Here is a 113,003-nt window from a genome sequence, read left to right as displayed (position 1 = left end):
TTCTGGTTTTGAACGTCAACCTTCTGGGCGATTGGTTGCGCGACGCCCTCAATCCGAAATTGCGGTGAGGGCGGTATGAGCGTTCTTGATGTCAAAGACCTGACGGTGGAATTTCCAGGTCGCAAGTCAGTCTTCGTAGCGGTTGATGATGTCAATCTCAGCGTTGAGGCGGGCAAGATCCTCGGTGTGGTTGGCGAATCGGGTGCAGGCAAGTCGACCGTCGGCAATGCGGTTATTGGATTGCTGCAGGAACCTGGCCGTATCTCAGAGGGTGAAATCTATCTGCACGGCCAGAGGATCGACCAACTGCCATACAAGGAAAAGCGTCGCCTGCGTGGTCGGAAGATCGGTATGATCTTTCAGGATCCTCTGACGTCGCTCGATCCGTTGCAGACGGTCGAGTCTCAATTGGTAGAAACCATAAAGACCCACTTGCCTTTGTCGTCGTCTGACGCGCAAAAACGCGCGGTTGAATTGATCGATGCGGTCGGAATTCCCGATCCAGGCGAAAGGATCAAACAATATCCTCACCAGTTCTCTGGCGGTATGCGACAGCGTGTTGTTATCGCGCTTGCGCTTTGCGCAGAGCCTGAGCTCGTGATTGCCGATGAACCGACGACAGCTCTTGATGTGTCAATCCAGGCGCAAATTCTTGAATTGATGAAGTCTTTGTGTGCTGAACGCAATGTCGCGATGATGGTTATCACTCATGACATGGGGGTCATTGCAGACATCACCGACCATGTCGCTGTGATGTATCGCGGTGAGCTTGTGGAATATGGCGAAACGACTCAGGTGCTCGGGGCGCCCAATCATCCTTACACTCAAAGCCTGATTTCCGCAGTCCCGAGGCCGGACGTAAAAGTCGAGCGCTTCCCGATCGTAAATTACATTGAGGAAGCCGGTACGCCTCAAAAGCAGATCGACATTTCAACTCACTGGCTAGGCAAAGCACGAGACTACGAAAAGGTTACGGGACCGCTGGTGCAAATCCGTGATCTTGATATGCGTTTCGAAACAAGAGGTTCTGTATTTCCATCGAGGCGGAAATATTTTCAGGCTGTCAAAAAGGTCAGTTTCGACATCCAGGAAGGCGAAACATTCGGCCTCGTCGGTGAAAGCGGATCCGGCAAGTCGACCATTGCCCGTTTGGTCACCGGACTCTATCACCCGACAGGCGGATCCATCCTTTTCGGCAAAACGGAACTGACATCGTTGAGGAACCGCAAGGACGTCCTGGCAATGCGTCGGCAGATGCAGATGATTTTTCAGGACCCCTACTCCTCCTTGAATGCGCGCATGCGTGTGAAGGATATCATCGCGGAACCAATCAAGTTTCATCGGTTGGCATCCAGCAATTCGGAAGTTCGCCAGATTGTCGACGACCTGCTCGACCATGTCGGTTTGGGCGTAGCTGCTGGTCAGAAGTACCCGCATGAGTTCTCTGGTGGGCAGCGCCAACGTATTTCCATTGCAAGGGCTCTCGCCACACGTCCAAGGTTTTTGATCTGCGATGAACCAACATCCGCTCTCGATGTTTCGATCCAGGCCCAGATTCTGAACCTTTTAAAGGACCTGCAGGAGGAGCTGAGTTTGACCATGCTGTTTATCAGCCATGATCTCGCTGTCATCCGGCAGATGTGCAACCGCATCGGCGTTATGCGAAATGGTGAATTGTGTGAAGTTTCGGACTGCGATCAGCTGTTTGAAGCTCCGCAACACGCCTATACGCGGGAGCTGCTGGACCTTATGCCGTCCATGGAACTTCTTTCTCGCGCAAATCTTGAAAGCGCCTAGCACCTGAATTTTTCAGGCAAACCTCGGTGATCGCAGCGCTATGCGCGAATCTGCCAAGCAATTGAATGGGAGTCTTTTTTCTGGGTCACAGCGCCTCAGCACTTGACTCACATTGACCCCCTGATTCCCGACACTGCCGCCCAAGGATAACCACAAGGGAGTGTTGGCCCGGCAGATTCTGCCGTCCCATTTAGAGGGGGCAGGAGCATGCATTTTTTGCTTAAAAAAACAAAGCTGAAAACGCTACAGCGAAAATTGAGCTGACTAAGCCCTCGGGCCTTTTGTTTCGAAATTCAACGCTTGCAAAAAATGGAGGGCAATTCTGCCCTCCACCTAAAGTATATACCCCGAAGAAATTTAAATTGTGCCTAATCAATATTAGGCGCAGCTCTGAAAACCGGCGAGCCAGTATTAAAAACAGCAAGCGAACACTACCATGATGCTTGATTGGAGCAAGTGAACGGCTGCCTAAAGTATAGGCAAGACTGCCTGCTGCTTGGCATTCGCCCTGTTCAAGTGGTTTCAAGCCATTGCAGTCCCGAAAACCGTCCAGCATTTTTGAACGTGTTCAGAGACAGCCCGAGTGTGCATTTCCGGTAGGTGGCATCTCCGAACGCTTGAGGAACCCTACGCACGAAAGCCATCAGCCATGACGAAAACTCCTTTGATATCCGTCTTCTGGCTCACATTTATGATCTTGGCACTCGCCAGCCTCATGGCAGCTTTGCAGGTAGCGTTCACGGAATTGGACAAGTCGACGCCATCGGTTCTCCTGTTCGGTAAGTATAGTGCACTGATTTTCAGCAATTTCTCCGTAATTTTTTCATTTCTCGCGTTGTCTTACTCGATAAACCGCGCCGTCGGCCGTCCTTTAACGCTGACAACGTTGTTCGTGAGCACGCTTTTGGTGACGCTTACAACGTTGCTTGTTCTGATCGGCATTGAACCGGCTGTTTCAAACTGGCCGGCGCTGGCTGGGGCGCTTCTGATGTTATTGCGTTCCCTCGGAGTTGCCGTATTGCCGCCGCGCGGAGATTTCAGCGGGATCAAGGAGGCCATCGGCTCACTTGGGCTATCGATTGCAACGGCCGTCGGCTGGTGGGTCATTGATCCTGCATCGGCTCCCATGGCGGCGTCGATCACGCTTCTGATGTCCTGGCCGCATTTGATCGATGGCATCAACGCATTTGCGGATAAGGTATTTCACAAAGCGGCATTTGCCGCCGGCGCGCGTGAGCTGGCGCCTGATGCATTCAGCAAGATCGCCAAAGCCAGAGAAATCGTCATCGACAAGTCCGCAGTGATGTCCGGACCGGATCTAATGGTGACCAATGTAATGGCGTTCAACAATGAGCCCAAGACGCTCCTTGCTGTGGCGGCATCGGCGGAAGGCCGGTCTGATCATCCCGTCGCACATGCGCTGCGGCAACTGGCCACTCAATGGCATGTAGCCTTAAAAAGTCCCGATCGCTTCAAACCGGCCGCGGGACTGGGTGTTGTCGCGCTGCTCGGAGGTCAGACGGTTGTGATCGGGACCACGGATCTTCTGAAAGAGCTGAAAATCGATAGTTTTACAGCCGATGCAATTGCCCGCTCACTGGAAGCAGATGGAAAGACGGTCCTAAGGGTAGCGGTCGGGGGCCGTGTCGTGGGCGTTCTCGGGTTGGAAGGTACGCTGCGGCAGGATGCAGGTGTCGCCGGCAGAATGCTTCGTTCAGAAGGTCTTGTGCCAAGATTGTTCAGCGGCGACAGCCACAAAACCAGAGAAGCGCTCGCCGGAATGCTGGGTCTGGAGCTGATGGATGACCCTCTCCCTGGTGAAAAGGCGCTGGAGGCCGCTGCCAGATCAGCAACAGAAACGTATCCGCTTGTATTAAGCTTGTCACAAGACCGGTCCGCACTGGAGCTTAACGTGTGCCCTACTGGCAATGCGCAGGATGAGGCCAACTCCTCTGGACCAATTGCCGTAAGTGATACAGATGATATTGGCGCATTTCCGGCATTGAAGGCACTGGCAACACGTCGAAAGACGCTGGCGGCGCAAGCGAAAGGGCTGTTGATCGCACTTTGGACGCTCGCCGGTTTGTGCGGTGTTTTCCTTCTTGTTCCTTTAGCGGCTGCGCCGATACTTTTCGGAATGTGTCTCGCAATCCTTTGGGTCTTCGCGCGATTTTCCGTCTCGGACACATTGAAGAAATCTTCAGCGCTCAGCTGATTTCCCGTTGTTGAAATGTCAATTGGAGCTGTCCTTACCTTTACAGCAACCCTGAGCTGGTGTTTATCGGGCGCAACGCTTGAAGCGATTTAATTGAGGGACGAGGCGCCATGAGCGATACAAAAAAAACAGGCCTGCGATCTGCCGCCTGGTTCGACAACCCGGATAATCCGGGCATGACCGCGCTCTACATCGAGCGCTATCTCAATTTTGGAATCACACGAGAGGAATTGCAGTCAGGCAAACCGATTATCGGTATTGCACAGACGGGTTCAGATCTTTCTCCGTGTAACAGGCACCATCTGGAACTTGCCAATCGCATTCGCGAAGGAATTCGCGAAGCCGGTGGAATCGCGTTTGAGTTTCCTGTTCACCCGATCCAGGAAACCGGAAAACGTCCAACAGCGACGTTGGACCGGAACCTCGCCTATCTGGGCCTTGTTGAACTTCTTTATGGCTATCCGATTGACGGCGTTGTTTTGACTATCGGTTGCGACAAGACCACGCCGGCCTGCCTGATGGCAGCTGCCACCGTAAATATCCCGGCAATTGCACTCTCCGTCGGTCCCATGCTGAATGGCTGGCACAAGGGAGAAAGAACCGGCTCAGGCACTATTGTCTGGAAAGCACGCCAGATGCTGGCCGCCGGAGAGATCGACTACAAAGGTTTTATGGACCTCGTTTCTTCTTCTGCGCCCTCGGTTGGATACTGCAACACCATGGGCACAGCGACGACCATGAACTCGCTGGCAGAAGCACTGGGCATGCAGTTGCCTGGCTCCGCCGCGATCCCGGCTCCGTATCGCGAGCGCGGTGCAATTTCCTATGAAACGGGCAAGAGAATTGTGGAGATGGTGCGGTCCGATCGCAAGCCGTCCGACATCATGACCCGCGAAGCCTTCGAAAACGCCATTGTCGTCAATTCCGCGATAGGCGGGTCGACCAACGCACCGATCCACCTGAACGGCGTTGCGCGTCACCTCGGTGTCGAGTTGGACAATGATGACTGGCAGTCCATCGGTCAGGACATCCCTCTCCTGGTGAACCTGCAGCCGGCAGGCGAATATCTTGGTGAAGACTATTTTCACGCAGGCGGCGTTCCGGCCGTCATTGCCGAGCTGATCCGAAACGGCAAGTTGCCGCATCCCGACGCAATCACCGCCAACGGCAAAACAATGGCCGAAAACTGCGAAGGCATCACGACGGACCTGCCGGATGTGATCAAGTCTTTTGACGCACCACTGAAAGAAAAAGCCGGTTTCCTCAATCTCAAAGGCAATCTCTTCGACAGCGCAATCATGAAGACAAGCGTCATTTCCGAAGAGTTCCGGAACCGCTATCTGGTCAACCCGGATGATCCTGAAGCGTTTGAAGGCCGGGCCATCGTTTTCGAAGGGCCGGAAGACTATCACCACAACATCGACAATCCCGATCTTGAGATTGACGAACATTGCATGCTCTTCATTCGTGGAACGGGGCCGATCGGCTATCCGGGTGGTGCCGAAGTTGTCAACATGCAGCCGCCTGCCGCACTGATCAAACGCGGCATCACTTCGCTGCCCTGCATTGGTGACGGTCGTCAATCCGGCACTTCGGGATCACCATCGATCCTGAATGCATCACCGGAAGCTGCTGCCATGGGTGGGTTGGCCTTGCTGAAGACCGGTGATCCGGTTCGCATCGACCTCAGGAAAGGTACTGCAAACATTCTGATTTCGGACGAAGAACTGGCTGAACGTCGCGCGAGTCTGGAAGCTGCGGGAGGCTTCAAGATTGTTGACAGTCAGACACCTTGGCAAGAAATCCAGCGCTCCATGATAGGTCAATTCGACAAAGGAATGGTGCTTGAACCAGCAGTAAAATATCAGGATGTTGCGCACAAAGGATTGCCGCGGGACAATCACTGATATCCTGTTCCCGGCTGCTGGTCAGACCCCTTCCAGCAACTTCGCCCAGCTCATGGGTGAAGAGCCGTTAAGTGGATTGTTTGGAGACCGTTTGTAGCGAATGGTCTCCATACGAAACGATCTGGCGTCGAACATCATCATGCGACCGACCAGACTTTCCCCGGTTTCGGTGACTTCCTTGATGACTTCCATGGCCTGCATCGCACCTATAATGCCAGTGAGCGCACCGAGAACTCCCGCTTCGGCACAAGTTGGCAGCAATCCATCACGAGGTTTTTGAGGAAAAAGACAGCGATAGGTCGGATTTGCCTCACCGTCTTCGTTTTCCTCAAAGGGGCGCAAGGTTGTGATAGACCCGTCAAATTGTCCGACTGCCGCTGTGATCAGGGGTTTTTTGGCAAAAAAGCATGCATCTGAAACAAGATAGCGCGTGTCGAAATTGTCCGAACCATCCACAACAAAGTCATATCCGCTGATCAGTGAAATGGCATTGTGTCCAGCAAGTCTCGTCGGGTGCGGCTCCACTTTCACATTTGGATTGAGTCTTGCGATGGCTTCGGCTGCGCTTGCGACCTTCGGTTCGCCCAGTTGGTCGGTATCATGAATAACCTGCCTTTGGAGGTTGGACAAAGACACCGTGTCGTCGTCGACAACTCCAAGTGTGCCAATTCCTGCTGCGGCAAGGTACTGAAGAACCGGCGCTCCAAGGCCTCCTGCTCCAATCACCAGAACGCGTGCATTTTTAAGCTTTTGCTGTCCTGCGCCTCCGATTTCGCGCATGACGATGTGGCGGGCGTAGCGCTCAAGTTCTGCTGGTGAAAGCATGTTTGGTCCTGTTTGGGTGCAAAACGTCATATCATCGGGAGTGGGTCAAATTGTGCTCAGCCTAAGAGCCTGCTCACAAGCCGCGCCGTATAGTCCACCATGGGAATAACGCGAGCATAATTCAGCCGGGTCGGTCCGATAACGCCAAGGACGCCGACAATGCGCTGGCTGCTGTCCCGATAAGGCGAGACCACGAGCGAAGATCCCGAAAGGGAAAAGAGGTTGTTTTCCGACCCGATGAAAATGCGTACACCGTCACCTTTCTCGGCAAGACCAAGCAATTGAATGAGGTCTTTCTTGTTTTCCAGATCGTCGAAGAGCAAGCGGATGCGTTCCAAATCCTCTACGGCGTCAAGATCAGTAAGAAGATTTGAGCGGCCCCGGACAATCAGTGTTCCCGGATCGTTGATGCCATCACCGCTCCAGACAGCCAGTCCTGTATCAACAACCTTCTGGCTAAGCAGGTCGAGCTCGGCCTGATCTGCGTCCCTGACCTTTTCGAGTTTGTTCCGGATCTGGGAGAGAGTACGTCCCTGTATCTGCGCATTCAGATAGTTTGTCGCCTCGACCAGCGCCGAAGACGGCAGTCCGGCAGGCAAATCGATGACCCTGTTTTCCACCGAACCGTCTTCGCTGACCATGATGACGAGCGCTTTTTGGGGTTCGATACGCACGAATTCGATGTGTTTCAGACGCATGTCTGACTTGTGTGTCAACACCACTCCTGCTCCATGGGACAAACCCGAAAGCATCTGGCTGGCTTCGGTCAGAACCTGCTCGGCAGAATTTGTTTGTTGCGAAGCCCTCACCTGCACATCAATCTGCTGGCGCTCGTCCTGTGTCAGATCACCCACTTCCAGAAGCGCATCGACGAAAAACCTCAAACCGATTTCGGTTGGCAGCCGCCCGGCGCTTGTATGCGGTGAATGCAAAAGACCCAGGTGTTCAAGATCTGACATGACATTTCGCACCGAAGCAGGCGAAAGTGACATGGCAAGACTCCGGGAAACATTTCGCGAACCCACCGGCTCTCCGGTTTCAAGGTAGGTTTCTACGATCGAGCGGAAGATTTCGCGTGATCTCTTGTCGAGGTCGCTCAAGCTCAAGGTTTATTCTCCGTAAGTCAGACTGCTGGCGTCTTCGTACGATGCCTGCCTATGATCCATAGATATAGGCGCAAAACGCTCCAAGCGTAAAACAAGATCTGATCAAGGCCTTTACGCCGAACAAAGTTGAGGTCTACAAGGCGCACAACAAATGCGCCAAGCTTGAAAGGAAATCCATGCGTCCCTCAAAACGTGCAGCAGACGAACTGCGGGCAGTCACCCTTGAACGGGGCGTCTCCAAACATGCCGAGGGCTCGTGCCTGGTGAAATTCGGTGACACGCACGTTCTGTGCACCGCAAGCCTGGAAGAGCGTGTTCCGCCCTGGTTGCGCGGTCAGAATCGCGGTTGGGTAACAGCAGAATATGGGATGTTGCCCCGCGCCACCGGCGACCGTATGCGCAGAGAAGCGACTGCCGGAAAACAGTCTGGCCGGACCCAGGAGATTCAGCGCTTGATTGGCAGATCACTGCGCGCGGTAGTCGATCTGCAAGCGCTTGGCGAAGCTCAGATCAGCGTCGACTGCGACGTTATTCAGGCGGATGGCGGCACACGCACGGCTTCCATCACTGGCGCATGGGTCGCACTGCGTGATTGTGTTGAGTGGATGAAGGCACGCGATATGGTTTCCGGTGAGGTCTTGAAAGATCACATCGCTGCGATTTCCTGCGGAATTTACGAAGGCGCACCTGTTCTCGATCTTGATTACGCGGAAGACAGCACGGCGGAAACCGACGCCAACTTCGTTATGACTGGCTCTGGTGGCATTGTCGAAATTCAAGGGACAGCCGAAGGTGCTCCATTTTCGGAAGAAGAATTCGGTCAACTGCTCGGCCTCGCAAAGTCAGGAATTGGAAAGTTGGTCGATCTCCAGAAAATGGCCATTCTCTAGAGGCGCTGAGAGGTATTGATCATGGGTCACCGGAAACTGGATCCAGGCAGGCTTGTGGTGGCGAGCCACAATAAGGGAAAGATCCGGGAAATTAACGAGTTGCTTCAACCTTACGGGTTTGACGTGGTTTCAGCCTCCGAACTTGACTTGCCGGAGCCGGAAGAGACTGGTGTGACCTTTGAGGAAAATGCAGCGTTGAAGGCGCATGCAGCCGCAAAGGCGTCTCAGTTGCCGGCGCTTGCAGATGACAGCGGATTTTGCGTTGAGGCACTTGGTGGTGATCCAGGCATTTATTCTGCGCGTTGGGCAGGGCCGGACAAGGATTTTGCCATGGCCATGCGAACCATTGAGGAAAAACTCCAGTCTGCAGGAGCGGGATCGGCGGCTCAACGGCGCAGTTCCTTTGTTGCGGTCCTGTGTTTGGCATGGCCCGATGGGCATGACGAGTCGTTCCGAGGCGAAGTCGAAGGTGAAATCGTCTGGCCGCCGCGCGGTACTCAGGGCTTCGGATATGACCCGGTATTCCGGCCGGACGGTCACGAAAGAACCTTTGGTGAAATGTCATCTGAGGAAAAGCACGGTTGGGCAAAGGACAAACCTGCCTTGTCTCACAGGGCACGTGCTTTTCAGACATTCGCGGCAAACTGCCTGGAGGGCTAGACTCACGTGAGGGGAATGGGGGAAACGGAAGGCGGCTTCGGCATCTACGTGCATTGGCCCTTCTGTGCAGCAAAGTGCCCATATTGCGATTTCAACTCGCATGTGCGTCACCAAGGTGTCGACCAGGCTCGGTTCGCCTCGGCGTTTGAAAGAGAACTTGGTCACTTTGCTGAGCTGACTAAGGGTAAGAGCGTAGAGTCCATTTTCTTGGGCGGGGGAACACCGTCACTGATGGAGCCAGAAACAGTCGGGCGAATACTGAACAAGGTTTCAGAACTCTGGTCTGTTGGTGACGATGTTGAGATCTCCTTGGAGGCTAACCCCTCTTCCGTCGAGGCAGAACGTTTCAAGGGCTATCGCGCAGCGGGCGTGAACAGGGTTTCGCTCGGTGTTCAATCTTTGATTGACGCGGATTTAAAACTTCTTGGCCGCTTGCACGATGCTAAAACGGCAAGAAATGCGATCGAAACCGCCCGAGCGACTTTTCCGCGGCTTTCATTTGATCTGATCTATGCGCGGCCGGGTCAAACGCCGGATGCTTGGTGCCGGGAACTTGAAGAAGCGATCGGGCTGGCAGCCGATCATATGTCGCTCTATCAGCTGACGATTGAAGAAGGGACGCCGTTCTTCAATCTTTACCAGGCTGGTAAACTGAAGATGCCTGAACCCGACCTGGGTGCAGAATTCTATGAACTTACGCAAGATGTGACGACGGCAGCCGGTCTTCCGGCTTATGAGGTTTCCAACCATGCCAGACCAGGCTCTGAATGCCGGCATAACCTGGTGTATTGGCGTTATGGCGACTATGTCGGCGTAGGGCCGGGAGCGCATGGCCGGTTGACTGTCGGGGTCAACAGGCTTGCAACGGCGACGGAGCGGCACCCGGAAACATGGCTTGAAAATGTCGAGCAGGTCGGACATGCGCTGGTTGAGAACTCCGGCCTCTCGGAAGAAGAACAAGGCGACGAGTTTCTGCTCATGGGCCTGAGGCTCAAAGAAGGTATCGACCTAGGCCGGTATCAGCGATTTGCTCACAGATCCATCGATCCCAAACGTCTGAATGCACTTCTAGAGCACAATATGGTGGAACGAGTGGGGGAAAACCGGGTACGTGCGACGCGGGAAGGTTTTTTTGTGCTTGATGCCGTCGTGGCCGACTTGGCTGCCTGAGCGCCTGATGCGATTGGGACACCCAGACCTACAGATATGATATCACAGTCTAATCTGTATTTTTGCAGTGCGCACAAACAGGATGTGGCTGCAAGAATGTTTATTGTTCTTTGGGCTTAGCACCGCAACCGCCTAACAATTAGCAGTATTGCGGGTGGCAGCGCACCTAGCTATCCTGTTGCGATGCAATAGATGGTGCAATAACAGACGGGCCGTGGGCATAATGTTTTTCGATTTCAATAAAGGGGCAGGCGGCGGCTTCGTAAACAAAGGAGATGCGCCTTTGCCATTTTATCACCTTTATGAGCTGAACCACGCGGCAATGGCACCTTTGCGTGCGGTGGCCGATATGACGCGGCTCTATTTTCAGAACCCGCTCAACCCATTGACGCACACCAGCTATGGGCGACAGATCGCAGCGGGTTGCGAGGTTCTGGAACGCACAACGCGTCGATATGGGAAACCTGATTTCGGCCTGAAGGAAACCAGTGTTGGTGGTGTCAGGGTTCCTGTACGCGAGAACATCGTCTGGAGCCGCCCGTTCTGTGATCTCATTCATTTTGAGCGGGGCGTTACCTCCCATCGAAACGATCCAAAGGTTTTGATCGTAGCGCCAATGTCTGGACACTACGCGACGCTTTTACGTGGCACTGTCGAGGCGTTGATGCCGAATGCCGATGTCTTCATCACAGACTGGATCGATGCTCGCATGGTGCCTGTGCAGGAGGGCAAGTTCGATCTGGACGATTATATCGACTACATCATTTCGATCCTGCATTTCCTTGGGCCCGATGCGCATGTTCTGGGTGTTTGTCAGCCATCCGTTCCGGTGCTGGCCGCAGTTGCGGTCATGGAAGATCGTGAGGATCCCTATATTCCGTCAACCATGACGCTTATGGGTGGCCCAATTGATACGCGGGTTGCACCGACGGCCGTGAATGATCTGGCGGTTGCCAAAGGTCTTGATTGGTTCAAGAAAAACGTCGTGATGAAGGTACCTTTTCCTCATCCGGGCTTCATGCGTGATGTGTATCCGGGATTTCTTCAGCTCTCCGGCTTCATGAGCATGAACCTCGATCGACACCTTACGGCTCACCGGGAGTTTTTCCAGCATCTGGTTGAAGGTGATGGTGACAGCGCTGAAAAACATCGCGAGTTTTATGATGAATATCTTGCGGTCATGGATTTGACGGCAGAGTTCTATCTCCAGACGGTCGAAACCGTTTTCATTGAGCACGCGCTGCCGAACGGCACCATGACGCATAACGGCCGACTGGTCGATTGCAACAAGATTACCCGGACTGCCCTTCTCACGGTTGAAGGCGAGAAAGACGATATCACTGGGCGGGGACAGACCCGTGCCGCTCATGATCTTTGCACGAGCCTGCCGGAATCCATGAAGGCGCATTACGAGCAGCCCAATGTGGGTCACTATGGTGTCTTCAATGGGTCGCGCTGGCGTTCAGAAATCGCACCTCGGGTCATGGATTTTATCCGTTCAAACAGAAACGGGCAGCAAAAGCCGAAAGAGAAACCAGCCAAGAAAGCGACTTCGCCTGCATCGCAAAAACCCAAGAAGACCGCAGGCAAAAGCGCTGTTCCACTGGAAAAAATCCTTTTGACCAAGCCGGATGGGGTTGCAGATAACCTGAAAGAAATTACGGGGGTTGGTCCCAAGCTTGAGTCGGCACTCAACGAGGCAGGTATCTTTCACTATTGGCAAATCGCATCGTTGACCAAAGAGCAGATCGAAGCTTTGGATGGTAAGCTCGACTTTCGCGGCAGGATTGCTCGCGACAATTGGATCAAACAAGCCAAGCAGTTGTCTGAAGCTGTAGGCTGATTGAACCGGTTCAGGCGTCTTCAAGGCGCCTGAAACTTGTCCCTGAAAGTCCAGTATTTTCTGACTTGCTGTCTGCCGTAGTTGATTCCACTCATATTGACCAATACAAGACCGGTCATGAAGCGAGGCCGGAGGTTCCCCAAGTGCTGAATATTTTCATTGGTTTCGATCCGCGTGAGGCGGTGGCTTATCATGTTTGTGCCAACAGCCTCACACGGCAGTCCAGCGATGTTTTGGCAATCACGCCCTTGTCGCTGCACAACCTGAAAACCTACAACGAAACGCACACGGACGGGTCGAACCATTTCATCTACACCAGATTTCTCATTCCAAACCTCATGAACTACAACGGTTGGGCGTTGTTCATGGATGGGGACATGATTGTCCGGGATGACATCGCAAAACTGTTTGCGTTGCGCGATGAAAGCAAGGCGGTCATGTGTGTGCACCATGACTACAAAACCAAGCAAACAACAAAATATCTAGGATCGAAAAACGAGAATTACCCTCGCAAGAACTGGTCTTCAGTCGTTCTTTGGAATTGTGCGCACCCGGCCAACCGCGCCGTGACGCCTGATTTCGTCATGAACGCAACCGGTGCGCAGCTTCATCGCTTTACCTGGCTGGAAGATGACCTGATTGGTGAGTTGCCGATCGAGTGGAACTGGTTGCCCGACGAACTCGGCCCGAACCCTGATGCAAAACTGCTCCATTTCACTCTTGGAACACCGTGTTTCCATGAGTACGCCAACGCACCGATGGCGGGTGAATGGCACCGGGAAAAGCTTTTGGCGAACTATTCCGCCCAACATGTGATCGATGGTCCTTTTGAGGACTAGGTCAGATTTAGATCAAAGATTTGAATGCGTTAAGCTCGGCTCTCCACAATGGAGACCGAGCTTTTTGCTGCCTTTCAAGCTGTGTTGGACATCACAAATCCTTGAAGCGCGCCGCGACAGTCCCCACTTGTCAATCGTGGATGTCTTAAATGGATAGGATGATGACGACGACCAAAAGTTGCATGATCAAACCCGCCTGGACGCCTGCAACCATCGGCCTGATGGTTCTGGGGTTCGTGGTTTTCTGGCCACTTGGCCTGGCTATGCTCGCCTACATTCTCTGGGGCGATCGCTTCGAGGGAATGTTCCGCGATGCGAAAGATCAATGGCGGGGAAGCCCGCTGAAGGGAGCATTTGATCAAATGTCAAATTCGACTGGCTACGCACGCACCGGAAATGTTGCGTTCGATGACTATCGTGAGGCTGAGCTGAAACGGCTGGAAGAAGAACGCGCAAAGCTCGATGAGATGCGCGCTGAGTTCGACAATTTTCTTCGCGAGTTGCGCCGGGCGCGTGATCAGGAAGAGTTTGATCGCTTCATGGCCAACCGGGGACGGAACACCGGCGGCGCGGAACCCGCACCGTTGTAAGTCATTCCTCCCAGACCCGCCTCCGGGCGGCCTGACCGAAAGCGGCGCTTTTCAAAAGCGCCGCTTTCGTCGTTTCTGTGCCGAGTTCAATCAGTTTGATTTATCAATCAGATACCATCGCTGAGCTAAAACCACTACGTTTCTTGCAAGAATTGCTAGCAAAAACGGCCTAAGATGGAAGCCTATGATTCGTCGGACACACGTACAGCATGTTTTCACGCCTCGGTAAAAAGCGCCTGCCGGAACATATCGATATCCAGACGGAAACGAGCGAAGTGCGCATTCGATTGCGCGCCAATCCGAGGGCTCAGAGATACCTGCTACGACTTCCAGCCGACAGTTCAGGGCCCGTCTTAACGGTTCCGGGCGGTGGCAACCTCGCGCGCGCAGAGCATTTCGCGCGACAGCACATCGATTGGTTGGTGGAACGGCTTCAGGACCGGCCGGATCATGTTGCTTTTCAACCTGGGGACACTTTGCCTTTGCGCGGTGAGGACCATGTCATTGTGTCAACGGGCAATTTGCGGGGTCTGGTGTCGACCGGTGCGACAAAAGAGGGGTTTCCTGCTCTCTTTGTGCCGGGTGCGGAGGATCACATCCCCCGAAAGGTCACGACCTGGTTGAAATCTCAGGCGCGTGCCGACTTGACGGATCGGGCAATGTTTCACGCTGCGGCAATTGATGAAAAAATCGCTGCAATCAGCATTCGCGATACCAAAAGCCGTTGGGGCTCTTGTGCATCCAACGGGCGCCTGTCTTTTTCATGGCGCCTGATTTTGGCTCCTCCTGACATTCTGGACTATGTCGCAGCACACGAAGTGGCGCATTTGAGGGAGTTGAATCATTCGAGCCGATTTTGGCGCCTGTGTGAGCGGCTGGCCCCTCAAACACCGCGTGCCAAGGTTTGGTTGAAGGAAAATGGGCTTTACCTTCACGGCTTCGGTTAATTTGCCAATTGCAAAATTCGGAGAATGTGTTTCGCTTTCCTAGGCTTAGTTGGGAGGCGATCCATGTCTTTTTTGAAGTTTATGTGGGCCAGGGCTTTCAGCCTGGCTGGGATAGTCGGACTTGTTACGGTTGCTTCGGGCGAGGCGTTCGCTGACAGTTGCTGGAATCACAACGGATCCCTCATGCGATTGCAAGCACAAGGCAATCAACGATGGTTGTCTTATGAAGTTCCAAGGAATGTCCTGCGCAATGCAGGTGTCCAGCGCGGAACGCTGCTATTCAGCGGTGTGAAAAACGGCAACTGGTATTCGGGAACAGCACGAGTTTTCTCAAAGTTCTGCCCCGGTTCGCCTCTGGAGTATTTCGTGGAGGGCCCAGTCCGTGGTGACCAGTTGCAGGTGACGGTGACAGGGACACGCGAAGTCTATAATCGTTGCCGTCCGACTGGACAGTACACCACCGACACGCTCGTCTTTACCTATAGCCACCAGTGCTGATGCAAGCGTTTTACCGCTTGATATGACCTTAGCTGAATTCAATCTTCAAAGGTGCCACTAACCGCCGCCAAAGAGGTTGCGCAAAAGGTTCAGTGGTCCTCGCCGGTCACCCGGCTCTGGGTCGCCTCCGATTGGCGCGGGCGGTATCGGCTCGCTTCCTGATCCAACGGTTGCGTTGGGAACAGGTTTTCGCGGTGCTGAAACGTTTGCGGGCAGGTTTGGAACGCCCGGAAGGTCCGCAACAGGCAGGCCGTCATGTGCCTTGTCCATGACCTCTTTCCAGACAATTGCTGGCAAACTGCCGCCGGTTGCTTTCTTGGTTGGCGAATTGTTGTCATTTCCGAACCATACGGCTGTGGTGAGGTTGCCGGTGTAACCGATGAACCAGGCGTCCCGAAAATCCTGACTGGTTCCGGTTTTCCCTCCTGCCGGACGCCCGCTGTCCAGTCTGGCCTTGCGGCCGGTGCCAGTCATCAGGGTTTCCGCCATCATCAGATTCATGTTGCCAACGGCACCGCGCGCCACGACGCGCCCGCGGCCATCTCCAGAGCGCGAATATAGGGTCTTGCCGTCTACGGTTCGGATGCGGCGAATGATATGCGGCAGTACGCCATATCCGCCATTGGAAAATGGCACGTAGGCAGATGCAATCTCCAGCGGAGTCACTTCAGAAGTCCCAAGCGACAGGGACAGGTTTTTCTTCATGTCCGAGGTGATGCCGAGCCGCTGCGCAGTGCTGGCGACAGTCCCGACACCGACTTCATATGCCAGTTGCGCAGCAACGGTGTTGAGCGAAAGGCTAAGCGAGCGTGTCAGTGTAACCGCGCCATAGTGTTGTTTGGTGTAGTTTTTTGGAGACCAGCCACCAATTGTGATTGGTTTGTCCTGGCGTACAGATTGTGGCGTCATGCCGTTTTCGAGCGCAGCCAGATAGACAAATGGTTTGAAGGCCGAACCCGGTTGACGCTTGGCATAAACGGCACGGTTGAACTGGCTCTTCGAATAGTCTGCTCCTCCAACCATGGCCTTGACAGCACCTGCCGTGTCGAGAGTGACTACGGCGCCCTGACTGACACCGAGTGTCTGCCGGTTTTCCGATAGTGCTGCGCGCAGTGCTGTTTCGGCGGCACCCTGCATGCCGGGGTCAATGGTCGTGTCTACGATGATGTCTTTTTCGATGGAGCCAACGAAGTGTGGCAGAACGTCCATCACCCAATCGGCAGCGTAGTTCTCACTGGCGGTGGTATAGCGTCTGACGACCTGCGCTGGCGCGGCAAGGGCATTCTTTGCCTCACCTGCGGTGATGTAACCCTCCTCATGCATGGCGGCGAGGACGAGCTGCGCACGGTCCTCTGCAAGATCCGGGTTTCGTGCGGGTGAATAGCGCGAAGGCGCTTTGAGAAGGCCGGCAATGGTGGCTGCCTCGGGAATGGTGAGCAAGCGCGCAGACTTGCCAAAGTAGCGTCGTGCAGCGGCATCAACACCATAAGCGCCTGAACCGAGATAAACCCGGTTGAGATACATCTCCAGGATCTCATCCTTGGAGTATTCAGCTTCCAGCCAGAATGCGAGCACCAGTTCCTGGATTTTTCGTTTGATGGTTCGATCAGGTTCCAGAAACAGGTTTTTGGCGAGCTGCTGGGTGAGTGTTGACCCACCCTGGGTCAACCGTCCGGCAGTGACGTTGATATAGAGCGCACGTGCAAGTCCGATTGGGTCAACGCCAATGTGAGATCGATAGCGCCGGTCCTCGATGGCAATGACGGCATTTGGAAGGTAAGGCGGCAGCTGTTCGAGCCTCACGGCTTCGCCGCCGGTATCGCCACGATTGGCGATCAGGCTTCCGTTTGACGCGACGATCTTGACGTTGGGCGGGCGCGCCGGAACCTGCCACTCAGAGGTTGGAGGCAGAAAGGCCGCATAGTAACCGATGATGCAAACAACAGCGATGGATCCCCAGATCCCTAAAACCATGCTCCAATAAAGGCCGCGTTTGAGCAGGCGCCCGAACGCAGTGCGTGCCTGAAAACGATTTTTGCGTTTCTGGCTTCGCCTCTTGGAGCCTGATCGCCCGCCTCGCCGGGATGCCGTGCTTTTCTTTGTCTGACTGCGCCGCGAAGGGGTGGATTTCTTTCCTGCAGGCTTTTTGCTGCTGGTCTTTGTTGATTTTCGGCTCTTGGTTTTACTTGTTTTCTTTCCTGAAGGCGCAGTGGGGCGGTCCCGCGGTCCTAGACGCAGGTCGAGCAGACTGCTGCCCGTGTCTCCAAATGTCGGTTCAATCCGCGGCTGGCGTTTCGCCCGTGTCGCCATAGATCATCCGTCCCGTACTTACCGGTCCAGACGGGTGTTCACCCGTCAGACGCGCCGGCTCCCGGAGAAGATCCTAGAAGGGGCAATTTAAGGGGGCGTTAAGACATGCCAGGCGGTTCCAAAAAACCGGCTGAACAACTGGGAACGATCACATGCGGTCGCCGGTCACAACGGTCACTGGGTTTGCCGGTTTCAGCTGGAATACCGGCTGGCATCAGCACCGTAGTAGTTGACATACCGAGTGTTCAATTCGGAAACGGGCATGATGATCAATACGTCCGTGGTACCGAATTGGGGGTCGACTACCGCGCCGTCACCGATAAACGCCCCAAGACGCAGGTAACCTTTGACCAATGGCGGCAGGGAGCGCAAAGCCTGTTTGGCATTGACCTGATCAGACGGAAGCCTGTTCATTTCAATATAACGGTCCTTAACGGCCCGAACGCGCCATTTCTCTGGTGCGCGTGCGTTGTGATGCAGGAACGACAATTGACCGGCAAGGGCGTCCGGGTCCGTGCCTTCGATCGACGCACAGCCAAGCATGACGTCGATCTTGTAGCGAAGAACGTAGGCCCATATGCCGTGCCAAAGCAATTCTACGGTCTTCTTGTTTCTATAAGGTTTTAAGACGCATGAGCGCCCGAGTTCCATGAACCTTTTGCCCGGATTGGCGTCAATCAAGGCCTGGATGTCATATTCGGCAGCTGTGTAAAATCCGGCGTGCTGATCGGCGATTTCCTGCCGGAGAATCCTGTATGTTCCGACAATTTCCGGTTTCAGGCGACCAAGCTTGTTCCGCTTCATCGAGGCATGGTCGACCACCAGCAAATGATCGCAATAGGCATCAAACGGGTCGGCGTCGCGCCGTGTAGCTAATGTGTTCGCATCAGCGATTGCCGACATTTCCTCATAGAACACCTGATAGCGCAGCCTTTGGGCTTTTCTGACCTCCTTGAAATTGCGCGCCATACGCACTTCCAAAGAGCCGATCCGGCCAAGGGTTTCTCCGGTTTTTGCAGGCATACGCGGTGAGGTCGCACGCGTGGGAGCCGCGCTGATCGGCGCGCCCGGGCGCATACCAGGTGTGAACTTCCGCACCAGTTTCCTGGGAGAAAAAAGCCCTTGCCGCATTATGGACATTTCACCCTCGCGAATTCCTCTCAAGCGCACGACAACCGGTTTCACAGCTTCGTGGCTGTTTCACCGACTGTATTTCCTTTGCCGGAATTGCATCTCCGGTGTCAGGTGATGTGCTTCGAAGCTGCCGTAGACCATAGTTTTCCGACAGCTGGATGACACGTGTGTATTTGTTTTGTTTTGATCAAGGGCAAGTCTAGCCGAATAGGGTGAAATTGTGAAATTCGGCAAGCTTGGTTCATGTCCCGGTGGTCAGGCGGTCGGAGAGCACTTCAGCGCTCTGGATTCAGTTACGGTTGATCTCAGAAAGAGCGTCGAATATGGCATCCACTGACAATGGTTTGGTCAGGTATCCAGCCGCACCGACGTCCTTTGCTTTGTCTCTGGCATCTTTCATCACGTCGGCCGTCACAATCAGTACAGGTACCTGTGCTCGCCCCGCTGTCTTCTCGTCCTCGCGGATTTTGGCTATGGCCTGAAAACCATCAAGGCCGGGCATGTGCAGATCCATCAATATGGCGTCAAAAGAGCCATGCGCAGCCGCTTCCACGGCTTTTTCGCCATCTGTGACCATGACGGGGACATGGCCGAGTTTGCGAAGCAGTGCTTCGCTCAAAAGCCGATTGATATCGTTGTCTTCGGCCACCAGCAGACGCAATGGTCTCGCTGGCACTGCGGCCCGATTTGCCAGAAGTCCGTTGCTGATGGGTTCTGCACTGACATCCCAGGCGCTTTCAATACCGGTTTCTCCGAGAAGGCCTGAAAAAATCTGGGCGACTGTCTCAAGACGCGCAGGTCGGATCAGATAAGCGGCATATCCGGCCGCGCGCAGATGGTCGAGGCGGTCCCGCTCGGGTGGAGCGATCATCACAATGGCAGGTGCGTCGCATCCAGTTAGACGCGCTGTTGCGAGCCAGCCGCCACTGTCTGAAAGGGCCGCATTGTCGACAACCAGCAGGTCCGCTGATGCGAGCTTGTCCTCAAGCGCATCGTCGCCGGGTGCGAGTACGGCGACATCAGCCCCGTGCTGGTCAAGGCGTTTGGCAAGCAACGGGCCTTCAACGACGCTGTTGCTCACAAAGACGATATTACGCTGGTCCAAGGCGGCAAATCGGGGATCGGAAATATTTTTCAAGCTTTCAGGGATCGGCAATCTGACACAGAAGGCAGCGCCGCCCTCCGCAGTCGGTCTCGCGGAAATGGATCCACCCATCAGACCTGCCAGTCTTTGCGCAATGGCAAGGCCAAGTCCTGTGCCGCCAAACTTTCGCGCAGGGCCATGATCGACCTGTTCGAATTCCCGAAAGAGACGTTCAGCTTCTGCTTCGTCAAAACCAATGCCCGTATCGCGAACTTCGATATCCAGAAAACTGCCGCCAGCCGGATTTGGCCGGCCTGAAAGGTCCACAGCGACGCCGCCCTGATCCGTGAATTTGACACCGTTGCCAATCAGATTGAATAGGATCTGCCGGACACGTGTGGCATCGATTGTCACTTCGGCCGGAAGATTTGCCGCGAGAATCGCCCCGATTTCGAGGTTTTTGGCATGTGCCTTGGGGGCCAGAAGTTCAACGACGCTTTCAGCCAATGGTCCGATTGGTGTCGGGGCCGCCTGAATGTCCAGTTTTCCGGCTTCCACCTTGGAGAAGTCGAGCACTTCATCAATCAGCAAAAGCAGAGTTTCACCGGACGTCTCGAGCGCCTCGATATAGGCATGCTGCTCCTTTGTAAGGCGCGTGTCGCGCAAAAGGGCTGCCATGCCCAAAACGCCGTTCAACGGTGTTCGGATTTCATGGCTCACAGTTGCCAGAAATCTGGACTTGGCCTCGTTGGAATTTTCAGCTGAGTGCCGGGCTGCCAGTAAGTCTTCCTCGATCAGGCGGCGTTCCGTCACATCGCGCAATACGGTTTGAACAAGTTGCCGATCTGTCGACGAATCGCGCACAGGGATGTCGATCCGCGAAAACCAGCGCTTGCCTTGTACGGTTTCAATGTGAAGATCCTCAAAGCCCATACCCCCCATCCTGGTGGCACTCTCATGGGGGCGCCTGTCATCAGTTCCGGTGGTTTCAACAAGCGGCAAGTGCATTGCGTTGCCAGTTTGCAGACCATGGTTTGAGCCGAAGACATCGTCGGCAGCGGAATTTACATATGTAACCAAACCGTCCTGATCGCGCCGGATGACAACATCGCCAAGCGTCGCCAGTATGCTGGCATGCCGTTCGTCGGATTCGCCGAGTTCCCAAGCCCGGTCTTCAAGTTCCTCGCAGCGCGCCATGAGCCTGCGGATCTTGTCGTCCTTGACCTGAATCGCGGCAACCGACCGGTGCATGTCATCAGCCAGCAGGCGCCAAACAGCCAGACCACCAGCGAAAAATGCCAGTCCAACGCCCAGAAAGCGGTTCACTCCATCGGCTGAAACGAGAAGAAACCCCGCGGTGAGCCCCACCACCAAGGCGACTACGGCCAGGCGCTGCAATGATTTGGCCGGTGGCGACACAGGCCGATCGGTGGCGCGACGGCCGGGTCCGACATCGGGTCCAAGTTCATTGGCATCAGTTGTTCGAGAGCGTCTTTCGGTCGAAGGCGAGGCTGTGGAACCTTGCGAAGGCAGCGCGTGCTCGCTCCGGCGTCTTTCGTGCTGAGCGTTTTCACCAGCGACTTCGGTGTCTGTGGCGTGGTCGTTGTTTTGGTTGGCCAAGTTCAAACTCTCATCAAGACCCAAGGTGATGAGAGAGTGCCGCTTAATCTTTGAGAAACCGTTTCACTGATTGTTCAAACATATGGAAAATCAAGCTTTGGTGGGCTTGAACCAGATGTGCAGGTAGTCTTTTGCATCCGGTTGCGGCCGCATCATCGTCTGTTGCCAGGCATTGCGTTCGAAGTGAATTAAATCGAGCTCCCAGACGCAACCGAGAACATGAGGACGCATGTCAGACAGTGTGTCGATACCGTTATATGGAATTCGCACATGGTCATGACATAATACGCATCCCTGAACCCACCAGAAAGACGAGAGTGTCAGTCCCTCAGTACCTTTGTGAATGAGGGCAAAACCGAGATAGTTTTCACCATCTGCGGTGGCAACATCAGCCAGACGTGAAGTGAAGACACCACGTGCGTGGCCCAGTTCCTCATCGGTCAAAGTGTTGTCGTCAACATAAAGCCCGTATGCTTTCAGGGTAAAGGCGGCAAAGGACAGCGTACCCAGAACAGACACAGTCCGTTCCGGGTAACGTTGAAGATCGATCGTTTGAATAGACTTTTGCATGAATTCAGCCTGTTTGGTGGGTGCTGAACCCTAGCAGGATCTAGCGGACTTCGAGAAAACCTATGATTTTTCTCACGTCCTTCAGGACCGGTTCAGCGATGGCAGATGCCTTTTCCGCACCGTCCTTCAAAACGGCATCGATCTGGGTCTTGTCATCCATCAACCGACGCATTTCGTCTGTCATCGGCGACAGTTTTGCAACTGCAAGATCGGACAGTGCCGGCTTGAAGGCTGAAAACTGCTGACCGCCAAATTCCTGCAAAACGTCTTCCTTGCTGATCCCGCCGAGTGCCGCATAGATGCCCACAAGGTTGTCTGCTTCGGGCCGGCCCTCGAGACCATCCGTTTCGCTGGGAAGAGCGTCGGGGTCGGTCTTGGCTTTTTTGACCTTCTTTGCAATCAGATCTGCATCGTCGGTCAGGTTGATGCGTGACAGATCCGAGGGATCGGATTTGGACATTTTCTTGGTGCCGTCACGCAATGACATGATCCGGGTTGCGGGACCCGCGATCATTGGCTCGGTCAGCGGGAAATAGAGCTGTTCCGGCAGTTCGGGAGACGGCCTTGGATTCGGCACGCCGATGCCCAGCTCCTTGATCCTGTCGCCAAAATCATTGTTGAACTTTGCCGCAATGTCGCGCGTCAATTCAAGGTGCTGTTTCTGGTCGTCACCAACCGGAACATGGGTTGCCCGATAAGCCAGAATATCGGCAGCCATCAAGTTGGGATAGGCGAACAGGCCAACGGAAGCGTTTTCCTTGTTTTTGCCGGCCTTTTCCTTGAACTGGGTCATGCGGTTGAGCCAGCCCATCCGCGCCACGCAATTGAAGATCCACGCGAGTTCCATATGTTCGCGGACCTGGGATTGATTGAAGATGATCGATTTCTTCGGGTCGATACCTGCCGCCATATAAGCCGCGGTTACTTCCCGTGTTGCATCGGTCATTTCCATCGGGTCCGGAAAACCGGCCGTGATCGCATGAGCGTCGACAACGCAGAAGATCGTCGGCATTTGGTCCTGAAGTGGGACCCAACGCGAGACTGCGCCAAGATAATTTCCAAGATGGAGGTTGCCGGTCGGCTGTACGCCTGAAAATACACGGGGCTGGAACTCCGCCATGATCAATCCCTTTTATTAGTGCGGCCGGTTGGAAGGGCGCTGTGAACATTTGGGCGCGCCGGGTTTAAGCCCGCAATTGCCTTGATGCAAGCCGGAATGATCAAGTTGTGGCGTTTCGCGATTAGGTGTTGCGCCTTCTCAACGCTTTGGCCATGCCAAGAAGGTCGGCGCCGCCGCTTAGTTGTGCAATGAGCGCGAACGTCACAATGCCAACAAGTACGAGAAGACCCAGGCTTGCAGCACGCACAAGGAGCCAGCCATCGCTCAGATAAGGTGCCAGGAGATCGGCGGCGAAATGAACACTCACGCCCATCAGCGCGCTTGCGAGCAGCACAAGCAATAGGCGTTTTAGCAGTGAAAAATCGGGCGTGAAGTGACCGCGCTTCCAAAGAACGCCGAGCAACAAGGCCGTGTTGACCCACCCTGCCAACGTTGTAGCCAGCGCAATGCCGACATGCATGAGCCAGGGAAACAGCGCGATCGACAAGATCACGTTTACGACCATTCCGACCACGGCAAATTTCATCGGCGTTTTTGTGTCTTCCCGGGCAAAGTAGCCGGGGGAAAAGACCTTGTTGAGAACAAAGGCCGGCAACCCGAACGAAAACGCCATCAGCGCTGCCGCTGTTCCGTCAACCGCCTGTGCGTCGAACCGGACCCGCTGAAACAACACCGAAACGATTTCGTGCGGCACGACTGCCAGGGCAACGGCGGCCGGCAAGGTCAATACCAGAGAGAATTCGAGTGCGCGGTTCAGGCTGTGCTGGTAAGCGGCGGTTTCGCCCGCCCGCAATTGCCGGGTCAGGCTCGGCAGAAGCACCACACCGATCGCGATTCCGATGACACCCAACGGAAGTTGGTAAAGGCGGTCCGCGAAATAAAGCAGCGCATTGGCACCTTCCTGCATGGACGCGATGATCTGCCCAACTGCAATGTTGATTTGCGTGACACCTCCGGCAATGACGCCCGGAATGCCAAGGACCAGAAGCCGTTTGGCGGACTTGGTATAGCGTGGGCGAAAGACCGGAATGCGAAAACCGAGCCGTTTCAGATCGATGATCACGACCAGGAGCTGCACGATGCCGCCAACCGTCACACCGATCGTGAGAATGATACCGAGCGTCGTGTTGTCTTCGATACCGGTAAGGAGGACACCGCCGAGCACGAGGCTCATCACGACGTTGAGCATCACGGGCGCAAAGGCCGCGGCAGCAAAGCGGTGATAGGTGTTCAAAATGCCGCCGATAAAGGCAAGCAGCGACATGAAGATGAGATAGGGAAAGGCGATCCTGGCCATAAGCACAGTCAGGTCGTATTTCTCCGGATCTGCCACGAAACCGGGTGCCAGGACCCAGACAACAAATGGCATGAAGATTTGCGCCAGTGCCGTCAGACCAAGCAAGCAGAACAGCAGCGCGGCACCGATTTCACCGGCAAATTGCCTAGCACCTTGATCGCCTTCTTCTTCCACTTTTCTGCCGAAAAGTGGAATAAAAGCCGAATTGAATGCGCCTTCGGCGAACAATCGTCGGAACAGATTCGGCAGCCGGAATGCCACCACGAACGCGTCTGCGACAGGTCCGGCTCCCACAGCTGCAGCAAGCAGCACATCGCGCACAAATCCAAGCAGGCGGCTGAGTAGCGTCGCGCCGCCGACAGTAGCGAAATTGCGGACAAGGCTCATGCCGAGTGGGTTCCTGTGTTAAGGCAGCACAAGTCAGGAAGCCTGTTTCTGGACTTTGCGCGCTACAGGCGCGGCGGGGTCCAATTCGACCTCACCTTCAACTGCATTGGCAAGCCGCTCACGAATAATGTCCTGACGGCCGATATTTGCAATTTTCTGACCGGTCAGGTCGGTCACATAAAATACGTCGACAGCTTTTTCGCCGAATGTCGAGATGTGAGCGGAGCCGATGTTGAGATTGAGTGTGGCAATGCTCCGTGTCAGGTCATAGAGCAGGCCGGGCCGGTCAAGGCCGGAAATTTCAAGCACGGTATAGTCATCCGACAGGGCATTGTTCACCAGCACGTCCGTCGCAACCTTGAAAGCTTTGACGCGCCCTTTCATCGAGCCCTTTTTGGACACAGGCTCTGGCAAACGCTCATCTCCGCGCAAGGTCTTCAAAATAAGCGCGGTGATCCGTTCGCCTCGGCGGCGCTCGTCCTCATCGTCCGGCAATTCCCGGCCGATGAAGATCGTATCAAGAGCAAATCCATCGGTTGTGGTGTCGATCTGCGCATCGACAATGTTGGCGCCGGTTGAAAAACAGGCCCCTGCGATGGTGGACAGGAACCGCGGATGGTCAGGTGCCATGATGTTCAGTTCCGTCACGCCTTCAAAGGCGCGCGGGATCACTTGAAAGGCCAGCTGCTTGCCATCCTTGTCGGCCTGATGCAGCAACTCTGCGTGTGTGACCAGCCGATCCGGCTCCGTACGCAGCCAATAGGCCGGATAGTGCCGGTCGAGATACGCCTTTCTATCCTTTGCCGGCCAGTGTCCAAGTTTTTTGCTGAGACCTTCCTTGGCGTCGGCAATGGCCACATTGTGCGACATCTTGGTATGACCACCTGAAAGATGCGGTTCACTGGCATAATAGAGTGTGCGCAGCAGCTGACCTTTCCAGCCATTGAAAACCCCCGGACCAACGGCGCGAATATCGGCAACCGTGAGGATCAGCAGCAGTTTCAGTCGCTCGAGGGACTGAACCGTCTGTGCAAAGTCCTGAATCGTTTTCTGGTCTGAAAGGTCGCGCGACTGGGCAATCGTGCTCATGTCGAGATGATGCGCGATCAACCAGGCAACAGTCTCCGTTTCCGCATCATTCAATCCGAAGCGCGGACAGATTTTCCGCGCTACCTTGGCACCCGCGATAGAGTGATCTTCCGGTCGTCCCTTGGCGATGTCGTGCAGGAACATGGCAACGAAAAGCACTTTGCGGTTCTGCAATGTCAAGATCAGATCAGTTGCAAGCGGGTGGTCGTCACCTGAATTGCCACGTTCGATTTCTGCCAGAACGCCGATTGACCGGATCAGATGCTCATCCACGGTGTAGTGGTGATACATATTGAACTGCATCATCGCGACGACCTTGCCGAACTCCGGTACAAATCGGCCAAGCACGCCGGTTTCGTTCATCTTTCGCAAGGTTTTTTCCGGCTGATGCCGGGACGTTAGAACCGACAGGAAAAGTCTGTTCGCTTCGGCGTTGGTTCGCAGATCCTTGTCGACGAGTTTGAGGGACTGACGGATCAGACGCGTCAGGCGCGGGTGTAGATTGTAGTCGTGCTTGTCGGCGACCTGGAACACCCGCAGAAAGTTGGTCGGGTCACTTTCAAAGATCGTGTCGGCTGTAACGTTGATGCGATTGTTTTCCACCACGAAGCCCGGAGCACCCTTAATGGGCGTTACCGTATTGGATTTTCGACCGCTGCGCAGGCGGCGCATCATGCCGGTCAGGCCTTTGCCGCGCGGTTCCTTCACATGTTCCTCTTCCAGAGCAGCGCAGATGATCCGGGTGAGATCGCCCACGTCCTTTGCGACCAGGAAATAGTGCTTCATGAACCGCTCGACATCTTTCATGCCGGGGTGCTGCGTATAGCTCAATCGAATGGCAATTTCCCTTTGTACATCAAAGGAAAGTCTTTCTTCCGGCCTGCCGGTCAGGAAGTGGAGGTGACAGCGCACAGCCCATAGGAAATCTTCCGATTTCTTGAAGCGGGCATACTCCGAGCGTGTCAGGACGCCTTTCTTGACCAGCTCGGCCTGTCGTTCGACCCGGTAGTGATACTTGGCGATCCAGAACAAGGTGTTGAGGTCTCGCAGCCCACCCTTGCCTTCCTTGATATTCGGTTCAACCAGATATCGTGAGGTGCCCTGCCGCTGGTGGCGCTCATCCCGTTCCAAGAGTTTTGCCGCGATGAATTCCGAGCTGCTGCCATTGACGACTTCGGCATCGAACCTTTTTTCCATTTCGTCGTAAAGCGGCCTGTCACCCCAGATGAATCGGGCTTCCAGAATAGCGGTCCGAATGGTCATGTCTGTCTTGGCGAGACGAATACACTCGTCGATATTGCGGGTTGCGTGCCCGACTTTGAAGCCAAGGTCCCAGAGCATGTAGAGAATGTATTCCACCACCTGCTCGCCCCAGGGCGTCTGCTTGTAAGGCAGGATAAACAGCAGATCGATGTCCGAACCCGGCGCAAGCGTGCCGCGGCCATAGCCGCCGACAGCGGCAATAGACATGCGTTCTGCAGCCGACGGGTTTTTGATCCGATAGACATGATTGCGTGCAAAGTCGTAGATGACGCGGATCAGCTCGTCCTGGATGAATGACAGTCGTCCGGCACACAAGATTCCGCCGCCATCTTCATTCAGGCGTTTCTGCGCATCGGCTCGAGCGGATTTGACCTGTGATTTCAGTTCTTTGAGAACCTCGGCCCGGATCTTCATGTCTGAACCGTCGCCGTCATGCTTTTCAGTCAGCGTGCTCAATCGGCTACGCAATGCGTCCGAGTCAATCAGTCCGGCAAGGTCTTCTTGAGAGAGTTTCATGCTGGTATGCAGGTCCGTTCAAAAGATGCGGCGGTCAATGTCGGTTGCCGGTTATATAGGGAACTCCGTCTAAGGACACGTAAATCCTGATCTGACGGGCAGCCGAAAGCCGTTGCAATGCCCCTGACCCGCGGTCAGGCAAGTCACGTTGCCAAGCGGTAAGTTTGGGCAGAAATTGTTAAGTTAGATGTCATCCTTGACGGCGGCGACGCGCAACTGATGCAGCAGTCCGTTCAATGACTCTTCCGACAAGCCGCCAATCTTCAAAGCGAGTTGGTTGGCAAGTTCGGTTGCCTTGGGGTCCATGCCCGCAGTGTCGATGGTCACGCGCGGGTCGGACAGCTCCGCAAGGCGCTGGATTTCCTCCGCTTCATCCCAAATCACGTTGAAATAGGTAATGATCCGTTGCACCAGAAACCAGGTGGGCTTGCCTCGCTTGCCGTGTTCAAGTGCGGATAGATAGGCACTGGAAACAGAAAGCGCCGCAGCCATTTCTTTCAGCGATACGCCCTGCTTTGTTCTCAGTTCCCTGATTTTTGCCCCAAGCGGTGTCACGATCTACCTTTTCTTCCTTATCCGGACATAAAGCGCCCCTGCTCCGCCATGGCTCGCATGCGCCTCTTCATAACCGAGAACGACGGGACGCATGTCAGGCATGGACAGCCATTGTGGAACCATTCTGCGCAAAATCCCGCGCTCGTCCATATAGGCGCTCGAACCTCCGCCACCTTTTCCCGTAATCACCAGAACGACTTTGTGCCGTCTTGCCTGTGCCTGATAGAGGAAGCCCAACAGCCTGTCATGTGCCTGATGCTGGGTCAGTCCATGCAGGTCAATTCGAGCATCAATCGCCCTCACACCCCGCACGATCTTACGTCGGAACCGGTGTTCAAGCTGGTGAAGCGGCATGGGAGCTTTGGCCTTTTGCTCCCCAGGGGGAGCTTTAATGGCCGTCGATGTTTTGGGTTGCTTTACGGATTTGGTCGGAGTGTCTTTGACGACATCTTCGAGTTCGGCTTCCAGGACCCTGGCACGTTCGGGATGAAGCGGGGTCAGGGTCTTGGCGACCTTGCCCCAAAGTTCCCGATCTTCCGGAGAAAGTGCCCCCTTTTTGCCCCGCTTGCCCATGTGTCAGTCCGTCTGGGCGTTGGGGAGAAGCAAGACGAATTCGGCCTCATGCCTGATGTCGCCGGCGACATCACCGGCAACCTTGCCGGAGCCTGCAAAAATGTCGCCTCGAACAGGTCCCTTGATGGCCGAACCACTGTCGTCGGCAACCATGAGGCGGGCGAAAGATCGCTTGGTCGTGTCAGGATCTTTGAAACTTGCGGAAACAAACACAAGAGCGCCAAAGGGAATATGTTCCGGGTCGACCGCCAGGCTCCTGCCCGGGCTCAACGCTATGCCGGCAGATCCGACAGGTCCTTGCTCCGGCTCAGCACCCACGACCTCACGAAAGAAGATGTAGGAACGGTTTTCCCGCAACAGCGCATCCCGCCTGTCCGGATTGGTCTCCAGCCATGTCCGCAGTCCGGACATGGTGAAGTCTTCCGGGGCTCCTTCTCCGCGCTTGACCAGCAAGCGAGCGACCCCCGTATAGGGATGCCCGGTCTTTCCCGCATAGCCGACACGCATGACAGAACCATCGTCCAGGCGCAGGCGTGCAGAGCCCTGTACATGAACGAAAAATGCGTCGATCGGACTTTCGAGCCAGACCAGCTCGAGTGCTTCCTGGTCCAGTGCGCCGTCCATGATGGCACCACGGTCTGGCATTTCGATCAAGATGCCGTTCTGAAGACGACCATGACTGAGATCTGCGGGCCAGTCAGGCGGTCGATTTTTGGGTGAAACGGTTTCGAGACCTGAGGGTTTTCTGTGAAGGGGTGTCTGAAAGACTGCTGTCCTATGACGAGAGGCGCGCAGCTCGGGTTCGAAATAGCCGGTGACGAACCCCTTCCGGACGACGCGGTAAGGCGTGAAGTGGGTTTCAAGGAAGCTACGCGCAGCTTTTGGCGTTTTCAGCGCAACTTCAATTTCAGGGCATTGCGCCTTGAAATCGTCTGCCTTCAGGACAAGGTCTGTGCCTGTATTCTTCAGCAACTCAGGTTTGGAACAAATACGCAGAAGGCTTGAAAGCGCCGCCCGATGATTGTCCGCTGCCCAGCCTGGCAGAGCGTCAAAGGTGAGCCTTTCAAGGCGTTCAGAGTATTGCGGGGTCTGCGGCATTGCTGCGGCGGCTCCGACAAATAAAAGCGGCGCGGCCAAAGCCGCGCCTCTGCACTTCGCGAAGAGACGGGACCCTGTCCCAGGCCACGTCATTGTTATTCAGCGGATTCGGTCGCGACCAGCTTCCAGTTCGGATCGCGGGAGCTTGTGTCCCGTGCGAACGTCCAAATATCGACCACCTCGGAAACTTTCGTTGGATCACCGTCGACGACTTCGCCGTCCTTGTCCCGCGTGGCGGAAATCATCTGGCTGTGAATTTTCACAGTCACCTGTGCCGTGGCGTCTTTCAGCGCAGCTTCAACGATTTCTGCCTTGTCGATACCGATGAAGGTTGAATCAACGGTTTCACCGCGTTTCTCACGGTCTTCGATAGCGGCAACAAACCCCTCGTAGACTTCGTGAGAGAGAAGGTTCTTCAGTGCTTTTTTGTCGCCGTCAGCGAATGCCATCACGATCATTTCGTAAGCTGCCCGCGCGCCCTCAAGGAACGGCTCGGGCTCGAAGCTGCGATCAACCGAAAGGATCTGTTTCAAGGCGCTGTTGAGGGCCGAGCCCTCAGGCGCAACCTTGTCGATAACAACTTCACCACCTGCAGCAGGTTGCTCCATCTGTTCAGGCTGCTGTTGGGTTTGGCCCGGCATTGGGATCACATTGTCCTGGTCGCCGCCATTGACCTGATCGCCCGGTTTTTGTTCCGGCTTCGAATACGGATCGAAAGGCGGACGTTCATTGCCGGTGCGTTTGCCAAGAACAGACCGCAGTCTGAACAGAATGAAAACCGCAAGTCCCATAAGGAGGAGGTTTAACGGGTCAAAAATCTCGTTCATTTTAGCTTCCGGTTACCCTTCTCAGGCCTTAGCGCCGCCCCTTGATCGTGAAAGGTGCACGCCGCCCCATACGCAAAGTCTGTTACTTTCCTATTTAGGGGGTCCTTGAACCAGCATCCAGACCCAAGAGCAAGACTGAATTTGCGTAAAGTCGCTCTTTCCTATGTCAGTCAGCTCGCATTTTTAGCAACGAACGCCTAACTTATCCCAAACAAGCTTATCAGACGATGGAGGTCCCGTGGGACTTTATATCATTGCTGCCATTCTTCTGCTGCCCCTGATCGAGATCGCGGTCTTCATTTGGGTCGGTGGTTTGATTGGTGTGATTCCGACCATTTTGCTAACCGTGGTAACAGCACTTGCGGGCACTTTGATGCTGCGTCAGCAGGGTTTGTCCCTACTCATGCGCATGCAGCAGGAGCTCGATGCAGGCCGTTCGCCGGGCAACGAAGTGATGCAGGGCGCAATGATTGTTCTGGCAAGCATTTTCCTGCTGATTCCGGGTTTCGTCACAGATGCCATCGGTTTGTTGCTGTTCGTTCCGCCGGTGCGTGAGGCGCTTGCAAGGTTCATCATCTCGCGATCGAACGTTGTCATTGTCCAAAACGGCCAGACGCGCCGACAGTCTGGCGAAGGCGTTGTCGATCTGGATGCAGACGACTGGTCTGAAAAGAACGATGGCACTGAGGGTAAGCCAAGCGGCAGCGGACAACCCAGGATCAGCCCCTGGCAAGACGGCTCAGACGACGCAAAGTCCTGAAAAACCTTAATCCGGTCACCAAATCGTGACACCGGGTGTATGCTGAATTTTTACCAGTTTCAGTTAGGAGTCCTCCGAAATCCGCGGGAAATAGCCTGCGGAGCTGGAGGAAACGAGCTATGAGTGCGGCACGCATTGACTGGGTGGATACGGCGAAAGGCATCTGCATCATCTTTGTGGTGATGATGCACTCGGTGCTGGGTGTTGAAGCTGCGGCCGGCGATACCGGCTGGATGCATGCCGTAGTTGCCTTCGCAGCACCATTCCGCATGCCGGACTTCTTTCTGATTTCCGGTCTGTTCCTGTCCAATGTAATCACCCGGGACTGGAAGCTCTATCTGGATCGCAAAGTCGTCCATTTCGCGTATTTCTACGTCCTCTGGATGACCATTCAGTTTGCCGTTAAAGCCCCTGTTTTCGTTGGTGAAATGGGCACTACTGGCACTCTGGAGTTCTATTTCCTCAGCTTCGTGCAGCCCTTCGGCACCTTGTGGTTCATCTACATGCTGCCGGTGTTCTTCCTGGTTTGTAAGGTGGCGCACGACAAGGGTATTCCCTGGCAGGTCATGCTGGCGGTGGGCGCTCTTCTGCAAATTGCGCCGATCCATACCGGATGGCTGTTGGTGGATGAGTTCGCTTCAAGATTTGTCTATTTCTATGCCGGTTACATCTTTGCGCCCCAGATTTTCCAACTTGCTGCATGGGCGCGGGAACGGATCGGCATCAGCCTTGCTTATCTGATCGGTTGGGGTGTCATAAATGGCGGCCTGGTTTATCTCGGTTGGGCGGCACTGCCCGGAGTGGCCCTTGCACTTGGCGCCGCCGGTGCCGGTGCGATCATCTTGACCAGCGCGCTGATCGTTAAGTTTGGCCGGCTGGGTTTTCTCCGCCACTTTGGCGAAAACTCAATCGTCATCTACCTGGCGTTCTTCTTTCCAATGGGTGTGAGTCGCGTGATTCTGCTCAAACTGGGCATTCTGGATATCGGCACGGTTTCACTCATCGTGACCATCGTCGCCTCCGTCAGCCCTATGATCCTGTTCTGGATGATCCGGAAAACCGGGTTCGGCTGGTTCCTGTTCCGCCGCCCCGAATGGGCCTATCTGACCGGAACATTCGGCAAGAAGCGGCAGCCGCAGGCGGCTGAATGAACCGCATTCTAATCTGCCGGATCTACAAGCAATAGGGCTAGCAGCCGGCAGAAGCAGCGCTCGAAGAGGGCTTCAAGGTGGAAAAGGCCGATTGTGTGAAAGCATGGGTCTGCCAGCCTGAGTCAGGACGTCCTTTGAATTTTTGACATTAGGACTTTTCTCTCGCGCACGCTGCGGGCATGATCCGCGCCATGTCGACGCAAAGCTCTTCCCCTGCCCTCACCGCTGACGACCACCTGATTCTGGTCGATGGTTCCACGTTCATTTTCCGCGCATATCACGCTTTACCCCCGCTGACGCGCAAGCCTGACGGTCTTCCCGTTGGTGCCGTCTCGGGTTTCTGCAACATGTTGTGGAAGCTGTTGCAGGAGGGACTGACCCCGGAAGAAGGCGATGAGCCGACTCATTTTGCCGTCATTTTCGATCATTCCGCACAAACCTTCCGAAACGAGATCTATCCCGAATACAAGGCCCACAGGCCTGAGCCGCCGGAAGATCTGGTGCCGCAATTCGGACTGATCCGCGAGGCAACGCGTGCATTTTCGGTGCATTGCATTGAGCAGGCTGGGTTCGAGGCAGACGATTTGATTGCGACCTACGCCCGTCAGGCTGCAGAGCAGGGTGCGCAGGTCACGATTGTTTCGGGCGACAAGGACCTGATGCAATTGATCGGCCCCAAAGTGGGCATGATCGACACCATGAAAAACAAGATTTTCGGCGAGACTGAAGTCTTTGAGAAATTTGGCGTTGGGCCGGACAAGGTCATCGAAGTTCAATCGCTGGCCGGAGACAGCGTCGACAATGTTCCGGGCGTTCCGGGCATCGGCCTTAAGACCGCCGCTCTTTTGATCAACGAATTCGGCGATCTGGAAACACTCCTGTCCCAGGCCGACACGATCAAGCAGAAGAAACGTCGCGAAAACCTGATCGAGTTTGCCGATCAAGCCCGTGTTTCCAAGGAACTCGTGACGCTCAAGCAGGATGTTCCGGTGGAAACACCGGTCGGCAATCTCTCCGTCACCGACATGGATGGCCCGAAAGCTGTCGGTTTTCTCAAGGCCATGGGCTTCAACACACTTACGAAACGGGTTGCGGAAACAACCGGAGCCGACATTGCCAATGTGGAGGCGAGTGAGTTCGAAGTCCCTGGTTGGGATGTCCCCGATCACAAGGGTCGGATGGCTGAACGCGTCGAAACAAGTTCCGGTGCAGCAACAAGCGACGGTACTCCCGGCGTAGAAGGCATGATGGTGCCGCAGACGGTAGCGGACGCGCGCGCTGAAAGCGTGAAGGCAATTGCGATTGATTCCAGCGCCTATGAAACTGTCACATCGGTCGATCGCCTGAAAGAATGGTGTGAAGCTGCCTTTGAAAAAGGCTATGTCGCCTTCGACACTGAAACCACGTCCTTGAATGCCATGCAGGCGGACCTTGTCGGCCTGTCGCTGTCCACCGAACCCGGGAAAGCCTGTTATGTGCCGCTTGCCCATGTTGACGGTGAAGGCGATCTGTTGGGGGGTGGGGGTCTTTTGCCGGACCAGATACCTCTTCAGGATGCATTGGATGTTCTGAAGCCGATGCTTGAAGATGCGTCGGTGCTGAAAATTGCGCAGAACCTCAAATACGATTGGCTGGTCATGACCCGCTATGGCGTCGATATCGGCCCGTTCGACGACACAATGCTGCTCTCTTATACGGTTGACGCCGGCAAGGGTGGCAACGGCATGGATGAGTTGTCGGATCGATGGCTCGACCACAAGCCGATCCCGTTCAAGGAAGTCTGCGGTTCCGGCAAATCAATGATCACCTTCGACAAGGTGGCTATCGACAAGGCGACGGCCTATGCAGCAGAGGATGCCGACGTCACCTTAAGGCTCTGGATGGTCCTTAAGCCGCGTCTTGTGTCCGATCGCATGGCGACGGTCTATGAAACGCTGGAACGTCCCATGGTTCCTGTGCTGGCGCGCATGGAAAAACGCGGAATCTCCGTCGACAGGCAAATGCTGTCCAGACTTTCCGGTGATTTCGCGCAAGGCATGGCCGCGCAGGAATCGGAAATCTACGAACTGGCGGGTGAAACCTTCAACATCGGCTCTCCTAAGCAGTTAGGTGACATTCTGTTCGGCAAGATGGGTTTGCCCGGGGGCAAGAAAACCAAGACGGGGGCCTGGTCAACCTCGGCTCAGGTCCTGGAGGACCTGGCAGCCGAAGGACACGAACTGCCGTCGAAAATTGTCGCATGGCGCCAGCTGTCAAAGCTGAAATCGACTTACTCCGATGCATTGCCGGGTTACATCAACCCAGAAACAAAGCGTGTGCACACCTCCTACGCGCTCGCATCGACCACAACGGGTCGGCTGTCCTCTTCTGAACCGAACCTTCAGAATATCCCGGTGCGGACAGAGGCTGGGCGCAAGATCCGCCAGGCGTTTGTCTCTGAGGCAGGACATAAGCTGGTTTCGGCCGATTACAGCCAGATTGAACTGCGCGTTCTCGCCCATATTGCCGATATCCCCCAACTCAAGAAGGCATTTGAAGACGGGCTTGATATCCATGCCATGACAGCCAGCGAGATGTTCGGCACTCCGATCGAAGGTATGGATCCGATGGTTCGTCGTCAGGCCAAGGCCATCAACTTCGGCATTATTTACGGCATCTCTGCCTTTGGCCTTGCCAATCAGCTGGGCATTTCGCGCGGCGAAGCCGGCGACTACATAAAGACCTATTTTGAGCGGTTTCCAGGCATCAAGGACTATATGGAAGCGACCAAAAAGAAGGTCCATGCCGATGGTTTTGTGTCGACGATATTCGGCCGCAAGGCGCATTACCCTGAAGTGAACACCAAGAACCCAAACATGCGCGCCTTCTATGAGCGCGCGGCCATCAACGCGCCGATCCAGGGGTCAGCCGCCGACATTCTGCGCCGTGCAATGGTGCGCATGGAAGACAGACTGAACAGCGCCAAGCTGGATGCTCAAATGCTGCTGCAAGTGCATGACGAACTGATTTTCGAGGTCCCGGATGCACAGGTTGACGAGACGATCCCGGTGATCAAGGACGTCATGGAAAATGCCTGCGATCCAGCCCTCACCCTTTCCATCCCGCTGCAGGTTGATGCCCGTGCAGCCGACAATTGGGACGACGCCCACTAAATGCGGTGATTGCGGCTCAGAGCAAAGGCGCCGCTAAACCATCGCCATCACGCGCGAGGGGCCCCCGGTTCCACCCCGGTTTTTGGGTGCGCCAACGATCAGCGTCGCTCCCGTTGCCGGTAGCGCGTCGAGGTTGGCGATGCATTCCAGGCCCCAGCGATTGCTCGGCAGCCAGTCGTAGTGGACGGCAAAATCCTTCGAGATCCCATGGTCCAGGGACAGACTGTCAACCGCGATGCCAACCACATCGGCTTCTTCCATCAGCATTTTTGTGGCTTCAACGTGGAAGCCTGGAAAATGCATGACGCCTTCGGCATCGGCGTTGCGAAACTTGTCGCTATCGACATGAGCGGCCCAGCCGGAGTTCATCGCGACGCAGGCTCCTGGCGGAAGGTCGCCATGATTGGAGATCCAGGCCTTGAGATCGTCCGGCGTGACCTGTGCGTCCGGATTGTCTGCTGCTTTGGTTCGAATATCGACGATGCAAAGCGGGGCGACCAGATTTTCGACAGGGATTTCGGCAACTGACTGTCCGTCCGCGGAAAAATGCAGCGGTGCATCCAAGTGGGTGCCGGTATGCTCGTTGACGCGCATCTCAAACAGGTTGTAACCGTCCTTCGCAAAGTCAAAGATCCGATTCAACTCAAACTGCTGCCCGCCGCCGAACGTCGGAAAAGTCGGGTGAAGCTCGTGGGTCATGTCCGAAATGGTTGTTGGCGTTTGCGCCATGGCGGGCATGGCACCGGGAAGGGCCGTTGCGGCTGCAACGCTGGCACCGACAGCAGTCGCCTTGAAGAATTCGCGTCGGGACAGCATGCGTTGCTTGACGGAATTGATGACGCAGAAATCGCACATGATTGGTCCCCTCCAGTTGACGTTACGAAGGGTTCGCGCACCGACCCAACGCTGCGTCAACTCTAGCAGGAATCAGTTCGCGGTGCAGCTTGAGGAGAAAATCAGTCCGGTTGCGATCGAGCCGGCAATTTCCGCATGGCCAAGATGCGCCGTCTGACGCATTGAGGAAAGCACTTCGGTGAGACTTTCGCTGAGCAATTCCGGCTGAATTGGCGTCAGGTCTTTTGCCTCAAATTCCGAGGTCAATTGACGCAAATCGACCGCAAGGGCTGGTACCTGACAAGCAAAGACCAGCGTCGAGAGATCAAGCCGGTGCTCCAGCGAGGACCCTTCAATTCGCAGCCGGATCTGCTGGTCTTTCGGATCGAACACAATTTGCCAGCGTGTTTCAGAGTTTGCCAACTCATTCAGAAACTTGAAGGCTTCAGCTGCGTTTGTCCGGCCTTTGGAGTGTTGCGCCGCATTGGCCGCAATCGCAAAGCGGTCAAGGCTGTTTTGGTCGCCTCGGCTTTGGTGCTGAGGAACCGGTGATGCGCCGCCATATCCTCTGAATTGAGCCAGATGAAGAAGCGCTTCTCGATAAGACGTGTTGGTCAATGCGGGAACAGGAAGGTCGATACCCTGATGGACAACCAAACCGGACTTTCCGGGAGTGAGAACGGCTGCTGCGCCTGCCTGATCAAAAAGGAAATAGTGGATTGGCACGAGCCCGTCGATCCGCACGCCCTTTGCATGCTCCACGGCTTCTTCAACGGATCCTGAAAGATCGAGTAGGCGTTGAATGAACTCCAATTCGCTGACCGAAGGCAAGCCTGCCGCCCCTCCAAAAACGGCATCCTTGTTCCACATCAACGTGACAACAAGTCCTGCCGTATTCATTCCTGCGGCCGGCATGCCCGGGCCAACCTGATTGATGGTCAAGTTGTCATATTCAGCAGTCCAGCTTGCAGGACGGTCTTCTGAAATGGATTGCCGTCTGCTGCCTGCGGAGTTGACAGTCAGAAAGCCTGCACCGGTTGCTTCGAAATCGAAATTGTAGGCAAGCATAGGACGTTGAGTGTCCACAAAGGCAACGGTGGAGCAGGCTGGTACAGCTTCGGTCAAGCACACGCTGGCCAGACCGAAACACACCGGCAGTATCATCGCCGCAAACGGCTTTGAACGGCAGAGGGACATGGTTACTCTCTCGCTTCTGAAGTAGACTAATTTTCGCGTCATTGATCGCGCCAGGACGCTGAAGCAAGGAGGATTTCGCCAAATGCAGCCAGATTTCGCGAACGACGCCTTGTTGCGCAATTTTGCACACGATTGCGTGGCGCCGTTTGTTTCCAGGCAGACGCTGGCGCTTCTGATCACAGCTGCGGTTTTTCTCGCACTGATTGGCCCGTTTGGAACTTATGGCGCGTTCTCGCCAACCATGCGGTTGCTGTATTGGGGCATGATTGTCATCGGAACCGCCTCGATTGGACACGCGACGGCATCGGCAATTGAAACATTTCTAAGGCGTAGAAACATTCCAGTTTTCTTGGAGATGGTTTCCGTTTCAGTGTTGACGGCAATACCTGTTTGCTTTGTGGTTTCCCTGATTTGGGCACTTTTCGGCACCAACCCTCTCAACGGCCATTTGCTGCCGCTCTATGGGCAGTGCGTCGTTGTGCTTGGATGCCTGACCGTCTTTTTTCATGTTTTCGCAGCACCCAAGATCTCCGTGCAGTCGTGTTCGCGGCCAAGGCTATTGGACAGACTGCCGCTGAACAGTCGAGGCCGTCTCCTGCGATTGACGGCACGTGATCACTATGTCGAGGTTGAAACCGAGACCGGGTCCGCCCTTCTTGCAATGCGTTTTCGGGACGCCATAGCTGAGGCTGCAGGCGAACAAGGCGTCCAGACACATAGATCTCACTGGGTGGCTTTGCACGCCGTGACAGGGCGCAGCCGACAGAACGGCAAACCTGTGTTGCTGTTGAGGAACGGCCACGCTGTGCCGGTTGGCCGAACATTCAGGACTGCTGTCGCAAAGAAAATGCCCGGAAAATGACGCTGGCGATCTCTGCTGTCGCTGTCAGGACCCTGATCCTGTCAGGATCAAGAGGCTCACACCACTCTTAGATCCGGCTGCATCTTGCCCGCCAGGGCGGATCCGGGAGAAATCGCGTTTTGGAGCAGAGCAGTCAGATGCTCTTCCAGATAGTCGACAATCGGGGACTGGGTCTTGGAAGGTGTATAGATCGCCAGTTGGCTGGCGGGCAGATCGGGAAAGCCGTCCTGTTCTCTCAGTATCTTGATCCCATCGACAATTGCGCCTGCAGGAAGACAGCAAAGACCTGCACCGGATCGGACCGCAACCTGCGCTGCCGCTACGCTGGTCGTCGTAATGCGTTCGTACCATTGCCGTCCTGCCCGAGCCAATGCGCTGAATGCAAGATCGCGGAACGGACAGGGTTCTGGAAACAGGATCAAAGGCAAAGGGTCGGCCAAGGGGCAGGTTTCGCTAACGGTCCAGTAAAGAGGTTCCTCAACGAGACCGTTCGGCGAAGGTTTCACAGGTGAAACCAGTGCGATCGCCAGATTGATTTCGTTGGCTGACAGCATGTCGTGCAGCGTTGCGCTGTCGGCAACGGTCATCTCGAGTTTGACGTTCGGATGAATGCGCACAAAATTGCAGAAGATTGACTGGAGCTGGCCGGTCGCAAACCATTCAGGCAGTCCAACATGAACGGTTCCGGTCAATTCTGGAGCCGACAGACGTAGTCGGGCTTCTTCGTGTGATCGCAGAATCTCCGTGGCATGCTGGTAGAGAATGCGTCCGGCAGGCGTCAGGTTCATGGTACGGGCCGTGCGCTCGATCAAAGGTTTGCCGACACGATCCTCCAGACGTCGCAACTGGGTGCTGACGCAAGGCTGGGTCCGGTTCAGCTTCGATCCTGCGTGGGTCACGTTGCCGGCTTCGGCAACGGCCACAAAGGCCTCCAGCAACTCGATGTTAAATCGGCCGATGGTCACGTCCCTGCCTCCGTTTTCGCGCGGAACCCGTTCCCCAAGCCTCTCTCCCAGCGCAGGACAATCATAACGTTTCATTATGAGTTTTTTCAATTATAAATTTAAGAAGCGCTTCAATATCCCGTAATCCGGGAAATGGTACAGTCAATTCGAGTAACCGCCATGACCTTTGCCTTTTCGATTGAAACCGCAGGCCAACAGACAGAAAGCCGGCCTGATTTAAGGAATTTTGAGAGTCAGACGCTGACCTTGCAGCACAGAGTTCATCAGTCTATTGCCGCCCATACAGAATTTGGTCCCGAGCGCATTCTGACCCAGGACAACCGGGTCAAATATACGAATGCAGGCAGTGCGGAGACGGCCACGGAACATCTCGATGAAGTGTTTCAGCTGATGCGTCAGCTGAACCAGTTCGGCGTTGGTTCCAACGACCTTGGCCGTCTGCGCGACGATGGCATGTCGTTCAAACTGGCCTTGCGACAATGCCTGGATCTTGTTGTTGCTTCGCTGAACGGCGGCAGCCTTGTTTACGTCGAGTTGGGTCCGGAACCGGTCAAAACAGCATTTATCTTGAGCACCCTGACTGAGTTGGGAGTTGATATCGACCGGTATGTTGCTGTCGATATAAATCCTATGTCAGCGGCCCCGATGCGAGCGGCGTTGAAACAGATCCTTCCTGACCTGCCGATGCAATTCATCACGGCACCGTTTGAAGCCTTTCGTCTTGCAGACATTCTGGAACCGGGCGCACCTGCGGCATTGGTTACCATGCTCGGCTTTCAGGAAGGCAATGACGACCCTTATGTGGTGAACAAGTGGCTCAGATCGATCGCACGTTCAGGTGACCTTCTTCTGTCCGAGAGCCAGCTCTATGCCGCAGGACAGATTGAAAGGATCCCGAGTTTTTATGCCCACGCAGCCATGCGGCGCTTCTCCCGGCTAGCCTTTGAGCGCGCTGTCCATAAGGATTTGCCGAGCCTGAACCGGTTTTTTCTGCTGCCCGTACCTTTTCATGACGGGGAAAGCGCTTTTGTCGCCATTCTGGGTGAAGAGTTTGAAGATACAATCAATGGAAGAATCTTGCATGTATCCAACTTCTGCCTGAAACTTACGCTTGAACAGTACCGCCACTACAGACAGCTAGGTGGTTATTTCGACATCACCGGCGAGACCATGACCGATGACCAGACACTTCATTTCCAGCTCTCCCGCCGGGTGTGAGGTGTCCGCAGCACAAACCCGTGGCCTGACCGCCGCGGGCCTTGCCATTGTTGCCGTCACATACGGATTGGCCAGATACTGCTTCGGATTATTTCTCCCCGACATTCGTCAGGAATTCGGTCTCTCTCCCGAGACCATTGGGCTGATTGCCGGTACTTCTTATCTGGGATATCTGGCAGCGACCTTCGCCGGATCCTGGTTGTCGACCTTTGTCGAGCCGCGCCTTCCGATCCTGCTTGGCGGCCTTGCAGCAACTCTTGGCATGGCGATCATCGCTTTGGCGCCGGATCCCTGGACGCTGGCATTTGGCGTCTTTGTGGCGGGCACGAGCCCTGGCCTTTCCTATCCCCCGTTTTCCGATGTCATTGTCCGTCACACCGCACCTGGCCGTCAGAACACGGTGTATGCCTGGATCAACTCCGGAACCGGGTTCGGTGTCGCCCTAGCGGGACCTCTCGCCCTTTATGCGGGAGAAGACTGGCGGCTGGCCTGGATGGCCTTTGCAGGACTGGCTTTGCTGATCACGATCTGGAATTTGCTGGCATTGCCACAGCGCAGCGCGCAGTCAAAACCCGAAGTACTGACAGTCTCTTTCAGACTGCTCGCGGAACGGGCCGCGCGGCCGCTATTCATCGCCGCATTTTTGTTCGGCATCATCACTGCGGTCTACTGGACCTACGCTGTCGAACTTCTTTACACGCTCACCGGAAATCCACGCGACGCAGTGTTGTTTTGGATCGTGCTTGGCATCGCAGGCGTTACAGGTTGCTTTGCGGGCGGACTGGTGAACCGTTGGGGTCTTCGCCAAACCTACATGATGCTGGCTCTGATCGTTGGCGCTGCCGTCGGAACATTGCCGCTTCTGATCGGCACAAAGATCGGGATCTATGTCTCTGCGGCGTGTTTCGGTGCAGGCTTTATCGTGATGACGGCGCTGTTTGGCATGTGGAGCATGCGCATCTTTTTCGAAACGCCTTCAATTGGGTTTGGTTTCACATTCTTTCTGATCTCACTCGGACAGGGTGTCGGGCCGGTCATCAGCGGGTTCTTGATCCCGCTCACCGGTCATTCAAGCCTGTTCATGGCAGCCGGGCTGCTATGTTGCAGTCTCGCCGGGCTTGGCGTTCGTGGCAAAGCCGTGATGCCACCGCATGCATAACACTCAGTTATGTCGCGGGATGTGCGCATAACTGCTATTTGCTGGCAAAATCCTATAATTGCAGGCACGATATAAGCACGCATAAATTGATAATAAGAACAGTGATTGGGCCAATGATTATTAAACAAGCGGTGAAGACAAGCGCAGAGCTCGAGATGGAAATGTGCCGGGCGATGTTTGAAAAAGACCCGGAAATGCTGATCGAGCTGGTGTCTCAATGGCTTGAGGCGAACCGACTGACATTGGACGAAGACTTTTGCGTTCCCCCCTATTTGCAGGACGTTCTCGCCGGCATTGAGCGGCCCTACAACTATTTTCCAGGGCGACCCGCGATGGTCTGCTGACCGTCAGCGTAATTTGTTCCTCTTCTGTTCTTGAATCCTGATCATGGATATGCTTCGATGCCTTGCACCTTAAGGTAGAGAGCAGGGTATGGTCAGCCGGATAACGACAGTCGCTTTTCAGGGCATCGATGCAGTCACGGTGGATGTGCAAGTGCATGTCGGACCGGGCGCAGTGATGTTCAATATTGTCGGCCTTCCGGACAAGGCTGTCGCGGAAAGCCGGGAACGCGTGCGGGCAGCGCTCAGTGCGTCCGGACTTGCACTCCCGGCCAAGCGGGTAACAGTCAATCTGGCGCCTGCGGACCTGCCCAAGGAAGGATCGCATTATGACCTTCCCATCGCTCTTGGCATTATGGCGGCAATTGGCGCGATACCGGCTGAATTCCTGGAAGGCTTTGTGGTGCTTGGCGAGCTTGGGCTTGACGGAACCCTGGCTCCGGTCACGGGCGTGTTGCCTGCTGCAATGGGTGCCAATGCGCTCGGCAAGGGTCTTATCTGTCCCGAGGCAAGCGGAGGTGAGGCCGCATGGGCAGACAAGGACATGGATGTCCTGGCACCCAGATCGCTCATACAGCTTGCCAATCACTTCAAGGGGACCCAGGTCCTGTCCCGTCCGGCCGCAAAGCTCCACAGCAATGCTGGTATCATGCCCGACCTTGCTGAAGTCAAAGGTCAGGAAAGTGCGCGCCGGGCCTTGGAAATTGCAGCCGCCGGGGGTCATAACCTGCTCATGACCGGTCCGCCCGGATCCGGCAAATCGATGCTGGCCAGTCGTCTGCCCTCCATACTGCCCGCGTTAACGCCTCGCGAACTGCTGGAAGTCTCGATGATCGCGTCCCTGGCCGGAGAGCTTGCGGAAGGGAAACTGACCGACAGGCGGCCGTTCCGGTCGCCGCACCATTCAGCGTCCATGGCGGCGCTCGTTGGCGGCGGACTGAAGGCAAAACCCGGAGAGGTCTCGCTTGCGCATAATGGTGTGCTCTTTCTGGATGAGTTGCCGGAGTTCAATCCTCAAGTCCTCGACAGCTTGCGCCAGCCGCTTGAATCCGGCGAGGCGGTCATCGCCAGGGCCAACCACCGGGTGACCTATCCCGCCCGAATTCAGCTGGTCGCCGCCATGAACCCGTGCCGCTGTGGGCATGCTGGCGAGCCCGGACACCAGTGCCGGCGCGGCGAACGTTGTGTGACCGATTATCAGGCCAGGGTCAGTGGGCCGCTGCTTGATCGAATTGATCTGCGGATCGATGTGCCGGCTGTGACTGCGTCAGATCTGATTGGTCCCGCCGCAAGTGAAGCGTCGTCGGCAGTTGCTGCAAGAGTGGCAGAAGCGCGCCGGATACAGGAGCAGAGGTTTCTGGAACTGGGATTGTCCTGCCGAACCAACGCTCAGGCTCCGGCTTCTGCCGTTGAAACCATTGCCCGGCCCGACAGTAAAGGGCTGTCCTTCCTGCATGAAATCGCCGAACGGCTGCAATTAAGTGCACGCGGATATCACCGTGTTCTCAAGCTGGCCCGTACGCTGGCCGATCTGGACGGCATGGACAGTGTTGGCCGTATCCACCTTGCGGAAGCCCTCAGTTATCGTGGCCAGGATATGTCGCGACGCGCTGCCTGAACAGGTATAGCGCGCTCAAGCGAACCTGTTTCCAATGGTCAGAACTGGGTCACCACAGTTGCGCCAACGGATTGAAAGCGGTCCATCGACGTGAGCGCCGCAATTGACTGTTCCAGGCTGATCTCTTCGCCGACCAGACGGGAGGGGTGCAGTTTCCCGGTTGTTACCATGTCCAGCATGGCATCATATCGATGAGCTTGCATGCCGTGGCTGCCCAGAATTTCCAGCTCCTGACCGATCACCTTCGCCATCGGAACCTGTGGGGTGCTCTGATCGCTCAGCATCAGGCCGACCTGGACGTGCCGTCCTCTGCGCCTCAGGTTCTGTATGGAGTTGAAACAGGTCGTCGGATGGCCAAGCGCGTCAAGCGAGACATGGGCACCGCCGCGCGTGAGCTCGATGACCGCGCCGGCCACATCGGGTTCAGCAGCGCCGTTGATCGTCGCAACTGCGCCAAGGTCTCGGGCAAGGGAAAGTTTTTCATCAGAAATATCGATCGCCACAACATTGGCTCCGATGGCATTGGCGATCATGACAGCCGAAAGACCGACACCGCCGCAACCATGAACGGCAACCCATTCTCCGGCAGAAGTCCTTGCCTGATCAACAACGGCGCGAAATGACGTGGCAAAGCGGCATCCAAGACTGGCGGCGGTTGCGAACGCCATGTCATCGGGCAGAGCCACGAGATTGAGATCGGCGTTATGGATGGACACGTATTCTGCAAATGAACCCCAATGCGTGAACCCCGGCTGAAACTGGTTCTCGCAGACTTGCTGGTGACCTGCATGACACTCGGCACAAGCGCCGCATCCACCAACAAAAGGCACCGTCACCCGGTCACCCGCCTTCCATTGGCTGACACCCTTTCCAACCTCCATAACGATACCGGCAAGTTCATGACCTGGCACATGTGGCAGAACGATATCCGGATCGTGCCCCATCCAGCCGTGCCAGTCGCTACGGCAGACGCCTGTCGCCTCAACTTTCAATACAGCACCATGCGCTTCCGGTGTCGGATCCGGAAGGGTTGCAAGTTTCGGTGTTTGCGCAAAGGCCTCAAAGAACACGGCCTTCATGGCGTTTCCTTTTGAGAAAAGAAGAATTGAGGGCTTTGTGCCAGACTACATTTTTCATCGCAAAAGACTTGAAGAAATGTTTCGTCAAAATCGAGCCCTTGTCATCTGATGCTTTCCAGCATGAAGAGAGGCAACCAACGACATCTGGCAATTGCCTGGTTTCCTTGCAATGCTCAATCGGTCAACCCATGTCATTGCGCGGATGTCGTAAACGGAGAACCAAAATGCTTGTCACCACCACAAACACAATTCAGGGCCGGGACTTGGACTACAAAGGTCTTGTGACAGGTGAGGCAATTTTGGGTGCCAACCTGTTCAAGGATCTCTTTGCAGGTATCAGAGATATTGTCGGCGGCCGCTCCGGTGCTTACGAGGAAGAACTTGCCAAGGCGCGAAAAATCGCCGTCGATGAAATGTGTCAACAAGCCCAGGCACTTGGTGCGAATGCCGTTATCGGCGTTGATCTCGACTATGAAACGGTCGGCCAGAACGGATCCATGCTCATGGTCAGCGCAACAGGAACAGCCGTCGTCGTTCGTTAGGCCTTCTAATGCCGGACGGCTTCACAATTGTTCCAGGATTGCCGGAAGACCAGCGCTCAGTTGCCGCCGGTCTTTTCTGGCAGGCTTTCAAGGGAAAGCTCGGCAAGATCCTGTCACCTGAACGCAGGGCGATGCAGCTGATTGAAAGGATCCTCGATCCTGGTTTTGCCATCAGCGCTCTCGGCAAGGAAGGAGACTTGCTTGGTCTTGCCGGATACAAGACCAGCGAAGGTGCCCTGGTGGCTGGCGAGCTGTCGGATATGACTGCCGTGTTCGGCCCTTTCGGAGGCCTTTGGCGAGGGCTGGTGCTTGACGTGCTCGAGCGCGACGTGGAGCCGGAAATCCTTTTGATGGACGGTATTTTCGTCAGCGAAAGAGCACGCGGTCAGGGCATCGGTACGAAGCTGCTGGACGCCGTTTGCGCCGAAGCACAAAGACGGCGACTGTCTCGAGTGCGCCTTGATGTGATCAACACAAACCCGGGCGCGCGCGCCCTATACGAAAGGCAGGGTTTCCTGCCGATAAGCCGCGAAGAAACAGGACCGTTCAAATACGTGTTCGGGTTTTCCTCAGCAACCAGAATGGAAAGGCCGGTCTGAGCATTTGCTTGGCAGGTTGTCCCGCGGCGACCGCCGCGGGACGGTCCTCATCAGACGTCGTCGAACAGCGCTGTCGACAGATAGCGTTCCGCAAAAGACGGAATGATCACGACGATGTTCTTGTCTTCCATCCCCTCACGCTGCCCGACACGGATGGCCGCCGTTAGCGCGGCTCCGGAGGAAATGCCGACCGGCACGCCTTCAAGCTTGGCAACTTCGCGTGCCATCGCGAAAGCGTCGTCATTCTCGACAGTTTGAACTTCGTCGTAGATCGATGTTTCGAGGACGCCCGGGACAAAGCCCGCTCCGATGCCCTGGATTTTGTGCGGGCCCGGATTGCCGCCTGACAGGATTGGACTGTCCGACGGCTCGACGGCAACCACATGAAGATCCGGCTGGCGCTCCTTCAGCACCTGGCTCACACCTGTAATTGTACCACCTGTTCCAATTCCTGAAACAAACACATCGATCTTGCCGTCAGTATCGTTCCAGATCTCCTGTGCAGTCGTATTTCGGTGAATTTCGGGATTGGCAGGGTTCTCGAATTGTTGGGGCATAACGGCGCCGTCGATTTCGCCAAGCAGTTCCTCTGCGCGCGCTATTGCGCCCTTCATGCCTTTGGGGCCCTCTGTCAATTCCAGTTCAGCGCCCAGGATCTTGAACATTTTGCGGCGCTCGACAGACATGGTTTCAGGCATCACCAGAATGAGCCGGTATCCCTTGGCCGCCGCGACAAAGGCCAAAGCAATGCCGGTGTTGCCGGAGGTCGGTTCCACGAGTGTGGTTTTACCCGGAGCAATCTTGCCGTCTTTTTCCATCGCCTCGATCATAGCAACACCAATGCGGTCCTTGACGCTTGCGATCGGATTGAAAAACTCAAGCTTTGCCAGAAGGTTGCCTTTGACACCGTGTGCTTGGGCAAGCCGATTGAGCCGCACGATCGGTGTATCGCCAATAGTTTCGGTAATCGAGGAATAGATCTTTCCGCGGCCGCTGGTCGTCATAGACATGGCAATCTCCCTGTTTGGCCGGGCAATTCGCGTTTCCGGCAGTATCCTTGGTCTGGTGCGATAAGATAGTATGCGTCCAGCAAAGATATAAGGGGTGCAGATCGCCAATCCGGGCTGAACCGCGGAACTATTTTCTAGGAACTACTTAAGTATTGGAAAAGAGAAGATCGGGAAGGTCGGCCATTTCCTCAAAGAGGATGGCACCCGCCGCGCGCAGTGCTTCTTTGTCAGACGCAGGATCTTCTGCAAACGCAAAAACGGTCATTCCGGCGGCAACAGCTGCGCGGACGCCTGGCAGGCTGTCTTCTATGACGACGCAAGTTTCTGGTGGATGCCCCATTTTTTTCGCGGCTAGCAGAAAGACATCCGGTGAAGGTTTGCCCCGTTCACAGTCCTGCGCGGAGAATAGACGGCCCTTGACGCGAGGCAGCAAGCCGGAACTGCCAAGCGTTGCGTGCATCTTTTCATACTTACCCGAAGACCCGACGCAGTAAGGGACCTCGCGCCTGTCCAGCTCATCCAGAACGCTTTCTATGCCCTTGATGGCTGGAACGCCCGACTTGAAACTCTCAAGATCACGCATGCGAACCTGATCTGGCCAGTCGTCAGGCAGCTTGTACCCGATCAGATCTTCGACCATCTCCTTCACGTTCTCCAGCGTACGGCCCATAAAGCGGCGCTGACATTCCGCGCCACTGATTTCAAATCCAAGTGCGGAGACCAGATCAGCCATGTTCTGATTGGTCATGCGTTCGGTGTCGACCAGAACACCATCGCAATCGAAAATTACGAGACTGGGGGTCATGCGCTCGTCGTTCCCGGTTTTTAGCTGCGGCCCGTTGAACCGAAGCCGCCGGTTCCTCGATTTGTTTCAGACAGAATATCAACTTCAGCAATCTCGGCCTGCAACACCGGCGCGATCACCATTTGTGCAATCCGGTCGGCGCGGGAAATGAGAAAGGGCTCCTGGCCTAGGTTGACCAGAATGACCTTCACTTCGCCGCGATAATCTGCGTCGATGGTACCCGGCGTGTTGAGGACCGTAACTCCATGTTTTGCAGCAAGACCCGAGCGTGGTCGGACCTGTGCCTCAAAACCCGCGGGCAGCGCCATGGAAAGCCCTGTCGGCACGAGCATACGTTCACCCGGTGCCAGCGTGACAGGGTCATCAACGGCTGCCAAAAGGTCGAGGCCGGCGGCAAGATCTGATTGATAGGCTGGCAAGGGCAGATCCAGCCCATGCTCCAGGCGCTTGAGTTCCAACGTAACGGGCATCTTTGGGTTCCGGGTGTTGATTTGTGCCGAGGGACGACATTCGCAAAGCGCTGTCAAGATTGGCAATGGTGAAAAGCTCATTAACCAGAAAAATCAAAGATATACTTGCGGTCGCAGAATTCTCCTGAAACACTCTTGCGTGTCGTAATGTTGTCTGGGGCAGGCGGCTTTTTCCCTTTTGCCCCTGGTTGGGAGATTCACAACATGAAACGTTTGATTTTTGCATTGATGGCCACGCTATTGCTGGCAAGCGGTCCTGCCGCCGCTCAAACCGTCGGCTTCGCGGAAGCAATCAAGATTTTGTCTGCCAGCTGCGGAGCGGACATCGAAAAATACTGCAAGAGTGCCACGCTTGCGAACAACGGCATCGGTCAATGCCTTGCTCAGAACGAGGCAAAGGTTTCACAAAAATGCAATGCAGACCGCGCAGTGGTCGCATCACTCATTCAGGAACGTCTTGCTGCTCAGGCCGCGGCTCCCAAGATCTGCACCAATGACGCGCGCCGTCTGTGCAAGGGTGTCAAGGAAGGTGCGGGCCATGTCTTGCGCTGCCTTTTGAAAGCGCAGCGTTCTGTCGGCGAAAAATGTAACACGGCAATTGATCTTGCAGGCTACCGCTAAGACCGGATTGGGAGACGAAAAATGAAAAAGCTTCTTTTGGCCGGTCTTTCGGCTGCTGTAATGACAGCCGCGGTCGTGGGGTCGTCGGCGCAGACACAACTCAACCGGAACGAGATCATCAATTCACTTCAAGGCGCTCAGCAAAAAGTGGATGTCAGCGCAGATGCGTTGCAAAAGGCGGCGTTTGAAAACATCCAGAAGTATCCAGGTGCCAACTCGCCGCAGGGCGTACCTCTGTGGGACAAATTGGCTTCATTGCGCCAGTTCAACATCGAAATCACGTTCGACTTTGATTCTGCGCGGATCAAGCCTGAGTCCTACGAGACAGTCGGTCTGATCGCTGATGCGCTGCATACGCCTTATCTGCAGGGCCAGACCTTCTTTATCGTCGGGCACACGGATGCCAAAGGTGATCGCGAGTACAATCTTGAACTCTCCATCAGGAGAGCAAAGGCCGTCCGGGAAGCGCTTGTCACCACATTCCAGGTTCCCAGCCAGTACCTGTTTGCTGTGGGTATGGGTGAAGAACAGCTTCGTGAGCCATCTAAGCCGGACGCTGCGATCAACCGCCGCGTTCAGCTCATCAATGTTGGCTACCGATAACAACTGCGGTGCTGCAAGATTGCCGCTTCCGGTCACCCGGAGGCGGCTTTTTATTGTTCACAATCCGGGAACACGCCTTCTCCGATCCAGGCATTAATGAAGATGCCTGCCAGGCCTATGTTCATCCTGTAGGAACCAAACGGATGAATGGAGCAAGCGAGATGCAGGAGGCCAAGACCCCGTCGGTGTTTTTCGCACATGGCGCACCGACCCTTGCTCTGGAAGATACGGCGGCCAGCCGTTTTTTGAAGTCGTTTGCGGATGTAACGCCCACCCCGGAAGCAATTGTCATCCTGTCCGCTCACTGGGAAACGCCGGGCTTGAGGCTTTCTGCTCCGGGTCGTCTGCGCACCTACCATGATTTTCAAGGCTTCCCGAAAGCGCTTTACGATATCGACTATCCTGCAATCGCGGATGAAGATCAGGTCGACGAGGTCGCTCGCCTGCTTGAAAATCAAGGTCACGACGTCATCCTTGACAGCGAATGGGGCCTTGACCACGGCGCCTGGGTTCCGCTGTCCCTCGCTTATCCCGAAGCCGACATCCCCGTCATCGCGCTGTCTCTGCCTTTCGGCAGCACACCGGCCACTCTCTTTAAGCTTGGCAGAGATCTCGCGCCTTTGAAGACAAAGGGTTATCTGATTGTCGGTTCCGGCAGCACGACCCACAATCTGCGACGCATCTCACCCCAGGGGTCTCCTGCTCCTGATTGGGTCTCCGGCTTTGACAATTGGCTGGACCAGGGACTGGAGGCAGGTTCCATCGAATATTTTGAGGATCTGGAAGCCGCGCCGGACTTCCGCAAGAACCATCCCACCGAAGAACATCTTCTGCCGCTCTTCTTTGCGTTTGGAGCGGGTGAGCCAAAGACCAAGCCCAAATTGTTGCATCGGAGCTATGAATATGGGTCGATCAGCATGAGCTACTTCGACTTCGGTACATAACCGAAGCGCAGGTTCGGACCGGCTCAGGAAGTCAAAGCGGCAGCTGCCCGCGCGATAATCCTGGCTGCAACGTCCGATTTGCTCATTTGCGGCCAGTCCTCCACGCCGTCTTTGCTGACCAGCCGGATTGTGTTGGCGTCACCGCCCATGATGCCGGTTTCGGGACTGACGTCATTGGCGACAATCCAGTCGGCATTCTTGCGTTCCAGTTTGGCACGCGCATTGGCAACAAGGTCCTTCGTTTCGGCGGCAAAGCCGATCAACAGCTTGGGGCGCAAGTCGGGATGGTGCCCGATGGTTTTCAGGATGTCGGGATTTTCAGCAAGATCCAGCCTGGGAGGCTTGCCGCTCCCATCCTTTTTGATCTTTTGCTTCCCCTCGGATGTCACGCGCCAGTCAGCAACGGCTGCTGCCATGATCGCAATGTCGGCAGGTAGGCTGGCGTTGACCGCTTGCAGCATGTCTGCAGCGCTCTCTACGTGGTGAACCTCAATGTTATCCGGATCGGGCAATGTCACAGGTCCGGACACAAGCGTGACGCGCGCACCGGCAGCAAAGGCGGCTTTTGCCAGCGCGTGACCTTGTTTGCCGGATGAGCGGTTGGCGATGTAGCGCACAGGGTCGATCGGCTCATGGGTCGGACCGGATGTGATCAGCACATGCTTGCCAGTCAGCGGCAGCATGCCGGCCTTGGCGTCCGTATCCCTTAGCAATGCCTCTGCAGCTGCGACGATCTCAAGCGGTTCGCTCATGCGCCCGACGCCGGCCTCTCCTTTTTCCGCCATCTCGCCCGAGGCCGGACCGCAAAAGGTCAGGCCCCGTTGTTTCAGTGTCTCAAGATTGCGTAGGGTCGCAGGGTTTTGCCACATCTTGGGGTTCATCGCCGGTGCCACCAGCACGGGAGTGTCCGTTGCCAACAGAACCGCAGTTGCCAGGTCGTCGGCAATACCGTGCGCCATCTTGGCCATAAGATCGGCAGTGGCTGGCGCGATCAGGATTAGGTCGTGATCGCGTGCAAGCCGGATATGACCAACGTCGTGCTCGTCTTCCCGGTCAAAGAGGCTTGTGAACACCTTTTCAGCTGACAGAGCACCGACAGAGAGAGGCGTGATAAATTCCTGAGCGCCTCTCGTCATGACCGGAACGACACGCGCCCCACGCTCCTTCAGACGCCGGATCAGGTCGAGAGATTTGTAGGCGGCTATGCCACCGCTGATGATCAGAACGATCTGCTTGCCGCTCAGCATCTTGACTTTTTACCCCCGACAGCTGTTCGGTTCATCCTGAACGTGTGCGGCACGCTAGAAACCGGACCTGAAGTCCCTTGGCGCTGGCGATATCACCTGTACACCCGCGCCAGTGAGCTGGAACACGGCGAGCCCGCGTTGATTGAGACCATTGGACTGAAAGCGGAATAGCCCGTCAATACCGATGAAACCGTCGCGATTGGTCAATATATTCTGCTGAAAACGCTGCTGACCGGCCGCGCGCACAAGGCCGGCGCACAGCGTTACGCCATCATAGGCAAGACTGGCGTTGCGTGGCGGTGCGGAGCCATAGGTCTTCTGGTATTGCTGCGCGAAGGTGTTGAAGTTCTGCTCTTCAGGGCCGGCAAACCATGCGCCGGCGAGAGCCGGATTGCTTTTGATCTGGCCAACGTCCCATTGCCCGGTTCCCAGCAGCTTGATCCTGCCGAAATCAGCGCCTTGCCCAACGAGTGTCTGAACGACAGTGCTTGGAGCAGACCCGCCAGCAGGCACGAACAACGCATCGATATTGTTGAGAACCGACGTCAAGGCCGACGTTTTGGCGACCAGGTCGGACGTATCCGAGCCGGTTTGCTTGTATCGCTGGATCGTGGCGATCCGCCCCGAACCACGTCCGACTTCCTGGCGAAACGCTGCTTCGACCACGGCACCGTACGGGCTCTCCGGAATGAGAGCTGCATAAGAGCTTTTGCGCTGGCTGTTGGCGTATCCGATGATGCGCTTGACGTTGCCTTCGGGCAAGAAGCTCAGCAGATAGATGCCTCGTGAAGCAACAGACGTGTCGGTTGAAAACGCGATTACGGGAATGCCACTGGATCTGGCTGCCTGTGCGGCCCCTGATACCGCGGTAGAAAACACGGGGCCGAGGATGAGTTCAGCGCCTTCGGAAATGGCTGCCTGTGCGGCAGCGCGCCCGCCGGTCGCGGTTCCGCCCGTGTCTTTGACCAGCAGTTGGAGATCGGCACTTGGAAAATTCTGAAGGGCAAGGGCGGCGGCATTTTTAAAGACGGTGCCGACAGATGTGTCATTGCTGGTACTCGCCAGCGGTAGCAATAAACCGATGCGCACCGAGCCGGACCCAATCACCTCGCCTGATATCTGTGGCTGTGCTTCGGGTTGTATTTGATTGCCCGGATAAGACCCAAGGGTCGACCCCATGCACCCGCCAAGCAGCATGGTACCGGTGCCGGCCAGCGCCGTTTTCAAGAATAACCGTCTGCGCTGTTGCGCGTCGTCGCCCCGCATTCCGCTTGCCATATCTGTCAATCCACCCTTTGGGAAAGACTTACGTATTCGTTTCGAACCTGTCCAGTTTAGATGGCGTTTCAATAGCATATCCATCTGATCAACAGTGGATTTGCCTTGCATCGGGTGTGCTCAGGCGATAGCGCAAGGGCATGAAGCATCCCGGCGTTGGGTCCATTCCCAGTGTCGCCGGGTGGAAAGGAGCTGCCATGACGACAGATTTACCCGCTCCGTCCGGCGACAAAAACCGCTATGGCCTCTCCGAACACGTCTTTTCCGCCCCCAATCTGGAACCGGCGCTCTACATCGTTTCAACTCCGATCGGCAATCTTGGTGACATTACCGTTCGAGCACTGGAAACTCTGGCGGCGAGCAGCGTCATTGCCTGCGAAGACACGCGCGTCACGTCCACGCTCACGCAGAAGTTCGGTTTGAAAACCCCCTTGATGCCTTATCACGAGCACAACGCGGACAAACAGCGCCCCAAGATCATGGACACCTTGGACAGCGGCAAAGCTGTGGCACTTGTTTCCGATGCTGGAACACCGCTCGTTTCAGACCCCGGATACCGGTTGGTTCGAGATGTCGTTGCCGCCGGTCACAAGGTCGTTCCTATCCCAGGCGCATCGGCTCCGCTCAGTGGCCTGGTTGCTGCTGGCCTGCCGAGCGACACAGTTCTTTTTGCCGGTTTCTTGCCGCAAAAGGGCGGACCGAAATCCAGGAGACTGGAGGAATTGGCGAAAATCCCGGCAACATTGATCTTTTTTGAATCGCCACACCGAACCGGGGCCACCTTGCAATTGATGGCGGCGTCATTGGGAGATGGTCGTGAGGCGGTCGTCGCGCGCGAACTGACCAAGCGCTTCGAGACATTTGAGCGCGGAACACTCGGTGAGCTTGCTGCAAGATTTCAGGAACTGACCGTCAAGGGAGAGATCGTCATCCTTGTTGGCCCGCCGGAAGAAGCGCCAGAAGAAGACGCGGCCGATCTGGATGCACTCTTGAGCAAAGCACTCGTTGAAATGCCAGTAAGTGCAGCAGCAAAGAAGGTAGCCAAGGCGACCGGGCTTGAGCGCAGCGACGTCTATAAACGCGCGCTTGAACTGAAGGGAGCCGGCAACTGATGGCCGCTTCCGGTCAAAAGAGCAAAAAGGCAAAGCGGCAAAGGGCACACAAGCGCGGACTGGCAGCGGAGACCTGGGCTGCCTGGTATTTGCGCCTGACAGGATGGCGGATCCTGAAACGGCGCTACAAGACAAAGGCAGGAGAGATCGATCTGATTGCCAAAAAACGCAAGACGGTTGCCTTTGTTGAGGTCAAAGCGCGCAAGACCCGCGATGCGGCGCTGGAAGCTGTGACCCCGGCAAGCCAGAAGCGCATTGCCAAGGCCGCGAAGATTTTTGTCTCACAGCATCCAAAGGCAGGATTTTTTACGCTCCGCTTCGATATTGTGGTTGTGCGTCCCTGGGCTTTGCCTGAGCGGATTGAAAACGCGTTTGAGGCTCGGGATTAGCCGACGCCCTGGCAACGCTGACCGGACACCGTCCATCCGGTTCTGGCGGACTTCGCCAAAGTGAAGGATTGCAGCAAACGAGGTCCCCTCTGGACAAAGCCGTAAACCGAACGCATATCTGGACCACCCGATCTAAAATCCCTCCGCGCTGATGCGCGCCCGCCGGAAGTTACCTCATGGCTTTGAAAGTTGCGGTCCAGATGGACCATATCTCGACCATCAATATTGCAGGTGACAGTGCATTTGCACTGATGCTTGAAGCTCAATCCAGGGGTCATGAGCTATACCATTATACGCCTGAACGGCTGGCATTGCGGGGCGATGAGGTTTTCTGTGCGCTCGAACATGTCGAGGTTCGCGATCAGAAGGGAAATCATTTCACACTTGGCGAAAAGCGGCGTGTCGACATGCGCGAGATGGACGTTGTGTTGATGCGTCAGGACCCGCCATTTGATCTGTCTTACATCGCCGCAACGCATATTCTTGAGAAAATCCATCCTTCCACGTTGGTCGTCAATGATCCCAGGGAAGTGCGCAACGCACCTGAAAAACTGTTCGTTACCGAATTTGCAGACCTGATGCCTCCGACGCTGATCACGAAGGACCGGACGGAAATAGACCTGTTCCGCCAGGAGTACGGCGACATCGTCATGAAGCCGCTGTTTGGTCATGGTGGCGCAGCCGTGTTCCGCATCACCAACGATGACCTCAATTACGGCTCCCTCTATGACTTTTTCGATGCGACCTTCCGGGAACCATGGGTGATTCAGCAATTCCTGCCGAATGTGAAACACGGCGACAAGCGTATCCTGCTGGTCAATGGTGAGTTCGCGGGAGCGGTCAATCGCGTTCCGGCGGAGGGTGATCTCAGATCCAACATGGTGCGTGGTGGAGCGCCGACTGACAGCGACTTGACAGATCGCGAGCGCGAAATTTGCGCGCGACTGGGCCCTTCCTTGCGAGAGAAAGGTCTCATTCTGGTCGGTATCGACGTCATTGACGGCCTGCTGACGGAGATCAACGTCACCGCACCCACGGGCATCAGGGCAATCCGCAAACTCGGCGGTCCCGATGTTGCGGGCAAGGTCTGGGATGTGCTCGAAGCAAAGGTCAAATCCTAGGGAAATTGCACGAGCAAAAAAAAACCTCTACGCAATGCGCAGAGGTATTAGAAGTTTGTGCTTAGACAATGCAACAGAGGGCCTACTCGGCAGCCTCTGATAGTAAAACCCATTGGAACCGGCCTTGTTCCCGAGCTTTTTCAAAAAACGTCTTGAGAATGTTTCTTAAGGCTGAAGTTGTTCAAAAACTCACATATCTTTCAGTAGTTTACGACAAAAAATTTTTTGCAAAAAAAATCGCGAAAAAATCTGATAACCGTAAACTCGCCCTTCAAACATACCGAAAGTTGTTGTTCCAGGAAGGACTTGGTGGAGCTTTCTAAAGAATGCCTGCATCAAAAAAAGCCGCTCTCTCATCAGGAGAAAGCGGCCTTCCAGAGCGACCGGCAAGTGGGTTTACTCGGCGGCTTCAGTTTTAATCACACCTCGGCGGATCTGATCTTCTTCAATGGATTCGAACAGAGCGCGGAAATTACCTTCACCAAAGCCTTCGTCGCCCTTCCTCTGGATGAATTCGAAAAAGATCGGACCAATCACGGTTTTTGAAAATATTTGCAAGAGGATTTTGGTGGTGCCGCCATCGATCACTCCTTCGCCGTCGATCAGAATGCCATGTTTTTTCATCCGGTCGATCGGCTCTTCATGCCCCTGAACGCGCTCAGAAGATCGTTCATAGTAGGTATCCGGAGGGCCAGGCATGAATTTCAGCTCGTTGGCGGCAAGTTTGTCCGTGCTGTCGTAAATGTCGTCGGTTCCCACAGCAATGTGCTGGATGCCTTCGCCGTTGTACTTTTTCAGGTATTCCTCAATTTGGCTGGTGTCATCCTTGGATTCATTCAACGGAATACGGATTTTCCCGCAGGGGCTCGTGATCGCGCGGCTGACGAGACCCGTGATGCGACCGTCGATGTCGAAGAAGTGGATCTGCCTGAAGTTAAAGAGGTCCCGATAAAAATCCCACCATTTGTCCATGTTGCCGCGATAGACATTGTGGGTGAGATGGTCGAGATAATAAAAGCCGACACCACCCGGTCTTGGATTCTCTTCACCCAGCCAGTTGAATTCTGCGGAATAGGCCGAGCCAGCTCCGCCATATCTGTCGACAAAATAGAGCAGCGATCCGCCGATGCCGACGATGGCCGGTGTCTCCAGAACCTTGCCCTCGCCTTCATACGGTGTCGCACCTTTTGCGACAGCATGGTCAAAAGCCTTTTGCGCATCGACAACACGCCAGGCCATGGACGGCGCGCAAGGGCCGTGCGTTTCGACAAATGACATGCCGTGACTGCCCGGCTCCGCGTTCAAGACATAGGTCACATCGCCCTGACGGTAGAGCGTGATGTTCTTGCTCTTGTGTTTTGCAACAGGGACATATCCCATCTTGCGGAACAGGGCGTCGAGCTTCTCTGGCTCTGGATGGGCGAATTCAACAAACTCGAAACCATCGGTGCCAGCAGGATTCTGGTCATTTATTTGAGCAGGTGGTGCATCATGTGGAAACGGTCCCATAAAAGAGCCTCCTCTGGAGCTTTCGTCATTGAGAGCAGGATGGAGGCAAAGATGCGCAGTGTGTGTGCAAAGCACGTGATTTCGCGTAAGTTAGTGCATGGTTCTTGCAGAAAATTAAGGAAAGACGCATGACAGTTGCGTTGGATGGATATGATGTGAAGTTGTTGGCCGCATTGCAGGAAAATGCTGCGCTCACCAATTCCGAGCTGGGCGACGTGATAAATCTGTCTGCGAGTCAGGTTTCACGCAGAAGGGCCAAGTTGGAAGAAGCGGGGATTATCCGTCGATACAGGGCCGCGTTGGATGCCGAGGCGCTGGGCTTGACGGTTACTGCTTTTGTCGGCGTAACGTTGGGTGCCCACAGCAAGGAGAATGCCCGCCGCTTTCGCAACATGGTCAAGGCAATGCCGGAAGTGCAGGAAGCTCATACACTGACAGGTGACCAGGACTATATGCTCAAGATCGTCGTTCCAGACCTGAAAGCACTTAGCCACGTTATAAATGACGAACTGTTGCCCCAGGAGGCTGTCCATCATGTCAGATCATCGATCGCCATGGAAACTCTGAAAGACGACAACCTGTTGCCGCTTGGACGGTCTTGAGGTTTTCACAACCCAAAGAGTTTGAGCAGATCTGACCAGAAATCCTGGCGCAGGCCAGGGAGATTCTCACCCGGACTTCCCGAGCCGTCGGCAAGGCAAATATCCGAATAGCCCTTTTCTGCTGACAGGAGACAGGCATCGGGCCGACAGGCTGTTTCGTCAAGGAAATAGAGATGCCGGCCTGCAAAAGCCTTTTGGATGAGCTGCATATCGTCGTGGTTGGGCTCGGATACGAAGACGAAAGTCGGATACTCTGGTCCGCGCGGCAAACCACGGTCCTGAACGGCGTGAATGGTTTTGTGTTTCGAGCCTCGTATGCACCCATCGATACGATGCGCAAATAGCTTGTCTGTCGAACTGATGTTTTCCTGTTCCATCAGCTTGGCATAAGACGATTTGAGTGTCGCATCGGCGACGGGCAAATAGGCATCGACTGCACCGTCTGCGGCCAGCGTGGTTGTTGCCGTGCCGCTCACTGCGAACAGGGCCAAGACCATCACGATTGCAGTCTTGCGGATTGAATTCTCGAGAAGCAGCGAATGTGTTTCGTGTGCAACCCGGTTGTGAATTGGTCGATACAATTGTGTCGCGAATGGTAGCCTAATCTTGCGCCTCCGGAAGAAAGTCCCATTTGATAGGGCAAATACGTTTTGCCCCGATAGGGGCTGTTGAAAGGAGCCAATTGATGTTTGACGCAAAATCCTTGCTGGATCAGTTTCTGGGAAGCCAGGGTGGCGGTCAACCGGGGAACCAATATGGAGGCCGCGGTGGTGCCACGGCTCAGCGTGGCGGTTCAGGTGATCTGCTGTCCCAAGGCAAGGATTTTCTGTCATCCCAGGGAGGTGGACTTGCACTTGGCGGTCTGGCCGGCCTGATGCTCGGTTCAAAATCAGGTCGGAAGATGGGCAAGAAGGCCGTGACTTATGGGGGCCTCGCTCTGGTTGCCGGTCTCGCCTACAAAGCCTATCAGGGCCACAAGGCCAACCAGCAGAATGCGCCACGCCCGCAATATCCGCAGGACGAACCCATTCCGCTGGAAGCGCCGCGAGGCACCGCCTTTGATCCGGCGCAGCAACCAGGTGGCGAAAACCAGTTTGCCGTTGCTCTTTTGACGGCCATGATCTCGGCGGCTAAAGCCGACGGTCATATCGACCGGGAAGAGCAAGACCGGATTTTTGCGAAAATCGATGAGGCCGGTCTGGACAGCGAAGCGAAGGCCTTCCTTATGGATGAACTGCGTTCCCCGCTCGATCTCGACAAGGTGGTGGCAAGTGCCTCCTGTCCCGAATCTGCGGCGGAGATCTATGCTGCATCCCGCATTGCCATTGATCCCGACCACCCGGCCGAACAGGCTTATCTGCAGATGCTGGCCGCACGGCTCGGTCTTGAAGCTGGTCTGGTCGATGAGATCGAACTCGCCGTGCGAGAGGCCGAGATGGCCAATTAGGCAAGCATGGTCAAAAGAGACCCTTTTGCTGCCGTTTTGAAGCATGGGCCTGACGCTTGACGTCAGGCCTTATTCATTTCTGGCGATGTGAGTTTCGCCAACAAGCTTATTCCGGGGCTGGTCCTACATACTGTGACGCTGGCCGGATCAATCTGCCGTATTTTTGTTGTTCCAGAACATGGGCGCACCACCCTGGAGTTCTGCCGACGGCAAAGAGCGGTGTGAACAACGTTCGATCGATACCGACGGCGTCAAGCAGGACGGCCGTATAGAATTCGACATTGGTGTCCAGCGGACGGTCCGGCTTTGCTCTTTTGAGCGCCACGAGGGCGGCCTCTTCGATGTCTTCCGCCAGTCCGACTTTCGGATTCTCTTCTCCAAGAATGCGCAACCCGTCTTTGAGGACATCGGCGCGCGGATCCCGGGTTCGGTAGATCCGGTGACCGAACCCCATAAGGCGTTCCTTGCGGGCAAGCGCCGCGTCAATCCACCCGGCGGCAGCGTCCGGCGTGCCGATGGCGTCGATCATGTCGAGGACCGGGCCTGGCGCTCCACCATGAAGAGGGCCGCTTAGCGCGCCCATTGCGCCGAGTACGGCCTGTTTCAAACCCGCATCAGTTGACCCGATCACCCTTGCGGTGAAGGTCGAAGCGTTCAGTCCGTGGTCTAAGATAGTAACGAGATAGCGGTCCAGCGCATCGGCGAAATATTTTGTCGGCTCTTCGCCTGTCAGCATGTGCAGGAGATCGGCAGCTGATCCAACAGAAAGGTCCGGCGCGATTGGTTTTTCACCTGCAGAGATCCTGTACGCTGCAGCAAGAAAAACGGGCAACGCACCGCTGATCGCAATCGGTTCGGGGATATCGTCGGTCATTGGTAGCGCAGCCAGGCCGAGCTGCATGTATTCATAGACCGGTAACGTTGCAGCAGCTTTCTCCAGTATCGGGACGACAGCAAAGGCAGCGCGGCGCGCCCGTGCGAAATCCGTTTGAAGCGAAAAGGCTCTTGACACCTCGAGATCTTGCCAGAGGTGTTGAACGGCGGCCTCGAATGGCATCTTGCCAGCAAGGTCCTCTATGCGGCGGCCGCGAAGAACAAGCACGCCGTTTTCACCATCAACGTCACTCAAATGCGTTGTCGCGGCGACAACCCCTTCAAGTCCGGCAATCGGGTCCGGCGTCATCCGGGCGGGATTTGGGGCTTCTGTCATGGGCATCTCCTTTTTGGTTCACGCACATGTAGAAAGAGTGCCTTGCATTGATCAATATTGATAAATACAATCAATACATGTCAAAGCCTGTCTATCTCTCGGCCCGCGAGGCGGCTACAGAGCTCGGCGTTCAACCGGCCACGCTCTACGCCTATGTTAGCCGTGGATTGATTTCTTCTGTCGCCGGACCAGGCAAACAACGCCGCTATGACGCAGGCGATGTCAGAAGGCTCAAGGGGCGCAAGTCGGTTGAAGAAACTGCAGGATCCAGGCCTCTGACGGGTGATCCGGTGCTTGAAACCGAGCTGACGCTTATCTCGGAAGATGGGCCGGTTTATCGAGGGCGCCTTGCCCGTGACCTTGCAAGGAACTCGACACTGGAAACCGTCGCCACACTGTTGTGGAGCTCCGAAGAGGATCCTTTTGCGGAAGCGGCTCCGGCAGACCTCCCGAACCTTCCCCAGGGATTGGGTCCTCTTGACCGATTGATGATGGCGCTTGCTTCCTGGCCCTTGCAGGATAAGGCAGCCTTCACCCAGGCCCCGAAGCTTTTGAAGATCAAGGGTGCTGCACTGCTGCGCTTCGGTGTTGCCGCATTGCTGGATACCAAGCCAAGTGCTCAACCTATCCATACGCAAATTGCCGAGTGTTTCGGAGCATCGTCGAACGCAAAGAACGCAATTCGTTCAGCATTGGTGCTCAGCGCCGATCATGAACTGAACACAAGCGCTTTTGCGGCGCGGTGTGCAGCCTCGACAAGAGCGCCGCTGCACGCGGCATTGCTGTCGGGTCTCGGTGCTTTCACGGGACCTCGTCACGGTGCCGCTTCTGATCGCACGAGTGCATGGCTGTCGGAGATTGGGCCGGAAAGCGATATTGAAGCCGCTCTCTCCGATCGACTCAGCCGTGGGGAACAGTTGCCTGGTTTCGGTCATTCCATCTACGGTGACAAAGATCCGCGTGCGGACTGCCTGCTCGATTTGCTGTGTCAGAACGAACCGAGGCACCCGTTTGTGGACCGTTTGCCCAGCCTGATAGCATCAGCTCGGGATCTTTATGGCCTTTCGCCGAATGTCGATTTTTCTCTGGCTGCAATCCAGAAAACCTATGACCTTCCGAGAGATGCCGGCAAGATCATTTTCTGCGCCGCCCGCATCACAGGCTGGATCGCTCATGCGCTGGAACAATATGCCTCCCATGAGCAAATCCGACCCAGGGCAGCTTACGTTGGTGAGCGGCCGGAGTAACAGCTTCAAAAATGTACCGTCTTCACCTGACTTGAATCCCGGGGCCTCAGCCCTTAGCTTCAAGAAGCGCCAACGTCGGCGTGCAACGGAGTTTTTATGTCAGAGCTTGCGTGAGCAGGCGCTCTGGAATTCAGAGAGCCTCAAATACATGAAACGGTGCCCTGCTGGGCGCCCGATGAAGTGTGTTTAAATCACGAGACCTCAAATGACACGAAACTATTCGGACTTTTTTCCCTCCGGTCCAAAAAGCGGTGGGTCCGATCAGCCCATTTCATCGCTTCAGAAGCTTGGCTGGCAATCTCATTTCGCTCAGCAGCTCAGTGCTGATGACCTGATCAGGACACCACCTGTCCGGGTCGTCGAAGTGCACCGCAATGGTCTGCATGTTCTCGGAGACGGAACGGATCAGACGATCCCGCCACGTTCCGACGCAACAGTTGGAGATTGGCTGCTTCTTGATGAAGTCCATTTGGCTTCAAGCCGACTTCTGGAGCGCAAGAGCCTGCTGAAGCGCCGCGCACCTGGAACGGATCGCCAGATCCAGCTGATCGCAGCCAACATTGACACGGCTTTCATTGTGTCGTCCTGCAACCAGGACTTCAATATTGCACGGCTCGAACGCTACATAGCACTTTGCTTTGAAGCTGAAATTGAGCCTGTGATTGTATTGACCAAATCGGACCTTGTTACCGATCCTGCCGACTTTGTCCGGCAAGCCGAACGCGTCTCTGATCTGGTCCCTGTCGTGACCCTGGATGCACGCGGCGATGAGCCGGTTGCAAAGCTGGCCGACTGGTGCAGAGCCGGTCGGACGGTCGCGTTTCTGGGATCTTCGGGTGTCGGTAAATCGACGTTGACCAATGCCTTGTCCGGGTCCGACGCGATCGAGACACGAGCGATCCGCGAAGACGATGCAAAAGGGCGTCACACGACGACCCGCCGACAATTGCATCTTGTTCCAGGCGGTTGCCTTGTTCTGGACACGCCCGGCATGCGCGAACTGCAGCTAGCCGATGTTGCTGCCGGAATTGATGAACTCTTCTCGGATCTGAACGAACTGGCTGCCTCATGTCGTTTTCGGGACTGTCTTCATCAGACGGAACCCGGTTGCGCCGTCCAGGCAGCCATTTTGCAAGGACAACTCGACGCCTCAAGGCTTCAACGATGGCGGAAACTGAAGTCTGAAGAGGCTTTCAACTCCTCTAGCCTGGCCGAGCGCAGATCGAAAGACAAAACATTCGGCAAGATGGTTCGACGGATCATGAAGGATAAGGGCGCCCGAAACTGGGGCGATTCCTAGCAACCGGCCATCGCTCGTGAGCCGACACGGCCCGGCACTCTTTGCTTTGTCGCACAAGAGCGCCGGGTCTCTTTGGTTTAAGGGCTGGGATTCCCGTCATCGTGCTGTTCAGATAGTCTTTCAGCCAATCAAACCAATCCTGGAACTCGGCATGACGGAAATCCTCGGCCATATCGTCAACATCATGCTTCCGGTCATGCTGTGCGTTTTGCTTGGCTATGCGCTCGCCATCGTCAAAGCGCCATTTGATACAAAATTGTTCGGCAGTCTGGTGTCAAATGTCGGCTATCCGGCTCTTGTGCTGTCACATCTTGCCAAGGAGCACGTGCAGGTCGGCACCTTTTTGACGGTCGTGATCGCGGCAATCGGGATGATCCTGATATTTGGCAGCGTCGGCTTTGTGCTTTTGAAGCTCCTGAAGATCCCGATCAAGGCATATTTAGCGCCGATGATGCTCACCAATGTGGGCAATATTGGGCTGCCGGTCTCGACACTGGCATTTGGAGCAGAAGGTGCCGCGGTCGCAATCGGGTTTATCGTTGTGGTTTTGACCGCTATTTTCACAATAGGCGTTGCACTGCCCATGGGGCGGCCCAATTTCGCTGCGCTGGCGCGTCAGCCCGTCATTTATGCGGTGATCATTGCTCTGGCACTGATGGCCAGTGGAGCCAAGCTTCCCCAGCCCCTGGATCAAAGCCTCAATATACTGGCGGGACTTGCCATCCCTATCATGCTGTTAACGCTCGGTTTCAGCCTGGCAACTCTCAAGTTGGGTAATCTGTCCCGTGCGGTTCTTTTGTCGGTGTTGCATGTCGGAATGGCAGCCGTCGCAGCCTTCACGTTGACGTATGTTCTGGCGCTGGATTCCAAGGTCGAGAACGTCATTGTGCTGCTTTGTTTCATGCCGCCTTCAGTCGCTACCTATCTGGCCGTCTCTCAATATCAGACTGAGGAAGCTTCCGGTGTTGCAGGCTTCATTTTTGTCTCCACACTTTTGACGCTGATCACACTGCCGCTGGTACTCACCTACGGTACGAAACTCTGAGCAAACGCATCAAAGTCGGTAACTCATGTGCACGATGTGCTTGTCGCCGCGCTGTTCCTCGTGGGTTTCAACGAAACCTGCACGCAGGTACCAATCTCTGTTCTCCACCATGAGGATATTCGTGTAGAGGCGAATTTCTGGCACGGGGGCCTCCCTGGCTCGTTTCAGCGCCCAGTCCAGCATCTTTCTGCCATACCCGCTGCCCTGGCTGCCTGGATCTACGGCCACGCTTTCAAGCAGAAGATGGTCGGAGCGCCAGATCAGCACCAGGCTCGCAACAATGGTGTGACCGTCCCGCAGAACCCAGACTTCGTGCTCCCGGATCATTGCACTGTAGTCAGCAGACATCGGCACGGGGATCGCGTTCATGACGGGCACATAGTGCTCAAAAGCCCTATGCGCCAAGTCGCTTATCTCTGGGCCGTCGCCTGAAGCCGCACGTGTTGGTGCGCCTGCAGACGAATGTCTTTGAGATGCTGTCAAGGACGGGCTTTCATGAAGGATTCAAAGTCGACCGTACTGTCGGCGACGCTGTCAGCGCGGTCGAAACTGCCGAATGAACCTCCGTCTTTCATGTCTTCGGCGGCGGCGATGAAGGCACCATAGGCAATACGGGCAAGACCAGCCCCGATTGAAACGCGGGTAACGCCGAGGTCACCGAGTTCCTTGCGCGTTAAATGAAAGTTCTTCCGCCCGGCGAGGATGTTGAGCGGCGCATTGACCTTGGACAGAACATGCACGATCTGGTCCTTGTCCTTCAGCTGGGGTGCATAAACACAATCGGCCCCGGCTTCGACGAAGGCGTTCAGTCTCTTGATTGTTTCTTCCAGTTCGTGATCCGTCTTGACCGGACCTTCGCTGCGCGCGGTCAGAACAAAGTCTGGAGCGATCGCATTTTTTGCATCAACTGCCGCCTTGATACGCTCCACTGCGAGTTCGAGTGAATAATAGGGGTTTTTGGGATCAGTCGTGTAGTCCTCGATAGAGCAGCCTGCGAGGCCGACTTCTATGGCTCCTTTCACAGTCTCCACGACCTCTTCGGGTGCGTCGCCGAAGCCGTTTTCAAGGTCGCCGTTTACCGGAACACCACAGGCCCCGATAATGTCCGCAGCATGTGCCAGCGCAGCATCCCTGCTGATCAGTCCCTCAGCATCGCGCACACCCTGTGTCCACGCATAGCCGGCACTCGACGTGGCCATTGCGTCAAAACGCAGACCATCGAGAATTCGGGCAGAACCGATATCAAAAGGGTTGGGCATGAGGAAGGCTCTGCCTTTTTCGTGCAATGCTTTGAAGGCGGTGCGGCGGCTGGCTGCAGTTGGCATGACGCAATACTCCCTATGATAGTATCAGGCTACACGAGTAACCTGAAGTTTCAAACGGCATTTCGTTCCTTTATGCGGGTGAGGCGCGTTCCGCGTAAGATCCAGTTTAACCTGAAAAAGGGCGCCAATTGGAGCGTTGGTCGAGGGCTTGCATGCGCCAATTCGCTGCACGGGGCGTCAATTTCCCGGGCCTGAGGCCATTTTCGAACGTGTCCACATACACTGCGCTGGACAAAACACAAAAAATCGTCCTGAAGAACTCAACAAGAGCCTTTCAGGACGATTGAAATTCGAAGCTTGCCCGCTGGTGCCTACGCCTGTGCGCGGGTCACTTTGGCTGCGAAACAGCCGCGTCCCGCATAGTGCAGGTGAAGATAGTCGACATCGGGGTTTTCAAAAAAGGAAGCTATCAGGGTTTCAACCTCCGTTCCCTTCACAACGTCTGCGTCGATTATCTCATGCTGCCTGTTGAAGGCACGCACGGACAGAAATCGGGAAACAATGGATTGGGGAATGACATCGGCTTCCAGCTCGGCTTCATGGGCGTCGTCTTTGACAAAAATTGCGTGACGCGACCTATAGGGAGTATCGCCGGGCTGATGTTCGAAATTGAGCAGAAGAACCCGTTCTCCTGCTGCAACATCGGTGAGCGATACGCGGCAAGGGAAAGCGCCGTCGGAAATGAGCACCTGGACTTTCTTTTCGGCCAATTGGGCGTCTGAAAGGCCAAAAAGGTGCGAGAACTCGTTTGCTGGAAGTGGGTGTATCTGAAACATGGTGGGCTCCTAGTAGTTCGAAACAACATTAGGAGGGGGCTTTTCCGGAAACGACCCGATTTGCGAGCAGTTCGTCAGACTCAGGGACTGACATTGGCGCGGGGTTCCCTTTGGCGATGCCAGGCAACCAACAGAACCATGCCGATGATCGTGAGATACGGCAGATAAAAGCGCGTCTCGAAATGCGGAAACACGAGATATTTGGCACAGATAGATGCAACGACGGCATAGAGTAGTACGCGTTCCCGGTCACGCAGTTCGGACAGCGTGATGCATTTGGCGAAGAACAGCATCTCGGCAAAGAGCAGCGCAAGCCACGTTTGGCTCATCAACGACCTGACCGTCGAACGCACGAGCATCTGAACATAAGTAATTGGAGAAAAAGGAGGGTCGAACCCTTCAAGCGTTGGAACATATTCCACGTGGGTGAACCACATATGAACCCACCAGCCGGGATGATCGGATACGCGTGTCAGCCAATAATAAATACCGAAGCAGACAACAAAACAGCCCGTCATGGTCCATCGGCCATGGCCATAAATGGCGGCGAAGACGAAAAAGACACCGATGAAGGCCAGATGGTCGGGTCGGATTAAAAAGGCCGCAACCAGGCATGCGGCTGACGCAATATCTAGCCGTTCCAGATAAAGGAACGCTGCGGCGAGCAGAAAAACCGTGGCATAAAGATCCGGTGAGATCAGCTGGGCAGTACCGCCGAAATCCGCAAAGATCAAAAGAGCAACGATAACCGGTCCATACATCAGCGTACCCGTTCGGGCGAGCCAAATCATCAGGAGTGCTCCAACGGCAATGGCAGACACAAATGAAACAAGCCGCAACGCCTTCACCGGATCCATGAAACCGCTTAGCAGTTTTGCCGTTTCAACATATAGGATCTTCAGGCGATAGAAGCTGAGCATCGTCACGAAAGCGTCCGGATCTTGCGCCTGACGGATCCGGTAGGGCCTGTCCTGTGTCAGCGTAAGGAATTCACCCTCCGAAAGGTTCTCCCTCACAAACCCGTATGTCTGCCGATGCAGATCGTTTCTGTCTTCCGCCGCTGGTTCGAGAATGACCGCAGTATAGGCGAACATATCCCAGTTGGAGAGCGGAAAAACATGCACCACGGCGGCTGTCATCAGGATAAAAAGACCGAGCAATCCGGCCCCAATCCAGGATTTGAGCGGGCGGTACACTGCGCGAGTTGTCCTGAAAACGAATAGGAATGCGTTTTCCAGATTGCGCTGAACCTGATTGGACACTTGCAAAAACCCCGGAGCCGATGGAGCTTCATTCTAGTGGTGCAGGCGTAAGAATTACGTAAACAGGGTCAGCTTGACCGCCTGGACATGCCAATAGAGGCTGGGGCGGTCTCACGAAAGCCGAACTGTTCATAAAGCTTGTTTGCAGGCACGTCGGCGATCAGACTGACATAGGTTGTCGGTGGGAGTCTGGTTTCTATGAATTCGGTCAGGGCTGCCATGATACGCTTCCCCAATCCCAGGCCCTGGTACGCGGGCAGCACGACTATGTCGGTCACTTGAACGAAACAGCCGCCGTCGCCGATCAGGCGTCCCATGCCAATCGGTGTTCCCTCGTCCAGCAACAGAACGGAGAAAAGGCTGTTCTTCAATCCGATTTCGGCAGCGTTCCGGTCATAACCGCTCAGGCCACCATTCGTGCGCAGTTGCAGATAGATGTCGACATCAGGGACCTGTGAAACCAGTTCGATTGTCATATGTCATTCCTCTCGCATTCGTCTGAAGTTACCGAATGACTTGTGTTTTCGCCCGACCCGGCTAAAGGCAGAATTGATTGGCGCTCTTGTCTTTTCAAGTTGAAGCAGGCGAAGACAATCGCGTGAACAACCCAAATCGCCTTCAGAAGAAACAGGCTGGCCTATTGATGCGTTTTTGGATGGTGCATAAATGCTGATGCATCGTGAAATCGAAAAAGTGGTGACTGCTTGCTGGACATCTTAAAAGCCCTTGTACTGTCGATCTTGCTGGTTGTTCCTGCGCGGGCCGATCAGCCACTCACCGTATTTGCGGCGGCCAGCATGCGCGAGGCGATGGAAGAAATCGGTACGGCCTTCGCCGAAGAAAGCGGAACGAGTGTTCTCTTTTCCTTTGCCGGAACCGGAACGCTTGCGCGCCAGATAGAAGCAGGTGCACCCGCCGATGCGTTCGTATCAGCTGATGCGGAATGGATGGACTATGTCGTTGATCGGCAGGCCGTCGTGCTGGGGTCCGTTCGAGAAATCGCATCCAATCGGCTTGTATTGTTGGCACCGGCAGGCAGCCCACAACTCAAACCTGGCGCTTCCGACCTTCCAGTGCGGTTGGAGGGCGAGCGTCTGGCAATTGCGGACCCGGAAACTGTCCCCGCTGGCCGATATGGAAAAGCTGCCCTTCAAGCCCTCGGGCTTTGGGATCGTGTTTCGTCGCATCTCGCGCCAATGGACAATGTGCGTATCGTGTTGGCTGCGGTGGCTCGCGGCGACGTTCCTTTTGGTCTTGTTTACCGGACAGATGCAGTTGTCGCACCCGACGCGCTGGTCGTTTACGAATTTCCCGAAGATCGTCACCCCAGGATCCGGTATCTGGCCGCGCAAACAGTGAATGGGTCACATGCGCACACAGACCGGTTTCTTCAGTTCCTCGCAGGACCTGTCGCGCAAGAGATCTTGCACTCATCGGGCTTTCTAACCGATAAGGAAGGCTAGGCTGCGGATCGGGCGCAGCCATTGGATCCAACAGACTGGGCGCACGTGGATTTTTTCGATCTTCAACCGGCCGAATGGCAGGCTCTGATCCTGACCCTCAAGGTGGCAAGCGTCGCCCTGGCATTTGCGCTTCCGATGGCCGTTCTTGTTGCCTATCTGCTTGCGCGGTTTCGGTTTCCCGGCCACGGTGTTGTCAACGCCCTTGTGCATCTGCCCCTTGTTCTGCCACCTGTTGTCACGGGCTATGTGCTTCTTCTGGCATTCGGCAAAAAGGGACCAATCGGGTCCTTTCTCGACAACACCTTTGGCGTCAGCTTTGCATTCAACTGGACCGGTGCGGCACTTGCCGCAGGCGTCATGGCGTTTCCGCTCATGGTCCGCCCCATCCGCCTTTCATTTGAGGCAGTTGATCCCAAGCTGGAAGATGCGGCCAAGTCACTTGGCGCGCGCCGGCTCACGGCTTTCCTGACTATTTCGCTGCCGCTCGCTCTTCCGGGTATTCTTGGAGGCGCGATTTTGGGATTCGCCAAGGCGATGGGGGAATTTGGCGCTACGATTACGTTTGTCTCCAACATTCCCGGTGAGACCCGTACGTTGGCATTGGCGCTTTATACGGCAACACAAACACCCAGCGGAGACATTGCAGCCTTCCGTTTGACACTGATTGCAGCCTTCGTGGCATTTGCCGCACTGATTGCCTCTGAACTGTTGGCGCGCCGATTGCGCAACAGAATAGGGGGTGCCGATGCTTAGCGTCGACATCACTGGCAAACTCGGCGAAATGGACTTGAACGCCTGCTTTGAAAGTGCCGGCGGGGTCACCTCATTGTTCGGCCAGTCCGGCGCGGGCAAAACAACGCTGACCAATATGATCGCAGGGCTGATCAAGCCGGAGAAGGGCCACATTGTCGTCAACGGCACGGTGGTCTTCGATTCGTCAAACGGTATCGATCTGCCAGTTCAACAAAGGCGGATCGGTCACGTCTTTCAAGACGCTCGCCTGTTTCCGCATCTTAGCGTCAAGTCGAACCTCACCTATTCCCGTTGGGCAGGAAGACGCACGCCCGGTCGGGATTTTGGTGAAGTTGTCGAACTTCTGGGCCTTCAAAGCCTTCTTGAACGCAAGCCGGCAACGCTGTCAGGTGGTGAAAGACAGAGGGTGGCAATCGGACGGGCTCTTCTTTCAGATCCACGTCTGCTGATCATGGACGAGCCTCTGGCCAATCTCGATCAGGCCCGTCGCAACGACATTCTTCCCTATCTTGATCGCTTGTGCGTGGAAGCAGGATTGCCGATCCTTTATGTCAGCCACTCGATTGAAGAAGTCGCGCGATTGTCGAACACACTGGTGATCTTGTCCGACGGACAAACGCCAGCCTACGGTCCGGTCGCCGAAATGTTGACGCGAACAGACCTTGGTCGGGCAACAGGTCGTCACGAGGCCGGTGCGCTTATTGAAGGAAAAATCGCAGGAATCGACCAGGAATGGGGACTTTGCCTTGTCGATATCGGATCCGCGGTTCTTCAGATCCCCGGCAAGGTCGGTGATATCGGCGATGCCGTGCGCTTGCGTATCAGGGCTCGGGACGTTGCTCTGGCGCTATCACCGCCCAAAGGGTTGTCGATCCGCAATTGCTTCGAGGCAACCATCAGCAGCATTTCTGAAGAAACCGGTCCCTACGCGGAAATTCTGTGTTCTGTAAGCGGACAGACATTGCGCGCCCGCATAACCAGAGCATCTGTTGCTGATCTCGGGCTCTCAGCAGGCAAAAGAGTGAGCGTTCTCATCAAGAGTGTAGCCATCGACCGCCGGCAAAGAGCGCCAGCTCTTGCGAGCCAGGCCGAATTGACACTCTAGAAGAATTCGCGTGCCTTCTGCTTCTATTGGCAGGCTTTCGGCTTGCAGATCCTTGGTTATACTGGCCGAATGATAAGCAGAACCAAGCGTCCGGCCTCGAAAAGGCTGAAATTTGCGATCGGGGCCGTCATGGTCGTCGCCACGCTTGCCCTTATCTGGCTGACCGGGCTTGCGAGTTTGCGCATTACCCTTGCAGAGCAGGAAACCCGGGCAGAGGCCAATCTGGCTGTGCAGTCTGCCGTTCTGGAACGTCTTCTCGACAAGTTTCGCCTCTTGTCTCCCTTGCTCGCACGTGGGCCTGATGTCGCGCAGTTGCTGTTGGAAAAGCACGACAACACCGATCCGGGTATTGCCGCCATCGCCGCCGGCATGTCGGGGGCTGAGGAAGTCTGGATCATGGATCCGCAAGGCAATGTGTCCGTTTCCAGCAGGAGCGGCGTTCCGGCTGGCGCTATCGGTGGCAGCGAGACCATCCGGATTGCATTTGAACAAGCGCGTCAGGGGCAACTTGGTCGTCAATTGATCCCGGGAACTCCCATTTCACCGTCCAACTATGTGTTCGCGTCTCCGTTACGCAGGAACAATGCTCTGGTCGGCGTTTTGGCGGTCAGGGTCAGCCTCGACGATGTTGAACAGGCCTGGGCCCTCAGCAAGGATCCGATTGTTGCCATTAACAGTTCGGGCAGGGTCGTTGTTACAAATGTACCCTTTTGGCGTGGGAAACAGTTCGATGATATCGATCCTGGTTCTGATATTGCGGACTTGACCTTGCCGGGGCGTCTCGAGTTGCTGTTGCCCGCAGCTCGAAATGCAGGTTTGCATATGCAGCTTGCCGAAGACCTGCCTGTTCTGGGCTGGGAAGTCAGAACCTTGGTCGACATCAAGGACGCCAGACAGAGCGCCGGGTGGGCCATGCTGGTCGCCCTGCTTGTGTGCGTTATCGCGGCGGGCGGTATCTGGGTATTGATCGCGAGGCGCGAGGCTTTCATGCGTCAGGCGCGCAGGAACAGGGCCTCGGCCCTTCGTCTTGAACGCCGGGTCCAGAGCCGAACGGCCGACCTCCGCAAGACGAACGTGTTGCTGGAACAGGAAGTCCGGGAGCGCGAACAGGCAGAAGCCAATCTGCGCCAGACCCAGGCTGAATTGGTTCAGGCCGCCAAACTGGCGACGCTCGGGCGCATGTCGGCGGCCTTGAGCCACGAATACAATCAACCGCTTGCCGCCATTCGTTCCGATGCCGAAATTGCCGGCATGCTGATCGATCGGAACCGGGCCGATGAGGCCAAAACCAATCTTTCCAGGATTGGCGGCATGGTGGCACGGATGGCTGAAATTGCGAAAACGCTGAAAGGCTTCACACGCAAATCGGGGACAGACATCAAGCCGGTTTCGTTGCGGCAGGTGATCGATGAGGCAACGCTGCTTCTTCAGCCGCAGATCAAGCAGAAAGAAGTGCGGCTTGATCTCGACCTGCCCGAACAGGACATCATCGTTAAGGGGGGCCGCATTCGGCTTGAGCAGGTGGTGATCAATCTGCTCTCCAATGCCGTGGATGCTGTCGGCGCAAATCCACTGCCTCATGTAAAACTCTCGTTGCATCGTCAGGGTACCGAGGCCGTGCTGACCGTGTCTGACAATGGACCGGGAATAGATGGCGAGGTGTTGCCGCAGATATTCGACCCTTTCTTCACAACGAAGGAGGTCGGGGCCGGGCTCGGTTTGGGCTTGTCGATCGCCTACAAGATCGTCCATGACTTTTCCGGCTCGCTGAAAGCGTCAAATCTCGACGACGGCGGCGCGGTGTTCACAATGCGGTTGCCGGTGGCGGACGAAACTGTCCTCGCGGCCGAATAGGAAGATGCAGTTTATGGACCACGCCACCGTTTTGCTGGTTGATGATGAAGAGGATCTGCGCAGATCCCTTGGCCAAGGCCTGGAACTGTCCGGCCAGGATGTGTTTGCGACGGGTGTTGCCGAAGAGGCCCTGGAACGGATCAGCCGCGATTTTTATGGTGTGCTGATCACGGATATCAGAATGCCCGGAACCGACGGTTTCCAGGTTATGAAACAGGCATTCGAAATTGATCCAGCGCTGCCGGTCGTGCTGATTACGGGACATGGTGATGTCCCGCTTGCGGTCGAGGCCATGCGCGCGGGCGCCTATGACTTTCTGGAAAAACCCTTCTCGGTTTCTCACCTGGCCTCCGTTGTCGAACGCGCGCTCGACAGGCGCCGCCTTGTTTTGGAAAACAGGAAACTCAGAGAAGAGCTCGCAGACCGGACTGGTCTGGAGAGCCGTCTGGTAGGCCGGACTCCGGCAATGGAGCTGCTGCGCCGAAATGTGACGGCGCTTGCGGCCACGGACGCGGATGTGTTGATCCTTGGCGAAACCGGCTCGGGAAAGGAAGTTGTTTCAAGAGCTCTGCATGATGAAGGGCCGCGCAAGGACAAACCGTTTGTCGCGCTCAATTGCGGCGCATTGCCTGCGGAAATCATAGAATCGGAGCTCTTCGGTCACGAAAAGGGCGCTTTCACAGGCGCCAGCGGGCAACGCATTGGAAAGCTGGAACATGCCCATGGCGGCACGGTTTTCCTGGATGAAATCGAATCGATGCCTCTGGAGCTTCAAGTGAAACTCTTGCGTGTCATCGAAAACAGGACGATCGAGCGGCTTGGCTCCAACAAGCCTATTGAACTCGACGTGCGTTTTATCGCGGCAACCAAAGAGGATCTGGAGGCGGCGGGCAAGGAAGGGCGTTTCCGGCTTGATCTTTTTTACCGGTTGAATGTCGTCAACGTCGCGATCCCGCCCCTGCGCGACCGTTTGGAAGATATTCCTCTGCTCTTTCGTCACCTGACAGTTGAAGCCAGAGCACGGTACAGGCGGGAAATCCCGGATATCGGGGATGATTATCTGGCTGGATTGATGACGCGGGACTGGCCCGGAAACGTGCGTGAACTGCGCAATGTTGCAGACAGGTTCGTTCTGGGGCTGGAGCAGATGCCTGAGGTGCAGTCCGGAGCCGGCGCTACCCTTTTTGAGCAGGTTGCCAGCTATGAGCGAACGCTGATCGCTGCGGAGCTCAAACGCAATGATGGGGCCATCAAGCCGACCTACGAAAACCTGGGCCTGTCCCGCAAGGCGCTTTATGAAAAGATGCGAAAATACGAGCTCGGAAAAGACGAAGTGCTGTCGGCTTAGTCCAACAATCAGGGAACTTCCAAGGCTCCCGGATTTTACGAACTTGCAGCATTTTGAGAGATTTTCTTTTGCGATGTCACAAACACAGTCGCTTGATCGTCATCAGTGTGTAGTCCCAACAAAATTGCATGGAAGACACTTATGACCAACGTTACTCCCGTCAATCACCACCAGAACATCCCCACAGTCGCAAAGAGCTTCATAGCCGCCAGCGGTGAAATCGGAAATGCCGACTTGGCTCCCAAACTGCGCCATCTGGTTGACTTGCGGGCGTCCCAGATGAATCAGTGCGCATTCTGCGTCAAGATGCACACGGAAGAAGCATTGGCAGATGGAGAAAGCCAGGAGCGGTTGCAGAGACTTGTTGTCTGGCGTCACGTCGACGATTTCACGCCGGCTGAAAAAGCAGCCTTTGCCTGGACGGAAGCCCTGACCGATTTGAACCCGGACACCGACTATGGCCGCTTGCGTGCCGACTTGCGCAATCACTTCGAAGATGCCCAGATCAGCGCAATCACAGCGGCTATTGCCATGATAAACCTCTGGAATCGGGTTCAGGTCTCAAACCACTGATATGAGACAGGCATCGGACATGGACATGTTTGAAACTGCCCGCCCGCGCCTGCTTGGGTTGGCTTATCGCATGCTCGGCTCCATGGCCGATGCCGAAGACGCCGTTCAGGACACGTTCTTGAGCTGGCAGAAACTGGACAAGGCATCTGTGGCCAACGCAGATGCCTATCTGACGACAATCTGTACCAACCGCTGTCTGGACGGTTTGAAGGCAGCCCATAGAAAACGGCTCGACTATGTGGGTCCGTGGATACCCGAACCGCTTCAGCTGGCCGGCGACACTGATCCGGAGGCAGACCTGAACCGGGCGCAATCATTGACGACAGCATTTCTGTTGCTTTTGGAGCGGCTAAGCCCGAAAGAGCGCGCCGCTTATCTGTTGCGTGAGGTCTTTGGCACCCCTTATGAGGACGTCGCTGAAACCTTGAACCTCAGCGTGCCCTCTTGTCGACAGCTTGTGTCTCGCGCTGCCAAGCATATCAAGGACCCGGCCTCGCGTTTTGTGCCACCCCCCGACCATCAAAAACGCATGTTGTCTGCTTTTCTGGAAGCGCTCGAAAGCGGGTCTACGGAACAGCTCAGCGGTCTGCTTTCAGAAACGGTTCGGTTTCAGTCTGATGGCGGCGGCAAGACGACCGCGTTGGGCCGTGTCCTAGAGGGGCGTGGAGATGTGGCCAAATATGTTGCGCTGATCCTTCGGCGCTTGTGGGGAGGTGCCCCTGTATTACCTTGCAGCATCAACGGTCTTCGCGGGATTGTCGTTCTGGAAAACATGCGCGTCGTAACTGCTCTGACACTGAGCTACGACGGGGACGGACGGATAGATGGCATATTTGTTGTTCGTAATCCGGAGAAGTTGAAGGCCCTGGCAACACCGCTTCATCACGATCCGAACAGCGGCGCGCTTTGGCAATAAGGCATTTTGATGCAAAAAATGTGTCGAAATCGACACATTCAAAGAAGTGTCTGTGTCGCAACCGACCCACATTTGAGGGTATTCCGCGAAGATGAGTGTCTATTGCGCATTCCAAAATTAGAGAAATCTGCGTTTTATCGACCTCTGATGCGATTTGGCACGGGCCTTGCCATAAGACTCGCGACCAGCCCCGGTGCTGTCCGGCCGATCAACCGGCCGCCATATTGAAATGTCTGGGAGGACATCAGATGAAAAAGTTTGTGATCGCCGCTGCTGCTGCAGCTTCTTTTGCCATGACATCCGCGGCTCATGCGGCCGACGAGTGCGGCGACGGCGAAGTTGTCATCAAATTCAGCCACGTCGTTTCTGCACAGGGTCACCCGAAAGGTGAAATGGCGAATGCACTTGCTGACAGGATCAACACGGAAATGGACGGCAAGGCCTGCATGCAGGTGTTCCCGTCGTCTCAGCTTTTTGACGACAACAAGGTGATGGAAGCCTTGCTTCTGGGTGACGTGCAGCTTGCGGCTCCGTCTTTGTCCAAGTTTGAATCCTACACCCTGAAATACCGTGTGTTCGACCTTCCGTTCCTGTTCACCAACATGGATGCGGTTACCACCTTCACCAAAGGCGACAAGGGTCAGGAACTGCTCGGCGCAATGTCCGACTACGGATTTGTCGGTCTTGGTTATGTCTTCAATGGACTGAAGCAGTTCTCCGCGAACAAGCCGCTGCTGGTTCCGAGCGATGCCAAAGGCCTCAAGTTCCGCGTTCAGACATCTGACGTGGCTGTGGCCATGATTGAAGCCATGGGTGCCAACGCTCAAAAACTCGCCTTCAAGGAAGTTTATGGCGCGCTGCAGACCGGTGTTGTGGACGGTCAGGAAAACACCTGGTCCAACATTTACACCAAGAAGTTCTTTGAAGTTCAGGACGGTACAACGGAAACCAACCACCAGCTGCTGACCTACCTGGCCGTGACCTCTCAGGAATGGCTCGACAGCCTGGAAGCTGACACACGTGACCAATTCCTGAAGATCTTCAACGAGGTTTCCGACGAGTACAACGCTCGTGCCGCCGAGATCAACGAAGCAAACAAGCAGAAGATCATCGAAAACGGTGGCGTTGTTCGCCAGCTGACACCTGAGCAGCGCGACGAGTGGGTCAACACCATGAAGCCGGTTTGGGACAAATTCCGCGACGACATCGGTCAGGATGTCATCGACGCTGCCGTGTCTTCCAACAAGGCAAGCTAAGACCTTCAGGTCTGAATGGATGGGTTCGCGCTGCGGACCCATCCTCTTAAACAAAATCATTCAATTCATCTTGCTGCGCCTTGAAGGGTGCGGAGCCGGGGCGAGTGCGCGCCGGCAATGGGGAGGCTTTCATGTCCCGTGTCGGACGGTTCGTCGATTCCTTGGAGGAAAACATCATCGCCTTGATATTGGCGTTGATGACCATCGTAACCTTCACTCAGGTGGTGGCCCGCTATGGGTTCAACTCGGGCTGGGGCGGTGCACTGGAATTCACCCGCGTCCTCTTTGCCTGGCTGATCCTGTTCGGCATGAGCTATGGCATCAAGATCGGTGCGCATCTGGGCGTAGACGCTGTAATCAATCTTCTGCCGAAACCCATGTTCCGGCTGGCTGCCCTGCTGGGTGCCGCACTCACTGTTCTGTACGCGATACTCCTCTTCGATGCGACTTGGTTCGGTGCGCTTCTCGGACTGGAGAACAAGGGGTCTTCTGGCGGCGCCTACGCATACGTTGCCAAGTTCTACAAACTCCCCATCGGTATGGAAGACCTGAAATGGCCAGTCTTCATCCAGGAGTGGTTTGACGTGAAGGAACGCGTTCCGCGCTGGATTCCGTATGTCATTTTGCCAATTGGCCTCCTGTTGCTGGCGTTCCGTGCCGCACAGGCCTTCGTGCTCATTCTCATGGGTAAAAAAGACGCCATCATCGCTGCGCACGAAGCAGAAGAACTGGTGGCCGAAAACAAAGACGTCTTGAAGGACTAAGGCCCGATGGAAACTGCATTTCTCTTCATATTCGTCTTCGGCTTCCTGTTCCTGGGTGTACCGATTGCGGTTTCGCTCGGCTTATCTGCCGTTCTTTACATCGCCTTGTTCAGCCATGACTCCATGAGCTCCGTGGCGGTGCAGCTCTTCAACGCCTCACAGAACTTTACGCTACTGGCGATTCCGTTCTTCATTCTGGCATCCAGCTTCATGTCGACCGGTGGTGTTGCGCGCAGGATTATCCGCTTTTCAATCGCGACAGTCGGCTCTATTCGGGGCGGTCTCGCAATTGCCGGTGTCTTTGCCTGCATGCTTTTTGCGGCCCTGTCGGGATCGTCTCCGGCAACGGTTGTTGCCATCGGCACCATTGCCATCGCGGGCATGCGCCAGGCAGGCTACACCAAGGAGTTTGCCGCTGGTGTGATCGCCAACGCAGGCACGCTCGGCATCCTGATCCCGCCTTCCATCGTGATGGTTGTTTATGCCGCGGCCACAAACGTTTCTGTCGGACGCATGTTCCTGGCCGGGGTCATCCCGGGCCTCATTGCCGGCCTGATGCTGATGATTGCGATCTATGTCATGGCTCGCGTCAAGAACCTGCCTGCGCAGCCTTGGCCGGGGTTCAAGGAAATCTGGGGCGCGCTGTCCGAGGCAGCCGTGGGCCTGTTCCTGATGGTCATCATTCTTGGCGGGATCTATCTTGGCATCTTCACTCCGACGGAGGCCGCTGCCGTTGCAGCCGTCTATGCCGGCTTGATCGCATTGTTTGTGTATCGTGACATGGGCCCCTTGTCCGGTATCGGCTGGATCCAGGACAATGACGGGCCGTTGGCTCTGACCGGTTTCAAGGCCATTACCTATTCCGTCGTTGCCATGTTCGTCTGGTCCGGTATTGCCGCGCTTGTATCGGAAAGAGCGTTCTTCGGATTGGACAGTGCCATCGTTCTGATCATAGCTTTGCTAGCTTATCCGCTCCTTCGAGGTGGTATCACACCTGCCGCTCTGCCCGCTGCCTATGGCGCCGGTGGCCGTGTCTGGGGCCGTAATCTCGGGATCATCACCTGGAAGTTCCTGCCGGCCATGTTCCACAAGGACACCAAGAAAGTCCTGACAGACTCGGCCAAGACGACCATCATGCTGATGTTCATCATCGTCAATGCGCTGCTCTTTGCGCATACTTTGACAGCAGAGCAGATCCCGCAAGTGATCACCGATTGGATGGTCGAAGCAGGCTTCAACTGGTTCACCTTCCTGATTGCGGTTAACATTCTTCTGCTGATCGGTGGACAATTTATGGAGCCGTCCGGTTTGCTGCTAATCGTAGCGCCAGTCGTGTTCCCAATCGGTCTGGAGCTGGGCGTGGATCCAATCCATCTCGGTATTCTGATGGTGGTCAACATGGAAATCGGCATGATTACACCGCCGATTGGCCTGAATCTTTTTGTGACGTCCGGTATCACCGGGATGAGTCTGGTTCAGGTCGTCAAGGCTGCAGCACCATTCGTGCTGGTCCTGCTGCTCTTCCTGGTTCTGGTAACCTATGTCCCGGCACTCTCAACATGGCTGCCCTATACATTGATGGGACCGGAAATCATCACCCAGTAGGTGATATCAAGGGAAATGACTGTAAACGGCCGGAATTGCATTCCGGCCGTTTGCGTTCGGACGCCGTCACAGTTGACGGTGAAACTGGACGGATCGATAGTCTTCTGCAGGCTTGCGGAGGAAACCATGACCAGACGCGACAACCCTTTTTCCGGATTTGGAGATTTCATCACCAGTGTGGATGAGTTGGAAGCTGTTTCGGGGCCAACCATGCCGCAGGCGGCGGACAAGGAAATTCCAGCTTTGGACGATATCTGCCGGGAATTTATATCAAGGTCGCCATTCTGTTTCCTCGCAACCGCCAGTCCATCCGGTCATCTGGATCTATCACCAAAAGGCGACCCGGCTGGCTTCGTCAAAGTGATCAATGAAAGTTTGCTGGCCATTCCGGACCGTCCCGGAAACCGGCGCATGGACTCGTTTCACAATCTGCTGCAGGACCCGCGGATCGGACTTCTTTTCTTTGTTCCAGGCCGAGGCGAAACACTCAGAGTTCGGGGCGAGGCCAAGATTACCAAAGATGCTGACCTCTTGAGTACAATGGCGGTCAATGGGCGCGACCCGGCACTGGCATTGTTGGTTCATGTCAAAAGCGCATTCATGCATTGTCCGAAGTGCGTCTTCCGCTCCGGGCTCTGGCAGCCGGATAAGTGGCCCGATACGGCCGGGCTTGCGGACATGAACGAAGCTATGGTGAAGCACGCGAAAATTGCCATGCGTCCTGAAGAGTGGTTCGAATCCCTGAAAGAAAAGGGTGAGCTCGAGCTCTGGTGACCACAGAAAAATTGCCGGTCCACCAGGATCGGCAACTAAGTCGAGGTATCAATCAGGCGATGGTCTTCAGACGATGCTGCCAAGCTTCATGGCGACACTCATGTCGCCTTCAACCTGCATTTTTCCGCCCATGAATGCAGCTGTTGGGTCAAGATCGCCGCTCAGGAGATCAGCAAGGTCTTCAGAGGTCATCTTGATAGTGCAGTCGGCTTCTGCGTCTTCGTTGGAAACGTCGGAGCCTTGAAGAAAAATTTGACCGGTATCACCCAAATCGAACTTGACGCTTTCTTCAATACCGCCGCTGGACACTTTTTCACGGACACCTTCGGTAAGTTGTTCCAAGGACATATTTGTCTCCCATGTTCGTTGGCATGCGTCACATGGCTTCTTGAAACATGCCGTTTACGTAATCGTCAAGTCTAAATCGAGACGCGCTCATTGAATAGGAGGGATGTGCTCAACGCCTGTGCATGTCCGAAGGATTTCCTTTGTGTGGCAAATAGGAACAAAAAACCCGCGTCAGCTAAGCTGCGCGGGTTTTTTACACCTTTGGATAGGTCAGGTGATCAGTTCGGCTTCTGCTCGCCTTCGCCCTCGCCTTGCTTGGCCGCTGCCTGCTGCGCCATGTTCTGACGATAGAGCTGCGCAAAGTCGATTGGGTCGAGCATAAGCGGCGGGAAACCACCATTGCGGGTTGCTTCGGACAGGATATTGCGCGCGAACGGGAAAATCATGCGCGGACATTCAATCATGATGAAGGGATGCATGTGTTCCTGCGGTACGCCGGTAACCTTGAACAGGCCGGCATAGACAAGCTCTACATTGAACATGACCATATCCGGACGCTCGGCTTTGGCAGTCAGTGTCAGGATCACTTCGTACTGGTCATCACCCATTTGCTGAGCGCCAACATTGACATTGATGTCGAGTTTCGGCTGGTCGCCTTGCGTCAGCGAGCGCGGAGCATTCGGATTTTCAAAAGACAGATCCTTGATGTACTGGCCAAGGATGTGCATGCCCGGCGCTGCGGCGCCTTCCGCCTGCGGCTGTGCGCCGCCTTCATTAATATCGGTCATCGTGTCAATTCCGTCTCGCGGTGCTGAAATGAAGAGCCCAAAAACGCTCCGCCTGGTTGCCGGTCCGCGTGACCCGGGCAACCTTGTTAGCGGTGGGCTACCATCTAGATCCCTCCGGCACAAGGGCGCAGCCTTGCCAGAGGCGCCAAACCGCTTCAAAAGAAGGAACCTTCTGCGCTAACGAAACCGACATGCCTGAAACTCTGACCTCAAACATCACCCTGCCTCACAGGCGATTGAAACTTGACACGCTGGTACGCCTGCGCTGGCTGGCGGTGGGGGGCCAGACGGCTGCGCTGCTTGTGGTGCATGTGGGACTTGCCTACCCGCTTCCGATCGGTCCGGCATTTGCCATGGTGGCTCTGTCTGCCTGGCTCAATATCTTTTTGAGGATCCGCTCACCTGCTGTCACGCGCCTGTCGGAACGGGCCGCGACGATGCAACTTGCCTATGACATTTTGCAGATGAGTGGATTGCTTTTCCTGACCGGTGGCCTTGGCAATCCGTTTGCGTTCTTGTTGATGGCACCGGTGATGGTATCGGCCACGGGCCTGTCCGCCCGCTATACGGTCATGCTCGGTATTCTGGCGACTGCCAGCGCAACGATACTTGCGGTTTTCCATCTGCCTTTGCCTTGGCCGGTCGGAGCGGAGTTCGACTTGCCTGTTGTCTATTCTATTGGGCTTTGGATCGCACTTGTCTCAACACTCGGCTTCATGGCGATTTATGCCTTCCGGGTGGCCGAGGAAGCCCGGCAATTGGCAGATGCGCTTGCGGCAACCGAACTGGTGCTTGCGCGCGAGCAACATCTGAACGCACTCGATGGTCTGGCAACGGCGGCGGCGCACGAACTCGGGACACCGCTTGCGACCATTTATCTGGCGGCCAAAGAGCTGACGGACGAATTCGAAAGCGGTGATACCCGAGGAGAAGATGTGGCGCTGATCCGCTCGCAGGCCGAAAGGTGCCGTGGAATTCTTCAACAGCTCACGAGCCTTTCAAGCGACGAAGACAGGACCTATCAGCGAATTCCGGTTTCGCAGCTTCTGGAAGACGTGATCGATCCGCACCGCGGCATGGGTGTTGCCATCCACTCAACTCACCAGGGTGACGGCAGCGAACCGGTTGGAACGCGCAACGCCGCCATTCGTTACGGCCTTGGCAATCTTCTGGAAAATGCGGTTGATTTTGCCAAAGACCGCGTCGATGTCTCAGCGAACTGGGATGAGACCACGTTGTCCATCTCCATCAAGGACGACGGTCCCGGCTTTTCGATGGACATCCTGGGCAAGATCGGTGACCCGTATGTTTCGGTCAGAGGCAGCAAGGCTCATCAAGCAGGCACTGGTGGCGGTCTCGGCCTTGGCTTTTTCATCGCCAAAACGCTGCTGGAGCGCACGGGCGCAAAGTTGCATCTGGAAAATTTGCCACCTCCTTCGAGAGGCGCACATATACGTGTCAGTTGGCCGCGCGTGGTCTTTGAATCTGAAGACAGAGTGGACGAAACGTCATTTTCACCCCATAACGACAATAACTGACGGAAACAGACGGTTGACGATATTGCCAAATCCGACCTCTGCAACATGTCATAAAGAATAAAAACGGTAACGCGCAATGACGGACTCGATTACTGCCATGAATACATCGGAGGACAAGACCCTCCTCATCGTTGACGATGACAAGCCTTTCCAGCAGCGCCTGGCCCGTGCGATGGAAAAACGGGGGTTTGTTCCTGAAACCGCCGACAGTGTTCAGGATGCAGCGGCCAAGATCACACGCAACGCACCTGCCTTTGCCATCGTCGACATGCGTCTCGAAGATGGCAATGGTCTCGACGTGATTCAGCAGATTCGCCAAAAACGGCCCGATTCCCGTGCAATTGTACTGACCGGCTACGGAAACATTGCGACGGCTGTAACCGCGGTCAAATTGGGGGCGATCGACTATCTGGCAAAACCGGCTGATCCCGACGATATCGTTGCAGCCCTGGCGCGCAAGCCGGAAGAAAAGGCTGAGCCGCCGGAAAATCCGATGTCGGCGGACCGGGTTCGCTGGGAGCACATTCAGCGCGTCTACGAGCTGTGCGACCGGAATGTTTCTGAGACTGCGCGACGGCTCAACATGCATCGCCGAACCCTGCAACGTATCCTTGCCAAGCGTGCTCCCCGGTGAGAATCCGGGAGTTTCGCCGTTTGCAGGGTTGCCCTTTCGCTGCCACTTTGCCTAAGTAACTCCACTTGGTGGTATTCCTGCGCTCCAATGGAGATCGCTCATGCGGCTTGCAGCTGCTTACGTACGTTATTCCCCTGTGTTGAAATCCGGCCTGCTGGCGGCCTGCAGTCTGGCGTTCCTGGGCGCTGGTGGCGGCGCTTTTGCACAATCGGTCCCGGAAACCCTGCGCATCAATGTGGAGCCGGCTGAACCAGGAATTCGGTCGATCACCGTCAACAAAAAGTATCGGCCGATTATCAGTCGGGATGCGCAAGGTGTAGTCATCGATACGCAAGGCGGCGACGCCAATCGTCCCTCCTGCGATGTCAAACTTGAAGTCACGCTTGAAAACAGCCGTGTTCTCCATCGCGACGCCAATATCTGCGGCGGCAGCACCGTTGTGGTCGATGTCACCAGCGACGGCAAGCCTGGAGCAGCCGCGCGGGTTGTCGGCAGCGATACCGGGACAGCAGCGGGACCGGTTGGAGGCAGCACCGCTGAAACCAGCGCCAGTCAGACGCAAACACAGACGCAGACGCAAACGACGGCGACAGCTCCTCAAACCGACACCGGTCAGACGCCGTCATCTTCGATCACCGAAATCAATCCGCCCGAAAACCGGGACGGTCTGCAGCCACTGGAACAGGTGGATACGCCGATTTCGACACCTGACCCGGACGGGACGGAAACGGCATCCGTACCAGGAGATCTGGAAACCATCGTCCGCGATAGCCTTTCGGATGGTTCCGGCAATTCGCAGCCCGTTCTTGTGAGTGTTTCAGAAAACCGCCAGTGGCTGGCCGAACCTGGAAGCCAGCCGGGATCGGCCTCCTTCCTTCAGCACGCGGTACCGCAGACCGATGACAGGGACTTCAGAGCCGACTGCACCACTCAGTCCGGTTTCGCCAAAATCACGTTTCAACAGGCTCCCGCAGGTCTGCTGGAAGGCATGCCCCAGGCGGTGCGGATTACCGCCGGCGACTTCCAGGGCACTTACAACGCCTTCGGCTCGTCCGCTGCAAATGAGGCTGGCGTCTCCCTTCCTGAAGTGAATATCGAGATGACCGATCCGCTTTGGGAGGCCATGATCAAGCAGTCCGAGCTGACGATTGCTGTCGAAGGTCTGCCCACTCATGGGGTTTCGCTGAAAGGCAGCGCTAATCCGGTGCGGCTTTTTGTGGCCACATGCGCCCTGCCACAGCAGATTGTCTCGGACGAAGGTTTCGGCCCTTCTGGAGAAGAGCCCGGATCTGACCTTTCCTGCAGCGAGCTTGGCCGAGTGCGTTCGGTTGAGGCCGTTCGGCCTGGTCAAATCGTCTTCCGGAACGCCAGCCGTCAGCCGATCGAGGTACACTGGGTCGATTATCGTGGCGGAGAGCGGCCTTACGCCCGCCTCGAGCCCGGACAGATCCTGGAACAGCAAACCTATGTCTCGCACGCCTGGACGGTGCGCGGCGCAAGTGGTGAATGCCGCGGGATCTACGTCTCTCGTACGCCATATCGTGAAGTTGTTGTCTCAGGCCCGCCGAACGCGGCAACGCCTGGTGGTTTCGGCAATCAGGGCGGTTTCGGGCAGCCGGGCAATCTTGGCCAGCCAGGGGGACTGCAAAACAACCAGTTCAACAATGGCCAACCTGCTGGCCCAATCCCTCCAGGAGATGTGGGGAGTGCCAGTCAACCCGTCTTTCAGCAACAGGCGCGCACAAATGTCGCCGACTATCTGTGCACGGCCGGCATCGACTTGAACGTGGTGTTCTCTCCGGATGGCCAGTCTGCGACGGTTGCCGAGATGGGCTATGGGGCGGTGACGCTGCAACGTCAAGGCAGCTCGAACACGTTCTATTTCGAATCACAGGGGCATGTCCTGAAAGGCCAGGTTCAAAATGCAACATGGTCAAGACCCGGGCTGAGGGACGTTTTCTGCGCAAGGCGATAAGTACTAAAAGGTGTATTGGAAGACTGATCTACTAATAGGAGAAGAAAATCTCAGTAGTAATTCGTAGCGATTGTCGATAAAGCAAAATTTGGCGATTTTGTTGCACTGCGATTAAGCAATTGGTCAAGTTTTGAATTGATTCTGTTTGTAATCCTACAAAAGGAATCAATTGATCATGTCCTTCTCTCGCTGGCCCATCACGTGGAAGATTAGCCTCCCCATCGCGACGATCCTCGTTTTCACAGTCGCAATCTGTGCAGTTAGTCTGAATAGTCTCTATTCAGCGATGTTCACCGAACGTCTCAAAAAAATCGAAGACATTTCGGATAGCGCCGTCTCAATCGCAGCTCACTTTCATGAGTTGGAGAAAGCCGGCGACATGACACGCGAAGAAGCTCAGATCGCTGCGAAAGCTGCCATCGGAGCAATCCGCTTCGAAGGCAACAACTACGTTTACGTTTACGACTTTGACGGCACCAATCTTGTGCATCCGAAAACGTCGCTGAACGGCACCAATATGATTGACTTCAAAGACAAAACCGGAGTCAAGATTGTTGAAGAACTCATCGGTCACGCCAAAGCCGGTGGTGCCCCGCTGCTTTACTATTGGCCGCGTGCAAACAGTGAAGTCCCAATCGAAAAATACGGCTGGGGTGAAGGTTTTAACGCCTGGAACTGGATGGTTGGAACGGGCGTATACATTGATGATCTGGATGCAGCATATTGGAGCGCGGCGACCAAAATCATCACGCTGGCATTGATCGGTGCTGCAATCGCTATTGCAATCGCCATGGTAGCCGTTCGTCAGACCGTCAGCCCGTTGCGCGCATTGACCGCCAATATGGGGACGCTCGCAGAAGGCGATACAAACATCGTTGTTGAAGGCGCGGATCGTGGCGACGAAATCGGCAAGATGGCAACCGCCATGCAGGTCTTTGTTGCCAATGAAACCGAACGCAAGGAACTTGAGATCCACCAGCATGAAGCTCGCGAGATCGCGGCAAGAACCGGTGAACAGGTCCGCGACATCAGTCAGGATTTCGACAATCAGATCACCGGTCTGATGCAGACAATCGAAACGTCTGTGAATCGCCTGAAATCGGCATCATCCGACATGATGGTCGGTGCCGAGCAAACAACGGAAAAGTCGACTGTTGTCTCCAGCTCTTCCACGCAGGCTTCCAGCAATGTGGAAACAGTTGCGGCGGCTGCAGAAGAACTGTCAGCCTCGGTCAACGAGATCCGTCGTCAGGTCCAGTCCTCCAGCGAAATTGCTGCCAAGGCGGCCGAAGAAGCCGAGGCGACCAACGAGCGCATGCATGGCCTTTCTGAGGCTGCGGGCCGGATTGGCGAGGTCGTCACGCTCATTCAAGCGATTGCGGAACAGACCAATCTGCTGGCGCTCAATGCGACGATCGAAGCCGCGCGCGCTGGTGAGGCGGGCAAAGGCTTCGCGGTTGTTGCTGCGGAAGTGAAAGAACTGGCCACACAGACGTCCAAGGCAACGGAAGAAATCTCCAGCCAGATCTCCGCGATCCAGGGCGAAACCGAACAGGCCGCCGGTGCGATCGGATCGGTGACCGAAATCATCAACAACATGAACGAGATTGCATCGTCCATCGCAGCAGCCGTGGATGAGCAGGGTGCGGCGACACAGGAAATCGCTGAAAACGCACAGCAGGCATCGCAAAGCTCGGTTGAGGTCAGCAGCACCATCCAGGGTGTTTCGGACGCCGCAGGCAACACCAAGGAAGCTGCTCAGACCGTTGACGTTGCAGCCGGTGACCTTGAAACCAATGCAAGCGATCTCCGTGGCAAGGTGACCTCGTTCCTCGACACTGTGCGCGAACTTACCTCGCAACGGAACGAAGCTGCCTGACAGAACGCTTCTATCTGAAACAAAAAAACACCCGCGGCCAATTCAGCCGCGGGTGTTTTCGTTTTGATATCTGAAAAACCTAGACCTTGCGAAGGGCCACTTTCGAAATGTGGTGACTGGCATTCTTGCTCAGGATCAGGTCGGCCCTTGGACGCGTCGGTAAAATGTTTTCGCGCAGATTGACCAGGTTGATCTCAGTCCAGATCCGGTCGCCTGTTGCCAACGCTTCCTCGTCCGTTATGCGCGAGTACTTGTGAAAATAGGAACTTGGATCGCGGAACGCGGTCTCACGAAGTCGCATGAAGCGATCAACATACCATTTGCGCAGAAGATCCTCATCCGCATCGATATAAACGGAAAAGTCGAAGAAATCGGACACGAACGGCACAGCTCTGCCGTCTTTCGGCAGTTCACGTGTCTGCAATACGTTCAGACCTTCGACAATCAAGATGTCGGGGCGGTCCACCGTGACCGCGTGACCGGGCATGACATCGTAGTAGAAGTGGGAGTAGACCGGCGCACGTACGTTGCGCTTGGCAGCCTTGATGTCTGAGAGGAACTTTAGAAGCCGCGGCCGGTCGAAGCTTTCAGGAAAGCCTTTTTTGCTCATCAGACCTTCGGATTCCAATATGGCATTGGGAAAGAGAAAGCCATCTGTGGTGATCAAGTCGACCTTGGGGCTTGCAGGCCATCTTGCAAGCAATTCACGAAGCACGCGGGAAGTCGTGGATTTGCCAACCGAAACCGATCCGGCCACGCCGATGATGAACGGCGTCTTGTTCTCCCGGTGACCCAAAAACTCCTGTGTCGCCTGGTGGATCCTGACGGTAGCCTCGGCATAGAAGGCGAGCAGCCGGGAAAGTGGCAGATAGATGGTTTCTACCTGTTCCATCGACACAGGCGCGTTCAGACCTTGCAGCTGCGCAACCTCATGTTCGCTCAGCGTCATGGGTGTGTCGGCACGCAACTTCGCCCACTGGCGCTCAGTGAACACCCGGTAGGGGGACAAATCCATGTCCAGGGCTGTTGCGACTTTCTGATCCATCGTCTTCGCAGTCCCTGCAGCGCGGCTTTCCAGCGTCTCCGGAGGTTATTCCCTAGGCCGCGATGCCTTCTCCTCAAGTCCTGTTTGGCCTGTGCGGCCGGCAAGTTCCGACATGACATCCTTCAACGGAACTTCAGATACGTTCAAAACCACCAACAAATGATAAAGCAGATCGGCGGCCTCTGCCGTCAATTCCTTCCGGTCTTCCTGAACGGCAGCAATAGCTGCCTCGACGGCCTCTTCCCCCAGTTTCTGGGCGCATTTGGCAACGCCCTTCCTGACCAGCTTCTGCGTATAGGACGTTTCATCGCTGCTCTTGGCACGGCTAGCGATAATGGCGTCAAGATCTTCCAAAGTGAAGTCGGTCATTGGGCTATGTCCTAAGGGCAAGGTCAGGCATCGAGACGCATCGGGATGCCTGCATCACTCATATATTGCTTGGCGTCGTGGATAGTGTGTTCGCCAAAATGGAAAATCGATGCCGCCAGTACGGCGGTCGCATGCCCGTCCCGCACGCCTTCGACCATGTGGTCCAGATTGCCGACACCTCCCGATGCAATGACGGGAACGGGCACAGCATCGGCAATCGCCCTGGTCAGGGCAATATTGTAACCGGCCTTGGTACCGTCTCGATCCATCGACGTGACCAGCAGTTCGCCTGCGCCCAGGTCAACCACTTTCCTGGCGAACTCGATTGCATCGATCCCGGTCGGCGTGCGGCCACCATGGGTGAAGATCTCGAATTTCTCGGGAGTGCCGGGTTCGTTGACCTGTTTGGCATCGATTGACACGACGATGCACTGTGCACCGAATTTTTCGGCCGCCTCGCGCACGAAGTCCGGGTTCTTCACCGCGGCAGTGTTGATCGACACTTTGTCCGCGCCGGCGATCAGCAATTTGCGGATGTCTTCCACCGACCGTACGCCGCCACCGACCGTCACCGGCATGAAACAGGCCTCTGCGGTCCGCCGGACAACGTCAAAAATCGTGTCGCGGCCCTCATGGCTCGCGGTGATGTCGAGGAAGCAGAGTTCGTCGGCACCCGCAGCATCATAGGCTTTGGCGGCTTCAACCGGGTCGCCGGCATCAATCAGGTCGACGAAATTGACGCCTTTGACGACGCGGCCGTCCTTGACGTCCAGGCACGGAATGACACGGGCTTTCAGGCTCATGATGCTTTGCTCCGCTCTGCAAGGATCAGCGACATGGTTTCCGCCGGATCCAGTCTGCCGTCATAAAGCGCCCGTCCGGAAATTGCACCTTCCAGAATGGCACAGTCTGGCTTCAGCAGGCGATGAATGTCCTCAATGGAGGCGAGTCCTCCTGAAGCAATGACCGGGATGGAAACTGCGTTGGCCAGGTCCAGCGTGGATGGAATGTTAAGGCCCTTGAGGACTCCGTCCCGATCGATATCCGTGTAGATGATCGCCGATACACCGGCATCTTCAAACTGTCTGGCAAGAGCGACAGCGGTCAGCTCGGAGGTTTCAGCCCAGCCTTCAACGGCAACATAGCCGCCCTTGGCATCGATGCCGACGGCGATCTTTCCCGGAAACCTGCGGCAGGCTTCCTTGACAAGACCGGGGTCACGCACGGCAACGGTTCCCAAAATGACCCGCGTGATGCCTTTCGAAAGCCAGGTTTCGATGTGGTCCAATGTCCTGATTCCGCCGCCGAGCTGCACCGGATTTGACGTCGAGGACAAGATGGCGTCGACCGCAGTTCCGTTGACGCTCTCGCCGGCAAAGGCGCCGTTGAGATCGACCACGTGAAGCCACTCAAAACCCTGGTCCTCGAAAGACTTCGCCTGAGCGCCAGGGTCGTCATTGAAAACGGTCGCCTGGTCCATGTCGCCGAGCTTCAAACGCACACATTGACCATCTTTCAAATCGATGGCGGGAAACAGGATCATACTATTTAAATTCCTTCCACGATGACGATTTCGCCATCGGCATATTGCTGACGGATTTTCACCGCTTCCTGATACTCGGGCGAATTGTAGCAATCGACCGCATGCTGAAAACTCGGAAACTCGATCACGACGTTTCTGGCCCTTCCCGGTCCTTCGATTGCGTTGGTCGTACCACCGCGCGCAAGGAAGTTAGCCCCAAAGCGCTCGAACGCAGGCTTCGCTGTTTCGACATACTTCGGATAGTTCTGCGCGTCATGCACATCGACGCGGGCAATCCAGTATCCCTTGCTCATCGGATCCTCCAAGCAGTTGTTACGGTGTCCATTCCAGAAAATTCGCGATGAGGGCGAGGCCCAGCCGTTGGCTTTTTTCCGGGTGGAACTGAGTGCCGATCATGTTGTCTTTCGCCACCATGGCCGTAAAGCTGCCGGCATAGTCGAAGCTCGCCAGGCAGTCGGTCTGGTTGGTACAGGCAAAGTGGTAGGAGTGGACGAAATAGGCATGCAGCCCGTCTGGTCCTGTCTGAATTCCGTTCAGAACGGGATGCGCGCCGTTTGCAACATTGATCGTGTTCCATCCCATATGCGGTATCTTGAGGGATGGATCTGAAGGTTCCATCGCAGAAACGTCTCCCTCGACCCAGCCAAGACCGTTGACGGTTTCGAATTCGAGGCCTCTTGTAGCCATCAACTGCATGCCGACACAGATGCCGAAGAATGGTTTGCCGTTTTGACGCACAGTTTCTTCAAGCGCCTCAGGCATACCGTCGACGGCCCACAAGCCGCGCTTGCAATCCGCAAAAGCGCCGACGCCAGGAAGTACGATCCTGTCGGCCTTTCGCACTCGATCTGGATCTGAGGTCACGAAGACATCAGGTACGTGAGCGTGCGATCTTGCCGCGCGCTCAAATGCCTTCTCGGCCGAGCGAAGATTGCCCGAGCCATAGTCGATAATTGCAATTGTCATTGACGGATCTCCGGACCGAGCGTCAGGCCGACCACACGTTCGCTGCCAACCCTTGGGACGATCGGCGTTGGTGTGGGCGAGGTTCGCTGCAGGTCATTTTGTACGACTGGTTCCGGGGCCAGGTGGTCCGCTGCCTTGTGCAGGAAGCGCAACTCGGCCTCCGCGCGATTGACACCGTCGACAATTCCGACCACGCGCCAGCCCTTGCGCTCCAGCGACCAACGGCGAAGCGCCTGTGCTTCGAAGCCGAAGAGGATCGAAACAACAAATGCAGCGATCGCCGTTGCCTCGGGACTGACGGCGAGCGCCAGAAGTTCCACGACAAGTGCAATCCCCAGATAGCCGAGCAGTACCAGCCACATACGGTGAACCAGCATCCAGATGATCGAAAACAAAAAGGCCAGCACTGAAAATCCGTCCGGAACGAAGGCAAGCCGGTCGCTCTGGAGCGGGTCACCTGCCAGATCGTTAAATTCCGGCGGCGCCATCACAACGTAAGTGCTCATGGACTTGTCCTTGCCTAGCCGCCAAGCTGGCCCTTGGTTGTCGGTATCCTGTCCGCCTGACGCGGGTCGATTTCCATAGCCTTGCGCAAGCTTCGCGCAACGGCCTTGAAGCAGGTTTCGGCGATATGGTGACAATTGGAGCCATAAAGATTGGCGATATGAAGGGTGATGCCCGCATTCATGGTGAATGCGCGAAAAAACTCTTCAAACAATTCTGTATCGAAGTCGCCGACCTTGTCCCGGTCAAAGGTCACATCCCACACCAGGAAAGGCCGTCCGGAAACATCGAGGGCGCAACGGGTAAGAGCCTCGTCCATTGCCAGATGCGTGTCCGCGTAGCGTGTGATACCGGCCATATCGCCAAGCGCAGATGACATCGCCTGCCCAAGCGCTATTCCAGTGTCTTCCACTGTGTGGTGAAAATCGATGTGCGTGTCGCCTTCGGCGCGGACATGCATGTCGATCAGCGAATGGCGCGAGAGCTGCTCCAGCATATGATCGAAGAACCCGACGCCGGTCTTGACGTCATATGCGCCCGTACCGTCCAGATTGATTTCGACCGAGATGCGGGTCTCTTTGGTGTCGCGCGATATTTTCGCTGTGCGCATGGATTGCTGTCCTTGCTAAGGTGAGGAACGGGCGGTGTTGTAGCAGCCTGATGCAGCTAATGAAATAGCGACGTCGACATCGGGTATCGTCCTATAGGCCGACAAGAACGATCCAAGGACCAATCGGCCACCGAATTGCCGTTGGCAATGGCCCAGTCACAAGGGAATTTGACATGTACAGGGAAGCGATATCCGAGGGTGGTCTTGCTGTGGTGACCGGCGCTGCAAGCGGCGTCGGTCTGGTTGCCGCGATCCGCTTTGCAGAGGCCGGACTTGGTGTGGTTTTGGCAGATTTGCCCGGCGACCAACTTGATGAGGCGGTCGAAAGAGTGCGCGAAGCAGCAAGATCGGGCGCGATTGTTGAAGCTGTTGAAACCGATGTGTCGGATACGAAACAGGTGGAAGCACTCGCGGACAAAGCGTTCGAGCTGGGCCCGGTGGCGATCCTGATGAACAATGCCGGCATCAGTCGCCCGACCGGGGCTTGGGACCGTATGGAAAACTGGACACAGATGATGGACATCAATTTTTTTGGTGTTCTTCGCGGTGTCCAGGCCTTCACACAACGCATGATCGATGCCGGAAGGCCGGCGGTCATCATCAACACCGGTTCCAAGCAGGGCATCACGACGCCTCCTGGCAACCCGGGCTACAATGTCACCAAGGCGGCGGTCAAAGTGCTTAGCGAGCAATTGACACATGAGCTGCGTGAAAAGGCTGCGCCGATCTCCGTCCACTTGTTCGTTCCCGGATTCACCTACACCGGAATGATTGCCGCCTTCATCCCGGAAAAGCCTGATGCGGCCTGGACGAGCGAGCAAACGGTCGACTATTTCATCGAAAGAATGTCGGCAGGAGATTTCTACGTCCTTTGTCCGGACAATGACGTCGACAGCGTTCGTGACCGACGGCGTGCGCAGTGGGCCATCGGCGATATTATCGAAAATCGCCCACCCTTGAGCCGCTGGCATGCCGACTACAAGGAGGCGTTCGCCGAATTTGAGAAGGATGGCAAGCCCTGACGGTAGAACAACGGCGCCCCTAGTGCTAAGCACGGGGCGCCTGTCCGTTAGAAAAGGATCTTGCCGATGCCAACCAGCCCTTTTGCCCCGACTTCCGCACTCGATCGCCTGATGTTGCCTGTTGATGTTCCGACCCTTGGCGAAGCTGAAGAGCTGGTAAAAAAAACGGAAGGCAAGGTCGGCGTCTACAAGATCGGTATGGAGCTTCAATTCGCCGGTGGCCTGGAGTTTGCCCGCGATCTGGCTGCTGACGGCAAGAAGATCTTCCTCGATGTCAAACTGCACGACATTGACAATACGATCGAGAAGGCCGTTCGAAACGTCGCCAAAATGGGCATGACTTTCATGACGTTGCACGGGTATCCGAAGACCATGCGCGCGGCTGTGAAGGGATTGCAGGCCGAAGGCAACCCCAATCTGTGTCTTCTCGGGGTCACCGTTCTGACTTCGATGGATGAAGACGATCTCGTCGCGGCGGGGTATCGCGGCCCGCTTGCCGACGTCGTGGAGAGCCGGGCGCGTGATGCCCGCACGGCGGGCATGGGAGGCATCGTCTGTGCCGCGCCTGAGGCTGAAAAGATGCGGGTGCTCCTTGGAGACGAACTCGTCATCGTCACACCCGGCATCCGGCCCGCTGGCAGCGCGGCAGGCGATCAACGCCGGGTTATGACCCCGGCAGACGCCATCCGCGCAGGCAGCGACTATCTGGTTGTCGGCCGCCCGATCAGCAAGGCTGATGACCCGGGTGCTGCTGCCGACGCCGTTGTTCAGGAAATTGAAGGTGCGCTTGGCTGATCTGCTCAGGCGGCCTGATTGTCGCCATTGGCACCGGAGCGCAAAACCATCCCATAGAGATCGCGCGGGTCATCCGGATCTGCAAGAAGGTCCAGTTTTTCGAAATGGCCTGTCTGAGGCAGCATGTCGTGCACATAACGCAGCGCTGCAAAGTCCTCTATCGCAAACCCGACGCTGTCGAACAAGGTAATCTGATCCTTGCCTGTTCGACCTTCCGCATTGCCGGCATAGACTTGCCAGAGCTCGGTGACAGGGTGATCGGCGTCCAGTTGTTGCAATTCGCCTTCGATCCGGGTCTGCTCGGGAAATTCGACGAAAATGTCAGATCGCAACAGAATGTCTTTGTGCAACTCTGTCTTGCCTGGGCAATCGCCACCGATCGCGTTGATGTGCACGCCTGAGCCGACCATGTTGTCAGTCAGGATCGTCGCGTAACGCTTGTCGGCCGTAACTGTTGTGATGATCTCCGCACCTTCGATCGCATCCTCGGGTGTTTTGCAGATGGTGACGTTGAGCCCGGAACTGGCGAGATTGCGCGCAAGCCGAATGCTGGCGCCATGGTCGATGTCGTAAGCCCGTATCTCTGTTATACCGAGCATGTCCTTGAATGCAAGGCACTGAAAGTCGGACTGTGCGCCATTGCCGATCACGGCCATGGTTGTCGATCCCTCTGGTGCAAGGTATTTGGCCGCCAGGGCTGAATTGGCAGCTGTTCGCAATGCGGTCAGGATGGTCATTTCAGTGAACAGCACGGGATAACCTGTTGCCAGATCCGACAGCACGCCGAACCCGGTCACGGTCTGCAGGCCCTCGCGCATGTTGCCGGGATGACCGTTGACATACTTGAAGCCAAAAGTCTTGCCATCGCTTGTCGGCATCAACTCAACCACCCCTTCAGGGGCATGTGCGGGAATGCGCGGCTTCTTGTCGAAGCTTTCCCAGCGCAGGAAATCCTCTTCGATATATCCTGCAAGGCCACGCATGAAGGTTTCCACACCGACGGACCGCACGTTGCGCATCATGTTGTCGACGCTGACAAACGGAACGAATGCGAGATCCGAGGGGGACAGATTGATGGTGTTGTTGGTCATGATGTCCTCTAGAAGCTTCTGGTCGGGCGGTCGAAGACACGGCGACCGAATAGGCTACCTGTCAGTTCGACCATCAGACGCGCGGTTTTTCCGCGTTCATCCAGAAATGGGTTGAGTTCGACGAGATCGAGCGAGCTGACAAGTCCGCTGTCATGAAGCATCTCCATGACGAGATGCGCCTCGCGAAAAGTGGTGCCACCAGGCACTGTGGTTCCAACCGCCGGCGCGATATCCGGATCAAGGAAGTCCACATCAAGGCTGACATGAAGCAATCCGTTTGCAGCCTTCACACGGTTCAAGAAGGGTCTCAGCAGTCCGGCAATGCCGTCTTCATCGATCTGGCGCATGTCGCGAACGCCAACGCCATGATCAAGAAGTTGTCTGCGCTCAGCGTCATCAATGGAACGGACACCCAGGATCTCAACGTTTTTCGGGTCGACCGTGTGTTTCAACGGATCGCCGAGAAGCGCATCGAATCCAGGCAAACCGCAGACAAACGCAAGCGGTGTGCCGTGGAGATTGCCGCTGGCAGTGGTATCGAAGGTGTGAAAATCGGAATGGGCGTCTAGCCAGAGTACAAAAAGCGGGCGTCCGAGGCGCGCTGCTGCTCGCGCCTGTCCGGAGACTGTTCCCGCAGCCATGGCATGGTCGCCGCCAAGATAGACCGGCACAATCGGGTTTTCGCCGAGCTGGGCGGCTTTTTGGTGCAGCGTGCGGGTCCAGCCGGCATAGGCCGGGAAATTTTTAAGCACGGGATTGGGCGAAGCCAGATCGCCAACGTCAGCCGGTTTCAGATTGCCGTGATCGGTGACTGAGTGCCCGAGATCTTCCAGAGTGTCCGCCAGCCCGGCGGTCCGATAGGCGTCCGGGCCCATCAGACAGCCTCTCTGACCGGCGCCTTCGTCAACCGGCGCGCCAACAAGGGCAATCTGTTTTCCGACAACGTCCACGCCATTCTCCGCCTGAATTCGCAATATCTGGAAAGTGTGCGCAAACGCCGCGGCGGAGTAAATCCGGCAACTTGATCAAATGTGCGGTAAGATTTATCATTTTGATAGCTTCAATTACTCAAAATGGTTCAATGGATGATCTCGATCTTCGCCTAGTCTCGCATTTACGCCATGATGGCCGTCGATCGGTGTCCGATTTGGCAAGTGATCTGAAAGTGTCCCGGGCAACCGTGCGTGCGCGCATGGAGAAACTGATCGAGTCGGGTGAGATACTCGGCTTCACGGCGGTCTTGCGCGATGATTGGCGCGATCTGCCGATCAGGGCCGTGACCCTGGTTGTGGTCGATGGTCACAACACCGACCCGGTGTCCAGAGCCCTGAGTGCCATGACGGAAGTCCGAGCCATTCACTCCACCAACGGCAAATGGGACCTGGTTCTGGAAATCGCAACGCGGGATCTGGCAGCCTTTGATGATGCATTGAACCGCATTCGGCTGATCGAGGGCATCACGGGCACGGAAACCAATCTTCTGCTGTCGACCAGAAAAGGTCCTGCTGCATCTGCAAGTGAGTTCAGGGATGTTCTGGGTTGATGGGCCTTGCCCTCTAAATCGTCGCCCAAGTCGGATCGCAAATCGGGTCGCGCTGGTTCTGCTGGCCCGCTAGGATCAACGCAGACTGAATAGAGCTGATGGATCTGACATGACCAAAGCACTCGACCTTACGAGCTTGACTTCTGATCCAACGCCGATCTGCGTTGGTGCGGAAGCCGCCGAACACTATGAAATCGTACGTAGAACGTTGAAGCGTATTACCGAAGACTGGCGCGAGCAGCCGTCACTTGAGCAATTGGCAGGAGAGGCTGGTCTTCAGCCCATCCAGTTGCAAAGAGTGTTTTCCAGATGGGCTGGGTTGACGCCAAAACAGTTTCTGCAAGCCATAACACTGGATCACGCCAAGGCTCTCTTGCGAGATAGTGCCAGTGTCCTGGATGCGTCCTACGAAGTTGGTCTTTCCGGCTCGTCCCGGCTGCACGACCTTTTTGTCACGCATGAGGCAATGACGCCGGGTGACTACCGCAACAGGGGCGCAGGACTGAAGATAGCCTACGGATTTCACCCTTCGCCGTTCGGGCAGGTTCTGGTCATGGCAACGGACAAGGGACTTGCCGGTCTTGGATTTGCGGATCCGGGCGGCGAGGAAGAAGCCCTGACGGATATGTGTGATCGTTGGCCGGCTGCGCAATTCGTTCCCGATCAGGACGCGACCGCTACGTATGCGGATCGCGTGTTCGATCCCGAGAAGTGGCAGCAAGACCAACCTTTGAACGTAGTCATGATCGGAACGGATTTTGAAATTCGGGTCTGGCAAACCTTGCTCAGAATTCCAATGGGTCAGGCAACAACCTATTCCGATATCGCCACCTCGATCGGCAAGCCGAAAGCCTCGCGGGCCGTCGGCACAGCAGTCGGCCGCAATCCGATTTCCTTTGTCGTGCCGTGTCACAGGGTGCTTGCCAAGGGGGGAAAACTGGGCGGCTACCATTGGGGGCTCACCCGCAAAAGGGCAATCCTGGGCTGGGAAAGCGGTCTCTCCGGCCCGGTTCTGGAGTGTGTTTGAGGGTGTTCCCTAGGTGGTCACATTCGACCATCGAGTTAAGGGCGAAGGCTCTTTCGTCTAATGCACGGGCCCTTTGGGCATCGGATAGTCTCCGGTGATCTCCCAGCCGAAGGATGTGATCCTTTCGGCAGCCATCGGGGTCAGCTCGCCTGTGATCAGGAAGTCGACGCCCGAGGGCGGAAAAGGCAACTGGCCAAGGCCGGTGTGAATAGCCGAAAATGTCTGTGCCACGGTCTGCGTCCAGGAAACTTCGTCAAGCGGAAGCACAACTGCGGCCAGACCGTCACGACGGATGGCAACCGGTATGTTTGAAACTTCCTTGATCTGACTCAGACCCGAGATTTCACGATTGTAGGTCTCCAGAAGCACAATGCGGCGCAGTTGAAAATAGGCAATGTCCCTGCTTTCGGCATCTGCGGCTTTGGCTGCGATCAGGTCGAGGTCCTGAACACCGGGCATGGCCTGAAGCTGATAAGCAATCGCGGCCTTTTCGGAGATCGTATAAAACGGGTTGGCAGCAATTCTTGAGATCGTCTGATCGCTGATACCGGCATTGCGCAGAGCTGCAGCGGTCCGTTCTTCCAGCTCCGAGGGAGAGCTGTCGATGATGAGCGTGCTCAAATTGTCAGCCTGACGTGCTGCCGACACGACCAGTCCGCCCGGAAGCAATGCCGTAATCGCGCTGACTGTCCAGTTGCCCGCTGTTGTAACGCTCGCTGTTTCGTCCAGCTTTTCAGACAGTGGCCGATAGAAAGTATAGGGATCGACGCTGAGCTCAACCGCAAGTTCTCGACGTTCGCGGGCCTGCCCGGTTATCGCTTTTGCCAATTCAGCGGGAGATCCGCCTTTGCCGGTAACGGCCGACTCCACACCTTTGGTCAGGCGGCCGAACATCCGACCGACGCCGGAAACCGTGTTTTTGGCAGTCCCTACCGGGTCAGTCACCGTGTTCTCGACGAAATCCACCGGCTTCATCGCGGCCTGCTTCAATCCATCGACGAAGCTGGCGTCATTCTTCAGGCTTTCCAGGGCGACCAGAACCTTGAGCTCGGAGAGCCGCAGTTTCAAAAGGCCATCGCCCTCAATCCGTTCCACACCGAGATCTGTTTGCAGCTGGTAGATGCGCAGGAAGCCGTCACTTCGAACCGGAGCGAGAACCGCATAACCGGGTCCAAGCTGCTTGCCGTCCAGCACAACCGCAGGGTCCTGCTCTGGCGGCGTTTCATATTGCTCGCTCAGTGACATCGCCGGTCCCGCCAACAGGGCCGTTCCAAGCAACGCACCGGCGAAACTGGCAAGTATACTAATCGGGCGTTTCATCCGGCTGACCTCCTGATAGCCTTGGCCGGAAAGTGCTCAATCTGGCGCCATTCCGTTGCGCGCCAGGGCCTCACCGGCCAGATAAAGCGAACCGCAAATCAAGATCCTGGGCGCTTCGCCGTCCTGTTGCGCACAAGCTGCCACATCCGCAAGGGCTGCGTCCAGCGATTGAAACGGTGTCGCCTCAAGTCCGGCGCAACGGGCAAGGTCTGCCAGGTCTTCGGGTGTTCTCCCAGTCGACGTTGTCGAGATTGGCACAGTGCCCACATGACGGACCAGTCCGTGAAAGGGTCGAAAATACCCGACCGGATCTTTGGTTGTTAGCATGCCGGCGATCAGATAGAGCGGGCGCGGAGTGCGTTCTTCCTGTTCACCCATGAATTGGGCGACCGAGATTCCGGCGCCAGGGTTGTGGCCACCATCGATCCAGACTTCAGCGCCCGCCGGGCACATGTCGAGAAGAGCACCGTGGGTCAGCGGTTGCAGACGACCGGGCCAGTTCACATGTTTGAGCCCATCGGCAATCGTTGCTTCGCCGGGCAGGAGATGAGCCACTTTCAGAGCGGCGATGGCAAGGGCCGCGTTTTCGAACTGATGTCTTCCGCCCAGCACGGGAAGTGGCAGGTCGATCAAACCTTCCTCATCCTGAAACGCCATGCGACCCTGGTCTTCCTGGGCGATAAAGTCCTGACCAAAAACCTGGATGAGTGCGCGGTTGCGTGCGGCTTGTCGTGTGATTTCAGGCAGGGCTGTGTCTTCTTGTGCTGCGCAGATGACCGGCACGCCGTGCTTGATGATGCCGGCTTTCTCCCGAGCGATGACCGCCAGATCGTTGCCAAGGAACTTCTCGTGGTCCATGGACACTGGTGTGATGATCGAGACCAGGGGCTCGTCGACCACATTGGTTGCATCGAGACGGCCGCCCAGTCCGACTTCAAGCAGCAAAATGTCTGCCGGTTGTTCGGCAAAGAGGAGAAGCGCCGCTGCGGTCGTAATTTCGAAAAAGGTTATTTCGGCGCCAGCATTGGCTTCTTCGCAGCGGTGAAGCGCGTCGAAAAGCAAAGGGTCGGAGACGAACTTTCCATCGCTACCCAGCCGGATGCGCTCATTGAAGGAGACCAGATGCGGTGAGGTATAAACGTGGCATCGTTTTCCGGAAGCCTCCAGGATAGCCCGCATCGTCGCCGTCACCGATCCCTTGCCGTTTGTGCCGGCAATATGGATAGCCGGGGGCAGGCGTTGCTCGGGGTGATCGAGGGCTGCCAGCAGCCGATGCATCCGACCAAGTGATAGATCGATCTCTTTGGGGTGCAGCGCCAGAAGGCGGTCCAGAATTTTCGTGATTTGATCCAAGGCGCCCTCCGCAGGGTCCTGTCATCCGTTACAGCGTCTGTTACGCCTTTAGGATATGGCTGCTCGCGAGACAAGCGAACAGCCCGGAAATGTCGTGAATTGCCGCATTCGCGACATTTTACGGAAAATTTGCGCGCTTAGGCTGACGCTTCAGCTTCCTTGGCGGGTTCTTCAGCCGCCTTTTCAGCATTGTCTTCAGTGTCCTGCGCAGGCTCTTTGGGAGCTTCCAGGCGCGGCAGCTCGACTTCGCGTTTCATGAGGATGCCGCAGACACGAGCGATGGTGTCTTTCATCTCCTGTCGCGGCACGACCATATCGATCATGCCATGATCGAGGAGATATTCAGCGGTCTGAAAATCTTCCGGAAGTTTTTCGCGGACGGTCTGCTCGATCACGCGGCGGCCGGCAAAGCCGATCTGGGCACCCGGCTCTGCGATATGAATATCGCCGAGCATTGCATAAGATGCAGAAACACCTCCGGTTGTCGGGTTTGTCAGCACGACGATGTAAGGCAGACCCGCTTCACGCAGCATTTGCACGCCGACTGTCGTGCGTGGCATCTGCATCAATGACAAAATGCCTTCCTGCATCCGGGCACCGCCGGAAGCAACAAACATCACAAACGGTGTTTTGTCTTCAACGGCTTTCATCATGCCTGCAAGGATGGCCTCGCCGACAGCCATGCCGAGCGATCCGCCGACAAAGGTGAAGTCCTGCACGGCAACAGTCATGGCCATGCCGTTGACATTACCCTGCGCCACATGGACGGCCTCGTTTTCGCCCGTCTTGGAACGAGCGTCCTTCATGCGATCCGTGTAGCGTTTGCTGTCACGGAATTTCAAAGGGTCTGCCTGAACCTCTGGCGACTCGACAGGGGTATGTTTTCCACCATCGAAAAACGAATCAAGTCGTTTGCGCGCAGGCATGCGCATGTGATGACCGGAGTTCGGAATCACCCAAAGGTTGGCCTCCAGATCCCGATGAAAGACCATTTCTCCGGTTTCCGGACATTTGATCCAAAGGTTCTCCGGAACTTCTCGTTTTTTCCAAAGATCCCGGATCTTGGGGCGTACAATAGAATTGATCCAGTTCACGTCAGGCGCGTCCCAATACTCGAGTTACCTATGGCGGAGATATGGGGTCCGCCGCAATTCCTTCAATTCATTTCAACCGTCAGGCCTGACGGGCTCGGGCACAACCGGAGGCCAGGTCACTGACCACGTCCGACACTGCCTGAACGGTTTTGTCGGTGGCCTTGCCGGCTTCGTCCAGGCTGTCGCGAATGGCATTAACAAGAACCGACCCGACAACGACACCGTCTGCATCTTTGCCGATGACGGCGGCCTGATCGGCCGTCTTGACGCCAAAACCAACCGCGACCGGCAGTTCGGTATGGCCCTTGATGCGATTTACCGCAGTGGTCACCCGGCCGGTATCCGCAATGCTGGCACCGGTAATTCCAGTCACCGAGACGTAATAGACGAAACCTGAGGTGTTGGCCAGAACGGCCGGAAGGCGCTTGTCATCGGTCGTCGGCGTGGCGAGACGAATGAAGTTGAGACCGGCTTCCAGGGCAGGAATGCAGAATTCATCGTCCGCTTCGGCCGGAATGTCGACAATGATGAAACCGTCCACGCCCGCGTCCTTGGCAACGTGTACGAATTTTTTGGGATCGCGCACATAGATGGGGTTGAAGTACCCCATTAAAATGATTGGCGTATCCTGATCCTGCTTCCGGAAAGCCCGCACCATGTCCAACGTCTTGTCCATGGTATGTCCGGCAGCAAGAGCGCGCTGGTTGCCTAATTGGATCGGAATGCCTTCTGCCATCGGGTCGGAAAATGGCATTCCCAACTCAATCACATCGGCACCGGCGGCAGGAAGCGCGTTGAGAACGGCTTGCGACGTTTCTAGATCCGGATCTCCAGCGGTAATAAAGGTGACCAGCGCCGGTCTTCCGGCCTCTGCACAAGCTTTAAAACGGCGATCGATGCGCGTTTCCGTCATTCACTGCTACCCTTTTTCCGCCCGGCCATATCGCACAGGCTCTGTCATCTGAGCGATGTACGGGCGCAGCGTGCGGAATGTCAATCTATTGTGCAGGAATTCGGTTTGGTTTTGAGACCATCGGGGTCGGCAGGCCGAGATCTTTACTTGCTCGGATAATCAATCAATCCGATTGCGCGAAACTCAGCGTCGGCTCGATAGACGTGTTCGCTGCGGATGCCCCTCGCTTTTGCGGCGCGCAGGCACGGACCGCCCGTACCGCGAAAAACCGTCGAAAGCGGTGCAGCGGAAGGTGCACTTAAAAGGATAGCCTGCAAAACACTCATCTTACACCGGAGGAACCAGATTTATAAAACCATTCGAAGCAGGATACTTATGAGATTTTTGCACTGCAGCAATAGCGCTGACTGCAAATCAGGCTTGCTAAAAATGCATGGCTGGATTGTCAGAGGCGCATCAATTGCCTCTGGAAATATGCACTCTGTGCGTCTATTTTGTTTGAACTAGAAAGCCATCGAAGAAAACAAGGAGCTGAAAATGGCCCATTCCCTCTTTGAACCAGCACCGAAGCCACTTGGTGAGCGGTTCTGGAGACGCGTCATAGAATTCAACATCAACGGATCGCAGCAACCGGAAACCGGGTCACACACAGCGCCAGAGTTGACCGCTCAGGTTAGATCGCTTGATGCTCGCGGGAGGCAGCAGTTTCTCCAGGCTGCCTTTGCAATCAAGCCCATCAAATGAAAAGCCGTGCGCTGATGAGCAGGCGCACGGCTTTTTCATTTACGAGGTCCGTCAACCGGATCGTTTAGCGGCTCTGTCCGCCAGCGATCGTTATCGCTTCTTGAAATATTTACCGAAGGCGTGGCTCGCGATATCGCTGCGCTCCAGGCCGAGGTCAGCAAGCTGAGCCGTGTTCATGTGGTTCAAGCGTTCAATTTCGTTTGCCGTGCGGTGTGCGGCGCGAACATCGCGAACAAAACCGCTAATCATGTCGAATGCCATTGGTGTGTTCCTTTGAGAGGGGGCGGATGAGGTGTCGTGCACGGTTTTTCTTTGCACATAATTTAGTCCCGCCATTTTTGCGGACAACGCACAAGTTTGCATTGCAGCAATGCCGAATTGGCTGAGCAGGTTAACAAAGCCCCGGAACAGGGGTGCCAGGCGTGAAAACGAAAAAGCCACGCCATGGTCAGGCGCGGCTTTCCAAAAAAATGAGGTGCGACGAGATCGATTTTACAAATCGAAGCCGAGCATTTGGCCAACGGCGAAGACATCCTTGTCGCCACGACCACAAAGGTTCATGACGATAATCTGGTCCTTGTCCATCTGAGGTGCCAGCTTGGCGACATAAGCCAATGCGTGCGATGGTTCGAGTGCCGGGATAATGCCTTCGACACGTGTCAGAAGCTGAAATGCTTCCAATGCCTCATTGTCCATGATCGGAACATATTCGACGCGGCCGATGTCTTTCAGCCAGGAGTGCTCAGGCCCGATGCCCGGATAATCGAGTCCGGCCGAAATGGAGTGCCCTTCCAGGATTTGCCCGTCATCGTCCTGAAGCAGAAATGTTCGGTTGCCGTGCAGCACGCCCGGTTTGCCTGCAGTCAGGGAAGCGCAATGCTCCTCGCCTTCCAGGCCGTGACCGCCTGCTTCCACGCCGTAGATTTTGACATCCTTGTCATCCAGGAACGGATGGAAGAGCCCGATGGCGTTTGACCCGCCGCCAACCGCGGCAACAAGCGCATCCGGAAGCCGGCCTTCGGCCTCAACGATTTGCTCGCGCAATTCTTTGCCGATTACCGACTGAAAGTCGCGGACCATTTCCGGATAGGGATGTGGACCGGCAGCAGTTCCGATCAGATAGTAGGTGTTGTCGACATTGGTGACCCAGTCGCGCAGTGCTTCGTTCATCGCGTCTTTCAGCGTGCCGGCACCAGCTGTCACTGGAACAATTTCTGCACCTAGCAGCTTCATGCGGAAAACGTTGGGCTTTTGCCGTTCCACATCGGTCTTGCCCATATAAACCACGCACGGTAAGCCGAAGCGTGCACAAACCGTGGCGGTTGCGACACCATGCTGTCCGGCGCCCGTTTCAGCAATGATCCTGGTTTTACCCATGCGTTTGGCAAGCAGGATCTGACCGAGACAGTTGTTGATCTTGTGAGATCCGGTGTGGTTCAGCTCATCACGCTTGAAATAGATCTTGGCGCCGCCGAGTTCTTCAGTCAGGCGTTCGGCGAAATAGAGCGGTGACGGCCGACCGGTATAATGCGTGTTCAGGGATTCGATTTCGGCATGAAATGCCGGGTCGTCCTTCGCATCCTTGTAGTGCTGCTCCAGATCAAGGATCAGTGGCATCAGGGTTTCGGCCACATAGCGGCCTCCAAAAATTCCGAAATGTCCGCGATCGTCCGGACCGGTCCGGATGCTGTTCGCCATGTCGTTCACGCGTATTCTCCTTCGTCCGGCAGGTCAGGCCGCTTTGACCGCTGCCATAAATGCGCGAATTAGATTGCTGTCCTTGACGCCTTTGTCTCGCTCAACACCCGAAGAGACATCGACTTCCTTTACGCCGCTTACGCGGATCGCCTCGGCGACATTGTCTGCATTCAATCCACCCGAAAGCATGAAGGGCTTCTTCAGGTCAAGGTCTTTGAGCAGCGACCAGTCATAAGAAACACCGTTTCCGCCTGGCAGGTCCGATCCCTTTGGTGGCTTGGCATCAAATAGGATCCGGTCTGCGACGACCGAATAATACAGTGCCTTTTCCAGATCTTCCTTCGCGGCCACCGACACGGCTTTCATAACGCCGGTTCCGTGCATCACCTTAGCGGCCGCACATGCTTCGGGTGCTTCACTGCCGTGGAACTGGAACGTGTCGGGCGCCACCAGTTCCTTGATCCGCGAAAGACCGTCCAGATCCATATCCACCGTCACGGCCACGATTTCAGCACGGTCACGGGCCATGTCGGCCAGCTTGCAGGCATCGCTCAAGGAAACGTGGCGTGGACTCTTTGGAAAAAACATCAGGCCGACCATGTCCGCGCCGGCATCCAGCGCAGCTTCCATGGTTTCTTCGGTCGACAGGCCGCAAATTTTTACTTTGATATCCGACATGGGGTTGAGGTATCGCCGCTGCAGCGCGGTTTGTCAAAAGAGGAATTGGCGTTTCACTTTTTCAAAACGTGACGGCATCGGCGAAGCCTTCGGCAGGCTGTGTGATGCTACCTCGGTAACGAATGTCAGCTAGAGCATTCCGTCGCGTTTCAACTCGTCCGAAACCCAGTCACGGAACAACCTGACTTTGCGGCTGGTCCGGTTGATCGGCGGATAGCTCAAGAACCAGCTTTCGGCCTCCACACGGCAGGTCAATTCAAACGGCTGGATCAGTTGGCCCGTCTCTATGGCGCTTTTGCAAAAATAAGGCGTCAGGATAGCCACGCCCTGACCTGCAATGGCCCTGTTTGCTTCAAGCGCCTGCGAACCCATGCGTGAGTTCGGATAATTGCTGAGATCCACATCCGGAATACCGGCTGCGGCAAACCAGATTTCCCACCATGGATCCTGCGGATCCACGAGCGGCAGTTTCAGAATGTCCTCTGGTTGTTTGACGCCCCCGATGGTCTCGGCAAGCACGGGGCTCAGCATAGGGGTAAAGGTCGCCTTGACGACCTCATGCGCGATCCAGTCTTTCGGAGGTGCCTTGCATGCGGACACGACGACATCAGAACTTTCAAAACGAGGATGTGCGTCAGGACCATAGGGGAGAATGCGCACGGCAATGTCGGGATTTTGCATCTGAAAATGAACCAGACGATTGGACAGCCAATTCACAGCGAAGGTGGTGTTGCTGGAAACGACAAGTTGGCCAGCATTCTTGTCTGTTACGTCTTCGAAGGCCTGTCTCAGGGATGTGAAGGACTCAACAACCTTTGCCGCAAGTTCAGCGCCATGCTCTGTCAGTTCGATCCGGCGCGTCTTCCTGGTGAAGAGCTGAAAACCGAGTCGTTCTTCCAGAAGCCGGATCTGGTAGCTGACGGCCGCCTGCGTCATGCCGAGCTCCTCTCCAGCCTTGGTGAAACTGAGGTGGCGGCTTGCGGCTTCAAATGCGCGGATAGCTGAGAGCGGCGGCATATTGTTTGACATGCATAAGTTTCCCTTATGCGTACTTATCGAGATTTCGTTGGTAAGACAAGCATACCGGATCGATATGTAACTTCCTAAAGCCAAGGAGTTACATAGATGTCAGAGTGCATTCGATGTGAAGTCGATGAGGTGTTGGTTGAAAGACAACCCCCAGGTTTCATAAAGAGGTTTTTTGCAATGATGTTCAACCGGCGGTCCCGCCGACGCCCGAAACGCATTGCTCCCGGCGACTTGTCACCAGCTCTGATGCGAGACATCGGCCTTAGCGACACCGCGTTTGAGGCGGCTTCCTTGCACGAGAAGTGGCGGTTGGAAATGGACCTGCAGTCAAAGTGACTGGAGATCCAGGAGCTTCAAAGCAGAAGAGCCCAGGCAGTTGCGGCCAGCATACCGGCAGCCATGACAACGGTGATGGCGCGCATGAACGGTCCCTCACCGATAACTGCAAGAATGGAAACGCCGACAAGCGCCCAAAGCGAGTGAAAAACCAGGCCGCCTAGTGAAAACCCAACCAGCAAAATCAAGGCGTTCTCGTGAATGCCGAGGCCGTTTCCCGCAAGGAAAGTCGAGAAAGCAACAAGGTTCATCGCCCACGTCTTCGGACTGAGCGGATGAATCAAAAGCCCCTCCCAGAAGCTTGGCAGGGCAACCTCTCCTTTCGGTTTGATCGAGAGTGAGACAATTCTCCATGCAAGATAGGTCATGTAAGCCATGCTCAGAACCTTGAACACGGTAACAATTGTTCCGCCGCCTGCCATGACGTGACCTAATCCGTAAGCGACGCTGAGTTTCAGTGGCCATGCGCCGACAACAGACGCCAGAATGACCGGAAAGGCGGTTCGATATCCCGCTGACGCGCCGATCGCCAGAAAAGTCAGATTGCCCGGACCGGGCGTGCCGGTCATGACGATGATGAAGACCGCAAAGGCTAGAAGTGTCGCGGGGTCCATTTTGTCTCCAGTCATTGTATCGTCTAGATAAATACAATTGATACAAAGCAGTGAAGACTCTAACTGTCTTGAAAAATTGTATGCGTCAATGATAACATTGTTCTCATGACAATGTGGATTCCGAACATAGAGGCCGCTGCAGGTCCCATTTATCTTGCAATCGCCGACGCCCTTGAAGGCGACATACAGGCCGGGGCGCTGGCTCAAGGTGACCGGTTGCCGCCGCAGCGCGAGCTTGCTTATCAGCTGGGTGTTACACTCGGAACGATTACACGTGCCTATGGCGAAGCTGAACGCCGCCGTCTGGTGAAGGGAGAAACTGGTCGGGGAACCTATGTGGCCTCAGAAACGCAGAAGGTTTCTCCACTCGTACCCCAAGAGGACGAGCCAGAAGCTTGTGACCTCGCCCGAAATTTTGCTTATCCGCACCTGAATCCGAGCCTTGCCGAGGGTCTGGTGCGCATGGCGAAGACGAACGGCATCGATCGATTGAACGGGTTTGTCCCGTCTGAAGGCCTGAGGGCTCATCGGGAAACCGGAGTGCTAGTATTCAAGGATTACGGGCTCGAGGCCGATCCTGCCCGCGTTGCTGTGACTTGTGGCGCTCAGCATGGAATTCAGGTGACCTGTCAGGCCCTTTTCAGAACCGGAGACGCGGTTGCGGTCGACCGGTTTACCTACCCCTCGATCTTCAGCTCGCTCTCCAGCCTCGGGCTGAAAGCCGTGCCTCTTCCCGCGCTCAGGCGAGAAGATGGCGGCTTTGGAGCAATGGATCCGGACGCATTGGCATCTGCCGCCAGAACTCATGGTGTCAAGGGCGTTTTCCTCATGCCCAACATGCAGAACCCGACTACCCACACCATGTCGATCACGGAGCGTGAAGATCTGGTGCGTGTGGCACGTGAAAATGATCTCAAGATTGTCGAAGATGATCCCTATACCCCTTTCCTGCCGGAGACGCTGCCGTCTTTCGGTGCTCTCGCACCTGAATTGACGGCCTCGATTGCAAGCATCTCCAAGGTCTGTTCGCCGGGAAGCCGGATCGGTTTTGTTCATGTGCCAGCGTCTTTTGGAGACAGCATCCGCAACAAGATTGGTGAAAGCACCTGGATGGCGTCGCCCATAACGGCGGAGCTGATCGCAGGTTGGGTGCGCGAAGGATTGTTGTTCAGAACCCTGCGTCTGAAGCGAAAAGCCAACAGAAGCAGATTCTTGAACGCACGCGAAATTCTAGCGCCTCATTTCCTGCAAAGCGGCACCGACAAGGTGTTCGGCTGGTTGCGCTTGCCGGATCAGGTCGACCCGGACGCCTTGCAGGCAGCCCTTGGCCATCAGGGAGTGTCCGTGTTGTCGTCCCGCCATTTCCAGGTGAGGGACTATGAATCTGCCCCGTATGTGCGCCTCACCTTCGGGTCCGAGCCTTCCGATGACCGCTTCGTCTGGGCACTGAAGCGCATCAGGTCAACAATCAATCAATTGGCTGATCTGCCTGAGCTGACGCGTCCGGTCGGCTAAGTCCTCTCGCAGCGCCTATAGTTTTGGAAAAGCGTTCGTGCGGCCGGACGCCGACGGAACGCTGTGCGCAAGTCGGTGAAATGGTGAATGCCCCTATTGCCGATTTGCTGCTTCTGCTGCGTCACGTAAAATGAAGCGTCTTTGACACAAAAGGGTTTCCGGTCGATAAGCGGCGCGAAGCTAAGAGAAAACTCTTGAAGCGGCCGACTGGCGGCGAGGTGATATGGCGTTCTGGCCAAGGAAAAGCAAACAGACTGAAACGCGTGTCTGCGACCCGGACGCCAAGCCGTTTGCTGCCTTTGAAAACGTCACTCTGGAAATCGCGGATCGGTCAGTTCTGAGTGATCTGACATTACGTCTCAACGAAGATCGCATCGGTGTAATAGGGTTAAACGGCTCTGGGAAAAGCACTTTCGTAAGGCTTCTGAATGGACTGCGCACTCCCAGCAGCGGTGACCTTTCGCTATTTGGTGCACCGGCAACGATTGCCGAACCAGAACTGCCACGTCATGTGGGCTTCGTGTTCCAGAACCCAGATCATCAAGCGATCTTTCCAACAGTTGAAGAAGAAATTGCCTTCGGTCTCACACAGCTTGGATACGAAAAGGATAAAAGCCGCCGCGAGGCGCGGCTGTTTCTCGCCACCCATGGGTGTGAAGCGCTGGCTGAAAGGCCGATTTCAGAACTCTCGGAAGGCCAGAAGCAGCTGATCTGCATTCTGGCGGTGCTGGTTATGGAGCCTCGGCTTCTGGTGCTCGATGAGCCCATGACCAGTCTTGACGCTCTTGCGACCAGCCGCATTCGATCAATGCTGATGTCGTTGCCGCAAAAGATCGTCCTTGTCAGCCATGATCTCAGTCATTTTGAAGGCTTTGACCGCATCCTTTGGCTTGAGGAAGGGCGCTTGCGCATGGACGGGGCACCGCATGAAGTGCTTGCGGCCTACCGCGCTGATCTTGACAGCAGATTGGGCAGCAAATTGGAGCTTGTTGCGCTGTGATCGCGATGCAAATTCCTGGTGACACTTGGGCGCATCGGCTCCCGGCGGGTCCAAAGTTGGTAGCGGTCGCTGTCGCTAGTATCGTGCTGTTTCAGGTGACGTGGTTCTGGGTCCTCCTGCCGTGTCTGGCTGTCGTCATCTGTCTTTATGCCAGTTTGGGTCGACAAGGTCTGGCCCGGTTAAAGCTCTTGCGCGGGTTGTCAGTGCTTCTTGCATGTCTGCTGGCACTGCACTGGCTGTCCGGAACGCTCCTGGAAGGATTTGCCATCATTTTGAGGCTTCTGGTCATGATCCTCGCAGCGAATTTTGTGTCTGTCACGACGCGCATGGACGATATGATGGCAGCCGTGCAACCGCTTTTCCGGCCGCTGGAATGGTTTGGGGTTTCATCGCGCAAACCTGCGCTCGGGGTCACTCTCGTCCTTCGCTTCACACCCTACATGCTGCAAGTCTTTTCAGTGTTGCGGGAAGCTTATCGGGCGCGAACGGGATCAACCGGTTCCTGGCGTCTGTTGGCACCATTTGCCATACAATCCCTTCGCATGTCGGACCATGTCGCAGAGGCATTGAAAGCACGGGGCGGCTCAAACGGACTGACAAGATAGTTGAGTCGCAGGTATGGCCAGGTCTGGCATCCGGGCTGAAACTGGGGTATCCGGCGCCCGACACAACTGCGTTGGACGGAACGCCTTGTACGAAAGTGTTCTGTGGCAACAAAAGAGACAAGACACTCAAGAGGAATGAACGATATGGCTGATCGGTCTTTGGTTCACGTTGCTTTCTATGCTGCTCTCATTGCAGCGCTTGGCCTGCTGCCTCCGGTGGCCATACCGTTTTTAAGCGGTGTCCCGATCACCGCGCAGACGCTTGGTGTCATGTTGGCCGGTGTCATGCTCGGCCCGGTTCGCGGTGCTCTGGCGGTGCTTCTGTTTCTCTTTATCATTGCCTTGGGGGCACCTTTGCTTGCCGGCGGCAGAGGCGGTCTGGGCGTGTTCTTCACTCCGTCCGTTGGCTTTCTCATCGGTTGGCCGGTAGGTGCATTTGTTGCCGGCTGGATCATGCGCGCAACCGGACGATTGAATGTGCTTACGTCCTCTGCGATTGCTGCGGCAATCGGAGGGATTGTTGTAGTTTACGCCTTCGGTATTCCAGGACTTGCCTATAAGGCTGGATTGTCGCTCACCGAGGCAGCGGTTGGCAGCGCAGTGTTCATTCCCGGCGATTTGCTGAAGGTCGCCATCACGGCACTTGTCGCTGAGACCATTTCAAGAGGCCTGCCGGCTGCCTTCCTATCCAGGACCTAGGACGTAGGGCGATTGGACCGCTTGGATGACCTTTGTTGGCGACCGGCTTGAAGCATATGCGACGGCAAAGCCCGCAGACACCGCGCTAAAATGCGGTCCGGCCTCTCTTACCTGGCTGGAGTTGTTCGACCGGATTGAAGCGGCGGCGGCGGTAATTTGCCAAGAAACGATTGCCGGTGCCAGGGTCGCACTTGCCCTGGCCGACCCGATGTCGTTGCTGATTGGCCTCTACGCGTCAGCGCGCACGGGTCGTGTCGCTCTGATTGTCGACCCGGAGTGGCCGGACCGTTTGATGAAGTCTGTACTGGCGGAAGTGAGTCCGGCCCTTTTCATCCAACACGGCTCGCAACTGTTCAATCCGGTCAGCGGCCAACGAACGGACGACAGGCCTGATGAAGAGGCTCTCTTTTTTGCAGGCTTTACCTCCGGCAGCAGCGGTTTTCCAAAGGGATATGTCCGCACTCATAGGTCCTGGCTCAAGAGTTTTGAGCTATCAGATCGTGAATTCGGCAACGCTCTGAACAACAGGATCGTCATTGCGGGTGGGCTCACCCATTCGCTGCACCTTTATGGCGCTGTTTATGGATTATCTGGCGGCCATCAAGTCGTCCTTATGGAGCGTTTTGATCCAAAAGAGCTTCTTGCCGAACTTTATCGAGCCCGGGAGGGAGCCGTCCTTTATGCAACACCAACGCAGGTTCACTACTTGGGGCAAGCGGCCAGGCGCAATGGCCCTGTCGAGACGGTCAGACAGATCTTGGTCAGCGGTGCGAAATGGCAGGATGGGCAGCGAACCGCGATGGCCAGTATCTTTCCAGATGCCTGCCTGACGGAATTTTACGGTGCATCTGAAACGAGTTTCATTTCAATTTCACGGCCGGGCGATTATGTTCCGCAAGGCTCAGTCGGCCGCGCAGCGCATGGGGTACAAATTGCAATTGGCGACCCGGCGCATCCCCTGCCAAGTGGCACAGCCGGAGAGATCTGGGTCAAAAGCGACCTGCTTTTTGCCGGATATTTGTGTGGCCAATCGTCGGATACTCGTTGGTCCGAAGGCTGGTTGACCGTCGGCGATCACGGCTATCTGGACGGAAGCGGTTTCTTGTTCCTGACCGGTCGATCAAACCGCATGATCGTAACATCGGGCCTCAATGTTTATCCCGAAGAAGTTGAGGCTCAGCTTCTGAACCACGCCGCGGTGGCGACCGCCGTGGTGGTTGGGAGGCCGGATCCGGTGCGCGGTCAGATCCTGGAAGCTGTGGTTCAACTCGCTACGCCGCTTGATGACGCCGCAGATGAGTTGCTTCGCCATTGCCGAAATGTTCTGGCCAAAGGCAAGCTCCCCAAGAAAATTCACATTAAGAACAGCCTTCCACTGACCGCAGGTGGCAAACCGGACATTCCACAAATCACACGTGACTTGATGGGGCCAAGCCAGGGAGGCACGGTGTGAACGAACATCGGCGAGCGGTCATCGTTGCTGCGAGACGGACTGCGGTTGCCCCGCGAGGAGGAGCTCTGTCTCACTTGCAAGCCGATGAATTGGCAGCGCCGGTGTTGAAAGCGCTCGTAAAAGATGCGGCCATTCCACTGGACCGGGTGGACCACGTGGTTCTGGGCAATGCCCTTTATGGCGGCGGCAATCCAGCCCGGCTTGCTGCGCTCAGGGCCGGTCTTCCGGAATCGGTCCCGTCATTGACGCTGGATACGCAATGCTGCTCCGGTCTTGATGCCATATTGACCGGAGCTCAGTTGATCGAGGCGGGTGCGGCTGACTGTGTGCTGGCTGGCGGAACGGAAAGCTTCAGCCGAGCTCCGATAAGAATGCGTCGTCCGACAGCGTCCGG

Annotated in this window: 110 protein-coding genes (2 of these 110 cut by a window edge); 59 read left to right on the top strand and 51 right to left on the bottom strand. The window is 55.8% G+C overall.

Annotated features, from left to right (window positions below):
• The 4 genes from K1718_RS01885 to K1718_RS01870 all read left to right on the top strand — a co-directional run.
• Window positions 1-68, top strand: partial view of an ABC transporter permease gene (locus K1718_RS01885; RefSeq protein ID WP_265679918.1) — the 3' portion only. Its footprint begins 910 nt before the window's first position; the window shows 68 of its 978 coding nt (coding positions 911-978); its start codon lies beyond the left edge, outside the window; it ends in the stop codon at window positions 66-68.
• Between the two features lie 7 nt (window positions 69-75).
• A complete protein-coding gene (locus K1718_RS01880; protein WP_152499136.1) occupies window positions 76-1,797 on the top strand; it encodes an ABC transporter ATP-binding protein in 1,722 nt (573 codons plus the stop codon).
• Window positions 1,798-2,446: 649 nt separating this feature from the next.
• Window positions 2,447-4,012, top strand: a complete 1,566-nt coding sequence (locus tag K1718_RS01875) for an HAD family hydrolase (protein WP_265679919.1) — start codon at window positions 2,447-2,449, stop codon at window positions 4,010-4,012.
• Window positions 4,013-4,122: 110 nt separating this feature from the next.
• Window positions 4,123-5,919, top strand: a complete 1,797-nt coding sequence (locus K1718_RS01870; RefSeq protein WP_265679920.1) for an IlvD/Edd family dehydratase — start codon at window positions 4,123-4,125, stop codon at window positions 5,917-5,919.
• A gap of 21 nt (window positions 5,920-5,940) precedes the next feature.
• On the opposite strand, the gene K1718_RS01865 is transcribed toward K1718_RS01870, so the two are convergent.
• Window positions 5,941-6,744 (bottom strand): HesA/MoeB/ThiF family protein, encoded by an 804-nt coding sequence (locus K1718_RS01865; RefSeq protein ID WP_265679921.1) that lies wholly within the window; start codon window positions 6,742-6,744, stop codon window positions 5,941-5,943.
• A gap of 56 nt (window positions 6,745-6,800) precedes the next feature.
• Entirely contained in the window at window positions 6,801-7,850 is a 1,050-nt protein-coding gene (gene hrcA, locus K1718_RS01860; protein ID WP_152499133.1) for a heat-inducible transcriptional repressor HrcA, read from the bottom strand.
• 176 nt (window positions 7,851-8,026) lie between these two features.
• Here hrcA and rph point away from each other — a divergent pair, with 176 nt between their 5' ends.
• From rph to K1718_RS01820, 8 genes are all read left to right on the top strand, one after another.
• The gene (rph, locus tag K1718_RS01855) at window positions 8,027-8,740 is read left to right on the top strand and encodes a ribonuclease PH (protein ID WP_265679922.1); all 714 of its coding nucleotides are present in this window, start codon (window positions 8,027-8,029) and stop codon (window positions 8,738-8,740) included.
• A gap of 21 nt (window positions 8,741-8,761) precedes the next feature.
• Window positions 8,762-9,400: an RdgB/HAM1 family non-canonical purine NTP pyrophosphatase gene (gene rdgB, locus K1718_RS01850; RefSeq protein ID WP_265679923.1), complete on the top strand. Its 639-nt coding sequence runs from the start codon at window positions 8,762-8,764 to the stop codon at window positions 9,398-9,400.
• A gap of 15 nt (window positions 9,401-9,415) precedes the next feature.
• Entirely contained in the window at window positions 9,416-10,570 is a 1,155-nt protein-coding gene (gene hemW / locus K1718_RS01845; RefSeq protein WP_265679924.1) for a radical SAM family heme chaperone HemW, read from the top strand.
• Window positions 10,571-10,892: 322 nt separating this feature from the next.
• Window positions 10,893-12,413 (top strand): polyhydroxyalkanoate depolymerase, encoded by a 1,521-nt coding sequence (gene phaZ / locus K1718_RS01840; RefSeq protein WP_285806076.1) that lies wholly within the window; start codon window positions 10,893-10,895, stop codon window positions 12,411-12,413.
• Between the two features lie 143 nt (window positions 12,414-12,556).
• On the top strand, window positions 12,557-13,252 hold the full coding sequence (locus tag K1718_RS01835; protein ID WP_152499128.1) for a glycosyltransferase: 696 nt from the start codon (window positions 12,557-12,559) through the stop codon (window positions 13,250-13,252).
• Window positions 13,253-13,401: 149 nt separating this feature from the next.
• On the top strand, window positions 13,402-13,842 hold the full coding sequence (locus tag K1718_RS01830; RefSeq protein ID WP_247649318.1) for a DUF2852 domain-containing protein: 441 nt from the start codon (window positions 13,402-13,404) through the stop codon (window positions 13,840-13,842).
• Window positions 13,843-14,051: 209 nt separating this feature from the next.
• Window positions 14,052-14,789 (top strand): M48 family metallopeptidase, encoded by a 738-nt coding sequence (locus K1718_RS01825; RefSeq protein WP_265679926.1) that lies wholly within the window; start codon window positions 14,052-14,054, stop codon window positions 14,787-14,789.
• A gap of 63 nt (window positions 14,790-14,852) precedes the next feature.
• Window positions 14,853-15,287 carry a hypothetical protein gene (locus tag K1718_RS01820; RefSeq protein ID WP_209006767.1) on the top strand — a complete coding sequence of 145 codons (435 nt, stop codon included), beginning with the start codon at window positions 14,853-14,855 and terminating at the stop codon, window positions 15,285-15,287.
• Between the two features lie 57 nt (window positions 15,288-15,344).
• Here the strand turns inward: K1718_RS01820 and K1718_RS01815 are convergent, their stop codons facing one another.
• From K1718_RS01815 to K1718_RS01765, 11 genes are all read right to left on the bottom strand, one after another.
• Window positions 15,345-17,597 (bottom strand): transglycosylase domain-containing protein, encoded by a 2,253-nt coding sequence (locus K1718_RS01815; protein ID WP_265679927.1) that lies wholly within the window; start codon window positions 17,595-17,597, stop codon window positions 15,345-15,347.
• Window positions 17,598-17,789: 192 nt separating this feature from the next.
• Window positions 17,790-18,728, bottom strand: a complete 939-nt coding sequence (gene olsB, locus K1718_RS01810) for a l-ornithine N(alpha)-acyltransferase (protein WP_265682430.1) — start codon at window positions 18,726-18,728, stop codon at window positions 17,790-17,792.
• A gap of 292 nt (window positions 18,729-19,020) precedes the next feature.
• A complete protein-coding gene (locus K1718_RS01805; protein WP_265679928.1) occupies window positions 19,021-21,435 on the bottom strand; it encodes a hybrid sensor histidine kinase/response regulator in 2,415 nt (804 codons plus the stop codon).
• Between the two features lie 90 nt (window positions 21,436-21,525).
• Entirely contained in the window at window positions 21,526-22,005 is a 480-nt protein-coding gene (locus K1718_RS01800) for a hypothetical protein (RefSeq protein WP_265679929.1), read from the bottom strand.
• Window positions 22,006-22,045: 40 nt separating this feature from the next.
• Window positions 22,046-23,125 carry a tryptophan--tRNA ligase gene (gene trpS / locus K1718_RS01795; protein WP_265679930.1) on the bottom strand — a complete coding sequence of 360 codons (1,080 nt, stop codon included), beginning with the start codon at window positions 23,123-23,125 and terminating at the stop codon, window positions 22,046-22,048.
• Between the two features lie 121 nt (window positions 23,126-23,246).
• Entirely contained in the window at window positions 23,247-24,809 is a 1,563-nt protein-coding gene (gene murJ / locus K1718_RS01790) for a murein biosynthesis integral membrane protein MurJ (RefSeq protein WP_265679931.1), read from the bottom strand.
• A gap of 33 nt (window positions 24,810-24,842) precedes the next feature.
• A complete protein-coding gene (locus K1718_RS01785; RefSeq protein ID WP_152499121.1) occupies window positions 24,843-27,677 on the bottom strand; it encodes a [protein-PII] uridylyltransferase in 2,835 nt (944 codons plus the stop codon).
• 183 nt (window positions 27,678-27,860) lie between these two features.
• Window positions 27,861-28,232, bottom strand: a complete 372-nt coding sequence (locus K1718_RS01780) for a helix-turn-helix domain-containing protein (RefSeq protein WP_152499120.1) — start codon at window positions 28,230-28,232, stop codon at window positions 27,861-27,863.
• Window positions 28,233-28,235: 3 nt separating this feature from the next.
• Entirely contained in the window at window positions 28,236-28,805 is a 570-nt protein-coding gene (locus K1718_RS01775) for a Smr/MutS family protein (RefSeq protein WP_265679932.1), read from the bottom strand.
• A gap of 3 nt (window positions 28,806-28,808) precedes the next feature.
• Window positions 28,809-29,903, bottom strand: coding sequence for a murein transglycosylase A (gene mltA, locus K1718_RS01770; protein WP_265679933.1), 1,095 nt, complete (start codon window positions 29,901-29,903; stop codon window positions 28,809-28,811).
• A gap of 95 nt (window positions 29,904-29,998) precedes the next feature.
• Window positions 29,999-30,730 carry a Tim44/TimA family putative adaptor protein gene (locus tag K1718_RS01765; protein WP_265679934.1) on the bottom strand — a complete coding sequence of 244 codons (732 nt, stop codon included), beginning with the start codon at window positions 30,728-30,730 and terminating at the stop codon, window positions 29,999-30,001.
• Between the two features lie 238 nt (window positions 30,731-30,968).
• On the opposite strand from K1718_RS01765, the gene K1718_RS01760 reads away from it, so the two are divergent.
• The 3 genes from K1718_RS01760 to polA all read left to right on the top strand — a co-directional run bounded on the left by K1718_RS01760 (window position 30,969) and on the right by polA (window position 35,793).
• Entirely contained in the window at window positions 30,969-31,490 is a 522-nt protein-coding gene (locus tag K1718_RS01760; protein WP_265679935.1) for an FxsA family protein, read from the top strand.
• Window positions 31,491-31,609: 119 nt separating this feature from the next.
• Window positions 31,610-32,641, top strand: coding sequence for an acyltransferase family protein (locus K1718_RS01755; protein WP_152499115.1), 1,032 nt, complete (start codon window positions 31,610-31,612; stop codon window positions 32,639-32,641).
• 179 nt (window positions 32,642-32,820) lie between these two features.
• Window positions 32,821-35,793, top strand: coding sequence for a DNA polymerase I (gene polA, locus K1718_RS01750; protein ID WP_265679936.1), 2,973 nt, complete (start codon window positions 32,821-32,823; stop codon window positions 35,791-35,793).
• 33 nt (window positions 35,794-35,826) lie between these two features.
• Here polA and K1718_RS01745 read toward each other — a convergent pair whose 3' ends face one another.
• Together K1718_RS01745 and K1718_RS01740 are read right to left on the bottom strand one after the other, a co-directional pair.
• Complete coding sequence (locus K1718_RS01745) at window positions 35,827-36,648, bottom strand: cyclase family protein (protein WP_265679937.1); 822 nt, start codon at window positions 36,646-36,648, stop codon at window positions 35,827-35,829.
• Window positions 36,649-36,720: 72 nt separating this feature from the next.
• On the bottom strand, window positions 36,721-37,824 hold the full coding sequence (locus tag K1718_RS01740) for a linear amide C-N hydrolase (RefSeq protein WP_265679938.1): 1,104 nt from the start codon (window positions 37,822-37,824) through the stop codon (window positions 36,721-36,723).
• Between the two features lie 82 nt (window positions 37,825-37,906).
• On the opposite strand from K1718_RS01740, the gene K1718_RS01735 reads away from it, so the two are divergent.
• The gene (locus K1718_RS01735) at window positions 37,907-38,686 is read left to right on the top strand and encodes a LytTR family DNA-binding domain-containing protein (RefSeq protein WP_265679939.1); all 780 of its coding nucleotides are present in this window, start codon (window positions 37,907-37,909) and stop codon (window positions 38,684-38,686) included.
• Window positions 38,687-38,742: 56 nt separating this feature from the next.
• Here the strand turns inward: K1718_RS01735 and K1718_RS01730 are convergent, their stop codons facing one another.
• Window positions 38,743-39,726 (bottom strand): LysR family transcriptional regulator, encoded by a 984-nt coding sequence (locus tag K1718_RS01730; protein WP_265679940.1) that lies wholly within the window; start codon window positions 39,724-39,726, stop codon window positions 38,743-38,745.
• An 84-nt stretch (window positions 39,727-39,810) separates the two neighbouring features.
• On the opposite strand from K1718_RS01730, the gene K1718_RS01725 reads away from it, so the two are divergent.
• The 4 genes from K1718_RS01725 (at window position 39,811) to K1718_RS01710 (ending at window position 43,987) form a co-directional block, all read left to right on the top strand.
• Window positions 39,811-40,869: a hypothetical protein gene (locus K1718_RS01725; RefSeq protein WP_265679941.1), complete on the top strand. Its 1,059-nt coding sequence runs from the start codon at window positions 39,811-39,813 to the stop codon at window positions 40,867-40,869.
• The gene (locus K1718_RS01720) at window positions 40,829-42,028 is read left to right on the top strand and encodes an MFS transporter (RefSeq protein WP_265679942.1); all 1,200 of its coding nucleotides are present in this window, start codon (window positions 40,829-40,831) and stop codon (window positions 42,026-42,028) included. The genes K1718_RS01725 and K1718_RS01720 overlap by 41 nt, the downstream gene beginning before the upstream one ends.
• A gap of 113 nt (window positions 42,029-42,141) precedes the next feature.
• Window positions 42,142-42,372, top strand: coding sequence for a hypothetical protein (locus K1718_RS01715; RefSeq protein ID WP_152499106.1), 231 nt, complete (start codon window positions 42,142-42,144; stop codon window positions 42,370-42,372).
• Window positions 42,373-42,460: 88 nt separating this feature from the next.
• Window positions 42,461-43,987 carry a YifB family Mg chelatase-like AAA ATPase gene (locus tag K1718_RS01710; protein WP_265679943.1) on the top strand — a complete coding sequence of 509 codons (1,527 nt, stop codon included), beginning with the start codon at window positions 42,461-42,463 and terminating at the stop codon, window positions 43,985-43,987.
• 38 nt (window positions 43,988-44,025) lie between these two features.
• On the opposite strand, the gene K1718_RS01705 is transcribed toward K1718_RS01710, so the two are convergent.
• On the bottom strand, window positions 44,026-45,066 hold the full coding sequence (locus K1718_RS01705; RefSeq protein ID WP_265679944.1) for a zinc-dependent alcohol dehydrogenase family protein: 1,041 nt from the start codon (window positions 45,064-45,066) through the stop codon (window positions 44,026-44,028).
• Between the two features lie 224 nt (window positions 45,067-45,290).
• Here K1718_RS01705 and K1718_RS01700 point away from each other — a divergent pair, with 224 nt between their 5' ends.
• Together K1718_RS01700 and K1718_RS01695 are read left to right on the top strand one after the other, a co-directional pair.
• Window positions 45,291-45,608 (top strand): heavy metal-binding domain-containing protein, encoded by a 318-nt coding sequence (locus K1718_RS01700; protein WP_152499103.1) that lies wholly within the window; start codon window positions 45,291-45,293, stop codon window positions 45,606-45,608.
• An 8-nt stretch (window positions 45,609-45,616) separates the two neighbouring features.
• A complete protein-coding gene (locus tag K1718_RS01695; protein WP_265679945.1) occupies window positions 45,617-46,207 on the top strand; it encodes a GNAT family N-acetyltransferase in 591 nt (196 codons plus the stop codon).
• 50 nt (window positions 46,208-46,257) lie between these two features.
• Here K1718_RS01695 and cysK read toward each other — a convergent pair whose 3' ends face one another.
• The 3 genes from cysK to dut all read right to left on the bottom strand — a co-directional run bounded on the left by cysK (window position 46,258) and on the right by dut (window position 48,492).
• Window positions 46,258-47,217 (bottom strand): cysteine synthase A, encoded by a 960-nt coding sequence (cysK, locus tag K1718_RS01690; protein WP_265679946.1) that lies wholly within the window; start codon window positions 47,215-47,217, stop codon window positions 46,258-46,260.
• Window positions 47,218-47,362: 145 nt separating this feature from the next.
• Entirely contained in the window at window positions 47,363-48,022 is a 660-nt protein-coding gene (locus K1718_RS01685) for an HAD family hydrolase (protein ID WP_265679947.1), read from the bottom strand.
• A gap of 20 nt (window positions 48,023-48,042) precedes the next feature.
• On the bottom strand, window positions 48,043-48,492 hold the full coding sequence (gene dut / locus K1718_RS01680) for a dUTP diphosphatase (protein ID WP_265679948.1): 450 nt from the start codon (window positions 48,490-48,492) through the stop codon (window positions 48,043-48,045).
• Window positions 48,493-48,696: 204 nt separating this feature from the next.
• Here dut and K1718_RS01675 point away from each other — a divergent pair, with 204 nt between their 5' ends.
• The 3 genes from K1718_RS01675 to K1718_RS01665 all read left to right on the top strand — a co-directional run bounded on the left by K1718_RS01675 (window position 48,697) and on the right by K1718_RS01665 (window position 50,660).
• Window positions 48,697-49,113: a hypothetical protein gene (locus K1718_RS01675; RefSeq protein WP_209006764.1), complete on the top strand. Its 417-nt coding sequence runs from the start codon at window positions 48,697-48,699 to the stop codon at window positions 49,111-49,113.
• Window positions 49,114-49,134: 21 nt separating this feature from the next.
• Window positions 49,135-49,716, top strand: coding sequence for an OmpA family protein (locus tag K1718_RS01670; protein WP_152499098.1), 582 nt, complete (start codon window positions 49,135-49,137; stop codon window positions 49,714-49,716).
• A 143-nt stretch (window positions 49,717-49,859) separates the two neighbouring features.
• Window positions 49,860-50,660: a dioxygenase family protein gene (locus K1718_RS01665; protein ID WP_265679949.1), complete on the top strand. Its 801-nt coding sequence runs from the start codon at window positions 49,860-49,862 to the stop codon at window positions 50,658-50,660.
• A 23-nt stretch (window positions 50,661-50,683) separates the two neighbouring features.
• Here K1718_RS01665 and coaBC read toward each other — a convergent pair whose 3' ends face one another.
• Both coaBC and K1718_RS01655 read right to left on the bottom strand, forming a co-directional pair.
• Entirely contained in the window at window positions 50,684-51,907 is a 1,224-nt protein-coding gene (gene coaBC, locus K1718_RS01660) for a bifunctional phosphopantothenoylcysteine decarboxylase/phosphopantothenate--cysteine ligase CoaBC (protein WP_265679950.1), read from the bottom strand.
• Between the two features lie 54 nt (window positions 51,908-51,961).
• Complete coding sequence (locus K1718_RS01655; RefSeq protein ID WP_265679951.1) at window positions 51,962-53,185, bottom strand: penicillin-binding protein activator; 1,224 nt, start codon at window positions 53,183-53,185, stop codon at window positions 51,962-51,964.
• Window positions 53,186-53,382: 197 nt separating this feature from the next.
• On the opposite strand from K1718_RS01655, the gene rsmI reads away from it, so the two are divergent.
• The 3 genes from rsmI (at window position 53,383) to gshB (ending at window position 55,807) form a co-directional block, all read left to right on the top strand.
• On the top strand, window positions 53,383-54,297 hold the full coding sequence (gene rsmI, locus K1718_RS01650; RefSeq protein WP_265679952.1) for a 16S rRNA (cytidine(1402)-2'-O)-methyltransferase: 915 nt from the start codon (window positions 53,383-53,385) through the stop codon (window positions 54,295-54,297).
• Window positions 54,297-54,686 (top strand): YraN family protein, encoded by a 390-nt coding sequence (locus K1718_RS01645; RefSeq protein WP_152499094.1) that lies wholly within the window; start codon window positions 54,297-54,299, stop codon window positions 54,684-54,686. The genes rsmI and K1718_RS01645 overlap by 1 nt, the downstream gene beginning before the upstream one ends.
• Window positions 54,687-54,862: 176 nt before the next feature.
• On the top strand, window positions 54,863-55,807 hold the full coding sequence (gene gshB / locus K1718_RS01640) for a glutathione synthase (RefSeq protein ID WP_265679953.1): 945 nt from the start codon (window positions 54,863-54,865) through the stop codon (window positions 55,805-55,807).
• 396 nt (window positions 55,808-56,203) lie between these two features.
• Here the strand turns inward: gshB and hppD are convergent, their stop codons facing one another.
• Entirely contained in the window at window positions 56,204-57,316 is a 1,113-nt protein-coding gene (gene hppD / locus K1718_RS01635) for a 4-hydroxyphenylpyruvate dioxygenase (RefSeq protein WP_265679954.1), read from the bottom strand.
• Between the two features lie 128 nt (window positions 57,317-57,444).
• Here hppD and K1718_RS01630 point away from each other — a divergent pair, with 128 nt between their 5' ends.
• Window positions 57,445-57,918 carry an Lrp/AsnC family transcriptional regulator gene (locus K1718_RS01630; protein WP_152499091.1) on the top strand — a complete coding sequence of 158 codons (474 nt, stop codon included), beginning with the start codon at window positions 57,445-57,447 and terminating at the stop codon, window positions 57,916-57,918.
• A gap of 5 nt (window positions 57,919-57,923) precedes the next feature.
• On the opposite strand, the gene K1718_RS01625 is transcribed toward K1718_RS01630, so the two are convergent.
• Window positions 57,924-58,418 carry a hypothetical protein gene (locus K1718_RS01625; protein WP_265679955.1) on the bottom strand — a complete coding sequence of 165 codons (495 nt, stop codon included), beginning with the start codon at window positions 58,416-58,418 and terminating at the stop codon, window positions 57,924-57,926.
• 185 nt (window positions 58,419-58,603) lie between these two features.
• Here K1718_RS01625 and K1718_RS01620 point away from each other — a divergent pair, with 185 nt between their 5' ends.
• The gene (locus tag K1718_RS01620) at window positions 58,604-59,365 is read left to right on the top strand and encodes a tellurite resistance TerB family protein (protein WP_265679956.1); all 762 of its coding nucleotides are present in this window, start codon (window positions 58,604-58,606) and stop codon (window positions 59,363-59,365) included.
• Between the two features lie 106 nt (window positions 59,366-59,471).
• On the opposite strand, the gene K1718_RS01615 is transcribed toward K1718_RS01620, so the two are convergent.
• The gene (locus tag K1718_RS01615; protein ID WP_265679957.1) at window positions 59,472-60,575 is read right to left on the bottom strand and encodes a citrate synthase/methylcitrate synthase; all 1,104 of its coding nucleotides are present in this window, start codon (window positions 60,573-60,575) and stop codon (window positions 59,472-59,474) included.
• Window positions 60,576-60,622: 47 nt separating this feature from the next.
• On the opposite strand from K1718_RS01615, the gene K1718_RS01610 reads away from it, so the two are divergent.
• The 3 genes from K1718_RS01610 to K1718_RS01600 all read left to right on the top strand — a co-directional run bounded on the left by K1718_RS01610 (window position 60,623) and on the right by K1718_RS01600 (window position 64,167).
• Window positions 60,623-61,822 carry a citrate/2-methylcitrate synthase gene (locus K1718_RS01610; protein ID WP_265679958.1) on the top strand — a complete coding sequence of 400 codons (1,200 nt, stop codon included), beginning with the start codon at window positions 60,623-60,625 and terminating at the stop codon, window positions 61,820-61,822.
• A 205-nt stretch (window positions 61,823-62,027) separates the two neighbouring features.
• On the top strand, window positions 62,028-63,122 hold the full coding sequence (gene rsgA / locus K1718_RS01605; RefSeq protein ID WP_265679959.1) for a ribosome small subunit-dependent GTPase A: 1,095 nt from the start codon (window positions 62,028-62,030) through the stop codon (window positions 63,120-63,122).
• A gap of 151 nt (window positions 63,123-63,273) precedes the next feature.
• Window positions 63,274-64,167 carry an AEC family transporter gene (locus K1718_RS01600; RefSeq protein ID WP_265679960.1) on the top strand — a complete coding sequence of 298 codons (894 nt, stop codon included), beginning with the start codon at window positions 63,274-63,276 and terminating at the stop codon, window positions 64,165-64,167.
• A 9-nt stretch (window positions 64,168-64,176) separates the two neighbouring features.
• Here the strand turns inward: K1718_RS01600 and K1718_RS01595 are convergent, their stop codons facing one another.
• The 5 genes from K1718_RS01595 to K1718_RS01575 form a co-directional block, all read right to left on the bottom strand.
• A complete protein-coding gene (locus K1718_RS01595; protein WP_265679961.1) occupies window positions 64,177-64,572 on the bottom strand; it encodes a GNAT family N-acetyltransferase in 396 nt (131 codons plus the stop codon).
• Window positions 64,573-64,646: 74 nt separating this feature from the next.
• Window positions 64,647-65,492, bottom strand: a complete 846-nt coding sequence (locus K1718_RS01590) for an isocitrate lyase/PEP mutase family protein (protein WP_152499085.1) — start codon at window positions 65,490-65,492, stop codon at window positions 64,647-64,649.
• A 311-nt stretch (window positions 65,493-65,803) separates the two neighbouring features.
• Window positions 65,804-66,268, bottom strand: coding sequence for a DUF1203 domain-containing protein (locus tag K1718_RS01585; protein WP_152499084.1), 465 nt, complete (start codon window positions 66,266-66,268; stop codon window positions 65,804-65,806).
• 80 nt (window positions 66,269-66,348) lie between these two features.
• The gene (locus K1718_RS01580; RefSeq protein WP_209006760.1) at window positions 66,349-67,464 is read right to left on the bottom strand and encodes a hypothetical protein; all 1,116 of its coding nucleotides are present in this window, start codon (window positions 67,462-67,464) and stop codon (window positions 66,349-66,351) included.
• A 134-nt stretch (window positions 67,465-67,598) separates the two neighbouring features.
• On the bottom strand, window positions 67,599-68,006 hold the full coding sequence (locus K1718_RS01575) for a GNAT family N-acetyltransferase (RefSeq protein ID WP_152499082.1): 408 nt from the start codon (window positions 68,004-68,006) through the stop codon (window positions 67,599-67,601).
• 228 nt (window positions 68,007-68,234) lie between these two features.
• Here K1718_RS01575 and modA point away from each other — a divergent pair, with 228 nt between their 5' ends.
• The 11 genes from modA to K1718_RS01520 all read left to right on the top strand — a co-directional run bounded on the left by modA (window position 68,235) and on the right by K1718_RS01520 (window position 79,941).
• Complete coding sequence (gene modA / locus K1718_RS01570; RefSeq protein WP_265679962.1) at window positions 68,235-68,993, top strand: molybdate ABC transporter substrate-binding protein; 759 nt, start codon at window positions 68,235-68,237, stop codon at window positions 68,991-68,993.
• A 45-nt stretch (window positions 68,994-69,038) separates the two neighbouring features.
• Entirely contained in the window at window positions 69,039-69,746 is a 708-nt protein-coding gene (modB, locus tag K1718_RS01565; protein WP_152504056.1) for a molybdate ABC transporter permease subunit, read from the top strand.
• Window positions 69,733-70,851: a molybdenum ABC transporter ATP-binding protein gene (modC, locus tag K1718_RS01560; RefSeq protein ID WP_418068104.1), complete on the top strand. Its 1,119-nt coding sequence runs from the start codon at window positions 69,733-69,735 to the stop codon at window positions 70,849-70,851. The genes modB and modC overlap by 14 nt, the downstream gene beginning before the upstream one ends.
• Before the next feature lie 69 nt (window positions 70,852-70,920).
• On the top strand, window positions 70,921-72,705 hold the full coding sequence (locus K1718_RS01555; protein ID WP_152499079.1) for an ATP-binding protein: 1,785 nt from the start codon (window positions 70,921-70,923) through the stop codon (window positions 72,703-72,705).
• Window positions 72,706-72,718: 13 nt separating this feature from the next.
• Window positions 72,719-74,053, top strand: a complete 1,335-nt coding sequence (locus K1718_RS01550) for a sigma-54-dependent transcriptional regulator (protein WP_152499078.1) — start codon at window positions 72,719-72,721, stop codon at window positions 74,051-74,053.
• A 141-nt stretch (window positions 74,054-74,194) separates the two neighbouring features.
• Complete coding sequence (locus K1718_RS01545; protein ID WP_152499077.1) at window positions 74,195-74,626, top strand: carboxymuconolactone decarboxylase family protein; 432 nt, start codon at window positions 74,195-74,197, stop codon at window positions 74,624-74,626.
• Between the two features lie 25 nt (window positions 74,627-74,651).
• Window positions 74,652-75,542 (top strand): RNA polymerase sigma factor SigJ, encoded by an 891-nt coding sequence (sigJ, locus tag K1718_RS01540; RefSeq protein WP_285806055.1) that lies wholly within the window; start codon window positions 74,652-74,654, stop codon window positions 75,540-75,542.
• Between the two features lie 248 nt (window positions 75,543-75,790).
• Window positions 75,791-76,798 (top strand): DctP family TRAP transporter solute-binding subunit, encoded by a 1,008-nt coding sequence (locus tag K1718_RS01535; protein ID WP_152499075.1) that lies wholly within the window; start codon window positions 75,791-75,793, stop codon window positions 76,796-76,798.
• Between the two features lie 131 nt (window positions 76,799-76,929).
• Window positions 76,930-77,562: a TRAP transporter small permease gene (locus tag K1718_RS01530; RefSeq protein WP_152499074.1), complete on the top strand. Its 633-nt coding sequence runs from the start codon at window positions 76,930-76,932 to the stop codon at window positions 77,560-77,562.
• A gap of 6 nt (window positions 77,563-77,568) precedes the next feature.
• The gene (locus K1718_RS01525; RefSeq protein WP_265679965.1) at window positions 77,569-79,167 is read left to right on the top strand and encodes a TRAP transporter large permease; all 1,599 of its coding nucleotides are present in this window, start codon (window positions 77,569-77,571) and stop codon (window positions 79,165-79,167) included.
• 126 nt (window positions 79,168-79,293) lie between these two features.
• Window positions 79,294-79,941 carry an MSMEG_1061 family FMN-dependent PPOX-type flavoprotein gene (locus tag K1718_RS01520; RefSeq protein ID WP_265679966.1) on the top strand — a complete coding sequence of 216 codons (648 nt, stop codon included), beginning with the start codon at window positions 79,294-79,296 and terminating at the stop codon, window positions 79,939-79,941.
• A 66-nt stretch (window positions 79,942-80,007) separates the two neighbouring features.
• On the opposite strand, the gene K1718_RS01515 is transcribed toward K1718_RS01520, so the two are convergent.
• Both K1718_RS01515 and secB read right to left on the bottom strand, forming a co-directional pair.
• The gene (locus K1718_RS01515; protein WP_265679967.1) at window positions 80,008-80,289 is read right to left on the bottom strand and encodes an SCP2 sterol-binding domain-containing protein; all 282 of its coding nucleotides are present in this window, start codon (window positions 80,287-80,289) and stop codon (window positions 80,008-80,010) included.
• Window positions 80,290-80,507: 218 nt separating this feature from the next.
• A complete protein-coding gene (gene secB, locus K1718_RS01510; RefSeq protein WP_152499070.1) occupies window positions 80,508-81,017 on the bottom strand; it encodes a protein-export chaperone SecB in 510 nt (169 codons plus the stop codon).
• Window positions 81,018-81,208: 191 nt separating this feature from the next.
• On the opposite strand from secB, the gene K1718_RS01505 reads away from it, so the two are divergent.
• The 4 genes from K1718_RS01505 (at window position 81,209) to K1718_RS01490 (ending at window position 87,043) form a co-directional block, all read left to right on the top strand.
• Window positions 81,209-82,555, top strand: coding sequence for an ActS/PrrB/RegB family redox-sensitive histidine kinase (locus K1718_RS01505; protein ID WP_152499069.1), 1,347 nt, complete (start codon window positions 81,209-81,211; stop codon window positions 82,553-82,555).
• 76 nt (window positions 82,556-82,631) lie between these two features.
• Window positions 82,632-83,189, top strand: a complete 558-nt coding sequence (locus tag K1718_RS01500; RefSeq protein WP_152499068.1) for an ActR/PrrA/RegA family redox response regulator transcription factor — start codon at window positions 82,632-82,634, stop codon at window positions 83,187-83,189.
• A gap of 100 nt (window positions 83,190-83,289) precedes the next feature.
• Entirely contained in the window at window positions 83,290-85,164 is a 1,875-nt protein-coding gene (locus K1718_RS01495) for a VHL beta domain-containing protein (RefSeq protein ID WP_265679968.1), read from the top strand.
• Between the two features lie 175 nt (window positions 85,165-85,339).
• Window positions 85,340-87,043 (top strand): methyl-accepting chemotaxis protein, encoded by a 1,704-nt coding sequence (locus K1718_RS01490; protein WP_265679969.1) that lies wholly within the window; start codon window positions 85,340-85,342, stop codon window positions 87,041-87,043.
• A gap of 79 nt (window positions 87,044-87,122) precedes the next feature.
• Here K1718_RS01490 and coaA read toward each other — a convergent pair whose 3' ends face one another.
• From coaA to hisB, 8 genes are read right to left on the bottom strand one after another with little or no spacing between them, the layout of a single operon-like run.
• Window positions 87,123-88,088 (bottom strand): type I pantothenate kinase, encoded by a 966-nt coding sequence (gene coaA, locus K1718_RS01485; RefSeq protein ID WP_152499065.1) that lies wholly within the window; start codon window positions 88,086-88,088, stop codon window positions 87,123-87,125.
• 45 nt (window positions 88,089-88,133) lie between these two features.
• Window positions 88,134-88,457, bottom strand: coding sequence for a phosphoribosyl-ATP diphosphatase (locus K1718_RS01480; protein ID WP_152499064.1), 324 nt, complete (start codon window positions 88,455-88,457; stop codon window positions 88,134-88,136).
• Window positions 88,458-88,480: 23 nt separating this feature from the next.
• Window positions 88,481-89,260 (bottom strand): imidazole glycerol phosphate synthase subunit HisF, encoded by a 780-nt coding sequence (gene hisF, locus K1718_RS01475; protein ID WP_152499063.1) that lies wholly within the window; start codon window positions 89,258-89,260, stop codon window positions 88,481-88,483.
• Entirely contained in the window at window positions 89,257-90,000 is a 744-nt protein-coding gene (gene hisA / locus K1718_RS01470) for a 1-(5-phosphoribosyl)-5-[(5-phosphoribosylamino)methylideneamino]imidazole-4-carboxamide isomerase (protein ID WP_265679970.1), read from the bottom strand. The genes hisF and hisA overlap by 4 nt, the downstream gene beginning before the upstream one ends.
• A 5-nt stretch (window positions 90,001-90,005) precedes the next feature.
• Window positions 90,006-90,293 carry a DUF1330 domain-containing protein gene (locus tag K1718_RS01465; protein ID WP_152499061.1) on the bottom strand — a complete coding sequence of 96 codons (288 nt, stop codon included), beginning with the start codon at window positions 90,291-90,293 and terminating at the stop codon, window positions 90,006-90,008.
• Window positions 90,294-90,312: 19 nt separating this feature from the next.
• Complete coding sequence (hisH, locus tag K1718_RS01460) at window positions 90,313-90,966, bottom strand: imidazole glycerol phosphate synthase subunit HisH (RefSeq protein WP_265679971.1); 654 nt, start codon at window positions 90,964-90,966, stop codon at window positions 90,313-90,315.
• Window positions 90,963-91,472 (bottom strand): DUF2628 domain-containing protein, encoded by a 510-nt coding sequence (locus K1718_RS01455; RefSeq protein ID WP_152499059.1) that lies wholly within the window; start codon window positions 91,470-91,472, stop codon window positions 90,963-90,965. The genes hisH and K1718_RS01455 overlap by 4 nt, the downstream gene beginning before the upstream one ends.
• A gap of 14 nt (window positions 91,473-91,486) precedes the next feature.
• Window positions 91,487-92,080: an imidazoleglycerol-phosphate dehydratase HisB gene (gene hisB / locus K1718_RS01450; protein WP_265679972.1), complete on the bottom strand. Its 594-nt coding sequence runs from the start codon at window positions 92,078-92,080 to the stop codon at window positions 91,487-91,489.
• A gap of 173 nt (window positions 92,081-92,253) precedes the next feature.
• On the opposite strand from hisB, the gene K1718_RS01445 reads away from it, so the two are divergent.
• Together K1718_RS01445 and pyrF are read left to right on the top strand one after the other, a co-directional pair.
• Window positions 92,254-93,102, top strand: a complete 849-nt coding sequence (locus tag K1718_RS01445; RefSeq protein ID WP_265679973.1) for an SDR family NAD(P)-dependent oxidoreductase — start codon at window positions 92,254-92,256, stop codon at window positions 93,100-93,102.
• 66 nt (window positions 93,103-93,168) lie between these two features.
• On the top strand, window positions 93,169-93,897 hold the full coding sequence (gene pyrF / locus K1718_RS01440) for an orotidine-5'-phosphate decarboxylase (RefSeq protein WP_265679974.1): 729 nt from the start codon (window positions 93,169-93,171) through the stop codon (window positions 93,895-93,897).
• Window positions 93,898-93,902: 5 nt separating this feature from the next.
• Here pyrF and K1718_RS01435 read toward each other — a convergent pair whose 3' ends face one another.
• Both K1718_RS01435 and rocF read right to left on the bottom strand, forming a co-directional pair.
• Window positions 93,903-94,988 (bottom strand): ornithine cyclodeaminase, encoded by a 1,086-nt coding sequence (locus K1718_RS01435; RefSeq protein ID WP_152499055.1) that lies wholly within the window; start codon window positions 94,986-94,988, stop codon window positions 93,903-93,905.
• A gap of 8 nt (window positions 94,989-94,996) precedes the next feature.
• Window positions 94,997-95,863: an arginase gene (gene rocF, locus K1718_RS01430; RefSeq protein WP_285806074.1), complete on the bottom strand. Its 867-nt coding sequence runs from the start codon at window positions 95,861-95,863 to the stop codon at window positions 94,997-94,999.
• Window positions 95,864-96,069: 206 nt separating this feature from the next.
• On the opposite strand from rocF, the gene K1718_RS01425 reads away from it, so the two are divergent.
• Both K1718_RS01425 and K1718_RS01420 read left to right on the top strand, forming a co-directional pair.
• Complete coding sequence (locus tag K1718_RS01425) at window positions 96,070-96,531, top strand: Lrp/AsnC family transcriptional regulator (RefSeq protein ID WP_265679976.1); 462 nt, start codon at window positions 96,070-96,072, stop codon at window positions 96,529-96,531.
• Between the two features lie 109 nt (window positions 96,532-96,640).
• Window positions 96,641-97,558, top strand: a complete 918-nt coding sequence (locus K1718_RS01420; RefSeq protein WP_265679977.1) for a bifunctional helix-turn-helix domain-containing protein/methylated-DNA--[protein]-cysteine S-methyltransferase — start codon at window positions 96,641-96,643, stop codon at window positions 97,556-97,558.
• Window positions 97,559-97,615: 57 nt separating this feature from the next.
• Here the strand turns inward: K1718_RS01420 and K1718_RS01415 are convergent, their stop codons facing one another.
• From K1718_RS01415 to trpA, 4 genes are all read right to left on the bottom strand, one after another.
• The gene (locus tag K1718_RS01415) at window positions 97,616-98,878 is read right to left on the bottom strand and encodes a hypothetical protein (protein ID WP_265679978.1); all 1,263 of its coding nucleotides are present in this window, start codon (window positions 98,876-98,878) and stop codon (window positions 97,616-97,618) included.
• 36 nt (window positions 98,879-98,914) lie between these two features.
• Window positions 98,915-100,231 (bottom strand): bifunctional folylpolyglutamate synthase/dihydrofolate synthase, encoded by a 1,317-nt coding sequence (locus K1718_RS01410; protein ID WP_152499050.1) that lies wholly within the window; start codon window positions 100,229-100,231, stop codon window positions 98,915-98,917.
• Between the two features lie 137 nt (window positions 100,232-100,368).
• The gene (gene accD / locus K1718_RS01405) at window positions 100,369-101,325 is read right to left on the bottom strand and encodes an acetyl-CoA carboxylase, carboxyltransferase subunit beta (RefSeq protein WP_152499049.1); all 957 of its coding nucleotides are present in this window, start codon (window positions 101,323-101,325) and stop codon (window positions 100,369-100,371) included.
• A 79-nt stretch (window positions 101,326-101,404) separates the two neighbouring features.
• Window positions 101,405-102,238 (bottom strand): tryptophan synthase subunit alpha, encoded by an 834-nt coding sequence (gene trpA, locus K1718_RS01400; RefSeq protein ID WP_152499048.1) that lies wholly within the window; start codon window positions 102,236-102,238, stop codon window positions 101,405-101,407.
• 537 nt (window positions 102,239-102,775) lie between these two features.
• Between trpA and K1718_RS01395 the strand changes: the two genes are divergently transcribed.
• Window positions 102,776-102,982 carry a hypothetical protein gene (locus K1718_RS01395; RefSeq protein ID WP_152499047.1) on the top strand — a complete coding sequence of 69 codons (207 nt, stop codon included), beginning with the start codon at window positions 102,776-102,778 and terminating at the stop codon, window positions 102,980-102,982.
• Between the two features lie 90 nt (window positions 102,983-103,072).
• Here K1718_RS01395 and K1718_RS01390 read toward each other — a convergent pair whose 3' ends face one another.
• From K1718_RS01390 to K1718_RS01370, 5 genes are all read right to left on the bottom strand, one after another.
• Window positions 103,073-103,423 (bottom strand): DUF1127 domain-containing protein, encoded by a 351-nt coding sequence (locus K1718_RS01390; RefSeq protein ID WP_265679979.1) that lies wholly within the window; start codon window positions 103,421-103,423, stop codon window positions 103,073-103,075.
• A gap of 51 nt (window positions 103,424-103,474) precedes the next feature.
• Window positions 103,475-104,680, bottom strand: coding sequence for a tryptophan synthase subunit beta (trpB, locus tag K1718_RS01385; RefSeq protein WP_418068123.1), 1,206 nt, complete (start codon window positions 104,678-104,680; stop codon window positions 103,475-103,477).
• A gap of 33 nt (window positions 104,681-104,713) precedes the next feature.
• Window positions 104,714-105,358, bottom strand: coding sequence for a phosphoribosylanthranilate isomerase (locus K1718_RS01380; protein ID WP_265679980.1), 645 nt, complete (start codon window positions 105,356-105,358; stop codon window positions 104,714-104,716).
• A gap of 129 nt (window positions 105,359-105,487) precedes the next feature.
• On the bottom strand, window positions 105,488-106,387 hold the full coding sequence (locus K1718_RS01375) for a LysR family transcriptional regulator (protein WP_265679981.1): 900 nt from the start codon (window positions 106,385-106,387) through the stop codon (window positions 105,488-105,490).
• 353 nt (window positions 106,388-106,740) lie between these two features.
• Window positions 106,741-107,337 carry a LysE family translocator gene (locus tag K1718_RS01370; protein ID WP_152499043.1) on the bottom strand — a complete coding sequence of 199 codons (597 nt, stop codon included), beginning with the start codon at window positions 107,335-107,337 and terminating at the stop codon, window positions 106,741-106,743.
• A 105-nt stretch (window positions 107,338-107,442) separates the two neighbouring features.
• Here K1718_RS01370 and K1718_RS01365 point away from each other — a divergent pair, with 105 nt between their 5' ends.
• The 6 genes from K1718_RS01365 to K1718_RS01340 form a co-directional block, all read left to right on the top strand.
• On the top strand, window positions 107,443-108,852 hold the full coding sequence (locus K1718_RS01365) for an aminotransferase-like domain-containing protein (RefSeq protein ID WP_265679982.1): 1,410 nt from the start codon (window positions 107,443-107,445) through the stop codon (window positions 108,850-108,852).
• Between the two features lie 223 nt (window positions 108,853-109,075).
• Window positions 109,076-109,852 (top strand): energy-coupling factor ABC transporter ATP-binding protein, encoded by a 777-nt coding sequence (locus K1718_RS01360; protein ID WP_265679983.1) that lies wholly within the window; start codon window positions 109,076-109,078, stop codon window positions 109,850-109,852.
• Window positions 109,853-109,857: 5 nt separating this feature from the next.
• Entirely contained in the window at window positions 109,858-110,457 is a 600-nt protein-coding gene (locus K1718_RS01355) for an energy-coupling factor transporter transmembrane component T family protein (RefSeq protein WP_335343020.1), read from the top strand.
• 144 nt (window positions 110,458-110,601) lie between these two features.
• The gene (locus K1718_RS01350) at window positions 110,602-111,156 is read left to right on the top strand and encodes a biotin transporter BioY (protein WP_265679985.1); all 555 of its coding nucleotides are present in this window, start codon (window positions 110,602-110,604) and stop codon (window positions 111,154-111,156) included.
• A gap of 25 nt (window positions 111,157-111,181) precedes the next feature.
• Window positions 111,182-112,609, top strand: a complete 1,428-nt coding sequence (locus tag K1718_RS01345) for an AMP-binding protein (protein ID WP_265679986.1) — start codon at window positions 111,182-111,184, stop codon at window positions 112,607-112,609.
• Window positions 112,606-113,003: the 5' end (the start) of a thiolase family protein gene (locus K1718_RS01340; RefSeq protein WP_265679987.1), read on the top strand. Its footprint extends 763 nt past the window's final position; only the first 398 of its 1,161 coding nucleotides appear in the window; its start codon is at window positions 112,606-112,608; its stop codon lies beyond the right edge, outside the window. The genes K1718_RS01345 and K1718_RS01340 overlap by 4 nt, the downstream gene beginning before the upstream one ends.

The sequence above is a fragment of the Roseibium porphyridii genome, assembly GCF_026191725.2.
Taxonomy (GTDB): domain Bacteria; phylum Pseudomonadota; class Alphaproteobacteria; order Rhizobiales; family Stappiaceae; genus Roseibium; species Roseibium porphyridii.
Note: the sequence above shows the minus strand (reverse complement) of the source record. Positions and strands in the feature narration are given on the sequence as shown.

What these genes read in the sequence shown, in the direction of transcription:
- K1718_RS01700 (WP_152499103.1), top strand. Translation starts at nt 45,291, where the DNA reads ATGCTTGTCACCACCACAAACACAATTCAGGGCCGGGACTTGGACTAC.
- hemW (WP_265679924.1), top strand. Translation starts at nt 9,416, where the DNA reads ATGGGGGAAACGGAAGGCGGCTTCGGCATCTACGTGCATTGGCCCTTC.
- K1718_RS01670 (WP_152499098.1), top strand. Translation starts at nt 49,135, where the DNA reads ATGAAAAAGCTTCTTTTGGCCGGTCTTTCGGCTGCTGTAATGACAGCC.
- K1718_RS01630 (WP_152499091.1), top strand. Translation starts at nt 57,445, where the DNA reads ATGACAGTTGCGTTGGATGGATATGATGTGAAGTTGTTGGCCGCATTG.
- K1718_RS01420 (WP_265679977.1), top strand. Translation starts at nt 96,641, where the DNA reads ATGACCAAAGCACTCGACCTTACGAGCTTGACTTCTGATCCAACGCCG.
- coaA (WP_152499065.1), bottom strand. Translation starts at nt 88,088, where the DNA reads ATGGATCAGAAAGTCGCAACAGCCCTGGACATGGATTTGTCCCCCTAC.
- K1718_RS01535 (WP_152499075.1), top strand. Translation starts at nt 75,791, where the DNA reads ATGAAAAAGTTTGTGATCGCCGCTGCTGCTGCAGCTTCTTTTGCCATG.
- K1718_RS01705 (WP_265679944.1), bottom strand. Translation starts at nt 45,066, where the DNA reads ATGAAGGCCGTGTTCTTTGAGGCCTTTGCGCAAACACCGAAACTTGCA.
- trpA (WP_152499048.1), bottom strand. Translation starts at nt 102,238, where the DNA reads ATGACGGAAACGCGCATCGATCGCCGTTTTAAAGCTTGTGCAGAGGCC.
- K1718_RS01725 (WP_265679941.1), top strand. Translation starts at nt 39,811, where the DNA reads ATGACCTTTGCCTTTTCGATTGAAACCGCAGGCCAACAGACAGAAAGC.
- rph (WP_265679922.1), top strand. Translation starts at nt 8,027, where the DNA reads ATGCGTCCCTCAAAACGTGCAGCAGACGAACTGCGGGCAGTCACCCTT.
- K1718_RS01830 (WP_247649318.1), top strand. Translation starts at nt 13,402, where the DNA reads ATGGATAGGATGATGACGACGACCAAAAGTTGCATGATCAAACCCGCC.
- K1718_RS01755 (WP_152499115.1), top strand. Translation starts at nt 31,610, where the DNA reads ATGAGTGCGGCACGCATTGACTGGGTGGATACGGCGAAAGGCATCTGC.
- K1718_RS01675 (WP_209006764.1), top strand. Translation starts at nt 48,697, where the DNA reads ATGAAACGTTTGATTTTTGCATTGATGGCCACGCTATTGCTGGCAAGC.
- K1718_RS01550 (WP_152499078.1), top strand. Translation starts at nt 72,719, where the DNA reads ATGGACCACGCCACCGTTTTGCTGGTTGATGATGAAGAGGATCTGCGC.
- K1718_RS01555 (WP_152499079.1), top strand. Translation starts at nt 70,921, where the DNA reads ATGATAAGCAGAACCAAGCGTCCGGCCTCGAAAAGGCTGAAATTTGCG.
- K1718_RS01820 (WP_209006767.1), top strand. Translation starts at nt 14,853, where the DNA reads ATGTCTTTTTTGAAGTTTATGTGGGCCAGGGCTTTCAGCCTGGCTGGG.
- K1718_RS01375 (WP_265679981.1), bottom strand. Translation starts at nt 106,387, where the DNA reads ATGTCAAACAATATGCCGCCGCTCTCAGCTATCCGCGCATTTGAAGCC.
- hisF (WP_152499063.1), bottom strand. Translation starts at nt 89,260, where the DNA reads ATGAGCCTGAAAGCCCGTGTCATTCCGTGCCTGGACGTCAAGGACGGC.
- K1718_RS01880 (WP_152499136.1), top strand. Translation starts at nt 76, where the DNA reads ATGAGCGTTCTTGATGTCAAAGACCTGACGGTGGAATTTCCAGGTCGC.
- K1718_RS01800 (WP_265679929.1), bottom strand. Translation starts at nt 22,005, where the DNA reads ATGCAAAAGTCTATTCAAACGATCGATCTTCAACGTTACCCGGAACGG.
- olsB (WP_265682430.1), bottom strand. Translation starts at nt 18,728, where the DNA reads ATGCGGCAAGGGCTTTTTTCTCCCAGGAAACTGGTGCGGAAGTTCACA.
- K1718_RS01445 (WP_265679973.1), top strand. Translation starts at nt 92,254, where the DNA reads ATGTACAGGGAAGCGATATCCGAGGGTGGTCTTGCTGTGGTGACCGGC.
- K1718_RS01415 (WP_265679978.1), bottom strand. Translation starts at nt 98,878, where the DNA reads ATGAAACGCCCGATTAGTATACTTGCCAGTTTCGCCGGTGCGTTGCTT.
- K1718_RS01345 (WP_265679986.1), top strand. Translation starts at nt 111,182, where the DNA reads ATGACCTTTGTTGGCGACCGGCTTGAAGCATATGCGACGGCAAAGCCC.
- rdgB (WP_265679923.1), top strand. Translation starts at nt 8,762, where the DNA reads ATGGGTCACCGGAAACTGGATCCAGGCAGGCTTGTGGTGGCGAGCCAC.
- K1718_RS01455 (WP_152499059.1), bottom strand. Translation starts at nt 91,472, where the DNA reads ATGAGCACTTACGTTGTGATGGCGCCGCCGGAATTTAACGATCTGGCA.
- K1718_RS01365 (WP_265679982.1), top strand. Translation starts at nt 107,443, where the DNA reads ATGACAATGTGGATTCCGAACATAGAGGCCGCTGCAGGTCCCATTTAT.
- K1718_RS01875 (WP_265679919.1), top strand. Translation starts at nt 2,447, where the DNA reads ATGACGAAAACTCCTTTGATATCCGTCTTCTGGCTCACATTTATGATC.
- K1718_RS01615 (WP_265679957.1), bottom strand. Translation starts at nt 60,575, where the DNA reads ATGACAGAAGCCCCAAATCCCGCCCGGATGACGCCGGACCCGATTGCC.
- K1718_RS01530 (WP_152499074.1), top strand. Translation starts at nt 76,930, where the DNA reads ATGTCCCGTGTCGGACGGTTCGTCGATTCCTTGGAGGAAAACATCATC.
- K1718_RS01825 (WP_265679926.1), top strand. Translation starts at nt 14,052, where the DNA reads ATGTTTTCACGCCTCGGTAAAAAGCGCCTGCCGGAACATATCGATATC.
- cysK (WP_265679946.1), bottom strand. Translation starts at nt 47,217, where the DNA reads ATGTCTATGACGACCAGCGGCCGCGGAAAGATCTATTCCTCGATTACC.
- rsgA (WP_265679959.1), top strand. Translation starts at nt 62,028, where the DNA reads ATGACACGAAACTATTCGGACTTTTTTCCCTCCGGTCCAAAAAGCGGT.
- K1718_RS01665 (WP_265679949.1), top strand. Translation starts at nt 49,860, where the DNA reads ATGAATGGAGCAAGCGAGATGCAGGAGGCCAAGACCCCGTCGGTGTTT.
- K1718_RS01715 (WP_152499106.1), top strand. Translation starts at nt 42,142, where the DNA reads ATGATTATTAAACAAGCGGTGAAGACAAGCGCAGAGCTCGAGATGGAA.
- secB (WP_152499070.1), bottom strand. Translation starts at nt 81,017, where the DNA reads ATGACCGATATTAATGAAGGCGGCGCACAGCCGCAGGCGGAAGGCGCC.
- K1718_RS01655 (WP_265679951.1), bottom strand. Translation starts at nt 53,185, where the DNA reads ATGGCAAGCGGAATGCGGGGCGACGACGCGCAACAGCGCAGACGGTTA.
- coaBC (WP_265679950.1), bottom strand. Translation starts at nt 51,907, where the DNA reads ATGCTGAGCGGCAAGCAGATCGTTCTGATCATCAGCGGTGGCATAGCC.
- K1718_RS01575 (WP_152499082.1), bottom strand. Translation starts at nt 68,006, where the DNA reads ATGACAATCGAACTGGTTTCACAGGTCCCTGATGTCGACATCTATCTG.
- K1718_RS01695 (WP_265679945.1), top strand. Translation starts at nt 45,617, where the DNA reads ATGCCGGACGGCTTCACAATTGTTCCAGGATTGCCGGAAGACCAGCGC.
- K1718_RS01395 (WP_152499047.1), top strand. Translation starts at nt 102,776, where the DNA reads ATGGCCCATTCCCTCTTTGAACCAGCACCGAAGCCACTTGGTGAGCGG.
- hisH (WP_265679971.1), bottom strand. Translation starts at nt 90,966, where the DNA reads ATGACAATTGCAATTATCGACTATGGCTCGGGCAATCTTCGCTCGGCC.
- polA (WP_265679936.1), top strand. Translation starts at nt 32,821, where the DNA reads ATGATCCGCGCCATGTCGACGCAAAGCTCTTCCCCTGCCCTCACCGCT.
- trpS (WP_265679930.1), bottom strand. Translation starts at nt 23,125, where the DNA reads ATGGCGGAGTTCCAGCCCCGTGTATTTTCAGGCGTACAGCCGACCGGC.
- K1718_RS01585 (WP_152499084.1), bottom strand. Translation starts at nt 66,268, where the DNA reads ATGTTTCAGATACACCCACTTCCAGCAAACGAGTTCTCGCACCTTTTT.
- mltA (WP_265679933.1), bottom strand. Translation starts at nt 29,903, where the DNA reads ATGCCGCAGACCCCGCAATACTCTGAACGCCTTGAAAGGCTCACCTTT.
- K1718_RS01465 (WP_152499061.1), bottom strand. Translation starts at nt 90,293, where the DNA reads ATGAGCAAGGGATACTGGATTGCCCGCGTCGATGTGCATGACGCGCAG.
- hisB (WP_265679972.1), bottom strand. Translation starts at nt 92,080, where the DNA reads ATGCGCACAGCGAAAATATCGCGCGACACCAAAGAGACCCGCATCTCG.
- K1718_RS01525 (WP_265679965.1), top strand. Translation starts at nt 77,569, where the DNA reads ATGGAAACTGCATTTCTCTTCATATTCGTCTTCGGCTTCCTGTTCCTG.
- K1718_RS01500 (WP_152499068.1), top strand. Translation starts at nt 82,632, where the DNA reads ATGACGGACTCGATTACTGCCATGAATACATCGGAGGACAAGACCCTC.
- K1718_RS01355 (WP_335343020.1), top strand. Translation starts at nt 109,858, where the DNA reads ATGCAAATTCCTGGTGACACTTGGGCGCATCGGCTCCCGGCGGGTCCA.
- K1718_RS01520 (WP_265679966.1), top strand. Translation starts at nt 79,294, where the DNA reads ATGACCAGACGCGACAACCCTTTTTCCGGATTTGGAGATTTCATCACC.
- K1718_RS01870 (WP_265679920.1), top strand. Translation starts at nt 4,123, where the DNA reads ATGAGCGATACAAAAAAAACAGGCCTGCGATCTGCCGCCTGGTTCGAC.
- K1718_RS01745 (WP_265679937.1), bottom strand. Translation starts at nt 36,648, where the DNA reads ATGTGCGATTTCTGCGTCATCAATTCCGTCAAGCAACGCATGCTGTCC.
- K1718_RS01490 (WP_265679969.1), top strand. Translation starts at nt 85,340, where the DNA reads ATGTCCTTCTCTCGCTGGCCCATCACGTGGAAGATTAGCCTCCCCATC.
- K1718_RS01645 (WP_152499094.1), top strand. Translation starts at nt 54,297, where the DNA reads ATGGCCGCTTCCGGTCAAAAGAGCAAAAAGGCAAAGCGGCAAAGGGCA.
- K1718_RS01495 (WP_265679968.1), top strand. Translation starts at nt 83,290, where the DNA reads ATGCGGCTTGCAGCTGCTTACGTACGTTATTCCCCTGTGTTGAAATCC.
- K1718_RS01600 (WP_265679960.1), top strand. Translation starts at nt 63,274, where the DNA reads ATGACGGAAATCCTCGGCCATATCGTCAACATCATGCTTCCGGTCATG.
- hppD (WP_265679954.1), bottom strand. Translation starts at nt 57,316, where the DNA reads ATGGGACCGTTTCCACATGATGCACCACCTGCTCAAATAAATGACCAG.
- K1718_RS01350 (WP_265679985.1), top strand. Translation starts at nt 110,602, where the DNA reads ATGGCTGATCGGTCTTTGGTTCACGTTGCTTTCTATGCTGCTCTCATT.
- K1718_RS01765 (WP_265679934.1), bottom strand. Translation starts at nt 30,730, where the DNA reads ATGAACGAGATTTTTGACCCGTTAAACCTCCTCCTTATGGGACTTGCG.
- K1718_RS01730 (WP_265679940.1), bottom strand. Translation starts at nt 39,726, where the DNA reads ATGAAACGTTATGATTGTCCTGCGCTGGGAGAGAGGCTTGGGGAACGG.
- K1718_RS01545 (WP_152499077.1), top strand. Translation starts at nt 74,195, where the DNA reads ATGACCAACGTTACTCCCGTCAATCACCACCAGAACATCCCCACAGTC.
- K1718_RS01480 (WP_152499064.1), bottom strand. Translation starts at nt 88,457, where the DNA reads ATGACCGACTTCACTTTGGAAGATCTTGACGCCATTATCGCTAGCCGT.
- K1718_RS01710 (WP_265679943.1), top strand. Translation starts at nt 42,461, where the DNA reads ATGGTCAGCCGGATAACGACAGTCGCTTTTCAGGGCATCGATGCAGTC.
- K1718_RS01785 (WP_152499121.1), bottom strand. Translation starts at nt 27,677, where the DNA reads ATGAAACTCTCTCAAGAAGACCTTGCCGGACTGATTGACTCGGACGCA.
- K1718_RS01620 (WP_265679956.1), top strand. Translation starts at nt 58,604, where the DNA reads ATGTTTGACGCAAAATCCTTGCTGGATCAGTTTCTGGGAAGCCAGGGT.
- gshB (WP_265679953.1), top strand. Translation starts at nt 54,863, where the DNA reads ATGGCTTTGAAAGTTGCGGTCCAGATGGACCATATCTCGACCATCAAT.
- K1718_RS01815 (WP_265679927.1), bottom strand. Translation starts at nt 17,597, where the DNA reads ATGGCGACACGGGCGAAACGCCAGCCGCGGATTGAACCGACATTTGGA.
- K1718_RS01505 (WP_152499069.1), top strand. Translation starts at nt 81,209, where the DNA reads ATGCCTGAAACTCTGACCTCAAACATCACCCTGCCTCACAGGCGATTG.
- hisA (WP_265679970.1), bottom strand. Translation starts at nt 90,000, where the DNA reads ATGATCCTGTTTCCCGCCATCGATTTGAAAGATGGTCAATGTGTGCGT.
- K1718_RS01425 (WP_265679976.1), top strand. Translation starts at nt 96,070, where the DNA reads ATGGATGATCTCGATCTTCGCCTAGTCTCGCATTTACGCCATGATGGC.
- K1718_RS01370 (WP_152499043.1), bottom strand. Translation starts at nt 107,337, where the DNA reads ATGGACCCCGCGACACTTCTAGCCTTTGCGGTCTTCATCATCGTCATG.
- K1718_RS01735 (WP_265679939.1), top strand. Translation starts at nt 37,907, where the DNA reads ATGCAGCCAGATTTCGCGAACGACGCCTTGTTGCGCAATTTTGCACAC.
- K1718_RS01435 (WP_152499055.1), bottom strand. Translation starts at nt 94,988, where the DNA reads ATGACCAACAACACCATCAATCTGTCCCCCTCGGATCTCGCATTCGTT.
- pyrF (WP_265679974.1), top strand. Translation starts at nt 93,169, where the DNA reads ATGCCAACCAGCCCTTTTGCCCCGACTTCCGCACTCGATCGCCTGATG.
- K1718_RS01775 (WP_265679932.1), bottom strand. Translation starts at nt 28,805, where the DNA reads ATGGGCAAGCGGGGCAAAAAGGGGGCACTTTCTCCGGAAGATCGGGAA.
- K1718_RS01380 (WP_265679980.1), bottom strand. Translation starts at nt 105,358, where the DNA reads ATGTCGGATATCAAAGTAAAAATTTGCGGCCTGTCGACCGAAGAAACC.
- K1718_RS01590 (WP_152499085.1), bottom strand. Translation starts at nt 65,492, where the DNA reads ATGCCAACTGCAGCCAGCCGCCGCACCGCCTTCAAAGCATTGCACGAA.
- K1718_RS01685 (WP_265679947.1), bottom strand. Translation starts at nt 48,022, where the DNA reads ATGACCCCCAGTCTCGTAATTTTCGATTGCGATGGTGTTCTGGTCGAC.
- rocF (WP_285806074.1), bottom strand. Translation starts at nt 95,863, where the DNA reads ATGGGCCCGGACGCCTATCGGACCGCCGGGCTGGCGGACACTCTGGAA.
- K1718_RS01360 (WP_265679983.1), top strand. Translation starts at nt 109,076, where the DNA reads ATGGCGTTCTGGCCAAGGAAAAGCAAACAGACTGAAACGCGTGTCTGC.
- trpB (WP_418068123.1), bottom strand. Translation starts at nt 104,680, where the DNA reads ATGGCGAACAGCATCCGGACCGGTCCGGACGATCGCGGACATTTCGGA.
- sigJ (WP_285806055.1), top strand. Translation starts at nt 74,652, where the DNA reads ATGTTTGAAACTGCCCGCCCGCGCCTGCTTGGGTTGGCTTATCGCATG.
- dut (WP_265679948.1), bottom strand. Translation starts at nt 48,492, where the DNA reads ATGCCCGTTACGTTGGAACTCAAGCGCCTGGAGCATGGGCTGGATCTG.
- murJ (WP_265679931.1), bottom strand. Translation starts at nt 24,809, where the DNA reads ATGAGCCTTGTCCGCAATTTCGCTACTGTCGGCGGCGCGACGCTACTC.
- phaZ (WP_285806076.1), top strand. Translation starts at nt 10,893, where the DNA reads ATGGCACCTTTGCGTGCGGTGGCCGATATGACGCGGCTCTATTTTCAG.
- K1718_RS01865 (WP_265679921.1), bottom strand. Translation starts at nt 6,744, where the DNA reads ATGCTTTCACCAGCAGAACTTGAGCGCTACGCCCGCCACATCGTCATG.
- K1718_RS01720 (WP_265679942.1), top strand. Translation starts at nt 40,829, where the DNA reads ATGACCAGACACTTCATTTCCAGCTCTCCCGCCGGGTGTGAGGTGTCC.
- K1718_RS01740 (WP_265679938.1), bottom strand. Translation starts at nt 37,824, where the DNA reads ATGTCCCTCTGCCGTTCAAAGCCGTTTGCGGCGATGATACTGCCGGTG.
- K1718_RS01515 (WP_265679967.1), bottom strand. Translation starts at nt 80,289, where the DNA reads ATGTCCTTGGAACAACTTACCGAAGGTGTCCGTGAAAAAGTGTCCAGC.
- rsmI (WP_265679952.1), top strand. Translation starts at nt 53,383, where the DNA reads ATGACGACAGATTTACCCGCTCCGTCCGGCGACAAAAACCGCTATGGC.